The 96410-nt window shown below is 68.0% G+C and carries 84 protein-coding genes and 6 pseudogenes (1 of these 90 cut by a window edge); 55 read left to right on the top strand and 35 right to left on the bottom strand.

The annotated features are described in order from the left end of the window. Positions 1-435: 435 nt before the first annotated feature. Positions 436-1602 (top strand): annotated as a pseudogene (locus A6A40_RS32360) (HAMP domain-containing protein); the annotation flags it as partial. A gap of 591 nt (positions 1603-2193) precedes the next feature. On the opposite strand, the gene A6A40_RS26290 reads toward A6A40_RS32360, so the two are convergent. Beyond that, positions 2194-3372 (bottom strand): acyl-CoA dehydrogenase, encoded by a 1179-nt coding sequence (locus A6A40_RS26290; protein ID WP_108548786.1) that lies wholly within the window; start codon positions 3370-3372, stop codon positions 2194-2196. A 361-nt stretch (positions 3373-3733) separates the two neighbouring features. Between A6A40_RS26290 and A6A40_RS26280 the strand changes: the two genes are divergently transcribed. Together A6A40_RS26280 and A6A40_RS26275 are read left to right on the top strand one after the other, a co-directional pair. After that, complete coding sequence (locus A6A40_RS26280; RefSeq protein WP_236784048.1) at positions 3734-5353, top strand: VTT domain-containing protein; 1620 nt, start codon at positions 3734-3736, stop codon at positions 5351-5353. Between the two features lie 33 nt (positions 5354-5386). After that, entirely contained in the window at positions 5387-6049 is a 663-nt protein-coding gene (locus tag A6A40_RS26275; protein ID WP_108548784.1) for a DUF1345 domain-containing protein, read from the top strand. Positions 6050-6083: 34 nt separating this feature from the next. On the opposite strand, the gene A6A40_RS26270 is transcribed toward A6A40_RS26275, so the two are convergent. The 3 genes from A6A40_RS26270 to A6A40_RS26260 form a co-directional block, all read right to left on the bottom strand. Continuing rightward, positions 6084-7400, bottom strand: a complete 1317-nt coding sequence (locus A6A40_RS26270) for an aspartate aminotransferase family protein (protein ID WP_108548783.1) — start codon at positions 7398-7400, stop codon at positions 6084-6086. A 6-nt stretch (positions 7401-7406) separates the two neighbouring features. Beyond that, a complete protein-coding gene (locus tag A6A40_RS26265) occupies positions 7407-8444 on the bottom strand; it encodes a phosphotransferase (RefSeq protein WP_108548988.1) in 1038 nt (345 codons plus the stop codon). A 95-nt stretch (positions 8445-8539) separates the two neighbouring features. After that, positions 8540-9241, bottom strand: coding sequence for a GntR family transcriptional regulator (locus A6A40_RS26260; protein ID WP_108548782.1), 702 nt, complete (start codon positions 9239-9241; stop codon positions 8540-8542). A gap of 190 nt (positions 9242-9431) precedes the next feature. Between A6A40_RS26260 and A6A40_RS26255 the strand changes: the two genes are divergently transcribed. The 13 genes and pseudogenes from A6A40_RS26255 to A6A40_RS26195 all read left to right on the top strand — a co-directional run bounded on the left by A6A40_RS26255 (position 9432) and on the right by A6A40_RS26195 (position 30024). Next, positions 9432-11765 carry a mechanosensitive ion channel family protein gene (locus A6A40_RS26255; protein ID WP_108548781.1) on the top strand — a complete coding sequence of 778 codons (2334 nt, stop codon included), beginning with the start codon at positions 9432-9434 and terminating at the stop codon, positions 11763-11765. Positions 11766-12038: 273 nt separating this feature from the next. Then, positions 12039-13382, top strand: coding sequence for an efflux RND transporter periplasmic adaptor subunit (locus A6A40_RS26250; protein ID WP_108548780.1), 1344 nt, complete (start codon positions 12039-12041; stop codon positions 13380-13382). Further along, a complete protein-coding gene (locus tag A6A40_RS26245) occupies positions 13379-16519 on the top strand; it encodes a multidrug efflux RND transporter permease subunit (RefSeq protein WP_108548779.1) in 3141 nt (1046 codons plus the stop codon). Before A6A40_RS26250 ends, A6A40_RS26245 begins: the two co-directional genes overlap by 4 nt. Positions 16520-16526: 7 nt before the next feature. Next, positions 16527-19646, top strand: a complete 3120-nt coding sequence (locus tag A6A40_RS26240; RefSeq protein ID WP_108548778.1) for an efflux RND transporter permease subunit — start codon at positions 16527-16529, stop codon at positions 19644-19646. A 143-nt stretch (positions 19647-19789) separates the two neighbouring features. Then, the gene (locus A6A40_RS26235; protein ID WP_236784047.1) at positions 19790-20356 is read left to right on the top strand and encodes an RNA polymerase sigma factor; all 567 of its coding nucleotides are present in this window, start codon (positions 19790-19792) and stop codon (positions 20354-20356) included. Between the two features lie 11 nt (positions 20357-20367). Further along, positions 20368-20811 carry a hypothetical protein gene (locus A6A40_RS26230; protein WP_236784046.1) on the top strand — a complete coding sequence of 148 codons (444 nt, stop codon included), beginning with the start codon at positions 20368-20370 and terminating at the stop codon, positions 20809-20811. Further along, entirely contained in the window at positions 20808-21302 is a 495-nt protein-coding gene (locus A6A40_RS26225; protein ID WP_108548776.1) for a periplasmic heavy metal sensor, read from the top strand. The genes A6A40_RS26230 and A6A40_RS26225 overlap by 4 nt, the downstream gene beginning before the upstream one ends. A gap of 244 nt (positions 21303-21546) precedes the next feature. Then, a complete protein-coding gene (locus A6A40_RS26220) occupies positions 21547-21801 on the top strand; it encodes a hypothetical protein (RefSeq protein ID WP_108548775.1) in 255 nt (84 codons plus the stop codon). A 176-nt stretch (positions 21802-21977) separates the two neighbouring features. Next, complete coding sequence (locus A6A40_RS26215) at positions 21978-23465, top strand: thymidine phosphorylase family protein (RefSeq protein ID WP_108548774.1); 1488 nt, start codon at positions 21978-21980, stop codon at positions 23463-23465. A gap of 24 nt (positions 23466-23489) precedes the next feature. Next, on the top strand, positions 23490-25082 hold the full coding sequence (locus tag A6A40_RS26210; protein WP_108548773.1) for an MBL fold metallo-hydrolase: 1593 nt from the start codon (positions 23490-23492) through the stop codon (positions 25080-25082). A gap of 1076 nt (positions 25083-26158) precedes the next feature. After that, positions 26159-27664 (top strand): annotated as a pseudogene (locus A6A40_RS31830) (ATP-binding cassette domain-containing protein); the annotation flags it as partial. Positions 27665-27741: 77 nt separating this feature from the next. After that, positions 27742-28893, top strand: coding sequence for an ABC transporter permease (locus A6A40_RS31825; protein WP_335645205.1), 1152 nt, complete (start codon positions 27742-27744; stop codon positions 28891-28893). A gap of 3 nt (positions 28894-28896) precedes the next feature. Then, positions 28897-30024 (top strand): ABC transporter permease, encoded by a 1128-nt coding sequence (locus tag A6A40_RS26195; protein ID WP_174718553.1) that lies wholly within the window; start codon positions 28897-28899, stop codon positions 30022-30024. Positions 30025-30074: 50 nt separating this feature from the next. Here A6A40_RS26195 and pgmG read toward each other — a convergent pair whose 3' ends face one another. From pgmG to galU, 3 genes are all read right to left on the bottom strand, one after another. Then, positions 30075-31475 carry a phosphoglucomutase/phosphomannomutase PgmG gene (gene pgmG / locus A6A40_RS26190; RefSeq protein WP_108548772.1) on the bottom strand — a complete coding sequence of 467 codons (1401 nt, stop codon included), beginning with the start codon at positions 31473-31475 and terminating at the stop codon, positions 30075-30077. A 39-nt stretch (positions 31476-31514) separates the two neighbouring features. Further along, positions 31515-32846: a UDP-glucose dehydrogenase family protein gene (locus A6A40_RS26185; protein WP_108548771.1), complete on the bottom strand. Its 1332-nt coding sequence runs from the start codon at positions 32844-32846 to the stop codon at positions 31515-31517. 186 nt (positions 32847-33032) lie between these two features. Continuing rightward, positions 33033-33902 carry a UTP--glucose-1-phosphate uridylyltransferase GalU gene (gene galU, locus A6A40_RS26180; RefSeq protein WP_108548770.1) on the bottom strand — a complete coding sequence of 290 codons (870 nt, stop codon included), beginning with the start codon at positions 33900-33902 and terminating at the stop codon, positions 33033-33035. Positions 33903-34303: 401 nt separating this feature from the next. Here galU and A6A40_RS26175 point away from each other — a divergent pair, with 401 nt between their 5' ends. From A6A40_RS26175 to A6A40_RS26155, 5 genes are all read left to right on the top strand, one after another. Further along, complete coding sequence (locus A6A40_RS26175) at positions 34304-35050, top strand: RluA family pseudouridine synthase (RefSeq protein ID WP_108548985.1); 747 nt, start codon at positions 34304-34306, stop codon at positions 35048-35050. 92 nt (positions 35051-35142) lie between these two features. Continuing rightward, positions 35143-35415 (top strand): GNAT family N-acetyltransferase, encoded by a 273-nt coding sequence (locus tag A6A40_RS26170; RefSeq protein ID WP_108548769.1) that lies wholly within the window; start codon positions 35143-35145, stop codon positions 35413-35415. Between the two features lie 147 nt (positions 35416-35562). Further along, entirely contained in the window at positions 35563-36585 is a 1023-nt protein-coding gene (locus tag A6A40_RS26165; protein WP_108548768.1) for a sodium-dependent bicarbonate transport family permease, read from the top strand. A 23-nt stretch (positions 36586-36608) separates the two neighbouring features. Further along, positions 36609-37514 carry a LysR substrate-binding domain-containing protein gene (locus tag A6A40_RS26160; RefSeq protein ID WP_108548767.1) on the top strand — a complete coding sequence of 302 codons (906 nt, stop codon included), beginning with the start codon at positions 36609-36611 and terminating at the stop codon, positions 37512-37514. 61 nt (positions 37515-37575) lie between these two features. Then, on the top strand, positions 37576-38070 hold the full coding sequence (locus A6A40_RS26155; protein WP_108548766.1) for a GNAT family N-acetyltransferase: 495 nt from the start codon (positions 37576-37578) through the stop codon (positions 38068-38070). Positions 38071-38174: 104 nt separating this feature from the next. Here A6A40_RS26155 and A6A40_RS26150 read toward each other — a convergent pair whose 3' ends face one another. Next, positions 38175-38888 carry a DAPG hydrolase family protein gene (locus A6A40_RS26150; RefSeq protein ID WP_108548765.1) on the bottom strand — a complete coding sequence of 238 codons (714 nt, stop codon included), beginning with the start codon at positions 38886-38888 and terminating at the stop codon, positions 38175-38177. A 101-nt stretch (positions 38889-38989) separates the two neighbouring features. Here A6A40_RS26150 and A6A40_RS26145 point away from each other — a divergent pair, with 101 nt between their 5' ends. After that, on the top strand, positions 38990-39622 hold the full coding sequence (locus tag A6A40_RS26145) for a TetR/AcrR family transcriptional regulator (protein WP_236784044.1): 633 nt from the start codon (positions 38990-38992) through the stop codon (positions 39620-39622). 45 nt (positions 39623-39667) lie between these two features. On the opposite strand, the gene A6A40_RS26140 is transcribed toward A6A40_RS26145, so the two are convergent. Continuing rightward, positions 39668-40552: a GNAT family N-acetyltransferase gene (locus A6A40_RS26140; protein WP_108548764.1), complete on the bottom strand. Its 885-nt coding sequence runs from the start codon at positions 40550-40552 to the stop codon at positions 39668-39670. 461 nt (positions 40553-41013) lie between these two features. Between A6A40_RS26140 and A6A40_RS26135 the strand changes: the two genes are divergently transcribed. Then, entirely contained in the window at positions 41014-42282 is a 1269-nt protein-coding gene (locus A6A40_RS26135) for an O-antigen ligase family protein (protein WP_236784043.1), read from the top strand. After that, positions 42279-43217 carry a glycosyltransferase family 9 protein gene (locus A6A40_RS26130; RefSeq protein ID WP_108548763.1) on the top strand — a complete coding sequence of 313 codons (939 nt, stop codon included), beginning with the start codon at positions 42279-42281 and terminating at the stop codon, positions 43215-43217. The genes A6A40_RS26135 and A6A40_RS26130 overlap by 4 nt, the downstream gene beginning before the upstream one ends. Here the strand turns inward: A6A40_RS26130 and A6A40_RS26125 are convergent. Continuing rightward, entirely contained in the window at positions 43214-44920 is a 1707-nt protein-coding gene (locus A6A40_RS26125; RefSeq protein WP_236784042.1) for a phospholipid carrier-dependent glycosyltransferase, read from the bottom strand. The genes A6A40_RS26130 and A6A40_RS26125 overlap by 4 nt on opposite strands. Positions 44921-45152: 232 nt before the next feature. On the opposite strand from A6A40_RS26125, the gene A6A40_RS26120 reads away from it, so the two are divergent. From A6A40_RS26120 to A6A40_RS26105, 4 genes are all read left to right on the top strand, one after another. Further along, a complete protein-coding gene (locus tag A6A40_RS26120) occupies positions 45153-45626 on the top strand; it encodes a DUF2934 domain-containing protein (RefSeq protein WP_108548762.1) in 474 nt (157 codons plus the stop codon). A 111-nt stretch (positions 45627-45737) separates the two neighbouring features. Next, entirely contained in the window at positions 45738-46064 is a 327-nt protein-coding gene (locus tag A6A40_RS26115; protein ID WP_108548761.1) for a four-helix bundle copper-binding protein, read from the top strand. Positions 46065-46290: 226 nt separating this feature from the next. Then, positions 46291-48156 carry a dihydroxy-acid dehydratase gene (ilvD, locus tag A6A40_RS26110; protein WP_108548760.1) on the top strand — a complete coding sequence of 622 codons (1866 nt, stop codon included), beginning with the start codon at positions 46291-46293 and terminating at the stop codon, positions 48154-48156. Between the two features lie 241 nt (positions 48157-48397). After that, the gene (locus A6A40_RS26105; protein WP_174718552.1) at positions 48398-51448 is read left to right on the top strand and encodes an ATP-binding protein; all 3051 of its coding nucleotides are present in this window, start codon (positions 48398-48400) and stop codon (positions 51446-51448) included. A 23-nt stretch (positions 51449-51471) separates the two neighbouring features. Here A6A40_RS26105 and A6A40_RS26100 read toward each other — a convergent pair whose 3' ends face one another. After that, positions 51472-51774, bottom strand: a complete 303-nt coding sequence (locus A6A40_RS26100; RefSeq protein WP_108548759.1) for a ribbon-helix-helix domain-containing protein — start codon at positions 51772-51774, stop codon at positions 51472-51474. Between the two features lie 193 nt (positions 51775-51967). Between A6A40_RS26100 and A6A40_RS26095 the strand changes: the two genes are divergently transcribed. The 5 genes from A6A40_RS26095 (at position 51968) to A6A40_RS26075 (ending at position 55584) form a co-directional block, all read left to right on the top strand. Beyond that, positions 51968-52165 (top strand): hypothetical protein, encoded by a 198-nt coding sequence (locus A6A40_RS26095; protein WP_108548758.1) that lies wholly within the window; start codon positions 51968-51970, stop codon positions 52163-52165. Between the two features lie 121 nt (positions 52166-52286). Next, positions 52287-53558, top strand: coding sequence for a YcaO-like family protein (locus tag A6A40_RS26090; protein WP_108548757.1), 1272 nt, complete (start codon positions 52287-52289; stop codon positions 53556-53558). Continuing rightward, positions 53555-54307 carry a TfuA-like protein gene (locus A6A40_RS26085; protein ID WP_108548756.1) on the top strand — a complete coding sequence of 251 codons (753 nt, stop codon included), beginning with the start codon at positions 53555-53557 and terminating at the stop codon, positions 54305-54307. Before A6A40_RS26090 ends, A6A40_RS26085 begins: the two co-directional genes overlap by 4 nt. A 77-nt stretch (positions 54308-54384) precedes the next feature. Next, on the top strand, positions 54385-55095 hold the full coding sequence (locus A6A40_RS26080; protein ID WP_108548755.1) for a Crp/Fnr family transcriptional regulator: 711 nt from the start codon (positions 54385-54387) through the stop codon (positions 55093-55095). Between the two features lie 108 nt (positions 55096-55203). Then, the gene (locus tag A6A40_RS26075; RefSeq protein ID WP_236784041.1) at positions 55204-55584 is read left to right on the top strand and encodes a ribbon-helix-helix domain-containing protein; all 381 of its coding nucleotides are present in this window, start codon (positions 55204-55206) and stop codon (positions 55582-55584) included. Between the two features lie 66 nt (positions 55585-55650). Here A6A40_RS26075 and A6A40_RS26070 read toward each other — a convergent pair whose 3' ends face one another. The 5 genes from A6A40_RS26070 to A6A40_RS26050 form a co-directional block, all read right to left on the bottom strand. Continuing rightward, on the bottom strand, positions 55651-56439 hold the full coding sequence (locus tag A6A40_RS26070; protein ID WP_108548753.1) for a 3-hydroxybutyrate dehydrogenase: 789 nt from the start codon (positions 56437-56439) through the stop codon (positions 55651-55653). Between the two features lie 11 nt (positions 56440-56450). Then, entirely contained in the window at positions 56451-57098 is a 648-nt protein-coding gene (locus A6A40_RS26065) for a 3-oxoacid CoA-transferase subunit B (RefSeq protein ID WP_108548752.1), read from the bottom strand. A 17-nt stretch (positions 57099-57115) separates the two neighbouring features. After that, positions 57116-57775: a CoA transferase subunit A gene (locus tag A6A40_RS26060; RefSeq protein WP_108548751.1), complete on the bottom strand. Its 660-nt coding sequence runs from the start codon at positions 57773-57775 to the stop codon at positions 57116-57118. A 2-nt stretch (positions 57776-57777) separates the two neighbouring features. Next, positions 57778-59169, bottom strand: coding sequence for a GntP family permease (locus A6A40_RS26055; RefSeq protein ID WP_108548750.1), 1392 nt, complete (start codon positions 59167-59169; stop codon positions 57778-57780). A 63-nt stretch (positions 59170-59232) separates the two neighbouring features. Further along, positions 59233-59667 (bottom strand): SRPBCC family protein, encoded by a 435-nt coding sequence (locus tag A6A40_RS26050; RefSeq protein WP_108548749.1) that lies wholly within the window; start codon positions 59665-59667, stop codon positions 59233-59235. 356 nt (positions 59668-60023) lie between these two features. Here A6A40_RS26050 and A6A40_RS26045 point away from each other — a divergent pair, with 356 nt between their 5' ends. Next, positions 60024-60224 (top strand): heavy-metal-associated domain-containing protein, encoded by a 201-nt coding sequence (locus A6A40_RS26045; RefSeq protein WP_108548748.1) that lies wholly within the window; start codon positions 60024-60026, stop codon positions 60222-60224. A gap of 91 nt (positions 60225-60315) precedes the next feature. On the opposite strand, the gene hemP is transcribed toward A6A40_RS26045, so the two are convergent. The 4 genes from hemP to ftsE all read right to left on the bottom strand — a co-directional run bounded on the left by hemP (position 60316) and on the right by ftsE (position 62900). After that, the gene (gene hemP / locus A6A40_RS26040; protein WP_014189385.1) at positions 60316-60483 is read right to left on the bottom strand and encodes a hemin uptake protein HemP; all 168 of its coding nucleotides are present in this window, start codon (positions 60481-60483) and stop codon (positions 60316-60318) included. Between the two features lie 141 nt (positions 60484-60624). After that, positions 60625-61263 (bottom strand): YdcF family protein, encoded by a 639-nt coding sequence (locus A6A40_RS26035; protein WP_108548747.1) that lies wholly within the window; start codon positions 61261-61263, stop codon positions 60625-60627. A 13-nt stretch (positions 61264-61276) separates the two neighbouring features. Continuing rightward, positions 61277-62170: a cell division protein FtsX gene (locus tag A6A40_RS26030; protein WP_108548746.1), complete on the bottom strand. Its 894-nt coding sequence runs from the start codon at positions 62168-62170 to the stop codon at positions 61277-61279. A 4-nt stretch (positions 62171-62174) separates the two neighbouring features. Beyond that, positions 62175-62900: a cell division ATP-binding protein FtsE gene (gene ftsE / locus A6A40_RS26025; RefSeq protein WP_108548745.1), complete on the bottom strand. Its 726-nt coding sequence runs from the start codon at positions 62898-62900 to the stop codon at positions 62175-62177. A gap of 147 nt (positions 62901-63047) precedes the next feature. Here ftsE and A6A40_RS26020 point away from each other — a divergent pair, with 147 nt between their 5' ends. The 4 genes from A6A40_RS26020 to A6A40_RS26005 all read left to right on the top strand — a co-directional run bounded on the left by A6A40_RS26020 (position 63048) and on the right by A6A40_RS26005 (position 67114). Then, entirely contained in the window at positions 63048-63830 is a 783-nt protein-coding gene (locus A6A40_RS26020) for a lysophospholipid acyltransferase family protein (RefSeq protein WP_108548744.1), read from the top strand. Between the two features lie 129 nt (positions 63831-63959). Further along, positions 63960-65774: a DUF2491 family protein gene (locus A6A40_RS26015; protein WP_108548743.1), complete on the top strand. Its 1815-nt coding sequence runs from the start codon at positions 63960-63962 to the stop codon at positions 65772-65774. A 25-nt stretch (positions 65775-65799) separates the two neighbouring features. Further along, positions 65800-66225 carry a DUF350 domain-containing protein gene (locus tag A6A40_RS26010; RefSeq protein WP_108548739.1) on the top strand — a complete coding sequence of 142 codons (426 nt, stop codon included), beginning with the start codon at positions 65800-65802 and terminating at the stop codon, positions 66223-66225. 118 nt (positions 66226-66343) lie between these two features. After that, a complete protein-coding gene (locus A6A40_RS26005; RefSeq protein ID WP_108548742.1) occupies positions 66344-67114 on the top strand; it encodes a hypothetical protein in 771 nt (256 codons plus the stop codon). Positions 67115-68055: 941 nt separating this feature from the next. Here A6A40_RS26005 and A6A40_RS25995 read toward each other — a convergent pair. Continuing rightward, positions 68056-68334 carry a type II toxin-antitoxin system HicB family antitoxin gene (locus tag A6A40_RS25995; RefSeq protein ID WP_108548740.1) on the bottom strand — a complete coding sequence of 93 codons (279 nt, stop codon included), beginning with the start codon at positions 68332-68334 and terminating at the stop codon, positions 68056-68058. Positions 68335-68403: 69 nt separating this feature from the next. On the opposite strand from A6A40_RS25995, the gene A6A40_RS25990 reads away from it, so the two are divergent. Continuing rightward, positions 68404-68829 (top strand): DUF350 domain-containing protein, encoded by a 426-nt coding sequence (locus A6A40_RS25990; protein ID WP_108548739.1) that lies wholly within the window; start codon positions 68404-68406, stop codon positions 68827-68829. A 493-nt stretch (positions 68830-69322) separates the two neighbouring features. On the opposite strand, the gene A6A40_RS25980 is transcribed toward A6A40_RS25990, so the two are convergent. Beyond that, positions 69323-69850 carry a MarR family winged helix-turn-helix transcriptional regulator gene (locus A6A40_RS25980; protein WP_108548981.1) on the bottom strand — a complete coding sequence of 176 codons (528 nt, stop codon included), beginning with the start codon at positions 69848-69850 and terminating at the stop codon, positions 69323-69325. A gap of 62 nt (positions 69851-69912) precedes the next feature. On the opposite strand from A6A40_RS25980, the gene A6A40_RS25975 reads away from it, so the two are divergent. Further along, a complete protein-coding gene (locus A6A40_RS25975; protein ID WP_108548738.1) occupies positions 69913-70842 on the top strand; it encodes a DMT family transporter in 930 nt (309 codons plus the stop codon). A gap of 124 nt (positions 70843-70966) precedes the next feature. On the opposite strand, the gene A6A40_RS25970 is transcribed toward A6A40_RS25975, so the two are convergent. After that, a complete protein-coding gene (locus A6A40_RS25970; RefSeq protein ID WP_108548737.1) occupies positions 70967-71374 on the bottom strand; it encodes a tautomerase family protein in 408 nt (135 codons plus the stop codon). 95 nt (positions 71375-71469) lie between these two features. Here A6A40_RS25970 and A6A40_RS25965 point away from each other — a divergent pair, with 95 nt between their 5' ends. Then, complete coding sequence (locus tag A6A40_RS25965; protein ID WP_108548736.1) at positions 71470-72345, top strand: LysR substrate-binding domain-containing protein; 876 nt, start codon at positions 71470-71472, stop codon at positions 72343-72345. A gap of 33 nt (positions 72346-72378) precedes the next feature. On the opposite strand, the gene A6A40_RS25960 is transcribed toward A6A40_RS25965, so the two are convergent. Both A6A40_RS25960 and A6A40_RS25955 read right to left on the bottom strand, forming a co-directional pair. Next, entirely contained in the window at positions 72379-73773 is a 1395-nt protein-coding gene (locus A6A40_RS25960) for a replication initiation protein (protein WP_108548735.1), read from the bottom strand. 710 nt (positions 73774-74483) lie between these two features. After that, positions 74484-75236 carry a sulfite exporter TauE/SafE family protein gene (locus A6A40_RS25955; protein WP_108548734.1) on the bottom strand — a complete coding sequence of 251 codons (753 nt, stop codon included), beginning with the start codon at positions 75234-75236 and terminating at the stop codon, positions 74484-74486. Between the two features lie 118 nt (positions 75237-75354). On the opposite strand from A6A40_RS25955, the gene A6A40_RS25950 reads away from it, so the two are divergent. From A6A40_RS25950 to A6A40_RS25940, 3 genes are all read left to right on the top strand, one after another. Continuing rightward, positions 75355-76245 (top strand): LysR substrate-binding domain-containing protein, encoded by an 891-nt coding sequence (locus tag A6A40_RS25950; protein WP_108548733.1) that lies wholly within the window; start codon positions 75355-75357, stop codon positions 76243-76245. Positions 76246-76373: 128 nt separating this feature from the next. Further along, the gene (locus A6A40_RS25945; RefSeq protein ID WP_108548732.1) at positions 76374-77585 is read left to right on the top strand and encodes an MFS transporter; all 1212 of its coding nucleotides are present in this window, start codon (positions 76374-76376) and stop codon (positions 77583-77585) included. Positions 77586-77609: 24 nt separating this feature from the next. Then, the gene (locus A6A40_RS25940) at positions 77610-78563 is read left to right on the top strand and encodes an aldo/keto reductase (protein WP_108548731.1); all 954 of its coding nucleotides are present in this window, start codon (positions 77610-77612) and stop codon (positions 78561-78563) included. Positions 78564-78910: 347 nt separating this feature from the next. On the opposite strand, the gene A6A40_RS25935 is transcribed toward A6A40_RS25940, so the two are convergent. Further along, complete coding sequence (locus A6A40_RS25935) at positions 78911-79120, bottom strand: hypothetical protein (protein WP_108548730.1); 210 nt, start codon at positions 79118-79120, stop codon at positions 78911-78913. Between the two features lie 386 nt (positions 79121-79506). Beyond that, positions 79507-80076 (bottom strand): GNAT family N-acetyltransferase, encoded by a 570-nt coding sequence (locus tag A6A40_RS25930; RefSeq protein WP_108548729.1) that lies wholly within the window; start codon positions 80074-80076, stop codon positions 79507-79509. Positions 80077-80503: 427 nt separating this feature from the next. Here A6A40_RS25930 and A6A40_RS25925 point away from each other — a divergent pair, with 427 nt between their 5' ends. The 5 genes from A6A40_RS25925 (at position 80504) to A6A40_RS25905 (ending at position 83828) form a co-directional block, all read left to right on the top strand. Next, on the top strand, positions 80504-81172 hold the full coding sequence (locus tag A6A40_RS25925) for a phage tail protein (protein ID WP_108548728.1): 669 nt from the start codon (positions 80504-80506) through the stop codon (positions 81170-81172). Between the two features lie 156 nt (positions 81173-81328). Beyond that, a complete protein-coding gene (locus tag A6A40_RS25920; protein WP_108548727.1) occupies positions 81329-81649 on the top strand; it encodes a DUF6916 family protein in 321 nt (106 codons plus the stop codon). Between the two features lie 74 nt (positions 81650-81723). Beyond that, the gene (locus tag A6A40_RS25915) at positions 81724-82410 is read left to right on the top strand and encodes a phage tail protein (RefSeq protein ID WP_108548726.1); all 687 of its coding nucleotides are present in this window, start codon (positions 81724-81726) and stop codon (positions 82408-82410) included. A gap of 542 nt (positions 82411-82952) precedes the next feature. After that, positions 82953-83360, top strand: coding sequence for an acyl-CoA thioesterase (locus A6A40_RS25910; RefSeq protein ID WP_108548980.1), 408 nt, complete (start codon positions 82953-82955; stop codon positions 83358-83360). 42 nt (positions 83361-83402) lie between these two features. Beyond that, positions 83403-83828 carry an Lrp/AsnC family transcriptional regulator gene (locus tag A6A40_RS25905; RefSeq protein WP_108548725.1) on the top strand — a complete coding sequence of 142 codons (426 nt, stop codon included), beginning with the start codon at positions 83403-83405 and terminating at the stop codon, positions 83826-83828. 42 nt (positions 83829-83870) lie between these two features. On the opposite strand, the gene pyk is transcribed toward A6A40_RS25905, so the two are convergent. From pyk to A6A40_RS25890, 3 genes are all read right to left on the bottom strand, one after another. Continuing rightward, entirely contained in the window at positions 83871-85295 is a 1425-nt protein-coding gene (pyk, locus tag A6A40_RS25900; RefSeq protein ID WP_108548724.1) for a pyruvate kinase, read from the bottom strand. Positions 85296-85527: 232 nt separating this feature from the next. Continuing rightward, the gene (locus A6A40_RS25895) at positions 85528-86310 is read right to left on the bottom strand and encodes a hypothetical protein (protein WP_174718551.1); all 783 of its coding nucleotides are present in this window, start codon (positions 86308-86310) and stop codon (positions 85528-85530) included. 310 nt (positions 86311-86620) lie between these two features. Then, entirely contained in the window at positions 86621-87541 is a 921-nt protein-coding gene (locus tag A6A40_RS25890) for a MurR/RpiR family transcriptional regulator (protein WP_108548723.1), read from the bottom strand. A gap of 210 nt (positions 87542-87751) precedes the next feature. On the opposite strand from A6A40_RS25890, the pseudogene A6A40_RS25885 reads away from it, so the two are divergent. From A6A40_RS25885 to A6A40_RS25860, 6 genes and pseudogenes are all read left to right on the top strand, one after another. After that, a pseudogene (locus A6A40_RS25885) lies at positions 87752-88524 on the top strand (transporter substrate-binding domain-containing protein); the annotation flags it as partial. 50 nt (positions 88525-88574) lie between these two features. Continuing rightward, positions 88575-89249, top strand: a complete 675-nt coding sequence (locus A6A40_RS25880; RefSeq protein ID WP_108548722.1) for an amino acid ABC transporter permease — start codon at positions 88575-88577, stop codon at positions 89247-89249. Beyond that, positions 89242-89892, top strand: a complete 651-nt coding sequence (locus tag A6A40_RS25875; RefSeq protein WP_108548721.1) for an amino acid ABC transporter permease — start codon at positions 89242-89244, stop codon at positions 89890-89892. Before A6A40_RS25880 ends, A6A40_RS25875 begins: the two co-directional genes overlap by 8 nt. Then, a pseudogene (locus tag A6A40_RS25870) lies at positions 89879-90291 on the top strand (ATP-binding cassette domain-containing protein); the annotation flags it as partial. The gene A6A40_RS25875 and the pseudogene A6A40_RS25870, both read left to right, overlap by 14 nt. A 1-nt stretch (position 90292) precedes the next feature. Beyond that, a pseudogene (locus A6A40_RS32500) lies at positions 90293-90611 on the top strand (hypothetical protein); the annotation flags it as partial. Positions 90612-91215: 604 nt separating this feature from the next. Further along, a complete protein-coding gene (locus A6A40_RS25860; protein ID WP_108548720.1) occupies positions 91216-93606 on the top strand; it encodes a cellulase family glycosylhydrolase in 2391 nt (796 codons plus the stop codon). Positions 93607-93677: 71 nt separating this feature from the next. Here A6A40_RS25860 and A6A40_RS25855 read toward each other — a convergent pair whose 3' ends face one another. The 5 genes and pseudogenes from A6A40_RS25855 to A6A40_RS25840 all read right to left on the bottom strand — a co-directional run. After that, positions 93678-94220 carry a GNAT family N-acetyltransferase gene (locus tag A6A40_RS25855; protein WP_236784040.1) on the bottom strand — a complete coding sequence of 181 codons (543 nt, stop codon included), beginning with the start codon at positions 94218-94220 and terminating at the stop codon, positions 93678-93680. Positions 94221-94228: 8 nt separating this feature from the next. Further along, positions 94229-95008, bottom strand: coding sequence for a polysaccharide deacetylase family protein (locus tag A6A40_RS25850; protein ID WP_108548718.1), 780 nt, complete (start codon positions 95006-95008; stop codon positions 94229-94231). After that, positions 95005-96162 carry a glycosyltransferase family protein gene (locus A6A40_RS25845; protein WP_108548717.1) on the bottom strand — a complete coding sequence of 386 codons (1158 nt, stop codon included), beginning with the start codon at positions 96160-96162 and terminating at the stop codon, positions 95005-95007. Before A6A40_RS25845 ends, A6A40_RS25850 begins: the two co-directional genes overlap by 4 nt. Beyond that, a pseudogene (locus tag A6A40_RS32495) lies at positions 96159-96376 on the bottom strand (histidine phosphatase family protein); the annotation flags it as partial. The pseudogene A6A40_RS32495 and the gene A6A40_RS25845, both read right to left, overlap by 4 nt. A 1-nt stretch (position 96377) precedes the next feature. Continuing rightward, positions 96378-96410, bottom strand: part of the annotated coding region (locus A6A40_RS25840) for a histidine phosphatase family protein (protein ID WP_236784039.1) (this coding region is incomplete at its 3' end). 400 nt of the annotated region lie beyond the right edge of the window; 33 of its 433 annotated nt are in view.

The following is a 96410-nucleotide window of genomic DNA, read 5'->3' as shown; positions in this document are numbered from 1 at the left end:
TATGAGACCGCCGGGCCGTTCGGATGGCGGGAGCGCAATCCGGCCCGCGGCTGAAACCATCCTTTCCCGATATGGTCCGCCCCCGCAAAGAGCCGGATCATATCGGGAAAAGACACAAAATCGACAGAGCAAAATCCGGATTGGCAACATTACCGGCATGAATGGGCGCCATCTTGTCAAAGAGACGATGGCGCCTTTACTTCAACCATGCCAATACAGGACTTTGGGATTGCCATTACGATTGGCAACCACCCGAAAGTCAGAGAAGAAGGCCATGGCGCAGACCGTGGCATTCTGTTACAATACCATTTAAATATTGCAATTCGTTGACACTTCGACAGTGAACGCCGGCATGGCCGGCGGCGCGCCGTCGTGCCCTGGCTGCGCATCGTTGCGCCGTCGGCCGGGCGGCGGCCGGAGTCAAACGAAGGCGGCATGGGAAGGGGCAAGAGCATGGCAGTGGACAAGGCGGCCGCATCCCGGCCGCGTCGGTTCTGGAGCGTCGGCCGCAAGGTGACGGCGGCCTTCGTCGCCGCCATCGTCGGCGGTTTCATCGTCATCATGGGGCTGCAGGCCAAGATGCAGTATGACGACGCGGTGCGGCTGGCGACGCACGACGCCCGCGTCAAGACGGACATGCTGGCCAATGCCACCAAGACCAGCTTCGTCGCCGGCGACGGCGCCTCCATCGAGACGGAGTTCATGCCTCTGGCCGCAAGCAGCGAGGTGCAACTGGCCTCGCTGCGCGCCGCGACCGCATCGGGAACGCTGGCCGACTTCTCCAACCAGCGCTTCGCCAGATACGACCTGAAGGCCGATCAGGATCTGGTCGAAGCGGTGCTGGCCGGCAAGGGGGCGCAGACCCGCTCCGCCAACGGCCACATCGTGGTGACGGTGCCGGTGGTGACCGGAAAGAGCAACCGGCTGGTCGGCGCCCTGCAGATCGCCTGGAGCCTGGATCAGCAGATCGACGCCATCGCCACCCAGATGCGCAACCAGATCGCCATCTGCCTGATCGCTCTGGTGGTGCAGATCGCCCTGCTGAACGTCCTGCTCGGCCGCATCGTCATCCGCCCGCTGCGCGCCATGTCGGCGGCGATGGCAAGGCTCGCCGGCGGCGACACGTCCGTCGAGGTGCCCGGCACCGGCCGCTCCGACGAGATCGGCGCCATGGCCGGCTCGGTCACCGTCTTCCGCGACAATGCCCGCGCCATAGACCGCATGCACGCGGCCCAGGCCGAAGCCGACGCCAAGGCGGAGGAGGCCAAGCGCGCCGCCCTGCTCGACCTTGCCGACCGCTTCCAGGGCACGGTGAAGCGTCTGGTCGAGGGCATCGCCGAGTCGGCCGCCGGCATGGCCGACAGCGCCGACCGCATGGCGATGGTGGTGGGCGAGGCGTCGAGCCAGACCCGCAACGTCGCCCGCGAGTCGGACGACATCCAGTCCAACGTCCGCTCCGCTGCGGCGGCGGCGACCGAACTCGCCAGCTCCATCGGCGGCATTTCCGATCAGGTCGGCCATTCCGCCCGCATCGCCGGGGAGGCGGTGTCCCACACCGACCGCACCAACGCCACCGTCCAGGGGTTGATCGCCAATGCCGAGNCGAGGTGAAGGGGCTGGCCGACCAGACCGCCAAGGCCACCGACGAGATCGCAGCCCAGGTGAACGCCATGCAGTCGGTGACGCGCGAGGCCGCCGACGCCATCGGCGCCATCGGCAACACCATCACCGAGATCGACGGCATCTCCGGCACCATCACCCAGTCGGTCCAGGAGCAGAACGCCGCCACCAAGGAGATCGCGCGGGCGGTGGAGATGGCGGCGCTGGGCACCCAGGACGTGTCTGCGACCATCGCCGCCCTGGCCCACACGGCGGAAAGCGCCGGCAGCACCGCACTTGGCGTGCAGGACGCCGCCCGCGGCCTGTCCGGCCAGACCCGCGCGCTGGCCGCCGAAGTCGACCGCTTCCTGGCGGAAGTCCGCCAGCAGGCGACGGGGGATGTGAAGGCGGCGTGAAAAACACCCTCTCCCGCCCCGGGAGAAGGAGGGAAGACCCGGCGTTGCCGGTCGGGAAAGGACAGGATCGCTCCGAGCAATCCGCAACCACACCGATCCTCGGAGCACCCCTCACCCTCCCGCCGCACCGCGGCGGGTCCCTCCCTCTCCCGGAGCGGGAGAGGGCTTTCTCAAGACCTTACGAGAAGGCCTGCAGGCCCGTCTGCGCCCGGCCCAGGATCAGGGCGTGGACGTCGTGGGTGCCTTCGTAGGTGTTCACCGTCTCCAGGTTCACCATGTGGCGGATGACCTGGAATTCCTCGGAGATGCCGTTGCCGCCATGCATGTCGCGGGCGACGCGGGCGATGTCCAGCGCCTTGCCACAGTTGTTGCGCTTGATCAGCGAGATCGCCTCCGGCGACCAACTGCCGTCGTCCATCATGCGGCCGACCCGCAGGGCAGCCTGCAGCCCCAGCGTGATCTCCGTCATCATGTCGGCCAGCTTCTTCTGGACCAGCTGGGTCTGGGCCAGCGGACGGCCGAACTGCTTGCGGTCCAGCGTGTACTGGCGGGCGGCGTGCCAGCAGAACTCCGCCGCACCCATCACGCCCCAGGCGATGCCGTAGCGCGCCTTGTTCAGGCAGCCGAACGGACCGCCGAGGCCCGAGACGTTGGGCAGCAGGTTCTCGTCGGGGACGAAGGCCTCGTCCAGAACGATCTCGCCGGTGACAGAGGCGCGCAGCGACAGCTTGCCCTCGATCTTCGGAGTCGAGAAGCCCTTGGTCCCGCGCTCCACCACGAAGCCCTTGATCTTGTTGTCATGGGCGTCCGACTTCGCCCAGACCACGGCAAGGTCGGCGATGGGGGAGTTGGTGATCCACATCTTGGCGCCGGACAGCAGATAGCCGCCGTCGACCTTGGTGGCGCGGGTCTTCATGCCGCCGGGGTCGGAGCCATGGTCCGGCTCGGTCAGGCCGAAGCAGCCGACCAGCTCGCCGGTGGCCAGCCGCGGCAGCCACTTCTTCTTCTGCTCCTCGCTGCCATAGGCATAGATCGGGTGCATGACCAGCGAGGACTGCACCGACATGGCGGAGCGATAGCCGCTGTCCACCCGCTCCACCTCGCGGGCGACCAGACCATAGGCGACGTGGCTGACGCCCGGCCCGCCATATTCCTCCGGGATGGTCGGGCCCAGCAGGCCCAGCTCGCCCATCTCGCTCATGATCTCGCGGTCGAAGCGCTCCTCACGGAAGGAGGAGATGACACGGGGCTGCAGCCGGTCCTGGCAGTAGGCGCGGGCGCTGTCGCGCACCAGCTTCTCATCCTCGGTCAGCTGGCTCTCAAGGAGGAAGGCGTCGTCCCACTGGATGCTCTGCACGGTGCGTCTCCTGGTCGTGTCGTAGGGCGGTTGTCCCGCCGGTTGCCGATGGGCGGTCATCGATTGAACCGCACTGTGCCGCGCCGTCGCCATACCTGCAAAAACATATTTTCTATCTTAGCCATAACGTTTTTATATGTCTTAAGAAAAACAGTCGGCGCCCCCACCGGTTCCACAAAAGTTTTAACGTGATGCTTACGATTACCTATGCAATTTTGCCGATGGCACCCTGACCGCCGTTCATCCATCGGACATCCCGCCCGTGTTTGCTGCACTGCAACCAATAACCGCCCTCGCCGGTTTCCCTCTTTTGCTGGGCCTTGCTTTGCTTACGCTTCTGCACGAAGACGTTGCAATTGCGGTGGGGGCCAGCCTGGTCAGCGTCGGCACCGTCAGCATCGGCGTGACCGCCATCACGCTGCTGTGCGGGATTGTTGTCGGCGATCTGTTCATTTACGTCCTCGGACTGTTGTCCCTGCGGGTCAGTTGGATCCGGCGCCGGACCGATGGCCCAATGCTTGAGCGGTGCCGCATGGCATTGCAGAAGAACCTGCTGCCGACCCTGGTGACTTGCCGGATCGTCCCCGGCGTCCTGTTCCCCACCTACTTCGCCTGCGGCGTGATGCGGGTGCCGTTCCTGCGCTTCATCGTCATCACGCTGGTGACGGCAGGGGTCCATGTCGGGCTTCTGCTGACGCTGATGACCTCGTCGCTGGAGGCGGCGGCGGTGCAGGTGCAGGTGATCGGCATCGGCTGCGCCGCCCTGCTGGTGCTTCTGCGCACGCGGCGCGCCCAGTCCATCGCCCGCGCGCTGTTCGGCCGCCTCCGGGCCAGGGTCGAACCGCTGCTTCCCCGCGGCCTGCGCGACGCCCTGCACCGCAATCCGACCCCGCGCGCCATCACCCTGCCCGGCCTGCCGGTGGTCCCGGCCGGCGCCCCCACCATCGGCTGGGCGGAGCGCATTCCGCCGCTGCTGTTCTACATCCCGCTGGTGGTCCAGTGGTTCGCGCTGGGCATCCGCCACCGCAGTCTGAGCCTGCCGACCGCCGCCAACCCGTCGATCGAGGCCGGCGGGCTGCTGGGCGAGTCGAAGATCGCCTGCATGGATCTGATCGGTCCGGGGGCGCGGCAATGGGCCGCAAGGTCCGTGGCGCTGGTCAACCGGCCGTCGCTGACCCCGGCGGCGCTCGACCGGCTGGCGTCCGGCGCCGGCCTGTCCTTCCCGCTGGTCGCCAAGCCGGACATCGGCTGGCGCGGCATCGGCGTGCGGCTGGTGCGCGATTCCGCCGACCTGTGCGCCTATCTCGCCGGCTTCCCGGCCGAGGCGCGGCTGATCCTGCAGGAACATGTGCCCTATGCCGGCGAGGCCGGGATCTTCTATGTCCGCAAGCCGGGCGAGCGGCACGGCCGCATCTTCTCCATGACCTTCCGCTATTACCCCCATGTGGTGGGCGATGGCCGGTCCACCCTGCGCGAGTTGATCGCCGCCGACCCGCGCGCCTCCTGGAAGGCAGACCTCCACCACGAGGCGCTGGCCGACCGGCTGGACGAGGTGCCGGCGGAAGGCCGGACGGTGCGGCTGTCGCTGGTCGGCAGCAGCCGGGTCGGCGGGCTCTACAAGGATGCCTGCGGCCATGTCACCGCGACGCTGACCGCGCGCTTCGACGAGATCGCCGACCAGATGCCGGGCTTCCATTTCGGCCGCTTCGACGTGCGCTTCGCCTCGGTGGAACGGTTGGCGGTGGGCGAGGATTTCCGCATCATCGAGGTGAACGGGGCGGGCGCCGAGGCCATCCACATGTGGGATCCGGAATTCCGGCTGGGCGATGCCTACGCCACCCTGTTCCACCAGCAGGCCCTGATGTTCGAGGTCGCCGACGCCTGCCGGGCGCAGGGCGCCAAACCGCTGACGGCCTGGGAGCTGATCAGCTACCAGCGCCGCCAGCAGACCTTGCTTCCGCTCTATCCCGCCTCCAACTGATCTGTCCACCGGTCAAGATCAAGCGGAGGCGCGATGCGCCGCAGCCTCACCCATCTCCGCAACCGCCCGTCGCTCTCCAGCGCATTGGTTGTGGCCCTCGTCTCGGGGGCCGCAGCCGCCCTGTGGTTCCGCCCGTCCACCGCCCTGCTGACCGGCTGGGATTTGGGCGTGACCGTCTACATCCTGATGGCAAGCGTCGTGATGAGCCGGGCGACCGTGACGTCGATGCGGCGCCGGGCCCGGCTGCTCGATCCCGGCAAATGGGGCGTGCTGACCGGGGCGGTGCTGGCCTCCCTCGTCGCGCTGGCCGCCATCGCGGTGGAACTGGTGTCGGCCAAGGGCTCTCCCCATGAAGGGCTGTCGGCGGGCCTCGCGGCGGCGACGGTGCTGCTGTCCTGGGGCTTCCTGCACGTCTTCTTCGCCCAGCACTACGCCCACGACTATTGGCTGAACGGCGGGCCGCAAGGAGAAAGCCCGGGGGAGCGGCCGCTGGATTTCCCCGGCAACGGCTCCCCCGACTATCTGGAGTTCCTCTATTTCAGCTTCACCATCGGCATGACGGCGCAGGTGTCCGACGTCACCACCCGCAGCGCCGGCATGCGCCGGCTGGTGCTGATGCACGGCGCGCTGTCCTTCCTGTTCAACACGGCCGTGCTGGCGCTGGGCATCAATCTGGCCGCCGGGCTGGTCGGCTGACGGGGCCAGGTCCGGCCCCGCCGCCAAGCTCCCGTCACAGCCCCGCCAGCACCTCGTCCAGCGTGGCGAGGAACAGCGCGGCATCGGCGGCGGAGAACACCAGCGGCGGGCGGATCTTCAGGATGTGCCCCTCCTGCCCGGTGGCGCTGATCAGCACCCGGCGCCGGCGCATCCCGTTGACCACGCGGGCGGTCTCCTCCGGCGCCGGCGTCTTCAGCTTGCGGTCGCGCACCATCTCGACGCCGATGAACAGGCCGCTGCCGCGCACGTCGCCGATCAGGTCATGCTTGCCGGCCAGCGCGCGGATGCCGTCGATCAGCTGGGAGCCGACGGCCAGGGCATTCTCCTGCAACCGCTCCGCCTTGATGACGCGCAGCACGGCATGCGCCACGGCGCAGGACACCGGGTTGCCGCCGAAGGTGTTGAAATAGCGCTGGCTCCGGCCGAACGCCTCGATCACCTCCGGCCGGAAGATGGCTCCCGCCACCGGGTGGCCGTTGCCCATCGGCTTGCCGACCGTCACGATGTCGGGCACCAGCCCATGGCGGGCGAAGCCCCACATGTGGGTGCCAAGCCGGCCGAAGCCGGGCTGCACCTCGTCGGCGATGAAGATGCCGCCGGCCTTGCGCATCGCCTCCACCGCCGGGGCGAGGAAGCCGGCCGGATCGGTGAAGACGCCGCTGCTGGAGAAGATGGTGTCGACCAGCAGCGCCGCCGGGGCGATGCCCTTCCCGCGCAGGTCGGCGATGGCCGCCTCCACCGAGCGGGCGAAGGCGGCGCCGACCTCCGCGGCCGGGATGCGGTAGCTGTCCGGCGCCGGCACCACGCGGACATGGTCGCCCAGCTTCACCGCGGCGCCCAGCGAGGGCGACATCTCCGCCAGCGCCGAGGTGACGCCGTGATAGGCATTGTGGGCGATGACGACGCCGGAGCCGCCGGTGTGGACGCGGGCGACGCGCAGCGCCAGGTCGTTGGCCTCGCTGCCCGTGCAGGTCAGCATCAGGTGCGACAGCTCGGCCGGGAACTCCGCCAGGAAGGCTTCGGCGAAATCGAGGATGCCGTCGGTCAGATAGCGCGTGTGGGTGTTCAGCACGGCCGCCTGCTTCGCCATCGCCTCCACCACCTCCGGCCGGGAATGGCCGACCGAGGCGACGTTGTTGTAGGCGTCGAGATAGCGGTTGCCGTCGGCGTCGAAGAGGTATGAGCCCTCCCCCCGCACCACATGGATCGGGTCGGCGTAGAACAGCCGGTAGGCCGGACCGAGCAGCCTCTCGCGGCGGCCGATCAGGGCGCGCTCGCGCTCCGGCAGGGTTCCGGCGGAGTCGGGCGCGTAGGCATTGATCATGGTCATGACGGGTCACACTCTCTGGCAGGCGAGAAGGAGCAGGCGGTGCGCGATGGCGCCCTCGTCGCCGGTCAGCTTTTCCAGCCCGGCGAAGGCGCGTTCGGAATTCCGCAGGATGTAGGCGGCGTTGTCCGGATATTCGGCCGCCCGCCAGCCGGTGATGGCGATGGTCAGGGCCAGCCGGGCCGCCACCAGATCGGGCAGCAGGTCCACCTCCTCCGCCGTCAGCGGCAGCACTGCGCAATAGGCGCCGGCCATCTCGACCAGCGAGCCGAAGGGCGTCTCGCCGCTGGTGACGTGATAGGCGAGCGCCGTCGCCAGATCGTTGACCAGCGGCGCCTTCAGCGCGTCGCCGAAATCGATGATGCCGGTGACCGTCTCGTGCCCGACCGGATCGACCACGGCGTTGTGCGGGTTGAGGTCGTTGTGGATCACCTGATGCCGCAGGGCGGGCAGCCGCGGCGCCACCGTATCGGCGAAGCGGGCGACGAAACGCTCCACCATCCGGCGGCGCGGGCCGTCGGGCAGATAATGCAGCCGGTCGGCGACGCTGGCGGTGCGCGTGATGTCCCACAGCAGGTCGCGCTCCGAGCCGGGATGCGCGTAGTCGGCCAGCGCCAGATCCAGCCGCGCCAGCACCGTGCCCAGCGCCCGCATCTGCCCCGGTGAGGCCGGCGCGGCGTGGAGCGGCGTGCCCTCCAGATAGGTCAGCAGCCGCAGCACCATGGCCTGCCCGTCAACCCGGACGATCGCCTGCGCCTCCCCATCCAGGGTCGGCACCACCCGCGGCACCGGCAGGGACGGGTCGCGCGCGGCGACATGCTGCATCGCTCCGGTCTGGAAGCTGGTGACAGGCTGCGGTTCCGCCGGGTTGGTGAACTTCAGCACATAGCCCCGCCCTCCGGCGGCGGCGATGTGGAAGTTGCGGTCGCGCTCGCTGCTCAGGGTCCGCAGGGTGCCGCTCACCCCGAAACACCGCTGCATCATGGCGGCGGCCTGCTCCAGGGAGATCGGCGGCGCGACGGTGGTCAGAACATCACCGGATGTCATGGCCGATGTCTCCTTGTGGTTCGCGGCATTCAATGTTTGATGCATCATATTGATGGATGGGCGGGGGTTCGGAAACCGGCGGACCGGCGGCGGGATCAGGAGACGAGGGCGGCGGGCGCTGGGGCCGGAGCCGGGATCTCGGCGTCGATCCGCTCCAGGATCGGGCCGCTGGCCAGCAGGATGTCAGCCTGGATGGCGATGGCGGCGGCCGGGCCGTCATGGCGGCGGATGGCATCCATCAACGGGTAATGATGGTCGATCATCGTGCGCCCGGCCCCGCCATAGACGTCGGCGATCAGCGGCCCCATCTGCAGCCACAGCCGCCGCAGGATGTCGCCGAGCATCGGCATGTCCGCGATCTCCGCCAGCGTGAAGTGGAAGATCTGGTTGAGTTCGGTGGCCAACGCGGTGTTGCCGGCGGCCATCGCCTCCTCGTTGCGCGCCAGCAGGCTTTCCAGCGCGGCGATCTGGGCGGGCGTGGCCTTTCCGGCGGCGCGCGCGGCGGCCATGCCCTCCAGGCTGACGCGGATGTCGCGGATCTCCAGATAGGCGGCGCGGGTCAGCATCGGCACGCGGATGTCGCGCGGCGAGCGCAGCACCAGGGCCTGATCCTGCACCAGCCGCAGGATGGCGTCGCGCACCGGGGTGACGCTGGTCCCCAGCCGTTCGGCCAGATCGCGGATGCGGAGGCGGTCGTTCGGCTTGAACGCCCCCTTCATCAGCGCCCCGCACAGCGTCTGATAGATCGTGCTTCCGAGATTGTCATGTTCGAGAAGGGTGAGGTCGAACCCGCTCATCGTCTGCCCGTCGCCTGCCCGTCACACAAGACCGGCTCTGCTGTATGATGCATCATCATGGCGCACGACGGCCGGGCAGGTCAAGACGGCATGTGGCGCAGGTCCGGCCGCGGGGCGGCAGGAGACGCTTCACGACCGCGCGATCTGCGCTACTCTGGCGGGGACCGACGCCAGCTTCGCGATGCCATCCATGCCGACCGCCACGCTCTTCGCCCGCGCCTTCCCCTGGCGCTTCCGGTGGCCGGTCCGGCTCCGGGCCGCCGCGCTGCTCCTGCTGCTGGCGATGGCGCCGGCCGCCGCGGCATCCGCTCAAGAACCTTCGCCGCCCGCACCGGCCATCCAGGCGCCGGCCGCCGTTGCGGCTCCCTCTTCTCCCGCGCCCTCCGCTGCCGCGGGCGGGGGCGATGGCATGATGATGACGATCCTCAGCGAGGGACAGGACCGCATGGCCGGGTTCCGCGGCAAGCTCGCCAGGCGGCTGCGTTCCACACCTGAGATCCCGTCGGCCATCCTGACCACCTTGACGGCACGGAGTCCGACCGGCGCGCCGACCTTTTTCCTGCGGATCGTCGGCCTGGCCATCGGTGCGATGGCCGCAGGTCACGCGGCACAGCATCTGGTCTATGGGCGGCTGGTTGCCCGGCGCCTGCTGCCGCGCGGGGACGAACCGGGACCGGGCGGTTCGGCGCTGGCCGACCGCTTCCCCCGTCTGATCGCCCATGCGCTGCTGACGCTGGGCGGCATGATCCTCGCGACCCTGATCGGAATTGCGCTGATCACCGCGCTGTTGCCGGATCCGGCGCCGATCACCGAGAAGACCGTCATCATTGCCGGAACCGGCTATCTGCTGGTCTGGGCCATCGCCCTGTTCTGGCGGCTGGTGCTGTTCGCCAATGCCGCGACGGACGATGGACTGGCACCGGCCGCCCGACGTCTGCGGCGCGACATGACCGCGAGCGGCGCCGTCGGCGTCGCCCTGATCGGCTGCATCGTCTGGCTGGAGGCGCTGGGGATGGCGTACGATCCGCATGCGGTGCTGTTCGCGCTGTTCGGTCTGCTGACCGTGCTGGCGACGGTCTTCGCGCTGTATGTCAACCGCCGGACGGTGGAGCGCGTCTTCCTGTCCGGACGCCCGGCCGCGACGGTCGCCCCGCTCGAGCGGATGGCCCTGCGCCTGTGGCTTCCGGCGATCATCGCCTATTTCGCCTATGCCTGGGCGACGCTGGTCAACCGCCTCATCCACGGCTGGCCGACCGAGCTGCCGCTGCTGCTCGGCGCCTATGTGGTGGCCGCGGCGATCCTCGGCGTCTACGCCGCCGTCACCTACGCGACCGAATGGCTGGTCCACCAGCGGCGGACCTTGTGGCGGCCGCTGGAGGAAAGCCAGGACGAAGGGGGGGACGGTCCGCGGGACGGCGACGGCGAAGTCCGGGATGCCCCACGACCCGCAACCCTCGACAGCTACGAGGCTCTGGCCCGGCGTGTGGCGGGCATCCTCGCCGCTGCCGCCGGGGTGGCGGCGACCATGTCGGTGTGGAACGTCCCGCGCATGCATGGCGATGCCGCCGGCCGGCTCATCAGCATCATGACGATCTGCCTGATCGGCTACGTCGCCTACCATGCCGTCCGCATCGGGATCGACCGCCGGATCGCCGAGGAGGGGCCGGTGCCGGGCACCGTCCCCGGCGACGAGGGAAGCGGCCACGGCTCGGCCAGCCGGCTGGCGACCCTGCTGCCGCTGGTGCGCAACGTCATCCTGCTGGCGATCGTCGGCACGGTCATGATCAGCGTGCTGATGGATCTCGGGGTCAACATCGCCCCGCTGTTCGCCGGGGCCGGCATCGTCGGCATCGCCATCGGCTTCGGCGCGCAGACGCTGATCCGCGACATCTTCTCCGGCGCCTTCTTCCTGATCGACGACGCCTTCCGCAAAGGCGAATACATCGAGATCGGATCCATCCGCGGCACGGTGGAGAAGATCTCCGTACGGTCGATGCAGCTGCGCCACCATCGCGGTCCGCTGCACACCGTCCCCTTCGGCGAGATCCACCAGCTGACCAACTACTCGCGCGACTGGGTCATCATGAAGCTGCCGCTGCGCATCACCTACGACACCGACGTCGAGAAGGTCCGCAAGCACATCAAGCAGCTCGGGCAGATGCTGCTCGACGATCCGGAGCTGGGCCCGAAATTCCTGCAGCCGCTGAAGTCGCAGGGCGTCATCCAGATGGAGGATTCGGCCATGATCCTCCGCGTCAAGTTCATGACCCGGCCGGGCGACCAGTGGGAGATCCGCAAGCGGGTCTTCCAGGAACTGCACGCCCTGTTCCGCCGGGAGGGCATCCGCTTCGCCCACCGCGAGGTGACGGTCCGCTTCGCCGGCGAGGCTACGGCGACCGGCCAAGCCGGGGGTCCCATGGGAGGCATGACCGGAGAAGAGGCACGGAACCTGGCGGCCGGCGCCGTCCTGCACACGCTCGGCGAGGGCGCGCTGGACGCCGACGCCGCGGACGGCCGCCGGTGAACTGCCGCCGGTGACATGGCCGGGCCCCCTGACGGGCGGCTGCGGCGCATAAATCCTGGAGGGTGGAAGAGAGATCCGCACCCGGATCGCCGCCCGCGACATCGTGCCGGAGGCGCATGACCGTCCCGCCCGGCAGGCACGATGCGCCGACCGCCCCGGTGCCGGAAAAAATTCACCCGCCCCCCGACGAATCCGCACCGCCGCCCCGTATCAAGAGCACAAGGGAAAGACCGGGGCGGCCCTGCGGCCGTCCCGGCAAGCGTCGGGACAGTCATGACGATTCGTTGGAAGCCGGTGGTCGCCGGCGTGGTTCTCGCCGGTCTGGTCGGCGGCATCGGCTACGCGGTTCAGCAGAAGCTGACCTCCCCTGCGGCACCGCCATCCGCCGGGGCCGGCGGGCCGCCCCCCGGTCCGCCCGGCGCCCCTCCCGGCCCGGCTGGCGGCCCCCGCAGCGCCGTTGTGGCGGTGCAGGCCGGCACGGTGGCGCGCGAGGATGTGCCGATCTGGTTCGACGGCATCGGCACGATCCAGGCCTTCAACACCGTCACCGTGCGCGCCCGCGTCGACGGCGAGCTTCAGCGCGTCTCCCTGCAGGAAGGCCAGCTGGTGAAGGCCGGCGACCTGCTGGCGACCATCGATTCCCGCGCGCTCCAGGCCCAGCTGGCCCAGGCCGAGGCGAAGAAGGCGCAGGACGAGGCGCTGCTCGCCAACGCCCGCCGCGACCTGGAGCGCAACATGGGCCTGAAGGAGTTCGCGTCGCGCCAGACGGTCGACACCCAGCGCGCGCTGGTCGCCCAGTACGAGGCGCAGATCCGCGCCGACGAGGCGGCGATCGAGGCGGTGCGGGTCCAGCTGAACTACACCACCGTCACCGCGCCGATCAGCGGCCGCATCGGCCTGCGCACTGTCGACCAGGGCAATGTCGTGCGGGCGAGCGACCAGAGCGGCATCGCCACCATCACCCAGATCCAGCCCATCGCCGTGCTCTTCACCCTGCCGGAAAAGCAGCTCCCCGCCGTGCTGGCCGCCCAGGCGCAGGGGCCGGTCAAGGTGGAGGTGCAGGACCGCGAGGGTCGGCGCGTGCTGGACACCGGCGCGCTCGCCGTGGTGGACAACCTGATCGACAGCGGCACCGGCACCATCCGCCTGAAGGCCGAGATGCCGAACGACCCGCAAAAGCTGTGGCCGGGCCAGTTCGTCAATGTCCGCCTGCTGTCCACCATCCGCCGCGACGCCACCACGGTGCCCTCGACGGTGGTGCAGCGCGGGCCGCAGGGGACCTACGCCTATGTGATCAAGGACGACCTGACGGTGGAGCAGCGCCCGATCAAGGTCGCCCGCCAGGAGGAGAACAAGGCCATCGTCGACGAGGGCCTGACCCCCGGCGAGCGGGTGGTGGTGGACGGCCAATACCGCCTGCAGCCCGGCTCCAAGGTGCGCATCGTCGAGCCCATCGCGTCCGCCGCACCGGCTGGGGCTGCACCCGCTGCAAACACACCGACCGGCACCGCGCCCGATCCGGCCGCCCGCGAGGAGCGGCGGCGCGAGCGGCAGCAGCGCGAGAACAACGGCACCGCTCCCCCTCCCGGCCAGCGTGACGGGCGGCAACCTTCATGAACATCTCCGCCCCCTTCATCCTGCGGCCGGTCGCCACCGGGCTGCTGATGCTGGCGGTCGTGCTGCTCGGCCTGCTGGGCTACAGCTCGCTGCCGATCTCCTCGCTGCCGACGGTCGATTTCCCGACGGTGCGCGTGACCACCCAGCTGCCGGGGGCGGCCCCCGACGTGATGGCGTCCTCCGTCACCGCACCGCTGGAACGGCAGCTCGGCCAGATCGCCGGCATCTCCTCGATGATCTCGACCAGTTCCTTCGGGCTGTCGGTCATCACCCTGCAGTTCGACCTGTCCCGCGACATCGACGCCGCCTCCCAGGACGTGCAGTCGGCGATCAGCGCCGCGTCGGGCACGCTGCCCAAGGGCCTGCCGAATCCGCCGGTCTACGACAAGGTCAACCCGGCCGACACGCCGGTCATGGTGCTGGCGCTGAGTTCGGAATCCTTGCGGCTGGAAACGGTCAGCGACGCCGCCGACACGCTGCTGGCGCAGAAGCTGTCCCAGGTCGACGGCGTCGGCTATGTCGGGATCGAGGGCGGCCTGCGCCCCGCCGTGCGCGTGCAGGTCAATCCCGCCGCCGTCGCCGGCCTCGGCCTGACGCTGGAGGATGTGCGGACCACCATCACCCAGGCCAACGTGAATGCGCCAAAGGGCAGCTTCGACGGCCCGCGCCAGTCCTGGTCCATCGGCGTCAACGACCAGATCGAGACCGCCGCCGCCTACCGCCCGATCATCGTCACCTACAAGAACGGCGGCCCGGTGCGGCTGTCCGACATCGGCACCGTGGTCGATTCGGTGGAGAACACCCGGCTGGCGGCCTGGCATGACGGCAAGCCGGCGGTCCTGCTGAACGTGCTGCGCCAGCCCGGCGCCAACATCATCGACACGGTGGACCGCATCCGCGCCCTGCTGCCGTCGCTGCAGGCCACGCTGCCGCCGCAGATCCACATGGCGGTGCTGACCGACCGGACGGAGACCATCCGCGCCTCGGTGGTGGACGTGCAGAAGACGCTGGTGCTGACCGCCGGGCTGGTGGTGATGGTGATCTTCCTGTTCCTGCGCAAGGCGTGGGCGACGGTGATCCCGGCGGCGGCGCTGCCGCTGTCGCTGATCGGCACCTTCGGCATCATGGCGCTGTGCGGCTTCAGCCTGGACAACCTGTCGCTGATGGCGCTGACCATCGCGTCCGGCTTCGTCGTCGACGACGCCATCGTGATGATCGAGAACATCGTCCGCCACATCGAGAAGGGCGAGAAGCCCTTGCCGGCGGCCCTGAAGGGCGCCCGCCAGATCGGCTTCACCGTCGTTTCGCTGACCCTGTCCTTGATCGCCGTGTTCATCCCGCTGCTGTTCATGGGCGGCGTGGTCGGCCGGCTGTTCCGAGAGTTCGCCATCACGCTGTCCATCGCGGTGCTGGTGTCGGCGGTGATCTCGCTGACGCTGACGCCGATGATGTGCGCCCGCCTGCTCAAGCCCGAAACAGAGACGAAACCCAATGCCTTTTTCCGCTGGACCGAACGTGGCTTCGACGCGCTTCTGAACGGCTATGCCGCCTCGCTGCGCGTCGTGCTGCGCCACCAGCCGGCGACGCTGATCTTCACCATCGCCACGCTGGCCGCCACGCTCTACCTCTATGACGTGGTGCCCAAGGGCTTCCTGCCGCAGCAGGACACCGGCGTCATCACCGGCGTGACCGACGCCGCCCCGTCCATCTCGGTCAAGGCGATGGCGGAGCGCCAGCGCGAGGTCGCCGACATCGTGCGGCGCGATCCCGACGTGGCCGGGGTGGCGAGCTTCGTCGGCACCGGCACGGTGAACGCCACAACCAACACCGGCAGCCTGACCATCGCGCTGAAGCCACGCGGCGAGCGCAGCTCCTCGGCGGAGGAGATCATCGCCCGCCTGCGCACCGCCACCGGCGACCTGAAGGGCGTCTCGCTGTTCATGCAGGCGGTGCAGGATGTGCAGATCGACAGCCGGGTCAGCCGCACCCAGTACCAGTATGTCCTGCAGGATGCCGACCCGCGCGAGCTGGAGAATTGGACCCCGCGCCTGCTCGACGCACTGCGCGCAAGGCCGGAGCTGACCGACGTCGCGACCGACCAGCAGCCGGACGGCCTCCAGGTCTACCTGACCATCGACCGCGACGCCGCCAGCCGCCTGAATGTTCTGCCGCAGGCCATCGACGATACGCTGTACGACGCCTTCGGCCAGCGGCAGGTCTCGACCATCTACACCCAGACCAACCAGTACCGCGTGATCCTGGAGGTGGAGCCGTCCTTCCAGATGGACCCGGCGTCCCTGTCCAAGATCTATGTGAAGAACAGCAGCGGAGGGGTCGTCCCGCTGGGGGCGGTGGTGTCGGTGGAGCGCAGGACGGCCCCGCTGGTCATCACCCACCAGGGACAGTTCCCGTCCGTCACCCTGTCCTTCAACGTCGCGCCCGGCGTCTCGCTGGGGGCGGCGGTGGCGGCGATCCAGCAGGCGCGCGAGAGCATCGGCATGCCCGACACCGCGACCGCCCGCTTCGCCGGCACGGCCGCCGAGTTCCGCAGCTCGCTGGAAACCCAGCCCTGGCTGATCCTGGCGGCGGTGGTCGCGGTCTACATCGTGCTGGGCATCCTGTACGAGAGCACGATCCACCCCGTCACCATCCTGTCGACCCTGCCCTCGGCGGGCATCGGCGCGCTTCTGGCGCTGATGGCGACCGGCCACGACCTGTCGCTGATCGCGCTGGTCGGCATCGTTCTGCTGATCGGCATCGTCAAGAAGAACGCCATCATGATGATCGACTTCGCTCTGGAGGCCGAACGCCGCCAGGGCATGGCGCCGGAACGCTCGATCTACGAGGCGTCGCTGCTGCGCTTCCGCCCGATCATGATGACGACGATGGCGGCGCTGCTCGGCGCCCTGCCGCTGGCGCTGGAGAACGGCACCGGGTCGGAACTGCGCAAGCCGATGGGCATCGCCATCGTCGGCGGGCTGGTTCTGAGCCAGGTTCTGACGCTCTACACCACGCCGGTGGTCTATCTCTACATGGACCGGCTGGGCACCCGTCTGCGGCGCTGGCTGCGGCCGGGCAGCAAGGCGGCGGCACTGCCGGGCAACGACCGGGCGCCCGGCCGCGCGGCGGCGGAGTAAGCCGCCCATGGCCTCCCCCGCAAGCTCTCCGTCCAGGCTGTCGCTCTCCGCCCCCTTCATCGAACGGCCGGTCGGCACCTCGCTGCTGATGGTCGGGCTGATGATCCTCGGCATGGTCGCCTACCGCTTCCTGCCGGTGGCGCCGCTGCCGCAGGTGGAGTTCCCGACCATCGTCGTCACCGCCTCGCTTCCCGGCGCCAGCCCGGAGACGATGGCCTCCTCCGTCGCCACGCCGCTGGAACGGCGGCTGTCCCGCATCGCCGGCATCACCGAGATGACGTCGAACAGCAAGCTCGGCAGCACCTCCGTCGTCGTGCAGTTCGAGCTGAACCGCGACGTGGAGGCGGCATCGCGCGACGTCCAGGCGGCGATCAACGCCGCCGGCGGCGACCTGCCTGCCGACCTGCCGAGCCCGCCCAAGATGCGGCGCATGAACCCGGCCGACGCGCCGGTGATGACGCTGGCCATGACCTCCACCACCCTGGCGCCGTCGGAGCTGTACAATCTCGCCGACAGCGTCATCGGCCAGCGGCTGAGCCAGATCGAGGGGGTGGCCCAGGTCTCCATCAACGGGGCGGAGAAGACGGCGGTGCGCGTGCGCGTCAACGCCACCGCCGCCGCCAACATGGGCGTCAGCCTGGAGACGATCCGCAGCGCCATCTCACGCGCCAACGCCAACGGCCCGAAAGGCAGCTTCGACGGCACACACGAGTCCTGGTCGATCGGCGCCAGCGACCAGCTGTTCGGCGCCGACGCCTACCGCCGGCTGATCGTGACCGAGAAGAACGGCGCCACCATCCGGCTCGGCGACGTCGCCGAGGTGATCGAGGCGCCGGAGAACAGCCGCACCGCCGCCTGGCAGGACGGCCAGCGCGCGGTGCTGATCAACATCCAGAAACAGCCGGGCTCCAACGTGGTGGAGACGGTGGACCGGGTGAACGCCGAATTGCCGACCCTGCGCGGCTGGATGCCGCCGGGTGTGCAGCTGTCGGTGCGCACCGACCGCACGCCGACCATCCGCGCCTCCATCGACGACGTGCAGAAGACGCTGGCGATCACCGTGGCGCTGGTGGTGATGGTGATGGCGCTGTTCCTGCGCCGCCTGTGGGCCACCGTCATCCCGGCGGCGTCGGTGCCGCTGTCGCTGGCCGGCACCTTCGGCGTGATGTGGATCGTCGGCTACAGCCTGGACAATTTCTCGCTGATGGCGCTGACCATCTCGGTCGGCTTCGTGGTGGACGACGCAATCGTCGTCATCGAGAACATCGTCCGCCACATCGAAAAGGGCGCCAAGCCCTTCGAGGCGGCGGTGAAGGGCGCCCGGCAGGTCGCCTTCACCGTGGTGTCGATCAGCCTGTCGCTGATCGCCGTCTTCATCCCCATCCTGTTCATGGGCGGCATCCAGGGCCGGCTGTTCCGGGAGTTCGCGGTGGTGCTGTCGGTCGCCATCGCCGTCTCGGCGGTGGTGTCGCTGACCCTGACCCCGATGATGTGCGCCCACCTGCTGCAGCCGGACTCGGAGCGCAAGCCCCCCGGCCGGCTCGCCCGCGCGCTCGCCTGGATCGGCGACCGGCTGTTCGGGCTCTATGCCGACGGGCTGGACTGGGTGCTGGCCCATCGCCGCACCATGCTGGCGGCGACCTTCGCCATCATCGGCGTCAGCGTCTGGCTCTACGGGCAGGTGCCGAAGGGCTTCGTGCCGCAGCAGGACACCGGGCTGCTGATGGGCTTCAGCGACCCGCCGCCGGACATCTCCTTCACCGCCATGGTCACGCGCCAGCGCGCGCTTCAGGAGGCGGTGGCCGGCGATCCGGCGGTCGCCAGCGTCGGCGGCACCATCGGCGGCGGCGGGCCGGGCGGCACCTATTCCGGCCAGATCTTCATCGCGCTCAAGCCGAAGGCGGAGCGCGAGGATCTGGCGACCGTCACCCAGCGGCTGCGCATGCGCGCCGGCAAGGTGCCGGGGGTGCAGCTGTTCCTGATGCCGGTGCAGGACATCCGCGTCGGCGGCTTCCAGGGCCGCAGCCAGTACCGCTACAGCCTGCAGGATGCCGACATCGGCGCGCTGAACGAATGGGCGCCCAAGCTGGTGGAGAAGATGCGCACCCTGCCGGAGCTGGTGGATGTCGCCAACGACCGCCAGAACGGCGGCATCCAGGCCAACGTCATCGTCGACCGCGACGCCGCCGCGCGCCTGGGCGTGACCTTGAGCGAGCTGGAGGCGACGCTGTACGACGCCTTCGGCCAGCGGCAGGTTTCCACCATGTATCTGGCGCAGAACCAGCACAAGGTGGTGCTGGAGGTCGATCCCCGCGAGGCGCTCGGCCCCGACGACCTGAAGCGCATCTATGTCGGCGGGACCGGGGGCATGGTGCCGCTGTCGGCGGTGGCGCGCGTCGTCATCGGCAACCAGGCCTCCAGCATCCAGCACCAGAGCGGCTTTCCGGTCGCCAACCTGACCTTCGACCTCGCGCCCGGCGTCTCGCTGTCCCAGGCGACCGAGGTGATCCAGCGCGCGGCGGAGGACATCGGCATGCCGGCCGGCATCCGCGCCGGCTTCCAGGGCGACGCGCGGGCCTTCCAGCAATCCTCCTCCAGCCAGCCGCTGCTGATCCTTGCGGCGCTGATCACCATCTACATCGTGCTGGGCGTCCTGTACGAAAGCCTGATCCACCCGCTGACCATCCTGTCGACCCTGCCGTCGGCCGGGCTGGGGGCGCTGATCGCGCTGATCCTGACCGGCTACGACCTGTCGATCGTGGCGCTGATCGGCATCATCCTCTTGATCGGCATCGTCAAGAAGAACGCCATCATGATGATCGACTTCGCCCTGGAGGCGGAGCGGACGCGCGGCCTGTCGCCCTTGGAGGCGATCCGCGAGGCCGGTCTGGTCCGTTTCCGCCCGATCATGATGACGACGATGGCGGCGCTGCTCGGCGCGGTTCCGCTCGCCTTCGACTATGGCACCGGCGGCGAGATCCGCCGCCCGCTGGGCGTCGCCATCATCGGCGGCCTGCTGGTCAGCCAGATGCTGACGCTCTACACCACGCCGGTGGTCTATCTGACCCTGGAACGGCTGGCGATGCGCCGCAACCGCCGCGCCGCCATCGCCGCCCCGGCGGAATAGGGGGGCGGCGATGGGTTTCCTGATCTTGCTACACCGGACAAGTTCCCCTCTCCCCGGAGGGGGAGAGGGAGATACCGCCGGGTTGGGAGAAATCCCAACGCTGGCACCCCCTCGCTCTCTTGGGCATAGTTCCCGCCCACGGCATGAGCGGACCCCCGGTGATCGAGGCCAGCGGCACGGACGACGAGTTGATGGCCCGCGTGGCCGGCGGCGATGCTGCGGCGTTCGACCGGCTGGCCGCCCGCCACATGCGCCGCGCCGTGGCGCTCGCCCAGCGGATGACCGGCAACCCGTCCGACGCCGACGAGATCGCGCAGGAGGCCTTCCTGCGGGTCTGGCAGCATGCCGCGCGCTGGGACGGCGGGCGGGCCGCCTTCACCACCTGGCTCTACCGCATCGTCATGAACCTCGCCATCGACCGCGGCCGACGGCCCGGCTGGTCGCCGCTGGAGGAGGCCGGCGATCCGCCCGACGAGTCGCCCGACGCGCTCGCCCGCATCGCCGAACGCCAGACGGCGGAGCGCGTCAACCGGGCGCTGGCAGCATTGCCCGACCGCCAGCGCGCCGCGGTGGTGCTGTTCCACCAGGAGGGCCTCAGCCTGCGGCAGGCCGCCGAGGTGCTGAGCCTCGGCGAAAGCGCCTTCGCCTCGCTGCTCGCCCGCGCCCGCTCGGCGCTGAGGACCGCGCTCGCCGCCGGAGAGGAACCGTGAAGGAGGATGCGATGACCGACGAAGACTTCCTCCGCCACCTGGACGACTACGGCGCCTCCCCGGACCGCTGGCCGCCCGAGCTGCGCGCCGGGGCCGAGGCCGCGCTTGCCCGCTCCCCCGCCTTGCGGTCGGCGGCGGACAAGGCGCTGGCCTTCGACCGGCTGCTGACCGGCAGCCCGCCCATGGTGGAGGATGCCCGCATCGACCGCCTGCTGTCGGCGGCCGGCGCCGCCGCCCGCGCCGTGCCGCAGGACGGGCTGGTGCTGCTGTTGCTGGGGCGGATGCCGCGGCGGACGGCGGCGGGCTTCTGCGCCGCCCTGCTGGCGTTGGGCTGGCTCACCGGCGGCTGGCTCGCCGGCACGCTGCCGGCAGCTGCTCCCCAGGCGGCACGCGGCCAGGAGCTGGCCCTTCTGCATGACGAGGTCATCACCCTGTTCGATGGAGAGCCCCGATGAGCGGTTCCGCCCTGCCCCGTCAAATCCTGCGGCGGCCGGGCCTGCGCACGCTGGCGCTGGCCTCGCTGGCGCTGAACCTGTTCCTGGGCGCGATGCTGGTCGCGACCGTCCGCCAGTCTCCCCCGCCGTTCCACCAGTCCCCTCATCGGCCGATGCCCGACCGCTTCGTCGAGCGGATGGCCTCCGACCTGTCCGATGCCGACGCGCGGCGCCTGCGCGCCGCCTTCGAGCCGCTGCGGCCGCGCTTCGACGCGCTGACCCAGGAGTATCACGAGGCCGGACAGCGGGTGCGCACCCTGCTGCAGGCCGATCCCGTCGATTACGACTCCCTGCGCGTCGCGACGGAGGCGGCCCGCGCCAAACACCGCCAGATGGGCGAGCTGACGGAGGAAACCGTCCTGTCCATCCTGCCCGACCTGTCCCCCGCCGGCCGCCTGAGGCTGGTCGGCGGTCCGGGGTCCACCGCCACGCCAGCTGCGCCTAAAAAATAAGCAAACCCACTCATCCACAGGTCGGACAGGCTGGGCGGAAGGGTGTGGATGATTCTGTTCGGGGATTGCTCACACATCTATCCACAGATTCTGTGGAGAAGAAAACCGGCGGAAATTTTATCCACACAAATCCACAAGTTATCATCCCCAAGTTTTATCACCCGTCTTCCCGACGATCCTTGTATCCACCGCCGATCCGGCATATCCAAATGACGAGGATCGGCAAGATTGGTGGGGGATCGTCATGATCGGAGATCCATTTCATCCAAAGAAGGCGACGATCTCTTTGCGCGTTGATCGCCGAATCAAAGATGTCGCCAAGAATTACGCACGCCAGCGGCAGACGCCCTTGGCCGAGGTCATGCGCGACCTCTTGGCCCGCTATGTCGCCGAATGCGCGCGGGAGAATGCCCAGGCTTCCCCGGACCTGTTGAAGGACCGGCCGGCGCAATATGTGGATTTCGCCAAGCTGGAAGGGTTGATGGGCCGGCGGGAGTAGACAGCGCCCGGCTGTGCCGGTGCTGCGGCATGCTGCGGCAGCATGGCTACGCCTCTCTTGAACACATCCCCGCCGTTTCGCCAATGATCCGGATCAAGCGGGGCGTGCAAAGACCGGTATGGCTGACGCGCGGGCTGGGCGTCTCTATTGGGCGCGGTCCGGCGTAGACTGTTCCCATGCTGACGCTTCGACATCTGGCGATCGACACCGTCCGGGAGAACGTCGCCTTCCTCAACCGCCGCTGCACCCGCTACCATGTCGAGGATTTCCTCGGGCTGGGCCGGGTGGAGGTGCGGAACGACGGCCGCTCCCTGCTGGCCGTGCTGAACATCGTCGACGACCCCGCCATCGTCGCTCCCGACGAGATCGGCCTGTCCGACCCCGCCTTCGGCCAGCTCGGGCTGGCGGCGGGCTCCGCCGTCCATCTCGTGCCCCCGACCCCGCCGGAGAGTTTCGAACTGGTGCGGGCCAAGGTCGGCGGTGCGGCGCTGACCGACGGGCAGCTGGCCGCGATCATCCGCGACATCACCGACCAGCGCTATTCCAAGATCGAGATCGCCGCCTTCCTGATCGCCTGCGCCAGCTTCATGACGACGGCGGAGGTGCTGGGCCTGACCCGCGCCATGATCGCCGCCGGCACCCGGCTGCACTGGCAGGATTTGGGCACCGTCGCCGACAAGCACTGCATCGGCGGCATTCCCGGCAACCGCACCTCGATGATCGTGGTGCCCATCGTCGCCGCCCACGGCCTGCCGATTCCGAAGACCTCGTCGCGCGCCATCACGTCGCCCGCCGGCACAGCCGACACCATGGAGGTACTGGCCAATGTCGACCTGCCGGTGGAGCGCATGCAGGCCCTGGTGCACGAGGCCAAGGGCTGCCTGGTCTGGGGTGGCCATGTCCGGCTGTCACCGGCCGACGACATCCTGATCTCGGTCGAACGGCCGCTCGCCATCGACACCCGCGAACAGCTGGTCGCCTCGATCCTGTCGAAGAAGGTGGCGGCGGGATCCACCCATCTGCTGATCGACATCCCCGTCGGCCCCAGCGCCAAGATCCGCACGGCGGGCGAGGCGGTGCGCCTGCGCAAGCTGTTCGAGCATGTCGGCGACCGTCTCGGCCTGACTCTGGAGGTGGCGATCACCGACGGCTCGCAGCCGGTCGGGCGCGGCATCGGCCCGGTGCTGGAGGCGCGCGACGTGATGGCCGTGCTGCGCAACGACCCCGCCGGGCCCGCCGACCTGAAGGAGCGCGCCCTGCTGCTGGCCGGCCGCATCCTGGAATTCGACCCCGCCGTCCGCGGCGGCAGCGGCACCCGCCGGGCGCGCGAGCTGCTGGAGTCGGGCGCGGCGCTCGCCGCCATGGAACGCATCATCGCGATGCAGGGGCCGCCGCCGGTGGTGGCGACTCTCGGCTCGCTGGTGGCGGAGATCGCCTCGCCCGCCGACGGGGTGGTGTCGTCGCTCGACTGCTACCGCCTCGCCCGCATCGCCCGGCTGGCCGGCGCGCCCACCGACAAGGGGGCCGGCATCGACCTCTTGCGCAAGGTCGGCGAGCGCGTGCGCCGGGGCGAACCGCTGTACCGCATCCACGCCAGCACCAACGCCGACTTCACCTTCGCCCAGGCCCATGCCGCGGAAAACAGCGGGGTAATGGTGAAGTAACGACAGTATCGAGGAGCAGACCCCATGTCCCTGTCGCTGACCTTCCATGGCGCCGCCGGAACGGTGACCGGTTCCTGCTTCCGCCTGTCGACACCTGCGGGCGACGTGCTGATCGATTGCGGCATGTTCCAGGGCACCAAGACGATCCGGGAACTGAACTACCGCCCCTTTCCCTTCGATCCGGCGGCGATCAAGGCCGTCCTGCTGACCCACGCCCACATCGACCATTCCGGCCTGCTGCCGAAACTGACCCGGCTGGGCTTCCGTGGCCGGATTTACGCCACCGGCGGCACGGTGGACCTGCTGGAGTACATGCTGCCCGACAGCGGCTACATCCAGGAGGGCGAGGTCGAGCGCCTCAACCGCCGCAACCGCCAGCGCGGCCGCCCGCCGGTCCAGGCGATCTACACCCAGGACGACGCCATCCGCAGCCTGCGCCGGCTGCGCCGCGTCGAGTACGACCGCTGGACCGAGATCCTGCCGGGCCTGCGCGCCCGCTTCTGGCAGGCCGGCCACATCCTGGGCTCCGCCTCCATCGAGATCGAAGCGGTAAGCGGCACCGCGGAGCCCACCCGCATCCTGTTCTCCGGCGACCTCGGCCCCGGCGGCAAGAGCTTCCATGCCGATGCCGACGGGCCGGAGCGGCCGGACTGGATGGTGCTGGAGACCACCTACGGCGACCGCGAGCGCACCGACCTCGACGAGGCCGGACGGCAGGCGGTGCTGCGCGCCGAGGTTTCCACGGCGCTGGCAGCCGGCGGCGTCCTGCTGATCCCGGTCTTCGCGGTGGAGCGCACGCAGGAACTGCTCTACGACCTCGACTGCCTGTTCGACAGCGGCCAGCTGCCGGCGGTGGATGTCTTCCTCGACTCGCCGCTCGCCGACGCGGTGACCGGCGTCTTCCGCCGCCATCTCGACGATCTGGAGACCGACGGCGACCCCTTTACCCGCGCCAATTTCCACCATGTCCGCGGCGTGCCCGACAGCCAGCGCCTGAACAGCATTTCCGGCGGCGCCATCGTCATGGCGGCCAGCGGCATGTGCGACGCCGGCCGCATCCGCCACCACCTGAAGAACCGCCTGTGGCGCCCTCAGGACACCGTGCTTCTGGTCGGCTATCAGGCCCCCGGCACGCTGGGGCGCCTGCTGCAGGAGGGCACGTCCCGCGTCCGCATCCATGGCGAGGAGATCGCAGTGAAAGCCAGGGTGCGCTCCATCGACGTCTATTCCGGCCATGCCGACCGCACCGCCCTGCTGGACTGGGTGGCGGCCCGCCACGGCGTCGGCCACGGCCTGTTCCTGGTCCATGGCGAGGACGCCGCCCGCGCCTCGATCCGGCAGGCCCTGCTCGGCAAGGGTTGGTCGGCGGAGCGCATCGCCCAGCCGGCGCTGGACGACCTCGTCGATCTCGCCGCCCCGCGCCCGCTGGCTCCGGCCGACCGACATCCCCGCCTCGCCCCCGCCGGCCTTGCCGGCAGCGACTGGCACAACCATTACGCCGAAGCGCTGTTGACCCTGCGTCGCACGCTGGATGCCGCCCCCGACGACGCGGCGCGCGACCGCATCCTGGCCGGCGTGATGGGCGCTCTCGGCACTGGGAAAGGAACCCGGCAATGACCTTCAAGCGCCTTCTCATCGCCGTCGCCCTGCTGGCGCTGCTCGGCGCCGGGGCCGCCTATGGCTGGCGGGCGATGCAGGGCAACCGCCTGCCCGCCGGCTTCGCCTCCGGCAATGGCCGGATCGAGGCGAACGAGATCGACATCGCCACCAAATACGCCGCCCGCGTCCTGACCATCCCGGTCGAGGAGGGCGATCTGGTGGAGGCCGGCGCCGTCATCGCCACGCTGGACACCCGCGACCTCGAAGCGCAGCTCCGCTCCGCCGAGGCCCAGCTGCGCCAGACCCGCCGTGCCCGCGAGGAAGCGGCGGCCCTGGTCGCCCAGCGCGCCAGCGAGGCCGATTTCGCCGCCAAGGAGATGGAGCGGGCGCTGATCCTGTTCGGCAAGGGCCATGTCTCCGAACAGCGGGTCGATCAGGCCCGCAACAGCCGCCGCACCGCCGACGCCGCCCTGGAGGCCGCCAAGAGCCACCTCGCCAGCGCCGACGAGGCCATCGCCGCCGCGGCCGGCGACGCCGACCGGCTGACCGATCTGGTCGCCGACGGCGTGCTGAAGGCGCCGCGCAAGTCGCGCGTCCTCTACCGCCTGTCCGAACCCGGCGAGGTGCTGGCGGCCGGCGGCAAGGCGGCGACGCTGCTCGACCTGTCCAACGTCTATATGACCTTCTTCCTGCCGACCGACACCGCCGGAAACCTTGCCTTGGGCGCCGAGGCCCGCATCCTGCTCGACGCGGTTCCCGACACCGCGATCCCCGCCACCGTCACCTTCGTCGCCCCGCGCGCCCAGTTCACGCCCAAGCAGGTGGAGACCAAGTCCGAACGCGACCGTATGATGTTCCGCGTCAAGGCCCGCGTCCCCGAAGCGCTGGTCACCCGCTACATCGAGCGGGTGAAGACCGGCCTGACCGGCATGGCCTATGTGAAGCTGGACGACAAGGCGGTCTGGCCGGACTGGCTGGAATCGACCNTGCATCCCCCTCACCCTAACCCTCTCCCCGCCTCTCAGCGAAGCTTCGCTTCGCCTGCCGGCAACACAAGCGAAGCTTGTGTTGGGGGGGAGAGGGGACATCCCGTCATGACTCCCGCCCCCGCCGTTTCACTGTCCGGCGTGCGGCACCGCTATGGCGGGACGGTGGCGCTGGCGGACGCCTCGCTCGACATCGCCGCCGGCACCAGCGTCGCCATCATCGGCCCGGACGGCGTCGGCAAATCGACCCTGCTCGGCCTGATCTCCACCGCTAAGAAGATCCAGCAGGGCAGCGTCCGCGTGCTCGGCACCGACCTTTCCGACCGCCACGGCCGCGCCGCCCTCCAGCCGCGCATCGCCTACATGCCGCAGGGGCTCGGCCGCAACCTCTACGCCGACCTCAGCGTCGCCGAGAATCTCCAGTTCTTCGGCCGCCTCTTCGGCCTCGACGCCGCCGAGCGCCGGCACCGCATCGCCGACCTCCTGGAGTCCACCGGGCTGGCCCCCTTCCCCGACCGTCCGGCCGGCAAGCTGTCGGGCGGCATGAAGCAGAAGCTCGGCCTGTGCTGCGCCCTGCTGCACGACCCCGACCTGCTGATCCTCGACGAGCCGACGACCGGCGTCGATCCGCTGTCGCGCCGGCAGTTCTGGGACCTGATCGCCCGCATCCGCGCCGGCCGCCCCGGCATGACGGTGCTGGTCGCCACCTCCTACATGGACGAGGCGGAGCGGTTCGACCGGGTCGTCATGATGAATGCCGGCCGCCTGCTGGCACACGACACCCCCGCCGCGGTGAAGGCACAGACGGGCGCCGCCGATCTGGAGGAGGCCTTCGTCGCCCTGCTGCCGGAGGACGCCAAACGCGGCCACCGGCGCCTGACCGTCCCGCCCCGTCCGCCCGAACCCGCCGGTGCCGAACCGGCCATCGAGGCCATCGGCCTGACCCGCCGCTTCGGCGACTTCACCGCGGTGTCGGACATCAGCTTCCGCATCGGCCGCGGCGAGATCTTCGGCTTTCTGGGCTCCAACGGCTGCGGCAAGACCACCACGATGAAGATGCTGACCGGCCTGCTCCCCGCCAGCGCCGGGGAGGCACGGCTGTTCGGCCGGCCGGTGGACGCCGGCGATCTGGAGAGCCGCCGCCGCGTCGGCTACATGGCGCAGGCCTTCTCGCTCTATGGCGAGCTGACCGTGCGCCAGAACCTGGATCTGCACGCCCGCCTGTTCGACCTGCCCGACGCCGAGCACCGCCTTGCCGAACTGGTGGAGCGTTTCGGCCTGTCGCCCTACATCGACGCGGTGGCCGACCGGCTGCCGCTCGGCGTGCGGCAGCGGCTGTCGCTGGCCGTCGCCATCCTGCACGGGCCGGAACTGCTGATCCTCGACGAGCCGACCTCCGGCGTCGATCCGGTGGCACGCGACCAGTTCTGGCGCGACCTGATCGCGCTGTCGCGCGAGCAGGGGGTGACGATCTTCGTCTCCACCCATTTCATGAACGAGGCGGCGCGCTGCGACCGCGTGGCCTTCATGAACGCCGGCCGCGTCATCGCCGCCGGCCCCCCCGACGAACTGCGCCGCCAACAACAGGCCGACAGCCTGGACGACGCCTTCATCNGCATGGGCCCCTTCCCTCTCCCGGGGCTCTCAGCGGATCTTCGATCCGCCTGACGCCGTCAGCACAAACGAAGTTTGTGCGAGAGGCGGGAGAGGGAGATTCTCCCCTCTCCCGCAGCCGCCTGCTGGCCTACGCATGGCGCGAAACCCTCGAACTCCGCCGCGACCCCGTCCGCCTGACGGTCGCCCTGCTCGGCACCGTGCTGCTGATGCTGGTCTTCGGCTTCGGCATCACCATGGACGTGGAAAACCTGACCTTCGCCGTGCTCGACCACGACCGCTCGCCCGAGAGCCGCGCCTACATCGAGCAGTTCGACGGCTCCCGCAGCTTCCGCGCCACCCCGCCCGCCATCGACGCACGCGACCTGGCACTCCGCCTGCAACGCGGCGAGGCATCGCTGACCATTGAGATCCCCGAAGGCTTCGGCCGGGACCTCCGCCGTGGCCGGGTCCCGGAGGTGGCGGTGCGCATCGACGGCGCCATGCCCTTCCGGGCCGAGACCATCCAGGGCTATGTCTCCGGCCTGCACCAGCGCTTCCTCCAGGATGCCGCCACCGCCTCCGGCGTCACCCTGCCCGCCGCCCCCGCCAATCTTGAGATGCGTTACCGGTACAACCAGGCCTTCCGCAGCCTCGACGCCATGGTCCCCAGCACCATCGGCCTGCTGCTGGTCTTCATCCCCGCCATCCTCGCCGCCCTCGGCGTGGTGCGGGAGAAGGAACTCGGCTCGATCACCAACCTCTACGTCACCCCGGTGACGCGGCTGGAATTCCTGCTGGGCAAGCAGTTGCCCTATATCGGGCTCGCCGCCTTCAACCTGCTGCTGATGGTCGCCATGGCCGTCACCCTGTTCGGCGTGCCGGTGAAGGGCAGCCTGATCGGCCTGCTGCTGGGCGGGCTGGTCTATGTGGTGGCGACCACGGCGCTGGGGCTGCTGATCTCCGTCTTCACCGCGACCCAGACGGCGGCGGTGTTCGGCACCGCCATCGTCACCATGCTGCCGGCCACGCAGTTCTCCGGCATGCTGCAACCGGTTTCCACCCTGGAAGGCGGGGCGTGGCTGTTCGGCACGCTGTTCCCGACCACCCATTTCCTGAAGATCTCCGTCGGCGCCTTCACCAAGGGCCTGGGCTTGGCCGAACTTCTCCCCTTCATCCTGGCGACCGCCGCCTTCATCCCCGTCTTCCTGGCGCTGGGCGTCGCCTTCCTGCCGAAACAGGAGCGCTGAGCCATGATGCGCTTCCTCCGCAACAGCCTGACATTGGCGCGCAAGGAGTGGATCAGCCTGCTGCGCGACATCTTCATGCTGGGCTTCGTCGTCTATTCCTTCACCTTTTCCGTCTACTCCCAGGCGACCGGCATCTCGCACGAGCTGCGCAACGCCGCCATCGCCATCGTCGACGAGGACCGCTCGACCCTGTCGCAGCGTCTGGCCTCCAGCTTCCATGGCCCCGAGTTCCAGACCCCCGCCATGATCGGCCATGCCGAGGTCGATCCGGCGATGGATTCGGCCCGCTACACCTTCGTCCTCGACATCCCGCCCGACTTCCAGGCCGACGTGCTGGCCGGCCGCAGCCCGACGATCCAGCTGCTGATCGACGCCACGGCGATGATGCAGGCCGGCATCGGCGCCGGCACCATCCAGGGCATCGTCGATGACGAGGTCGGCCGCTTCGTCCGCCGCGAGGCCGAGGGAACCGCCGCCCCGGTCAGCCTGCAGGTCCGCGTCGCCTACAACGAGGCGCTGGACACGAAATGGTTCACCGGCACCATGTCGGTGGTCAGCAACATCACCATGCTGGCGGTGCTGCTGGCCGGTGCCGCCCTGATCCGCGAGCGCGAACACGGCACGCTGGAACATCTGCTGGTGATGCCGGTCCGCCCGGCCGAGATCATGGCCGCCAAGGTGCTGGCGAATGGTGCTGTGATCCTGGGCCTGACGCTGGTGGCGCTCTATGCCGTGCTGCGCGGCCTCTTGTCGGTGCCGCTGGCCGGATCGGTCCCGCTGTTTTTGGCCGGGACGGCGCTCTATCTGTTCTTCGCGACGGCGCTCGGCATCTTCCTCGGCACCGTGGCGCGCTCGATGCCGCAATTGGGGCTGCTGTTCATCCTGATCGTGCTGCCGATGAACATGCTGTCCGGCGGCTTCACCCCGCTGGAAAGCGAACCAGAATGGCTGCAGATGGCGATGCAGCTGTCACCCTCGACCCATTTCGTCGCCTTCGCCCAGGCGATCCTGTTCCGCGGGGCGGGCTTCGACGTGGTGTGGCCGCGCTTCGCCGCGACGGCTGGGATCGGTGCGCTGTTCTTCGCCTGGAGCCTTGCCCGGTTCCGGCGGCATCTGGCGAGTTTCAGGTAAAACGGGGAAAGGCGCCGTCAGCCGACGGCGCCTTTCCCCAATCGCTCGGATCAGTGCGACCCGCCGCCCTCGAAGGACGGCGCGCTCAGCCCCGACGCCACCAGCTGCTCGATCAGCGCGCCCTTCAGCCGCTCCAGCCCGTCCTGGCTGTAGGACTCGGCACGCGCCACCAGCACGTCCTGGGTGTTGGACGCGCGCAGCAGCCACCAACCATCGTCGGTCGTCACGCGGACGCCGTCGATGTCGTTGACCTTGGCGCCCGACGCCTTGACGCGACCCTTGACCTCCTCGACCACGGCGAACTTGCGTTCCTCGTCGATCTGGAAGCGGGTCTCCGGCGTGTTGACCATGTCCGGCAGACCGTCGCGCAGGTCCGCCAGCGTGGTGTTCAGCTTGCTGACCAGCCCGACCAGACGCACGCCGCAATACAGCGCGTCGTCGAAGCCGTACCATTTGTCGGCGAAGAAGATGTGGCCCGACATCTCGCCGGCCAGCGGCGACCCGGTCTCGGCCATCTTGGCCTTCAACAGCGAGTGGCCGGTCTTCCACATCAGCGGGTTGCCGCCATGCTTGGCGATCTCGTCGAACAGGGCCTGGCTGGCCTTGACGTCGGCGATGATGGTGGCGCCCGGATGGCTCTTCAGCACGTCGGCGGCATAGAGCGCCACCAGCTGGTCGCCCCACACCACGCGGCCCTTGTGGTCGATGGCGCCGATGCGGTCGCCGTCGCCGTCGAAGCCGATGCCGATGTCGCAGCCATGCTCCGCAACCGCCTTCTTCAGGTCGACCAGATTGGCCTCGACCGTCGGGTCCGGATGGTGGTTGGGGAAGTTGCCGTCGATGTCGTCGAACAGCAGGACATGGGTGCCCGGCAGCTTGGCGGTCAGGCGGCGCAGGATCTCGCCCGACGCGCCGTTGCCGGCGTCCCAGGCGATCTTCAGGTCGCGCGTGCCGTCATAATCCTTCAGCAGGCGGGCGACGTATTCGTCCTGAACGTCGATCTTCTCAGACGAGCCCTGGCCCTGCTCCCAGTCGGCCTTCGCCGCCATGGTGCCGAGCTCCAGGATCTGCTGGCCATAGACCGGCCCCTTGCCCAGCATCATCTTGATGCCGTTGTAGTCCGGCGGGTTGTGCGAGCCGGTGATCATGATGCCGGCCGCCGCCTCGCGGTCGCGGGTGGCGAAATACAGCATCGGCGTGGGGCCGAGCCCGATGCGCAGGACATGCAGGCCGGTGGAAACCAGCCCCTCGACCAGCGCCTCCTCCAGTTCCGGCGAGGACAGACGGCCGTCATAGCCGACGCAGACCGTCTTGCCGCCCTTGCGCACCACCACGGTGCCGAAGGAGCGGCCGACCGCGCGGGCGTCCGCCGGGGTCAGCGTCTTGCCGACGATGCCGCGGATGTCGTACTCGCGCAGCACCGTGGGGTGGAAGGTATGGGCTTCGCTCATCGTCTCGTTAGTCCTCTGTTGGACGCCGTCTTTGGACCGTCAGCCACGGTCCATCCCGCCGGCCGGCGACGGCCGGCCGATGGAGGTATAGGTGAAGCCGGCCTTCGCCATGTCGTCGGGGTTGTAGATGTTGCGCAGATCGATCATCACCGGCCGCTTCAGCATCGACTTCACCCGACGCAGGTCGAGCGCGCGGAATTCGTTCCACTCCGTGAGAATAGCGACGCAATCGGCCCCTTCCAAGGTGCCGTAGGCGTCCTTCGCCCAGTCCACGCCGGGAAGCAGCTTTTCGGCCTCGTGCATCGCCGCCGGATCGAAGGCGCGCACCTTGGCGCCCGCCGCCTGGAGCGCCGGGACGATGTCGAGCGACGGGCTGTCGCGCATGTCGTCGGTGTTCGGCTTGAAGGCGACGCCAAGCACCGCGACGGTCTTGCCGTCCACCGACCCGCCGCAGGCGGCGATGATGCGCTCGGCCATCTGCTTCTTGCGCTTGTCGTTGATGTCCACCACCGTCTCGATGATGCGCAGCGGGCTGCCGACCTGCTGGGCGGTGCGCACCAGCGCCAACGTGTCCTTCGGGAAGCAGGAGCCGCCGTAACCCGGACCGGGGTGCAGGAACTTCTTGCCGATGCGGCCGTCCAGCCCGATGCCGCGCGCCACGTCATGGACGTTGGCGCCGACCTTCTCGCACAGATCGGCGATCTCGTTGATGAAGGTGATCTTGGCGGCCAGGAAGGTGTTGGCGGCGTATTTGGTCAGCTCCGCCGTCTCCAGCGAGGTCACGACGATCGGCGTCTCGATCAGGTAGAGCGGCCGGTAGAGCCGGCGCATCACCTCGCCCGCACGGTCGGACGTGGCGCCGATGACGACGCGGTCGGGCCGCATGAAGTCGCCGATGGCCGAGCCTTCGCGCAGGAATTCCGGGTTGGACGCGATGTCGAACTCGGCGTCGGGGCGGACGCGGCGGATGATCGCCTCGACCTCGCGGCCCGTCCCGACCGGGACCGTCGATTTCGTCACCACCACCGTGTAGTGGTCGAGATGCTGGGCGATCTCCTCGGCGGCGCCATAGACGTAGGACAGGTCGGCATGGCCGTCGCCGCGGCGCGACGGGGTGCCGACCGCGATGAACACGGCGTCGACGCCCTGCATCGCCTCCTTCAGATCCATGGTGAAGGACAGGCGGCCGGCGGCGACGTTGCGGGCGACGAGGTCGTCCAGGCCGGGCTCGTAGATCGGAATCTCGCCGTTCCTCAGCCGCTCGATCTTGCCGGCGTCCTTGTCGACGCAGGTGACGTGCACGCCGAATTCGGAAAAGCAGGCGCCGGAGACCAGGCCGACATAGCCCGTGCCGATCATCGCAATGCGCATCGCGTCCCCCTCATGTCCTCAAAAGGAATTCTGTCTGTCCGTGGGATGCCCTGAATCGGGGCGTTCCTCATGCCCGGCCTTTTCGGGCGGCCGGCTCTTTTTGAAACCGCGGTCCAAACGCGCGTGCCCGCCGCCGTCCGGGTCAGGGGACGGGGCGGGCGCGGCATCGGGGATGTTGCCCGTCGGTCAGCAATATTTGCGCAGCATCTCGCGCACCTTGTCGGCCATGTCCGGCCGGTTCAGCGCGTGGGCGAGCGTCGCCTCGATGAAGCCGACCTTGTCGCCGCAGTCGTAGCGGGTGCCTTCGAAGCGCAGGCCGTGGAAGGGCTGGCTGCCGATCAGCTTGGCCATGGCGTCGGTGAGCTGGATTTCGTTGCCGGCGCCGCGCTGCTGCTTCTCCAGATGGTCGAAGATCTCCGGCTGCAGGATGTAGCGGCCGATGATCGACAGGGTCGACGGCGCCTCTTCCGGCTTGGGCTTCTCGACCAGGCCGCGGACGGTGGCCAGACGGCCGTCGTCCTTCTCGACATCCAGGATGCCGTAGCTGCTGGTGCGCTCGCGCGGCACGTCGACGACGGCGACGATGTTGCCGCCGACCTCCTCATAGGCCTCGACCATCTGCTTCAGGCAGGGGGTCTTGCCCTGGACGAAGTCGTCGGGCAGCACGATGGCGAACGGGTCGTTGCCGATCAGGGCGCGGGCGCACCACACGGCGTGGCCGAGGCCGAGCGGAACCTGCTGGCGGGTGTAGAAGCAGCGGCCGGGGGCGATCTCGCTGTGGCGGACCTCCTCCAGCGCATCCATCTTGCCGCGCTCTTCGAGCGTGCGGTTCAGTTCGGTGTCCGCGTCGAAATGGTCTTCGATGGCGCGCTTGGAACGGCCGGTGACGAAAACGAAATCCTCGATGCCGGCGGCGCGCGCCTCTTCGACGGCGTGCTGCAGCAGGGGGCGGTCGACCAGGGGCAGCATCTCTTTCGGGATGGCCTTGGTGGCCGGCAGGAAGCGCGTGCCGAGACCGGCGACCGGGAACACCACCTTGCGCACGGGTTTCCGCATTGGACGTCTCTTGTGGTTGAGGCAAAGTCAAATCATCGGTGCCATGGAACAACCCGACCGCAAGCGAAGCCGGCGGAAGCACGACCATGGTCCGGGGCTTTCTGCCACGCCTTCCGCGACGGCGCAACAAACCTTCCGAGACCGGGCAAAAGGCTAGTCCCGGCGGCGAAAATCAAATGAAAACCGGCCGAACGTCCTCATTCCGGCCGATCTTTATCCGCAAGGCCAAAAGCCGGCCCAAACCTTTCTCATAGGCGGCGACGCTTGAAAATGCGGAAGAAACCACGGGCGCGACACCGTGCCGCTGCCTGCCGGCGGGCAGCCTGCCGATATCGCTCACACTGCAGATTGTGCGCATGACTCCCGTTGCCGAGGCTTGCGCGGACGGCCCGCCGGCCGCCATGCTGCCGGCCATGACCCCCGACTCGCCTCCCTCCGCGTCCCTCTCGGCCGGCCAGCTGCGCGCCCGCGTGCTGCACCGGGACGAGCAGTGCTTCGTCATCGACAAGCCGGCCGGTCTGGCCGTCCACAAGGCCGGCCGCATCACCGACCATCTGGAGCTCTACCTGCCCCATCTCGCCGAAGCGGATGGCGAGCCGCCGAAGCTCGCCCACCGGCTCGACCGCGACACCGCCGGATGCCTGATCCTGGGCCGCACGCCCTGGGCGCTGAAACGCTTCGGCCAGATGTTCGCCGCCGGCCATGTCGGGAAGACCTATTGGGCGGTGGCCGACGGCGTCCCGGAGGCCGACTCCGGCATCATCGACCTGCCCCTGCTGAAACGGATCGAGCCCAAATCCCCATCGGGAGCCGGCCGTTCCTCCTGGACCATCCTGCCCGATCCGGCCGGCCAGCCGGCGGTCACCGAATACCGCGTGCTGGGAACCGGCAACGGCCGCTCCTGGCTGGAGCTTCGCCCGCGCACCGGCCGCACCCACCAGATCCGGATCCACTGCGCCGCCATCGGCTGCCCGCTGGTGGGGGAGCCCTTCTACGGCCCCGAACGCCTGCCCCCCGGCAACCTTCACCTGCTGGCCCGCTCGGTCGCCTTCCGCATCGCCTTCGAACATGCGGCCGTGAGCGCCGTCGCCCCGGCACCGGCGCATATGCGGGACGCGCTGTCGGCCTGCGGCTGGCAGGGAGAATAGGGGCGCTTCCACGCAAAAGGGGGGCTGCCGTCCTGCCCGCCGCATCCCACTGTTGGATGGCGAGAGGCCCCGCAACCGATGGAGCAATCAGGATGGGACAGGCGGTCACCGACAACCGCGCCATGAACCGGTTCGAACTGGCGGTGGGCAGCCAGACGGTCTACGCCGACTATCTCCGCAACGGCCGGACCCTGGTGATTTCCTATGTCGAGGCCCCGCCGTCGCTGCGCGGCAGCGGCGCCGCAGGCCGCCTGATGGAAGGCGTGATGGAAGCCGCCCGCGCCGAGGGATTGAAGATCGTGCCCCTGTGCAGCTACGCCGCCCTGTGGATGCGCCGCAACCGGCAGGACGAGCTGCTGGCGTGAGGCCCTCCGCTTATCATTGAGAAAATCAATGGAATCGTCGAAAACTATCAATTTCCCATGAGGCCCATCCCTCGTTAGCGTCCGGTCCATGGGGTTGCCGCAGTGCGGCAAGGCCCGCACTGACGATATGACGAGGGATGATCCATTATGGACACGCTGCTGTCCGCACCGATTCTGTTCTTCGGCCTCGGTGCCGCAATCGCGCTGACCGGGGCGCGCATTCCATTCCCGGAGGGTTTCGGCAAGGCGATTGCCGCCTATCTGCTGGTCGCGATCGGGCTGAAGGGCGGCGTCGCCCTGGCCAGCGCCGATCTGGACTCGGTGTTGCCGCTCCTGCTGACGGCCGCGCTGCTCAGCCTGCTGATGCCGATCCTCGGATTCGGCCTGCTTCGCTCGGTGGTCGGGCTGGATCAGGTCAATTCGGCCGCCATCGCCGCCCATTACGGATCGGTCAGCCTCGTCACCTTCGTCACCGCCACCAAGCTGCTGGAAAGCCAGGGCGTCACCTTCGGCGGCCACATGGTCGCGGCGCTGGCGATCATGGAAGGCCCGGCCATCGTCAGCGGCCTGCTGCTGGCGGGCGCCACCGGCATGGTGTCCGGCATCGCGGCGGGCGGAAACGGCGGTACGATGTCGGTGCCTCTCGGCGGGTCCGGCGGCGGCGAGCCGGCACGGGGCGGCTCGATCCGGGACGCGATCCGCGAGGCGGCCTTCAACGGCTCCGTCCTGCTGCTGGCCGGCTCGCTGCTGGTCGGCCTGGTGATCGGCAAGCCCGGCCTGCAGAGCCTGCACGGCCTGTTCATCGCCCCCTGGGACGGCGTGCTCTGCCTGTTCCTGCTGGAGATGGGCTACCTTGCCACCTCGCGGCTGCGGGAAGCGGCGTCGCTCAGCCCGCGGCTGATCGCCTTCGGCATCGTCATGCCGCTGATCGGCGCCGGCATCGGTCTTGCCGCCGCCTCGGCCCTGGGGCTCGGTCTCGGCGACGCCGCCCTGCTGGTGACGCTGTGCGCCAGCGCCTCCTACATCGCGGTGCCGGCGGCGCTGCGCCACGCCCTGCCGACGGCGGAGCCGGGCCTGTCGCTTCCGCTGTCGCTGGGCATCACATTTCCTTTCAACATCCTCGTCGGTATTCCACTCTACCTCGCAGTGAGCCGGGCGGTGCTGACCTGACCGGCCGAGCCGGACCCGACATCATGCCCCCGCACGCCCCTCCATCCGCCATGCCCGCTCCACTGCCGCCCTTCGACCTCGACCTGCTGCGCACCTTCGTGACCATCGTCGACAGCGGCGGCTTCACCCGCGCGGCGGAGCGGCTGGGCCGCACCCAGTCCACCATCAGCCTGCAGATCAAGCGGCTGGAGGATGGCTTGGGCAAGCGCCTGTTCCTGCGCGAGGGCCGCGGCCTGGACCTGACCCCCGACGGCGAGGTCCTGCTGACCTACGCCCGCCGCCTGCTGGGCATGGCGGGCGAGGCCTGCGCCCTGCTGATGGAACCGGAGGTGGGCGGCGTGGTGCGCCTGGGCACGCCGGAGGATTTCGCCACCGCCCATCTGCCCGACGTGCTGTGGCGCTTCTCCCGCGCCCATCCCCAGGTGGCGCTGGAGGTGCAGTGCGACTTCACCGTCAACCTGCTCGACCGTTTCGCCCGCGGCGAATACGACCTCGTGCTGTGCAAGCGGGAACCGCAGGGTCCGGCCGGCGGCGTCAAGGTCTGGCGCGAGCCGCTGTTCTGGGTGGCGTCCGACCGCCTGATCCTCGACGCGGGCGCCCCGGTCCCGCTGGTGCTGGCCCCGCCGCCGGACATCCACCGCAAGCGCGCCATCGACGCGCTGGACGCCCGCGGCCGCCCCTGGCGCATGGCCTACACCAGCCCCAGCCTCGCCGGCATCAAGGCGGCGGTGACGGCCGGGCTGGGCGTCACCATCCTGCCGAAGGACATGCTGGCCCCCGGCTTCCACATCGTGAACGCCGAACACGATCTGCCCGACCTGCCCGACATCGAAACCGCCCTCTACCGCCAGCCCGGTCCGCTGCCCAAGGCAGTGGACCTGCTGGCGGAACACATCATCCGCTCGCTGGAGAAGACGGCGGCGGGGTGAGGCGGTCCGACGCTTCTGGGCCGCCGCGACACACGAAATCCTCAGGCCATGGGAGACGCGCATGACGGTGGTGAGACGGCTCCTGCCGGACGATGCGGAGGAATACCGCTCGCTCCGCCTCGAAGCCCTGGAGCGGCATCCGGAGGCGTTCGGTTCGAGCCATGCCGAGGAATGCACCCGTCCCCTTGCCAGCTTCGCCGACAGGATCGCGGGCGGTTACATCGCCGGCGGCTTTGTCGACGGGCGGCTCGACGCCACCGCCGGGCTGCTGGTTCCCACCCAGGCCAAATCGCGGCACAAGGGCATGCTGTGGGGCGTCTATGTCCGGGCGAAGCGGCGTGGCAGCGGTCTGGCCGATGCGGTCATGACCGCCCTGCTCGCCCATGCGGCGGAGCATGTCGAGCAAATCCACCTGTCGGTGGCGGCGGCCAACGGGCGGGCCATCGGCTTTTACAAACGTCTGGGCTTCGAAGCGTTCGGAACGGAACCGCGGGCGCTGAAGGTGGATGGGACCTATATCGACGAACTCCTGATGGTGAAGGTCATGGGCCGCTAGAGCGTTTTTCTCCGCGGGGACCGCAGGAAACGCCGCCCGGCGCCGCCTTGCGGACCGGGCGGCGCATGAGGCCCGCCGCCGGAAGGAGGCGGGCCCCGAGGCCATCACCACAGGAGCGGCACGTCCCCGCGGTTCGCCCTGTCGCCCCAGTAAAGCGAGGGCAGCACCTTCGAAAGGTAACTGAACTCGGTATAGCAGTGCTGGAGCAGCCCGAAGCCGATGGCGTCGGGAAGCTCGTGCCCGGTCGCGCTCGTGTTCTGGCCGAGAATGAAGCGGCTTCTCAGCACGGCGCCATAGCTGGTGTCGCGCGCCACATGCACCATCTGACCGTCCGTCGGGTCGCCGTTCGCGTCCAGCACGACATCCTCGCCGAACCCGATGCGGGCATAGACCGCGGCCGAAACCTGTCCGTCCGTCATGGCCTTGCGGTAGGCATCCGGGGCGAGGATCTCCGCCGGATCATGGAATTTGATGACCGCGGATACCGGCGGAACCTCGCCCAGCGCCTCCACCGCGCGGATGGTCGCGCCGATGTAGCTCTCTCCCTTCCGCCAGTGCCGGTCCCAGCCGCGGTGCTCGACATGGTCGAGCGGGTGCCACCAGCTCAGATGCTGGGTGGTATCGAACTGCTTGAACCACCAATCGAGCATCCGTCCCTTGCAGCCGTGAAGGTCGGTCCGCACGGCCACGACGAGCGCACCGCTCTCCAGGCGGCTGATACCGGTTTCGAGACGGAGCGGTGCCGGCTGCAGCAGGTCGTCGATGTACGCGATGCCCGCTCGGGCAGGATCGGGGGGAAGTTTCGCATTCTCGATCATGACGATGATCTCCTGTCTGGGGATCTCCCATTTAGGAAACGTTGATCGTTTCCTAAATTGGGCGTATGTCAGGAAGCGAGTTTTGTCAAACGGAGTTTTCCGTGTCGGAGTCCACCCACCAACCGCAGAAGCCCCGAGGCCGTCCGCCGCTGTCGGAAGACCTGCTGCGTGGGAAAGTGGCAGAGGCAGCAACCCAGGTGATCCTGACGCACGGCTATCCGGCCATGACGATGGAGGCGGTGGCGCAGCGGGCCGGGGTCGCCAAGAAAACCGTGTATCGGTTCGCGGCGAACCGCGAAGACCTGATAGGGCTGATCGTCGGCAACTGGACCGACGTCCTGCCGCCCGCCTTCGAAGCCGACGCTGCGGAGCCTGGGGAAGCGATCCTCATGCTTGAGAATATTCTGGTGCTGATCGCGGAGCGGGTTCTGACGGCGGAGGCCGTCGGCCTCTTCCGGCTTCTTGTCAACGACCTGCCGGCGCGCGGAGACGTTCTGGCGATCTATGGCCGCAACGGCATCGAACGGTCGCGCGGCATGCTGGCCGACTGGCTCGCGCGCCACCGGTCTCGCGGCGTCCTCACCCTGGCCGATCCGGCCATGGCGGCCGATCTCATCCTGTCCATGGTCGTTGCCGAACCGTTGCGGCAGGTCGCCATCGGCATCACCGAACCGCAGCCGGCCTGGGACATCCGCCCCCGCGTACGCGCGGCCCTCGGCCTGCTCAAGCTGTAGCGGTTGCCGGCCGGGCTGAACGAGGGCGCCGGCCGCCGCTTCCCCTCACCCCAGCTCGAAGCTGGTGATCCCGAACAGCCGCGCCGGATCGGTCACCGGCGCCGGACCGAGATACATCCGCGCCGTCTCGAACTGCGGCGACAGCCCCAATTCCTCGGCCAGCCGCACGCCCGCTCCATTCGGCTCCGGCACGTCGAGGAACACAGGCCCCTCGCCGGCCGCCCGCCCAAGCGCCAGCACCAGATCCCGCGCCACCCCTGCGTCGTCGGCATAGAGCGGGCCGATCTTGAAACCACTGTGGCAGGGACGGATCACCCCGAAGCCGATCGGGTCGCCATCCCTCACCGCCGCCAGCGCCGTGGCGCCCGGCAGGGCGATCCAGTTGGCGAGGAACCCTGGACGCGGCGCCGGGAACAGAGCCGCATCCAGCGCCGTCAGCCGGTCGAAGGGCACCGTCCGGGCATCCACCAGGGTGGTTCCACCCGATCCACCGTCCGGCCCCGCTTCACCGTCCGGCAGGATGCCGCCGAAGCGGATGTTGCGGTGGGACAGGGCGAAGCCGGATTTGCGGTAGTTCTCCTGCTGGGCCACCACCCCGTCGAGGCCGACGGTATGGCCCTCCAGATGGCGCAGCCCCGCCTGCCACAGCCGCCAGCCATAGCCCCGGCCGCGCGCCTCCGGCCGGACGATGTAGAAGCCGAGGAAGCCGAAGCGTCCCGGATACCGCACGACCGACAGCGAGGCCACCGGCCGCCCATCGAGCAGCCCGACCAGGAAACCCGCCGGATCGACGGCATGGAAGGCGCCGGCATCCTGCAGACCGGGATTCCAGCCCTCCGCCCGCGCCCAATCGACGGCCAGATCGAGCTCGGCCCGGCTCATCACGCGGACGCGGTAACTGTCCGCCGCCTTTTCTCCGGTTCCCGGCATCTTTGCCACTCCTCCGAACGGGTTCCCCTTGACTGGAGCGTATCCGTCACCTCGCAGCACGGAAAGGTCCCGCCGCGCTTCCCCTCTCCCGTCTCGCGAGAGGGTGGAACCCGCATTTTTCACCCATCCTTTTCCCGCCGGCCGGCATCCGTGATAGGATTGTCGTCCTGCAAGCTGCTGGAAAGGCGCCGCCATGTACCATCTTCACGCCGCTCCGCCACGGGATGAAACAATGAAACACCCCCCGGAATCCCGTTTCACGGCGTTTCAAACCTTCAGTCCGGCACCGCCTTGGCACCGCTCCGCCGCCGGATGAAACAGTGGAACACCCCCCGCGCCCCTGTTTCACGGTGTTTCAAATGTTCAGCACGGCGGCTCTCCACGGCGGACCGCGCGCCGTTGCTTTCGCGGCGGGAGTGCGGTTAAGTCGCCGCCGGTTTCCGCTGATCCCCACCGAGTCCATGCCCGCCAACTCCCCGGACCTCGCCACGTCCCGCTCCGCCCCGACCTCGGCGCCCGCCGCAGGCGGACTCGACGCCGTGCTTCGGGTGCTGGCCGGGGCGGCGGCCGTGCTTCTGGGTCCGCTGGCCGCGGTCGCGCCGCGCGGGTTGCCGGTGTGGGCGATCCTGGTGCTTCTGCTGTCGCTGGCCGGTCTGGCGCGGCGGAGGGCCTTCGGGCGCATCCTGCGGCTGACGCCGCCCGTCGCGGCGGTCGCCGCCTTCCTGGCGCTGGCGCTGGCCTCCAGCCTGTGGAGCCCGTCCGCCCGCGCAGCAGCGACGGTGGTAGAGATCGGCTATATCGCTCTCGGCGCACTGGCCGGTGGCGCCTGGATCGCCGGACTGCCGGGGGCCGAGCTGCGGCGGCTGGCCAAACTGTTCCTGGCCGGCGGGCTGGCCGGCGGGCTGTTGTTCGCGGCGGAGGCGGCGCTGGATTTTCCGCTGAACCGCTGGTGGAACGGCATCCCCGACGACGGGTTGTCCAACCTGCTGAACGGCAATGTGCCGAAACGGACGGCGGCGCTGCTCTGCCTGCTGGTCTGGCCGGCCGCCCTGGCGGTGGACCGCTTCGGCCGCCGGGCGCTGGCCATGCTGGTTCCGGTCGGCTATGCGCTGGCCTGCCTGCCGCTGACCAGCCGGTCGGCCATGCTGGGCATCGGTGCCGGGCTGGTCACGCTGGCCGCCGCCCGCGCATCGGTCCGCTGGACCCGCCGGCTGTTCGCCGCTGCGGTGACCGCAGCCTTCCTGCTGGTTGTGCCGGCCGCCCTGCTGTTCTCCGGCCCGCTCGACCTCGACCATTCGCCCCTTCTGTTCCTCTCCGCCCAGCACCGGGTGGAAATCTGGGGCCATGCGGCGGACCGCGCTCTGCGCACGCCGGTCTTCGGCCAGGGCATCGACGCCTCGCGCTCGCTGCCGCCGGAAGGCGCGGTGTCGGAGTTCTCACCCATCGGCGACAGCCTGCTGCCGCTGCACCCGCATAATGCCTTCCTTCAGGTCTGGCTGGAGACCGGGGCGGTGGGGGCGGCGCTGGCGCTGGCGGTGCTGCTGATGCTGCTGGCCGCCACCGCCCGGCTCGACCAACGGGCCCAACCCTTCGCGCTGGCGCTGTTCGCCGCGGCGCTGGCGATGGGCAGCACCGCCTACGGCATCTGGCAACCCTGGTGGATGTCGGGATTCCTGGCCGCCGCGCTGATGCTGCGGCTGGCCGCCCGTATCGGGGAAAAGACACGATGAGCAAGCGCCCGCTCCGCATCCTGGTCATCAAGCTGGGCGCCTTCGGCGACTTCTTTCTGGCCCAGACCGCCTTCGCCGCCATCCGCCGCCACCATGCGGACGACCGGGTGACGCTGCTGACCCTGCCCTCTCTCGCCCCGCTCGCCCGCATGAGCGGCCTGTTCGACGAGGTGCTGGAGGACCCGCGCGACCGCTCGCTGTCGGCCTATCTGGCGATCCGCAAGACGCTGCGCGCCCACCGCTTCGACCGGGTCTACGACCTTCAGGCGCAGACGCGCACCGACCTGTACCACCGGCTGCTGTTCCCCGGCCCCTGGCCGGAATGGTCGGGCACCGCCAGCGGCGCCTCCCACCCCGACCGCTACGAGGGGCGGCGCAAGGTGCCGGTGCGCGAGCGCTATGTCCGCCAGTTGGCCCCTTTCGGCATCGTGCCGGACGAGACGCCGGACCTGTCCTGGCTCGACGCCGACATCTCCAGGTTCTGCCTGCCGGAGCGCTTCGCCCTGCTGGTCCCCGGCTCCTCCCCCGGACGGCCGGACAAGCGCTGGCCGGTCCGCCGCTATGCCGAGGTGGCGGCGGCGCTGGCAGACCGCGGCATCGTCCCGGTGGTGATCGGCACCGGGATCGAGCGCGACCTCGCCCGCTCCATTGCAGAGTATTGCCCGCAGGCCGTCGACCTGACCGACCGCACCGGCGTGCCGGAATTGGGCGGGCTGGCGCGCCGGGCCTGGGGGGCGGCCGGCAACGACACCGGCCCGACCCACCTGATCGCCGCGGTCGGCTGTCCCACCGTGGTGGTCTTCTCCGACGCCTCCAACCCGATCCACAGCACCGGCCCGCGCGTGCTGATCCACCACCGCCCCGACTTCAACGACATCGACAGCGCCGGCGTGGTCGAGGCTTTGGATCGGGCGCGGGAGAAGGGAGGCGCCTAACGGCAGAAGGGGAAGGGCGCCACCTTGGGCATGTAGATCGGGATCCACTCGCAATGGGTCACCGGGTTGGGCAGGCGGCGGGTCTCGATGATCGGCCAGGCATGGGCCGCGACCACCACCAGCGCCACGCCCCCCAGGATCCAGCGCCGCGGCTTCGTCCGCTCCAGCAGCCCCGGCATCCGGGCCAGCACCCAGGCCGCCGACAGGATCGCCAGCGGGTCGGTGTAGGCGGCATAGGCGCGCTGGAAACCGCGCAGCGAGAACAGCGCCTCCAGCCCCCAGGCCACCAGCAGCAGGAACAGTGCCTGCATGGCGGCCAGCCTCTGCCCGCGCCGCCACAGCACAGCCGCCCCGGCGAGGGCGAACCACTCCACGACGATGGTCTGCGGGATGTTGTCGGGGTGCAGGACGATGGTGCGGATCGCCAGCGTGCGGCCGATGCCGGCCAGCAGAAGCGCCAGCGTGCCCTCGCCCATCACTTGGCCCTGGCTGTTCAGCGCCGCGCCATGCCGCCAGGAGGAGAAGACGAACATATGCTCGACGAAGTTCGCCACGGCGATGGCGTTCTGCTCGTTCCAACGGATGTCGAGCGCCAGCAGCCCCACCGCCAGCCCCAGCAGCACCGCCGCCGCCCCGGCCACCGCGCGGCTTGCCGGCACCCGATGGACCACGGCATGGACCAGGATGCCGACCAGCACCCAGCCGGCGACGATGCTCTGGTAGCCGCCACCCGACAGCCCGCCGCCGACAGGGCTATAGGGATAGATGGCCCGTCCCCAGCCGGCCAGCCCGGCCTGGATCAGCCCAAAGGCCGGCACCGCCGCCGCCCCAGCCGCCAGCCCGGCCAGCACCGCCACCCCCCAATCCTGGCCCGGCGCGCCACCAGGCTCCGCCCGCCTCCCGAACAGGATCGCCGCCATCGGCAGCCCCATCGCCAGGAACACCGCCTGCACCTTGGTCACTATGGCCAGCCCGACCAGCAGCCCGCCCAGCGCCAACTGAAAGAGCGACGCTCCGCCGCACCGCCCGTCCCCGGCCGGCCGCACCGCCCGCAGGACCAGCAGCAGCCCCAGCACGACGAAGCCAGCCGACAGCAGATCGGTGCGCATCTGCCGCCCCTGTGCCGTCAGCCCGACGCCGAAGGCCAGCAGGATGCCGGCCAGCAGCGCCACCCGCCGGTCTCCCACCAGTCCGCGCAGCAGCGTGGTGTAGCCGACGGCGAACGCGGCGGTCAGCAGGATCGACAACGCCCGCCCGGCCTGGACCAGAGACTGCCAAACGGCTTGCGTCGCCGCGACGTCGCTGCCCGGCGGCAGGGCCGACAAGGTGGCGACGGGAAGGAAACCCAGCGCATGCAGCAGCCGGTACCAAGCGTCGATCACCAGGAAATAGCCGTAGCCTGGATGATCGAAATACTCCTGCGGCAGGCCGTCGCCGAACAACAGCCCATGATAGGCCAGCACCAGATCCTGGTCCGCATGCACCCAGTAGGGCAACCGGAATCCGACCAGCAGGATCGACAGCGCCATCGCCACGGCCAGCCCACTGCACAGCAGCCACCAGGGCGCTGCCGCGGCTCGGTCGAGCAGGGATGGACGGGAGGTGGAGGGAACGGACGACATCAGCTTCCTGCGCTCACGGTTCAGGTCGGCGGGCGCCTTGTGGCATGGAATGCGCCGGTTGGGAACCGTCTCCCCTTCCATTCGGAAGTCATCTCCTGTTCCCTTCGGAAGTCATCTCCTGTTCCCTTCGGAAGTCATCTCCTGTTCCCTTCGGGAACCACTCCGATTCAACGGTGTTGCCCTCACGGAACGGCGGAGTCGGGAGGCTCCGCCTCTTTGGTGGCGCCTCGCAGGAGTGGCTTTGCAACGTTGGCGGGACGCTGCCACAGAATACGGTATGGCAGACCCGCCGGGCAGACAAATGGGGAACCCGATGGCCGATACCGACGACATCCAGGAGCGTATCCGACGCCGTGCCCATGAGCTGTGGGAACGCGAAGGCCACCCGCATGGCCGCGATGCCGACCACTGGGCGCAGGCGGAAGCGGAAATCCGCGGCGCCGGGGCGCTGGTGCCGACCGAAAAGGTCGCCGGGTCGCGCAAGAAGTCCGGCGGCGGCAAGGCAACGGGCAAAAGCACCCGCGCTGCAGCCGAATCCCTGTCGGAGGTCGCGAACGCCCCGGCGGAAACCCGCCCCGACGCGGCCACGCCGCCGAAGACAAAGGCGTCAGCCAAGCCGCCCGGCAAGTCGAAGGCCAGAGCAAACCCATCGGAGGAGACAACCGCCCCCGCCCCTGCCAAGACCGCTGGGGCGAAGTCCCCCGCGAGATCCGCCGCAAACGCTCCCCCCGCAAAGCCGCAGCGCACCGGAAAGAAGGACAACGGCAAGACCGCTTCGGCTGGCTGACCCCTTGCCCGATCCCGGGAACTCTGCGGGGGCGGGGCCGGGGCCGGTTGTCAGGTCTTTCCTGCGACCTTCCCCGGAGGATCCGTCGTGTCCGCTCCAACCATACCGTCGATGGACGACTGCATCCGCAACTGTACCGACTGCCACAGGATCTGTCTGGAAACCGTCGCGCATTGTCTGGACAAGGGCGGTGTGCATGCGGAATCCGGTCATATCCGCCTGATGCTGGACTGCATCGACATCTGCCGCACCAGCGCCGATTTCATGATCCGCAGCGCCCGCCTCCATCACCTCACCTGCGGCGCTTGCGCCGAGATCTGTGCGGCCTGCGCCGACGACTGCGACCGCATGTCCGACGATCCGATGATGAAGCGTTGTGCCGACATGTGCCGCCGTTGCGCCGAAAGCTGCCGGGCGATGTCGCGGATGGCCGCGTGACGGGCGCCAGCCGGTCCGGGCGGTCTCCTGCACAATCACTCCTCCGCGCCGTTCACCGCCGCAGTCCTCACGGCATGCATGGCAGGGCAACGCTGCTGTCGCGCCTCTGGCGTCCCCGACAGGATCGCGCCTCTGGCGCGGGCGACAGGAGATTGCTAAGGTGCCCACCCGTTTCGTTCCATTCCTTTCGCCAACTCGCCCGAATCGACCAGCTGAGGACCGATCCATGCCGCACTACCGTTCCCGCACCTCCACCCACGGCCGCAACATGGCGGGCGCGCGCGGCCTGTGGCGGGCAACCGGCATGAAGGACGGCGATTTCGGCAAGCCGATCATCGCCATCGCCAATTCCTTCACCCAGTTCGTCCCCGGCCATGTCCATCTGAAGGATCTGGGCCAGCTGGTGGCGCGCGAGATCGAGAAGGCCGGCGGCGTGGCGAAGGAGTTCAACACCATCGCGGTGGACGACGGCATCGCCATGGGCCATGGCGGCATGCTGTACAGCCTGCCCTCGCGCGAGCTGATCGCCGACGCGGTCGAATACATGGCGAACGCCCACTGCGCCGACGCGCTGGTCTGCATCTCCAACTGCGACAAGATCACTCCCGGCATGCTGATGGCCGCGATGCGGCTGAACATCCCCGCGGTCTTCGTCTCCGGCGGCCCGATGGAGGCCGGCAAGGTCAAGTGGCGCGGCAAGGTCAAGTCGGTCGACCTGATCGATGCCATGGTTGCCGCCGCCGATCCGACCGTCTCCGACGAGGAGGCGGCGGAGATGGAGCGTGGGTCCTGCCCGACCTGCGGCTCCTGCTCCGGCATGTTCACCGCCAACTCGATGAACTGCCTGACCGAAGCGCTCGGCCTGTCGCTGCCCGGCAACGGCACCATCCTGGCCACCCATGCAGACCGCAAGGAGCTGTTCCTCGCCGCCGGCCGCCTCGCCGTCGACCTCTGCCGCCGGTGGTACCAGGAGGAGGACGCCACCGCCCTTCCGCGCGGCATCGCCAGCAAGGCGGCGTTCGAGAATGCGATGACGCTGGACATCGCCATGGGCGGTTCGACCAACACCGTCCTGCACATCCTGGCTGCAGCGCAGGAGGGCGGCATCGACTTCACCATGGCCGACATCGACCGGCTTTCACGCCGCGTCCCCAACGTCTGCAAGGTCGCCCCGGCGGTTTCCGACGTCCACATCGAGGACGTGCATCGCGCCGGCGGCATCTTCGGCATCCTGGGCGAGCTCGACCGCGCCGGCCTGCTGAACCGCGAGGCGCCGACCGTCCATGCCCCGACGCTGGGCGAGGCGCTTGACCGCTGGGACGTGATGCGCACCCAGGATTCCGCCGTCCACACCCTGTACCGAGCCGCCCCCGGCGGCATCCCGACCGTCGTTCCCTTCAGCCAGGAGCGCCGCTGGCCGGAGCTCGACCTCGACCGCGAGAAGGGCGTGATCCGCAAGGCCGAAAAGGCCTTCAGCCAGGACGGCGGCCTGGCCGTGCTGTACGGCAACATCGCGGAGAACGGCTGCATCGTGAAGACGGCGGGCGTCGATGCCTCCAACCTCGTCTTCGCCGGTCCTGCCCGCGTGTTCGAAAGCCAGGACGACGCCGTTGCCGGCATTCTGGGCGATGTGGTCAAGGCGGGCGAGGTGGTGGTCATCCGCTATGAGGGTCCGCGCGGCGGCCCCGGCATGCAGGAAATGCTGTACCCGACCAGCTACCTGAAGTCGAAAGGGTTGGGCAAGGCTTGCGCGCTGGTCACCGACGGCCGTTTCTCCGGCGGCACCTCTGGCCTGTCGATCGGCCACGTCTCGCCGGAGGCGGCGCAGGGCGGCGCCATCGGCCTCGTGCAGGACGGCGACCGCATCGAGATCGACATCCCCAACCGCATCATCCGCCTCGCCGTCGACGATGAAGAGATGCAGCGCCGCCGCGACGCAATGAACGCCAAGGGTGTCGATGCCTGGAAGCCGGGCAGCCGCGACCGCGTGGTCTCCCCGGCGCTCCGCGCCTATGCCGCCCTGACCACCAGCGCCGACCGCGGCGCCGTGCGTGACGTGACCCAGGTGGAGAACATCGCCGTCCGCCGCTGAACGGGGGGGCTGTCTCCGCCAATGTCCTATCCCTCCGGTTCAGGCACCTCGAACACTCATCACAAGTAACAATCAAGGCGCCGCGCAAGTCGCGGCGCTTTCTTTTTGAACAAAATTACATACACGGATATGCTGGATTCCGCCTGCGCGAATTTCTTGGAGTGATGCATCGCTCGGATGTTCGCAAAATTCGAAATGCATGCTCTAATATGCCGACGCGATTTTCGCGAGGGGGGCGGGCATGGCGGACGCCATGTGGAGCACAGCGGCCGACGACGGCGGTCCCGGACAGGATGCATCGCGCCTGTCCGCCGATAAGCCGCGCGAACGCAAGGTGGTGACGGCGATGTTCGTCGACATCGTCCGCTCCTCCGCCATGGTTGCCGGCCGCGATCCGGAAGACGCCGACGATCTGCTCCTGTCCATCCTGAACCGCGTGACGGAGGCGGTGCCGCGTTTCGAGGGCACGGTGACCCAGATGCTCGGCGACGGTTTCCTGGCGACCTTCGGCGCTCCCGGCGCCAAGGAGGACCACGCCCTGCGCGCCTGTCTGGCTGCCCAGGACATCCTCAGCGCCACCCGCGACGAACAGGGGCGCCCGCTCTTCCACATCCGCATCGGCATCAGCTCCGGCGATGCGGTGGCCCATGTGGTGACAAACGGCCTGTGGACCGATTACCGCGCGGTCGGCGAATGCGTGCATATGGCAGCCAAGTTGCAGCAGCGCGCCGCCTCCGACACCGCCCAGCTCACCCGCGACACGCTGGACCTGATCCCGGTCGGCGTCGCAGTGCGCCCGATGGGGAGCCTTCGCCTGTCGGAGGAGGTGGAGCCGATGCCAGCCTTCCTGCTCGACGGGGCCCGTGCCGTGCGCCGCACCGCCACCGATCTGCTGTCGGCCACCACCGCCCCCTGTGTCGGCCGGGAGCGGGAGGTGACGGCTTTGTTCGCCATGGCCGATGCGGTGGAAGGCGGGACGCCGGTCCAACTCCTGCTGCAGGGAGAGGCCGGGATCGGCAAGTCGCGACTCGTGGGCGAATTCCTGCGCGACCCACGCAGCCGGCGTTGGACGCTGCTGCAATGGCCGCAGATGCCGATCCGGCGGCTGGCCGATCCGGACGATCTGGAGGCGGCGGCGCTGAGCCTCGCGGAACAGGTGGCCGGTTGTGCCAGCGAACAGGGAATCGACTGGGTTTGCGAGGCCGCCGCACGGCGTTCCGGCCCGCTGGCCGGCGACGCCGTACGCGCTCTGTTCGGACGACCTGGACTTGACCCGCTGTGGACCGGCCTGGACGCATCACAGCGGCTGTCGCTGGGGATCGAGGGGCTGGTGGGCGCGACGCTGGAACTGGCGGCTCCGCTCCGGCGCTGCAAAGGCGCCGAACCCTCCGGCGAAGCGATGGACGGTGCCGTCGGCCGGCCGCTGCTGGTTCTGGTCGAGGACGCCCATTGGGCGCGACCGATAATGGTGAGGCTGCTCGAACGGCTGGCGGAGGCGCTGCCGGGTTCCGGCTCCCGCCTGCTGCTGCTCGCCACCCGCCGGCCGCCGCCGCTCGGTCCCGAGTCGCTGGAGCAGGGTTGGACCGGCCGGCCGGGCGGGCGGCGCATGGAATTGGGCATGCTGTCGGCCGAACAGGTACAGAGCTTCCTGGCTCATTGGCTGGGGCCGGACTGGTCGCTGGTGGACCTGAAGGCCCAGGTTGCAGCCCGCTGCCAGGGCGTTCCGCTCTATCTGGAGGAGGTCCTGCGCACACTGGAGGCATCGAATGCCATCGAAGGAACGCCCGGCGCCTACCGGTTGATCGACCCTCTGGTGGTCCACAAACTGCCGCGCACGCTGCATGCTCTGCTGGCCGAGCGCATGGACCTGATGACGCTGGAACGGCGCCGGCTGCTGATGAACGCTGCGGTGATCGGCACGACCTTTGACGTCGGATTGCTCCAGGCGCTGACCGGCATGCCGATGACGAAGCTGTCTGACTGCCTCGCTTATCTGGAGCGCACCGGTTTCATACTGCGCACCCGCCTGCTGCCCAACCTGGAATACTCCTTCAAGCACGCGCTGATCCAGGAGGTCGCCTACGCCACCCTGACCAAGTCCGACCGCCGGGCGCTGCATGCCCGCGTGCTGGAAGCGCTGCGCCACCGCCGCGACCACGACCTGCCGAACCGCCTGGACCTGCTGGCCCACCACGCATTCATGGCGGAAAGCTGGCCTGCCGCCCACCTGTTCGGCCGCCGCGCCGGCGAAAAGGCGGAAGGCCGTTCCAAGCTGGAGGACTCCAGTCGGCATTACGCCAACGCACTGTCCGCCGTACGCCGGTTGCCGGACCATCCACGAAATACTGCACGCCAGATCGATCTTCTGATCGCCCTTCCGCGATCCCTATTGCCGCGGGGATCAATGGGAGTGGACGACCATCTGCAACGTGCCATCGCGATGGCACGCGATTCGGGCGACCTCATCCGCTACGCCCGGGCTTGCTCGATGCTGGCATCGTTCCTGTGGACGTTCGGCGATCTCGACCAAGGCCTTGCACTTTGCCACGACGGCCTTTCCGCACTCGACGAGCGGGACGACCGCCGCACCCGCGTGCAGTTGCTGTTCAGGTTGGGCGGCCTGCAAACGGACAAGGGACTTTTCGTCGAGGCGCTGAAGACATTCGAACACGGCTCCCGCATGCTCTCGACATCCCGTCCTTATGATCGCTATGGGCTCGCAACCGTCGCGCGGGTGCATATGGGAAGCCTCGCGGCCCGCGGGCTCGCCGAACTGGGACAGGTCGATGAAGCCGTGAAAGCCGGTCACCAATCGGTTGAGATCGCCGAGGAGAGCAACCATCTTTTCTCGCGGCTGTTCGCCCTGACGCATTTGGGTTGGACGCACATCATCTGCGGGCAATTGGAGGACAGCATTCCCGCGCTGGAAGCCGCATTGTCGATCGGACATGCCATACATGCCCCACTGCTGCTTCCCTTGGTCATGGGGGGAATCGGATATGCGTCGGTCCTGACGGGGAACCACAAGTCAGGATTCGCCATGTTCGAAAACAGCTTTGCACTATTTCAGCAGCAAGGAGCGATGAGGGGCAAACCGCATCCTTTGGGATGGCTACCCCAAGTCCAGATTTGGTACGCGGATGCCTTGGAAGCGGCAGGCAACAGCCCCGAAGCTATAGGTATGGCACGCGCTGCTTTGGAAACCGCTTTACTCACCACACAAATTTCGAGCCAAGCACGTGCAGCCCAATTAATCAGACGATTGGAAAGCGAACAAAAAGTTCTGAGTTGATAGCCTTCGGAAGAATGAATTATTTAGGCTGATTCAGCCTTTCGGAAATAACCCAAGACAAATGTACGGATAGTTGTGCTAAGAGCCTCATTTTTAGGGCGATTTTCCTCCAACTCCGCGCATAATTGCTGCGTAGGCTTTCCTTCGAGCTCGGCAATAGCGTCAAGGCCTTCCCAAACCGCCTTTTCAAGGCGCAACCGGGCAGTGACGCCGTTCTTAGGAACGACACGAGCGGATAGCTGCGGCCATACCATCAGAGCCTCGAGGTCGATAGAACCGCGACCGGTCGCGATACCGCCGCGCTTCTTGTTGGTGGCCTGCAGCATAGTTTGAATTCTCCAGTCAATCACCCACTGCCCACGATGGCATGGCGCTTGAAGCGCCCAATCCCATTCGCTGCTGCTTAGACTTTCCAATTACGCTGCCACCTCAGAACACGAAGTGAAAAACTTCACAGACCAAACCCGTTCGAATCCAAAGAATTTGCTCCAGCACCAACGTTGAACGGAGTCAATCCAGATGTCGCTCTCCATTTCTCAGTCCTCGATGATCCGCGGCGCTGATGGCCGTCTGTATGCCGTGTCCGCTCAGGGCGTGTGCGAGATCGCAGAGGTGCAGGCTTCTACTGCCCGCAACCTCGTCCGTTCCGGCGATCGCAGCACCTTCGATGCCACGGATCACGAGGCTGGTCGGTTCAGCATCACCCCGGGCGCCTGATCGGGTTCCCGGTTCCGGTTCTTCGGACCGTGGCCACCAGCACCTCTTCAGGTGCTGACCGGCCACGGACCCGGGAACGGGACACACCCTCTCGATTCTCCTCCGCCCCGGACAAGCCGCGATGCCCTTCGATCTGCTCGATGTCAAAGCCTCCGTTTCGGATGCGGTGAAGGCCCACACGATCGGCACCCACCGGGTCATGGCACCCGAACAGACTCTGGATCGGGTTGCCCCGTTCCTGCCGATCATGGGAATCACCCGGATCGCCAACGTCACCGGGCTGGATGCCGTCGGTATTCCGGTGGTGATGGTGACGCGGCCGAACTCGCGTTCCATCTCGGTGTCGCAAGGCAAGGGCGTGACACTCGCCGCCGCCAAGGCGTCGGGGGTCATGGAGTCGATCGAGACCTATCACGCCGAACGCATAACCCTGCCACTCAAGTTCGCCAGCTTCGAGGAGCTGCGCTGGACCCACCCGGTGGTGGACGTAGACCGCCTGCCCAGGCTGTCGACCGGCTGCTTCAATCCTAACAGCCCCATCCTGTGGATCGAGGGCCAGGATCTGCTGAACGGCGGCCCGAAATGGGTTCCGTTCGAGATGGTCCACCTGAATTTCACCGTGCCGATGGCCCCCGGCCACGGCGCCTTCCTTGCCGGTTCCAACGGGCTGGCGTCGGGCAACCACAAGGTGGAGGCGATCAGCCACGCCGTCACCGAACTGGTGGAGCGCGACGCGACCACCCTGTGGCGCCTGCAGGACCCCGCCACCCAGGCGGCGACCCGCATCGACCTGGACAGCATCGACGATCCGGTCTGCCGCTCGCTGATCGACCGGTTCGAGGCCGCCGGAGTCGCCGTCGGCGTGTGGGAAACCACCAGCGACGTCGGCCTGCCCGCCTTCCTCTGCCGCATCGTCGAGCGCGAGGATCTGCCCCAGCACTCCATCCGCCCGGCCACCGGCATGGGCTGCCATGTGGCGCGCGAGATCGCCCTGTCCCGCGCCCTGACAGAAGCGGCGCAGAGCCGCTTGACCTTCATCGCCGGCGCCCGCGACGACATGCCCCGCGCCGAATATGAACGCCACCTCGACCCGGCCAACCATGCCCGCTGGAAGGCGCTGATCGTCGATGGTGCCGGTCGGCGCTCCTTCTACGACTGCCCGACCAGCACCGCCCCCACCATCGAGGCCGACCTCGCCCACCAACTCGACCGGCTGCGCGCCGTTGGCATCGGGGAGGCGGTGGCGGTCGACCTGACCAGACCCGAATTCGGCATCCCGGTCGTGCGCGTCGTCGTGCCGGGGTTGGAGGGTGCCGACGAATCCCCCGATTACCTGCTGGGTGAACGCGGCCTGCGCTCGCTCGGCGCCCGAGCCATGGAGAAGGCGGCATGAACGGCGTCTATGTCTTCCTAGGCCCCACCCTGCCGCGCGAGGATGCGGCACGGGAGCTGGACGCCACCTACCTGCCACCGGTCGCCCAGGGCGACGTGTTGCGTCTGTGCGCGGAGAAGCCGGCGGCCATCGGCATCATCGACGGCTTCTTCGAAAGCGTGCCGTCGGTCTGGCACAAGGAAATCCTTTACGCCATCCATGCCGGCATTCCGGTGTTTGGCGCCTCCAGCATGGGAGCTCTGCGCGCGGCGGAGTTGTATCCCTTCGGCATGATCGGTGTCGGCGCCATTTTCGAGGCTTTCCGCGACGGTCGGCTGGAGGACGACGATGAGGTCGCGGTGATCCATGGCCCGGCCGAGCTCGGCTACACCGCCCTGTCGGAGGCGATGGTCAACATCCGCCGCACCCTGTCCGACGCGGTGACCGACCGGGTCCTGACCACAGGCACGGCCTTGCGCCTGGAATCCATCGCCAAGGAGTTGCCTTACCGTGAACGCGGCTATGGCCGGATGCTGCGGCTGGGTGGCGACATCGGCCTGCCAGCGGACGAACTGTCGGCTTTCCGAGGCTGGCTGCCGCAGGGCCGCTTCGATCAGAAGCGCGACGATGCCAAGGCGATGCTGCACCACATGGCGCGACGCCTCGGCCGTTCCAGCGGCGACGATGCAGCGCCGGAAGCCCGCTTCCATTTCGAGCGGACCGTCCTGTGGGAACGTGCAATACGCGACGCTGCCCCCCTCGCGATGTAGGTGCGTTTTCGGTAGACTGATCGCGTCGGGGTGGCGGTCGTCGCCGCCCAGGCGTGAAACAGTGCCGGGACGGATGTATGAACGCGCCCATAGATGTGGCGGCGGTGCTGAGGCGCAACCGTCTGCTTGGAGAGCTCGACGCCGGGCAAATGGCGGAAATGCTGGGGTTGGGCCGTATAGTCCGCTTCGATGCCGACCAGATCATCTTTGACAAGGGCGATCCCGGCGACAGCCTGTTCGCTGTCCTGAAGGGCCAGATCGCCATCCGGACGTCCTCGGCGGATGGCAAGACCATGCTGCTGAACATCCTGGAAGCAGGCGACGTCCTGGGAGAGATCGGCCTGATCGACGGCCGGGAACGGACCGCCGCAGCGGTCGCCCTGCGCCCGGTCGAGCTTTACCGCATCGACCGCTCCGATTTCATCCCCTTCCTGGAACGCTATCCGCGCCTTTGCACCCGCATGATGGTGGTCTTGTGCGACCGGCTGCGCTGGGTATCGGAGAACATCGAGGATGCCGTCTTTCACGACGTCCCGCGCCGGCTCGCCCGGAGGTTGCTGCTGCTGTCGGACAGCTACGGACAACCGACCGCCACCGGCTTACGCCTGACCTTGCCGCTATCGCAGGAAGCCCTCGCAAACATGCTGGGCGTCACCCGCGAAATGGTGAACAAGTGTCTCGGCGCCCTGCGCAGGTCTGGCGCAGTGACATATGCTAAAGGTTTTATCGTCATCAACGATCTGGCTCTACTCAGGGATATGGCTGGAGATCCCGAACAGAGTCCCTAGGGAGAATCCTTACCTGCCGAAAGTTTTGTTCCCAAACCCGGTTGTGGTCGCGTTATAGTGGGTGCGCGTTGGGGGGCAATCGCACGGGCAGGACGAGGATTTAAGCGCATGTCGAGCGATGGGAACAACAGGTTTCACACCGATCAATCAATGGGTGTTTCCCCTCTGGCTTCTCGCACGCTGAAATTGTCCGGACGTGATGTCTCTATCCGTCTGGAGCCCTCCTACTGGGAGGGGCTGAATGAGATATGCCAGCGGGAAGACCTGACAGTGGAAGAGCTGTGCGGGGATGTCCGCGACCGCATGGAACAGCAGGGCCGTCGCGCCCCCCAGGCCGGCGTATCGCTCGCGAATGCACTGCGGGTGTTCGTGGTCGGCTATTTCCGGCAGGCTGCGACCGAGCGTGGCCACGCCCGCGCCGGCCATGGCCAGGGCCGTCCTTTCATCGCCACCCCCTTCGATACGGTTCCCGCCGCCAGAGAAAGCTGAAAATATGCGGGTGTCCGTCGAGGGGCGGGCACTCCGGCCCACCCCCGAGGCATTGGACGGGCCGCCTTACTGGGCGGTCCAGCCACCATCCATGGTCAGCGCGGCACCACGCATGTTTCCGGCCGCCTCCGAGCACAGGAACACCGCAAGTTCACCCAGCTGTTCGGGGGTGACGAAGGATTTCGACGGCTGCTTCTCGCTCAGCAGCTCGCGTCCGGCCTCCTCAACCGACAGATTGCGCGAGGCGGCAAGCGCGTCGATCTGCTTCTGCACCAGCGGCGTCAGCACCCAGCCCGGGCAGATGGCGTTGCAGGTGATGTCCGTCTCCGCCAGTTCCAGCGCCGTCACCTTGGTCAGGCCGATCACGCCGTGCTTGGCGGCGACATAGGCCGACTTGTTGACCGACGCCACCAGCCCGTGCACCGACGCGATGTTGATGACCCGGCCCCAGCCGCGGGCCTTCATGCCCGGCAATGCCGCACGGGTGCCGTGGAAGACGGCCGAGAGGTTGATGGCGATCACCGCATCCCAGCGCTCCACCGGGAAGGCGTCGACCGGCGCCACATGCTGGATGCCGGCATTGTTGACCAGCACGTCCAGCCGGCCATAGGCAGCCTCGGCGGCGGCGACCATAGCCTCGATCTCCTCGGGCTTCGACATGTCGGCGCCGTTGTGGGCGACGCGCACGCCGAACTCAGCCGACAGCGACTGGCACAGCTCGGCGATGTAGGCGGCGTCGCCGAAGCCGTTCAGCATCAGGTCGGCGCCCTGACCTGCGAGCTGCCGTGCGATTCCAAGGCCGATCCCGCTGGTGGACCCAGTGACGAGCGCGGCCTTCCCCTTCAGATTGGTCATTGTTTTTACCTTTAGAGCGGCATGGAACGGAGGTCCGGGGCGACGATCAACTCGCACCCGGTGTTGGCGATCACCTGCTCCACCGTGACACCGGGGGCGGTTTCCTTCAAGACGAGCCCGGCATCGGTCGGCTCGATGACGGCGAGGTCAGTCACCACCAGGTCGACCCGGCGGACGGAGGTCAGCGGCAGGGCGCATCGCTCGACGATCTTCGCCTCGCCCTTGGCGCTGTGCTGCATGGCGACGATCACCCGGCGGGCGCCGGTGACCAGATCCATCGCCCCGCCCATGCCCGGCACCATCTTGCCCGGCACCATCCAGTTGGCGAGACGTCCTTCACGGTCCACCTGCAGGCCGCCGAGCACGGTGACGTCCAGATGGCCGCCGCGGATCAGCCCGAAGGAGAAGGCGCTGTCGAAGGACGCCGCCCCCGGCAGAGCCGAGATGGGCGAACCGCCGGCATCGGTCAGGTCGTGGTTCTCCGCTCCTGTGATCGGGCCGGACATGCCGAGGATGCCGTTCTCCGACTGGAAGAACACATGGCGCCCGGCGGGGACGTAGCGGGCGACCAGGGTCGGCAGGCCGATGCCGAGGTTGACGAGGTCGCCGTCCATCAGTTCCAGCGCGACGCGCTTGGCGATCAGGGTCTTTTCATCCATGGCTCAATACTCCCCGATCAGCGCGGCGTTGCAGTGACGATGTGGTCGACCAGAACCGACGGCGTCATCACCGCGTCGGGCGGGATGCAGCCGACAGGCAGGATGTCCTCGGCCTCGGCGATCACGGTGGCGCCGGCCATCGCCATCAGCGGGTTGAAGTTGCGCGCGGTCAGCGCGTAGGTCAGGTTGCCGTACAGATCGGCCTGCTTGGCGGCGACCAGCGCGAAGTCGGCCTTGATCGGTGTCTCCAGCAGGTAAGTGACTCCGTCGATCTCGACCGTACGCTTGCCGTCCTCCACAATGGTGCCGACGCCGGTGGGGGTCAGGACACCGCCCAGCCCGACGCCGCCGGCGCGGATGCGCTCGGCCAGCGTGCCCTGCGGCACCAGTTCCACCTGGATATCGCCGGCGATCATCTGCTTCTGCGTCTCGGGGTTCAGACCGATGTGGCTGGTGACGACGCGGCGCACCAGCTTCTCCACCACGAGCTTGCCAAGGCCGTTGTTGGGCCGGGCAGTGTCGTTGGCGATGATGGTCAGGTCGCGCTTGCCCTGGCGGATCAATTCGTCCACCAGCCGGTTGGGGCCGCCGACGGCCATGAAGCCGCCGATCAGGAGGGAAGCGCCGTCGGGAATGCGCGCGACGGCCTCTTCCAGGGAGACGAGTTTGTTCTTCATGGTCAGACGATCCCGGTCAGGTAATAGACGGCGATCACGAAGAAGACCGCCAGCGTCTTGATGCAGGTGACGGCGAAGATGTCGCCGTAGGACTGCCGGTGCGTCAGCCCGGTGACGCCCAGCAATGTGATGACGGCACCATTGTGCGGCAAGGTATCCATGCCACCGCTGGCCATGGAGGCGACGCGGTGCAGCACCTCCATCGGGATACCGGCGGCGTTGGCAGCCGCGATGAACTGGTCGGCCATGGCCGCCAGCGCGATGCTCATGCCGCCCGATGCCGAGCCGGTGATGCCGGCCAGCGCGGTGACGGTCACCGCCTCGTTCACCAGCGGGTTGGGAATGGCAGTGAGGGCGTCGCGGATGATCAGAAAGCCCGGCAGCGCCGCGATGACCGCGCCGAAGCCGTATTCCGACGCCGTGTTCATGGCGGCCAGCAGCGACCCGCCGATGGCGGCCTTGGTCCCGTCGGCGAAACGCTGCGACACCGGCTTCCAGGCGAAGGCCAGCACCATCAGGATGCCGCAGAGCAAGGCACCTTCCACCGCCCAGATGCCGGCGACGGAGGAGACCTGCGTCACCAGCGGCTTGGCACCGGGGGTCAGTGCCACCTCGCTGGTGGTGCCGTAGATGCCGGGAATCGCCATGGTGAAAAGCTTGTTCAGCACGCCGACGGCGACCAGCGGCGACAAGGCCAGGATCGGGTTCGGCAGCACTTCCGAGGCGACCGGTTCCGGCTCGTTGCTATGGCCGCTGCCATAGCCCTCGCCGCGCGCGATGGCCGAACGGACGCGCCATTCCAGATAGAGCAGCCCCAGCGCCAGGATGAAGACCGAGCCGATCAGCCCCAACCAGGGGGCGGCATAGGCGTCGGTCTTGAAGAAGGTGGTCGGGATGATGTTCTGGATTTGCGGCGTGCCCGGCAGCGCGTCCATGGTGACGGTGAAGGCGCCAAGCGCAATCACGCCGGGGATCAGGCGTTTGGGGATGTCGCTCTGCCGGAACATCTCCGCCGCGAAGGGATAGACGGCGAAGACCACGACGAACAGCGACACGCCGCCATAGGTCAGCAGCAGGCAGACCAGGACGATGGAGGTCACCGCCCGTTCGCGCCCGACCAGCTTGATGACGGCCGAGACGATCGACTTGGAGAAGCCGGACAGCTCGATCACCTTGCCGAACACCGCGCCCAGCAGGAAGACCGGGAAGTACAGCTTCACGAAGCCGACCATCTTGTCCATGAACAGGCCGGTGAAGATCGGCGGCACGGCGGACGGATCGGTCAGCAGCACGGCCCCCATCGCCGCGATGGGCGCGAAGAGGATGACGCTGAAGCCCCGGTAGGCGACCAGCATCAGGAACGCGAGCGCTCCTACGCAGATCAGAAAGCTCATTTGGACGATGCTCCCTCGGTTATTATTTTCGGACGGTGACCGTCACGGGTGTGTTTTCGGGATTCACGGCTGAAGCAGAGTGCGAAGCCGGGCCATGCCGGCATCGTAAAGGTCGCGGACGAAACGCTCCGCTTCCAACTCCGCGCCACAGTTCGGGTGGGGAGAATGCGGGCGGAAGGTGGCGGTCCAATCCAGGGCGGCCTGCCGGTTCCCATCCGCGCGCAGACGGATCTGTGCCAGAAGGTCAGCGACCGGATACGGTCCTTCGACCACCGCATAGGTGTAGGCATCGTCGATGCGGCTGACATGCTCCAGCCGGTGGACGACCGGCGCCCCGTCATAAAGCCGCAGACGCCGCAACGCGCCCTTCCCCACCCCCTCCACGCTCATCGAGACCGCACCGGGATACCAATCACCCAACGCCCCGTCCCACCGGACCAGCGGCCACACGCAGCGTGCCGGAACAGGCAGATGAGAGGTTGCGGTGACGAGCGGCATCGGAGCGCTTTCTCATGGCGGCAGTCCCCTGAGGGCGGGGTGCAACCATAAGAGCAAAGCTTGTGCCAGGATTGACGGCCCGGTGATGTCGGCAGAAATCTTTGATAAGGCTGATTTTGTGCGTTGCACACAAAACTCTCCGACCGGTCACAAGTCTCTTAATCAAGACTTTTGAAGGAGTGCCATCTATTTTTAGAGATATTGTCTCGATTTTCAGACAACCATAACAGAGCGAAACGATCGGCTCGGAATGCCCTTGAGCAGGCCTGTGGAATGCCACTTGACCTTCCAACCACTGGAAGGCCCAGCCTGTGCAGATTCCGTGCGCCATCGCACCGCCAAGGGAGAAGAGACCCATGCTGACGTTGAAGGTATCCGGAATGTCGTGCGGCCAATGCGCCCAGACCGTAACCAAGGCGGTGGAAGCGCTGCCATCGGTCGAGCGCGCCTTGGTCGATCTGAAGAAGGGCCAGGTGACCATCGAGGGCGACGCCGACGAATCGACCATCCGCCAGGTCATCGAGGATGCCGGCTATGAGGTGCAGGGCCGGGCGTGAGGCGCAATCCGCAAAAAGAATGGGCGCCGGGCCACATGGCCGGCGCCCATTCCCGATGGCGTATTCCCGGAAGGTTCTTTTGAAGGTCTTTTTACTTGGTGAGAATCAGCTTGTTGGCGCGGGTCACGCGCAGGCGATAGCTCTGCCCGGCGTGCTGGATCACGATCTCGCGGCTGCCCGACATCAGACGGGCGGATTCGACCACCGGCAGGGACGCGGCGATGAAGGAAGCGGGAGCGGAGACGGCGATGTCGTGCATGGCGTGTCTTTCTTGCTGGACGGACGTTGCGGTCGGCGATGTCCGGGCGTGAACCCTGAACCGGACACTACGCCCGTCCGGAGCTAATTGCAAGTCATTCTCATTCGCTTTTCCGCCCGGCTCCAAACGCGGTTCCGGCCGTCAGCCCTTGACTGCCCGATGCACCATCCAGCGCAAGCCGACCACCAGCAGCTTGTTGTATTCGTTGATCAGCAGGTTCGCGGTGCCGGGCCACATCCACCACTCGTCCAGATGGACGGTGGGGGCAACGACGGGATGGGGCACCAGCTCCAAATCGGGCATTGCCATCGACAATTCCAGCAGGCTGCGGCGCATGTGGTAGTTGGCGGTCACCAGCCGCAGCGACCGGAACCCCTGGTCGCGCATCCAGTCCGCCGTCTCGTAGGCGTTTCCGATGGTGCTGTCCGCCGAGTAGCCAAGCGTGATGCAGCATTCCATCTCGGTCGGGGAGCGGCGCGACAGCTTCAGCAGTTCCTGCACCTCCACGCCGTCATAGACGCCGGAGACAAACAGCTTCTTCGCCCGTCCGGCGGCCAGCAGCTCCAGTCCGGTTCCCAACCGGTTGCTGCCGCCCGTCAGCACGACGATGGCGTCGGTCTTCCGTTCGGCATCGGCCCCGGCGGGGGAGGAGCGCGGTACGTCCGCAGCGTACCAGACCAGCCCGCCCAGCCAGAGGACGGCCGCCACCAGCGAGCCGGCCAGCAGAAAGGCCACCGCCCGCGCCACCATCCCATTACGCCGCCGGTGCACGGATCTCATGGCGCCCCCCGGCTCACGGCATGGACTCCAGGGTGCGCAGGACGGTCCAGCGCGCGGTCGCCAGCGCCAGCAGGGCCAGCATTCCCGGCACCAGAAGCAGCACCGCCCACTGCCAGGGCTGCAGCGACAGGTCGGACAGCAGGCTGGCCCGCAGCCCCTGGGACGCCCGATACAGCCCAAACAGCGTGCCGCCGGCCAGCAGCAGGCCGATGGTGCCGCCGCGCAAGCACAGAGACACCACATGCCGTTCGAACTGGCGGGATACATAGCGGTCGGTGGCGCCCATCAGGTGCAGCAATTCCACCACCGGACGGTGGATGGCAAGGCCGGTGCGCACGGCGAAGACCACTGTCATCACCGCCGCCGCCCCGATCAGCAGGACCACGCCCAACGCCGCCAGCCGCAACGCCCCGGCGAAGGAGCGCAGGTCGGCCAGCCACACCGCATGGTCATCCAGTGTCGTCCCCGGCGCCGCCGACGCCAGGCGAAGCCGCAAGGCCGCGACATCGACCGCCCCATCGGCGGCGACGTCGATCAGCCGCGGCATCGGCAGCAGCGGGTCCGACGCCCCCGTCCCCAGCCAGGGTTCCAGCAGCCGGGCGATCTCGCCCCCGCCCAGCACATTGGCCGACCGGATGCCGGGGAAGGAGCGCAGGACGGTGACCGCCGCCTCCACCCGCTCGTCCAGCGGCGCGACCGGAGCGCCCGGCATCGGCGCCACCTGCACGGTCAGCCCACCGGCGAGACCGCTGTCCCACCGTTGCGCCAAATCCGACACCAGCATGGCGCCGGCCAGCGCCAGTACCGCCAGGAACGCCATCAGCGTGGTGATCCAGCCGAGAAAGCGCGAGGAGGGATCGACAGCCAGCGGCAGGTCGGAGCGGGGACGGACAGGTCGAAGCGCCATGCCGCTACTCCCACCGCGACTCTTGCGGGCGCATGTCGCCGGCACGGCCATCTTGAACCCGGTTTCCGTGCGCGGGCAGCACCATCAGCCGGCCATTGTCGAGATGCAGGCGCGGATGGTCGAAGCGGCGGATCAGCGCCTCGTTGTGGGTGGCGATCACCACGGTGGTCCCCAGCTTGTACAGCTCCTCGAACAGATAGAGCAGGCGCATGCCGATGCCATCGTCGACGTTGCCGGTCGGCTCGTCCGCCAGCAGAAGCCGCGGCCGGTTGATGACCGAGCGCGCGATGGCCACCCGCTGCTTCTGCCCGCCCGACAGGGTGGACGGCTTGGCATGCAGGTGGTTGCCCAGCCCCACCCAGCGCAGGATCTCGGTGCAGTGGGCGACGACGTCGGCCTCCGGCGTGCCGGCCATGCGCAGCGGCAGCGCCACATTGTCCAGCGCCGACAGATGGTCGAGCAGCGCGAAGTCCTGGAACACCACGCCGATCTGGCGGCGCAGTTCCGGCAGGTCGCGGCGGGTCGCCATCGCCATGTCGCGGCCGAACAGGGTGACCAGACCGCGCGATGGCCGGTGGGCCAGATACATCAGCTTCAGCAGCGACGATTTGCCCGCCCCGCTGGCGCCGGTCAGGAAATGGAAGGACCCCGGCAGCAGAGTGAAGCTGATGTCGCGCAGCACCTCCGCCTCCGTGCCGTACCGCAAGCCGACATTCTCGAAACGAATCACGGTCCCACCACAGTCACGACACCCCTCCACGCCCGGGACAATGCACCCGGCGCGGAGCGGAGTCCACCCCGCCCCGCGCCGCGGGACCATCGCCGCAACAGTGCGGAATACTTGAGAAGTCGGCGAAGACCTGACAAGTTGCCGGCCATGATCTGGATCCGGTCCCTCGCCTTCAACATCGCGTTCCATCTCTGGACCGCGCTGATGTGCTTCGCCCTGCTGTGGATGCTGCTGCTGCCGCGTCCGCAGATGGTCGCGGTCGTGAAATGGTATCTCAGCACCGTCGGCTGGCTGGAGCGCACGCTCGTCGGCATCCGCTACGAGGTGCGCGGGCGCGAGAACCTGCCCGACGGCCCCTTCCTGCTGGCGGCCAAGCACCAGTCGGCCTGGGAGACGATGAAGCTCCACCTTCTGGTGAAGGACCCGGCGATCATCCTGAAGCGGGAGCTGATGTGGATCCCGATCTGGGGCTGGTACGCCGCCAAGGCGAAGATGATCCCGGTCGACCGCGGCGCCGGCGGGGCGGCGATCAAGTCGCTGATCCGGAACTCCCGCCCGGTGCGCGACGAAGGCCGGCCCATCGTGATCTTCCCGCAGGGGACCCGCGTCGCTCCCGGCACATACCGGCCCTATCGGATCGGCGTTGGCATGCTCTATGACAGCCTGAAGATCCCCATCGTGCCGATGGCGCTGAACGCCGGTCTCTATTGGCCGCGCCGCAGCTTCCTGAAGCGTCCGGGCACCGTGGTGGTGGAGTTCCTGCCGCCGATCCCTCCCGGCCGACCGCGCGCCGAGGCGATGCGCGATCTGGAGGAAAGGCTGGAGTCCGCCAGCGACCGGCTCGTCACCGCAGCCGGCGGCCCGCCCACCATCCGTCCGCAACAGGACGAGCCGGAGCGGAACAAGCAGGCGGCGACCGCCGTCTCGTGACGGTTCGGCCGCAACCGGCTGGCCACGACGGTTAATCCCTTGAGCACCGCCGCGTATCTGCCTACGCTCGCGCGACGAATCGCCGGGAGGGCCGGTTGAACCGGCTCCGGATGACGCGCGAGAGGATGGATGACGCAGACCGCGAAGACCCGGTGTCCCAGCCGGCCGCCGGACCTCTGGAAACAGCGATGGCGCGCCGCCGCCGTCGCCCTGCTGATGACGGTGCAGCCGATGGCGGCTCCCGTCGGCGCCATCCTGACCGTGCCGGCGGCACCCGCTCCGCTCGCCATCGCCGCAACCGCGGCGGTCTCCGTCGCCCTGGCTCCGGACGAGGCCCAGGCCCGTGCCGGTCGTGGCGGCCGGTCGTCGTCCTCGGGCGGCTATTCCCGGCCATCGCGCACGCCCTCCGTCAGCGGCGGCAGCAGCAGCGGCTACTCCCGCCCGTCCGCCCCGCGCACGCCCTCGACCGGAAGCAGCGGCGGCGGATGGTTCTCCGGCGGCCCTTCCAGCTCCAGCGGCGGCTATGCCCGGCCGGGCAACAGCGCCCCCTCCGTCGCCGCCCCCCCGACCTCCGCCGGCGACCGGACCTTCAGCCAGCAGGGCTCGGCCGACGTGCTGAACCGCTACCGCGCCCGCCAGGAGACCGACCGCACGCCTACCGCCGCGCCGCCGCCCGCCGCCGCCACCCAGGGCCGCACCGGCAATTCCAGCAGCTCCAGTGGATCGGGCTGGAACTGGTGGGGGGGAGGCGGGTCGTCCTACCGCGCCCCGTCGACACAGCCCGCACCTGCCAATCCCTATGGCCGCTACGGCTGGAATCCGCCGTCCTATGCCTATACCGCACCGCGGCGCTTCGGCGTCTGGGACGGGCTGTTCCTGTGGTTCATGCTCGACACGCTGACCCGGCCGGGCCACGCCGCCTTCTTCCACAACAACGCCGACGACCCCGGTTATCGGGAATGGCGGAAGGAAGCCGACCGGCTGGCCCGCGACGATGCGGACCTGCGCGGCAAGCTGGACCAGCTCGACCAGTCGGTGGCCGCGCAATCCGGCAGCCCGCGCCAAGCCGGCCAATTGCCGCCCGACGTGCCGGCGGATCTGGCCCGCGCCGATCCCCGCACCTCCGGGTACAGCATGTGGCTGTGGGTTCTGCTGCTGCTGGGCGCGGCGGTGCTGTTCCTGCTGTGGCGGGCCCGGCGGCGGATGGATGCCCCGGCGACGAAACCAAGCCCAGTCTCCACCGGCCCAGTCTCCAAGGGAGGATCGGACGTGCCCCTGTTCGGAACGCTCGGCAACTACGTGAACCAGAAGCTCGGCGGCAAGGCCTACAGCCCGTCGCTGTTCCGGCTGGGCATGGCGGTCACCATCGACCCCACCCCCTTCCTGCTGGCGGAGAGCGCCACCAAGGTGAAGGCGCCGGACACCGGCAGCGACCGGCTGGTGTCGATCGAGGCGGTCGGCACCGTCACCTCCGGCCCGGCCACCGTCTACCGGCTGCATCTGCCGGGCGGCCCCGGAAAGGCCGGGGGGTTCTTCCAGCTTCATCTCGGCCCCGACGGGCAGCCGGACGAATGCCGCTATTTCACCCCCATCGACAGCGTCACCCCGTCGGACGAGGGCGAGTGGGGCTTCTGGCTGGACGATGCCGAGGGGATGATCGGCTGGCCGGAGTTCCAGACCAAGGACGGCAAGCTCTATGCCCGCGTCTGGCAGCCGGGCGCCAGCCGCATCCAGCCCTTCACCCTCAGCGAGGCGCGCCAGACCGTGCGCGGCACCGAGACGGTGGTCAGCCAGTCCATGCTGTACGGTGCCCCCACCGGTGCCGCGGCCCCTGCCCCCACCATGGAGTACATCCTGGTGGAAGCGGTGGAGCGGTCCGGCCGCGCCTCGGTCGAGATCGCCGCCGGCATCGACGTGAACCCCGCATCCCTCTCCCTGTCCTAACCCACACGACAAGAGTGCCGGCCCCATGGAAAGCACCTTCGGTTCCATCCTGACCGCGCTCGGCACCGGGCTTCCGGTGCTGCTGGTCCAGCTCGCCGTCACGCTGGCGCTGCTGGCGGCCGGCGTCGCCGTCTACACCCGCATCACCCCCTTCGACGAACGCCGGCTGGTGGCGGAAGGCAATGCCGCCGGCGGCCTGACGCTGGCCGGCTCCATCGTCGCGATCGCCATCCCGCTGGCGGCGACGCTGGCGACCAGCAGCTTCGTGCTGGACATCGTTCTGTGGGGCGTGGTGGCGGTGATCCTTCAGCTGGTCGCCTTCGCCGTCGCGACCCTGCTGATCCGCGACCTGCGCGGCCAGATCGAATCCGGCAACGTCGCGTCGGCGGCGACCCTGGTCGGAGTCCAGCTGGGGGTGGCGCTGATCAACGCCGCCGCCATGGCCGGATAGGCCGGCCCCCAAGAGGTAAGGATAAGGGGGCTGGTCGCCGGATCGTCCCCTCCCCATCTGTGCAGGCGAGACGCCTTGCGGGGCGCCTCCAACAACCCTCATCGACAGGATTCGAGCCATGCTTGCCTTCATCCGCAACCTTATGGGTGTCAAGACCGACCAGGCCGTCCAGGGCGCCATGGAGGCGCTGGTGCGCTGGGATCCGAAGTCCGCGACCGAAGCGGAACTGCGGACCATGGAGCAGCATCTGGACGGGCTGGGCCGGCAGGTGGCGGAAGCCCGCGCCATCTACGACCGCGAGCAGCGCGAAGCCGACGAGATCAAGGCGCTGTCGACCCAGCGCATGGCGGCGGCCGAGCATCTGCAGCGCCAGATCGATTCCGAGACCGATGCCGCCCGCAAGGCCGGGCTGGAGAAGAGCCTGGAGACCATCGTCGCCATGCTGGAGGAGATGGCCCCGGAGATCGAGCGCGAGGTCCGCGACGCGGTCGAAGCCCAGGAATTCCTGGAGATGCTGGAAAAGAACTATGCCGAGGCCGGCGCCAAGCTGAAGGCCGCCCGCGCCGACCTGACCCGCGCCCAGCGCGACATGGGCCGCGCCGACCAGCAGCGCGCCATGGCCGAGCGTCAGGCCGAAGCCGCCCGCCAGGCCGCCGGCCTTGCCGGCGCCACCAGCGGCCTGTCGGTGGCGCTGAAGGCGATGCAGGACACCGCCGCCAAGGATCTGGCCGCCGCCGAGGCGGCGAACGCCAAGGCCAAGCTGCTGCGCCCGTCGGCCCCGGAGAAGGAAGACCCCAACATCGCCGCGGCGCTTGCCGCCGCGTCGGGCAAGGCAACCGCCAGCAGCCTGTCGGACCGTCTGGCGGCGCTGAAGGCCAAGCAGGGCTGACATTTAGGGGGGATCGGTGGGGGAAACTCCGCCGATCCTTACCTCCTGGGGGATGGAACAGCGTGGAACGGTTTCCAGCGGCTGTTCCATTTCCTCCCCTGGCCCCTCCTCCGGCCCATCCGCCTTACAAGCGGCCGAAGGCGGCCTGTCCGCCCTGCCGTTCCAGCGCGGAGGCGAGGTTGGGATAGGGATCGTCGGGATTGAAGGTCCAGGGATAGACGCCCTTCGGTCCTTCCGATTCCGGACGGGCGAGGATGGCGGCGACGGCGCGCGGATCGGGCGCGCTGCGCTCACGCAAGGCGCCGGGGATGTCGTCGTCGTCCAGTTCGGGGACGATGAGGGCGGGAGCATCCTCGAACGGCGGCGGCTGGGACGTGGCTGAGTCGGCCGGTTGCCGGGCTCCCGATTGCCGGGCCGGCTGCTGGGTTGGCCGCTGGGTCGGTTGATCTCCGAGCCCGTCGAGAAGGCCGAGCCGGTCGGCCAGCCAGCGCACGGTCGACGGATCGCCGGAAGAGACCAGCCGTTCGATCTGCTCGACAACCAGACTGCGCAGCGAGGAGAGCCGCAGCTCGGCTTCCCGTTTCAGCGCCTGCCGTTCCCACCAGACCCTGTGACGGAAATCCTTGGACCCGTAATAAGCCCGCCACAGGGTGGTGCGGCTGCATCCCATGGCGCGGGCGACATAGAGGAAGCTGCTGCCGCGCGCCAGCATGCCGGCGGCCNGCTCGCCGGGAACCAGCGAGCCGTCGGCGGGCACCGGCGGCTCCTCCGCCCAGCAGGGGAAATGGTCGTTTGCAAGGGTACGGCTGTCGAGGGGCATGGCGTGGCTCCGCAGGATGGTGGGACGGGTGCGGAGAGGGTATAGGAAAATTATCTCAACGCGGGGAGCTTTGTGCAAAATCCGGGGCGATCAAGGGGTTGAGGCTGTTGTCCCGAGCCAATCAGTGGCGCCCGGTCCCACGGATTTCCCAGCGCACCAGCAGCCGGCCGGCCTCCTCGACCTCGGGATCCGCTGGGACCTGGTCGATATCGGACGGCTCGGGGATCTCGTCGCCATCCTCAATCATGCCGACGATGTGCAGGGCGAGGCCGGCCTCGGCGTCGGCGGTGAGGGCAGCCTTGGTGTCGCCAAAGGCGATCAGGCCGGGAAAATCCGGGAAGGTCGCGTGAAAACCTTCGGTGCCATGCTCCAGAATGATTGGGTAGTAGCGAGCGGGCATCGTGTGCTCATCCCTGTGAAAGTGCGAGGAGGGAAGGAGTTAGTTCTACTGTGTCATAAAACCTGGACCATGGAAAGCACCTTCGGTTCCATCCTGACCGCGCTCGGCACCGGGCTTCCGGTGCTGCTGGTCCAGCTCGCCGTCACGCTGGCGCTGCTGGCGGCCGGCGTCGCCGTCTACACCCGCATCACCCCCTTCGACGAACGCCGGCTGGTGGCGGAAGGCAATGCCGCCGGCGGCCTGACGCTGGCCGGCTCCATCGTCGCGATCGCCATCCCGCTGGCGGCGACGCTGGCGACCAGCAGCTTCGTGCTGGACATCGTTCTGTGGGGCGTGGTGGCGGTGATCCTTCAGCTGGTCGCCTTCGCCGTCGCGACCCTGCTGATCCGCGACCTGCGCGGCCAGATCGAATCCGGCAACGTCGCGTCGGCGGCGACCCTGGTCGGAGTCCAGCTGGGGGTGGCGCTGATCAACGCCGCCGCCATGGCCGGATAGGCCGGCCCCCAAGAGGTAAGGATAAGGGGGCTGGTCGCCGGATCGTCCCCTCCCCATCTGTGCAGGCGAGACGCCTTGCGGGGCGCCTCCAACAACCCTCATCGACAGGATTCGAGCCATGCTTGCCTTCATCCGCAACCTTATGGGTGTCAAGACCGACCAGGCCGTCCAGGGCGCCATGGAGGCGCTGGTGCGCTGGGATCCGAAGTCCGCGACCGAAGCGGAACTGCGGACCATGGAGCAGCATCTGGACGGGCTGGGCCGGCAGGTGGCGGAAGCCCGCGCCATCTACGACCGCGAGCAGCGCGAAGCCGACGAGATCAAGGCGCTGTCGACCCAGCGCATGGCGGCGGCCGAGCATCTGCAGCGCCAGATCGATTCCGAGACCGNTGCGAACTTTATGACACAGTAGAATTAGAGGATATTCGGATTGGATTTGGACTTCATCAGAGATGTTCTGTGCAAAATCCAGGGCGATGTCACCGCCCCCCGATCACTGCCTGTCGGCGGTCAGCGATCCCTCCAGACGGCGCAGCAGGGCGGCGAGCTGCTCCTGCTCGGCATCCGACAGGCCGGCCAGCAGCCTCGCCTCCAAAGCCATATCCTCCCGGAAGGCCGCTTCGGCTGTACGCCTGCCGGTCTCGCTCAGTTCGACCAGAAGGCTCCGGCCATCCTCCTCCGCCGGTCGGCGTTCGATGAGCCCCGCCTGCGACAGCTTGTTGAGACGGTGGGTCATGCCGCCGGAGGAGACCATCATGGATTTGAAGAGTTCCGTCGGGCGGAGCCGGTAGGGCGGCCCGGCGCGAAGCAGCGTGAACAGGACATCCGCCTCGCCGGCGTCCAAGCCATGAGATGCAAGAACTGCATCGATCTGCGGCCGGACCAGAAGCGTCAGCCGCCGGGCGCGGCCCAGAACCGCCATGCCCCGCGTATCCACGTCCGGCAATTCACGCGCCCATTGGTCGCGGCGGTCGTCCACCCCGTCACGCTCGTACGAAGGTTCACACAGGTATCTTGACACGAAGATAACTCCGCAGATTATCTTCTCACCAAGATACCTGTACGGAAGGATGGATCAAGGCCATGGAGCGTTCCCAGACCGGAGCCCGGACGGAAGCGGCCTGTACGCCTGCCTTCCTGCCGCTGATCTTGCTGTGCCTGTGCGGCTTTCTGTTCGCGTCGAAGATCATGGTTTCGAAGGCGGCACTTTCCGCCGGAGCCGACCCGTTCCAGCTCGGCATCGTCGGCAATCTGGGCGCCGGCCTTCTGCTGTGCGGATGGCTCGCCGCACGGGGAGAGTCGATGTCGTCGGCCTGCCGCTCGCCGATTCTCTATCTGGTTCTCGGAATCGTGTCGGTCGCGCTTCCGACCATTCTGTCCTTCCATGTCGTGGAGCGGGTCGGTCCCGCCTATACGGCGACGGTCTATTCGCTGTCGCCGATCCTGACCATGAGCTTTGCCGCCGGCTTCGGCATCGAACGGATGACGGTCCGCAGGTCGGCCGGCATCGTGACCGGACTGTTGGGCATGATGGCGCTGGTGCAGCAGCAGCTGGCGGCGATCGACTTCGCCCAGCCTATCTGGGTGATGATCGGCTTGCTGATTCCGGCCTGCACGGCAGCCGGCAACATCATCCGTTCGGCCTTCTGGCCGACGGGTGCCTCGGCGCTGGCCTTCGCCTGCGCGACGCTGTTCACGTCCAGTCTGGTGATGGCGACCCTGTCGCCGCTGTTCGGATCCGGCGGCCGGTGGCGCTTCGCCGATCCGATTCTCGGGCTTTGGTTCGCCGGATTCGTGCTGGTCTCGGCGCTGTCCTACATCCTGAATTTCCGCCTGCAAAAAGTCGCCGGAGCCGTCGTGTTCAGCCAGATCGGCTATTGGGGGACCGGTTTCGGCGTTCTGCTTGCCGCCTTGCTGTTCGGCGACATGCTGACCGCTCCGTCGCTGATCGGCCTTGCGGCGATCGTCATCGGCGGGGTCCTGGCGAATTGGAGCCGTGGGCGAGCAGTCTGAACAGGATCGCATCGGATCCCGTCATGGGCTTCGTCATGGGCTTCTGCCGACCGTCATCCCCCGCCTTCACGGAAATGACGGATCGGGCAGAATTGCACCATGATGGACCTTTGCGAACAGGCGCTCAGCCGTCCGTGCCCCGCTGCTGGACGAGCGCCATCGCAAACACGCCATTTCCGACGCTCCAGTCCGAATGGTCATTTTCGTGCATGAAAATGAACACATCCTTGGGCGACACCGCCGCCATGGATTCCAGGTTCCTGGCGATGGCGGCATAGAGCGCACGCTTCATGGCGTCGCTTCTGCCCCTGCGCATTGTGATTTCCACGACAATCAGCTTTTCCGAACGCGCGATGCCGTTGAAGCTCCTGTCATAGAAAAATTCGCCGTCTCCATATTCGCTTACCAGATTGAAAAGCTCATCCTTCGGCATTCCGATCGATTCGACCAGTGCATCGTGAATCCCTTCTACGATCCGTATCTTTCTTGATTGTTCCGTACCTTTGGGAAGCGCTGTTCTGACAAACGGCATGATTTACCTCATCGTTTCGATGAAGCATGATCTAACATCGCTGTCCTGCTTCACATATTGACAGATCAGCCGCTTTAATGTGAGCTGAAATCACGATGAGAAGACGCAAGACCTTACCGATCGCCGCCCTGAGAGCGTTCGAGGCCGCCGCACGGCACGGCCAGCTGTCGTCGGCCGCCGAAGAACTCGGGGTGACTCATGGAGCGGTCAGCCGCCATGTCAGCCATCTTGAGGCATTTGTCGGCACGGAGCTGTTCGAGGGAGCGCGAAACCGTCCGAAGCTCACCGCCGAGGGTCAGGTGTTCGGCTTCGCCCTGACCGCCGCTTTCGATCAGATCGAGGACGCGCTTCGCATCATAGGGCGCGGCGATCATGGCGTTCTGGACGTGGCCTGCCTCAGCACCTTCGCAATGCGGTGGCTGATTCCACGCCTCCACGGCTTTACCGCCAGGCATCCCCGCTATGACGTGCGCCTCGCAACCGACGATCGGCACCCCCGCGGCCACATCGACGTGCAGATCATGGTTCTGCCTCGGGAAGCCGGTCTTCCGGAAAACAGTTCACTGCTTTTCCACGAGAAGCTGGGGCTGGTCGTCGCCCCGTCCCTCGCAGCCGAAAACCAGCCCGATGTTCTCGCCCTGCCCCGATTGGAGACACGGACACGGCCCGATGTCTGGCGCGAATGGGCACGCCTGACGGGCGTCGAGGGGCATGGTGACAGTGGTGCGACCCGGATTTTCGATCATTATCACATGACCATCGAGGCCGCGCTGAACAGTCTCGGTATCGCAATCGCTCCCTGGCATCTGGTGGCCGAGGATGTGGCCTGCGGTCGGCTGCGCGCACCGTTCGGGTTTGTCGACAGCAGCTATGTCTATGCCGTGCAGGTATTTCGGCCAGGAAGGCCGAAGACGGACCATTTCGTAAAATGGCTTAAGGAGGCGGTCGATCAGGACAGTCGAATGCCCTAGATCACGGATTCACCTTGCACATGCCCCCGATCCTTACGTCTCGGGGGAGGCCACCTTCGCCGCCTTCGCCTTGCGCGCCGCCACCTCGAAGGCCACGTCCTCGATCATTCCGCCGGTCAGCGAGGCCAGGGCCGATTTCAGGCTCGGCCAGTGGTTCATGCGGGCGGTGTCGGCGACGGCGGCGTTCCTGGCCTTCAGGACGAGGCGGCGGCCGCCCTGGGGCGCTTCCTCCACCCGTTCCGGCTCCAGTTCGGCCAGCAGCGGGGCGGGAACCTTGCCCTTCAGGGCGTGCAGGACGGCGGCCCACAGAGCCGTCACGTCGTCGGCATCGGGCAGCGGGCCGAGATCGGCGAGTCCGGCCTCCACCGGATCGGCGGGGGCGACGGTGTCGACCTTGCCGATGCGACGCGCGCGGCGCCCGGCGCTGTGGCGTTCGCGCTCCAGATAGGTTTCGGCCGCCTCCTCCTCGTCCTTGGCGTTGAAATCGAGGGTCACCGCCTCGATCTTGCGGCCTTTCCGCTTCATCTTCTCTTCCGGCATGCTGACGCGGAAGGGGGCGAGCTGGTTCACCTCGGAAATGGCGCGGTCGATGGTGCGGGTGCGCAGGATGCCGAAATCCTTGTAGGCGCCCTCCGGGACGTTCATCAGCTTGCGCAGCGTGTCGATGTCCAGCTCCAGCGACGGATAGTCCATCTGGTAGCGCTGCATGCCGATCTCGTACAGCTTCAGCGCGTAGGTGCTGGTGACCTTGACCATCGCCGGGCCGGACAGCTTGGCCCACAGCTGGGACGAGCGCTGGATTTCCAGGAAGGCGTCGGTGAACTGGAAATGGATGTCGGCGGCGTCGCTGTCCTCCTCCTCCTCCGGCCGGACATAGCTGGAGAGGATGCGCAGCTCGGCGCGCGACCGCCGGCCGCGGAAGGGACCGATGACCACCAGGCTGGAATCGAAGATTTCCTTCAGCGCGTCGAAGATCCGCTCGTTGCCCTTGTGGTTGCCGCGCACCACCCGCTTGGGCAGGCGGTAGAGCTTGTTGGCGAAATTCTGGCTGCCGGCCAGATGGATCATGAAGTTCAGCATCTTCTGCGCCGGCAGCGACAGGCGCGTGCCGTTGGCCGGATAGCTGTAGACCGCCTCCGCCGCCTTGATCAGATGCTTGTAGCCGTCGCGCTCGAAGGTGGCGCTGGCGACGCGCGCGGTCAGGCCGGCGACCGGGGCGGCAGTTTCCGCGGCAACCGCCGGCAGGGCGGCAGCCGCACCGTCTCCGTCGATCACCGCACCGCCGGCCAGATCCTCCGGCCCCAGCACGACGAGGCCGGATCCGGCCTTTCCCGATTCGGCAGCAGCCTTGATGGGCGCAGCCGCGTCCAACGGGACGGACTCCTCCGCCACCGCACCGCGCGCCTTCCTGCGCCCCGTCCCCGCCATCGCCGTCCTCCGCCGAAATCGAGGGAGGCTAAATCAATCCTTACCCGAAAAACAAGTAAGGAAAGGGTCGCGTCGCAGAATCCTGATCATCCTTACGCCCTGGGGGCAAAACCCTTACGCCCCGGGGGGTGTGCGACTCGCCCCCACCCGGTAAGGCAGTTTCCCCCATGCTGTAAGGAAGATTCGCTGCGACTCGCGGAGTCCCCTGGAGATTCGCGCCGACGAATCCTCTTAAAAGGGAAAGGGAGTCGCAAGCGCCCGCTAAGTGCCGGATCCGGCAGCACTTCCAAAGTGAGAATCTCGCCCGGAGGTGCCGTCCCGCATCCTTACACCACCCGAATCGGTGCGACTCGATTCGAAAAAGGGGCCTTGCGGAAAACGCTCTATCCTTACTCCCTGGGGGCATCCTGCCATTTTTGCTGTCCGGGGTTCTGTGGACAAGCGCCATCCTTACGGCTTGGGGGCCTTCGAAGCGGGATTCGCGCCCCCAGGAGGTAAGGATCGGAAGAGTCAGCGGCGCATCGGAGTCGATTCCAGGGGCATCCAAGGAGTCACAAAGGCTTACAGGCCCCCAAGAGGTAAGGAAGCCCGCCCCCAAGCCGTAAGGATCGGGGAGCGGGCCTGTCGTGCGTATTGGGGCCGGATCCAGCCCCCAGGAGGTAAGGATGGAAAAGGAGAACAGGCTAAGGCACTGATTCTGATTTTCTTTTTTAATGGACAGCCAGCAGGAACAGACCCTGGCCCAGATAGACGCTGGCGGTTCCCATCACCAGATAGCGGCTCCACAGGCGGAATTGGGCATCGCTCATGCGGTCGAGGACACGGCGGGAGAGATTCGTGCCGAGCAGGGCCATGGCGACCGACATCAGGATCACCGTCCACTCCACCATCCCGTCGGCGCCAGCGGTCACCAGCGGGGCGAAGTAAGCGATCTTCACCAGATGGCCGACCGATTGGATCGCCGCCTTGGTGGCGACCACGCTCTGCCGGCTCATCGCGCTGCGGATGAAGAAGACGTCCAGCAGCGGACCGGAGATGCCGGCGACCAGCTGCACCCCCATGCACAGGAAGCCGCCGACAAGGCCATGCCGCGGCTTCCGGGCATCCAGCGCCCAGCGCGCGGGCACCGCCAATGCAAGGAAAGGCGTCAGTCCCAGAATCAGCAGCGACACCGCACGGTCCGGAATCGCGCCGGCCAGGGCGAACAGCAGGCCGGCTCCGGATCCGCCAAGCGCGAATCGCAGAATGATCGGCCAGACCACATGATGCCGCCACAACCATGCCCGCCAGCCGTTCGATGCGAACTGCGTCACACCATGCAACAGCATCGCCGACGGCACCGGCAGCAGGATCAGCAGCAGGCCCATCAGAACCATGCCGCCGGCCATGCCGAACAGGCCCGATAAAAACGAGGTCACGAGAACGGTAAGGCCAAGCCCCACCATCAGCGGAAGCGTCAGCATGACTCGGTCCAAATATCGGAGATCAGGCTGAAAATCTTGCACGCGCGCGGTTGCGCCGCAAACGGCATTGTTCGATGCTCAGCCCCAGGAAAAGTTGGGGTCAAGTAAGGATGCGACCATGCGCCGCCTGCCTTCGCTGAACGGTCTGCGCGCCTTCGAGGCGGCGGCCCGCCATGGCAGTTTCACCGCGGCGGCGGCGGAGCTGCATGTTTCCCAGGCCGCGGTCAGCCGGATGGTGAAGCTGCTGGAGGAGCGGCTGGGCTTCGCCCTGTTCGACCGGCGGGCCAATGCGCTGCTGCTGACCGAACGCGGCCGGGCGCTCCAGCCGGCGCTGACCGAGGCGTTCGACGGCATCGCCCGGCGGCTGGAGCAGGTGTCGGCGATGCGGGCCGGGCCGGTGCTGACGGTGGGGATGGGGGCGACGGTGGCGGTGCGCTGGCTGATCCCGCGCCTGTCCAGCTTCCATCTTGCCCATCCCGAGATCGAGGTGCGGATCGCCACCGGCGGAGCCGGGGCGCCGATGAACGATGACTGGACCTGCGCCGTCCTGCTCGGCGACGGCCAATGGCCGGGCTATGAGGCGGAGCGGCTGTTCTCCTCCAGCCTGCAGCCGGTCTGCGCGCCGCGGCTGGCGGCGGAGTTGCGGGAGGCCGCGGATCTGGGCGGGGCCACCCTGCTGCATGTCTCCCATTGGGCGGAGGATTGGCCACGCTGGCTCGCCGCCGCCGGGGTGGCGGAGGCGCCGTCCAGGGGGCCGTCGCCGAAGGGGCTGTCCTTCGGCAGCTATGCCATGACCTTGCAGGCGGCCATCGACGGCGTCGGGGTGGCGCTGGCGCCGCAGCTCTATAGTCTGGACGACATCGCCGCCGGGCGGCTCGCCGCGCCCTTCGAACCGGCGGTGCCGATGGTCCATTCCTGGTATCTGGTCCATCGCGCCTCCCGCCGGGAGGATGCCGGCTTCGGAGCGTTCCGCGACTGGCTCTATGCACTGTGCGCGGAGATGGAATAGGCCCCTTCGTCCTGTTGGCGCATGGCCGGGCGGCGCAATTCGCCGGTGCGCCGCCAGCGGATGCCGACATAGGGTGACCGCTGTTTCCGTTTCGCTTCCCAGCAGTCATGACCCTACAGGACCGCGCGATGCCGCCCACCGCCGCACCCCTTCCGACCGATGACGCCGCCCACCCGGCGCTGTCCCGCTCGCTCGTCCTGCTGATGGCGCTGGCCTGCGGGGTGGTGGTCGCCAACATCTATTACGCCCAGCCGCTGGTCGGCCTGATCGGCCCGGCGGTCGGGCTGTCGCCGGAAACCGCCAGCCTCGTCGTCACCCTGACCCAGGTCGGCTATGGCGCCGGGCTGGTGTTGCTGGTGCCGCTGGGCGATTTGCTGGAGAACCGCCGGCTGGTGGTGGTGACTCTGTGCAGCACGGTGGCGGCGCTGCTGGTGGCGGCGGTCGCCCCCACAGCCTCGCTGTTCCTGGCGGCGGCCTTCCTGATCGGCGTCACCTCCGTCGCCGTGCAGATGCTGGTGCCGCTCGCCGCCCACATGGCGCCGGAGGCCTCACGCGGGCAGGTGGTCGGGAATGTGATGAGCGGCCTGCTGCTGGGCATCCTGCTGGCCCGCCCGGTGTCGAGCCTGATCGCCGACAGCCTGGGCTGGCGGGCGGTGTTCGCCCTGTCGGCGGCGGCGATGGTGGGGTTTGCCGTCCTGCTGTGGCGGGTGCTGCCGCAGCGGCGGCCCAAGAGCCAATCCAGCTATGGCGCGCTGCTCGGCTCGCTCGGCCGGCTGCTGGCGCGGACGCCGGTGCTGCAGCGGCGGACCGTCTACCAGACCATGATGTTCGCGTCCTTCAGCCTCTATTGGACCTCCGTCCCGCTGCTGCTGGCGGGGGCGCCCTTCCATCTCAGCCAGCGCGGGATCGCGCTGTTCGCCCTGTCGGGGGCGGCGGGGGCGCTGGTGGCGCCGATCGCCGGGCGGATCGCCGACCGCGGCTGGACCCGGCCGGCCACCGGCTTCGCGCTGGCGATGGCGGCGCTGTCCTTCTTCGTCGCGCGTGCGGGAGAGGGCTCCATCGCGCTGCTGGTGCTGGCCGGGCTGCTGCTCGACATGGGCGTGCAGATGAACATGGTGCTGGGGCAGCGCGCCATCTATTCGCTGGGGGCGGAGACCCGCAGCCGGATGAACGCCATCTATATGGCGATCTTCTTCCTGGGCGGGGCCGCCGGTTCGGCGCTGGCCGGCTATGCCTTCGCCGTCGGCGGCTGGGAGCCGGTGACCTGGATCGGCTTCGCCTTTCCCGCCGCCGGCCTGCTGTTCTACCTGACCGAATTCCGCGGGCGGCCCGCCGCCTGACCTGAACTCCAAGGAGACGACGCAATGGATCAACGTCCACTAGGGCATAGCGGTCTGACGGTGTCCCCGCTCTGCTTCGGCGGCAACGTGTTCGGCTGGACCGCCGACGAGGCCACCTCCTTCCGGCTGCTCGACGCCTTCGTCGATGCCGGCTTCAACTTCATCGACACCGCCGACGTCTATTCGGCCTGGGCTCCCGGCAACACGGGCGGCGAGTCCGAGACCATCATCGGCAACTGGATGAAAAGCCGCGGCAACCGCGACAGCATCGTGCTGGCGACCAAGGTCGGGTCGGAGATGGGGCCGGGCCGGAAGGGCCTGTCGCCCGCCTGGATCCGGACCGCGGTGGAGGACTCGCTGAAGCGGCTCCAGACCGACCGCATCGACCTCTACCAGTCCCACTGGGACGACCCGTCGACCCCGTTCGAGGACACGCTCGGCGCCTACAAGGAGCTGATCGACCAGGGCAAGGTCCGCGCCATCGGCGCCTCCAACCTGACGGCAGCCCGCCTGCGCGAGGCGCTGGAGGTCAGCGCCCGCACCGGCCTGCCCCGCTACGAGACCCTGCAGCCGGACTACAACCTCTACAGCCGCGCGGGCTACGAGGCGGAGCTGGAGGGGATTTGCCGGGAGAATGGCCTCGGCGTCATCAACTACTACTCGCTGGCCGCCGGCTTCCTGACCGGCAAGTACCGGTCGGCCGAGGATGCCGGCAAGAGCGCACGCGGCAACGGGGTGGTGTCGAAGTACCTGAACGAGCGCGGCCGGGCGATCCTGGCGGCGCTGGACGAGGTCGCCGGCCGGCACGGGGCAACGCCGGGACAGGTGGCGATTGCGTGGCTGATCGCGCGGCCCGGCCTGACCGCCCCCATCGCGAGTGCATCGAAGCCGGAGCAGATGGGGGACCTGATCGCCGCGGTCAGGCTGCGGCTGGACGCCGAGGACATCGGGCGGCTGGACCGGGCGAGCGCCTACTGAGGCGTACGGCCAGGGAGAGGGGAGCGCCACCGCTTTGGACGGGGCATGGTACCAGGGCAGCGTCCCGGTCCCGTCCAGCACGGCGCGCGCCTGTTCGTGACCGGTGCCGAAGGTCAGCCCGCCGGTGGCGGGGCCGACGCAGCGGATGCGGCAGCGTGGAACGCGGGCGATTGGGAGAAGGCATCGGGAGGGCCGGACTTGGTGGATGCAAACGGATGAACTGGCAGGCCACCGAGTTTGGGTCCGTTTTTCGCCGCAGATCCACGGACGGCGATGCAGATCTGGCCCGAAGCGGCCATTGGAGTGGATATCGGAGGGCGCGGGAGTCGGGGCGGAATTCGGCGGCGTCAACGCCGCGCGGCGCCGCCGGGGTGCGCATGGGACCGGGGCGCGCGGGCGGCGGAGCGGCCTGTGCCGGCAACGATGGCGGTGCCCTGGACCGTACGCTGTCCGCGGCGCTGCTGGGCCAGTTCCACCTCGCGGCGGAAATTCGGGCCAAGCGCCTCGTAGGCGGCCTTCAGTTCCGGGTCCTTCATCCAGACGTCATGTCGTTCCATGGTTTCCTCTTAAATCGGCTGGCAACCGGCCGGGCGCCGGGCAGACCTGCGGCATGCCGCCTTCGAAAGACGTGTGTCGCAGGCAGGTCATCCGGCGTCACCATCCTTGGATGACGCCCGGATTCCAGTCTTGCGGGACGGGGCAGCATGACGACTGACAGGTTGGGGTGGCCGGTCTTCACTTCAAGAGACTTCCGGCGTCGGACCGGCCGGCTTTTCAAAAGCCATAACGTCCTATCCGCCCAAGGGTTCCGGCCGGACACCAACCGGCCGGCCGTTCCACACCCGGCGGCCGGCCCCCGCGGCCGGCCCCCGCAGCCGATGGCGGAGGCCTGGGCATCGCCGCCTGGCCGACCCGTCCCATCGCACCTATCCGGGGATTGGCCTCAGGACGCGCAGCCCTGCCGCATCTGCGCCGGCAGGATTTGCGGGGGCAGATGCTGAATGCCCGGATGGCCGGGCGGCAGCCAGATCAATTCGAGAGACGGCGAGGTCTTCGCCAGAAGATCGAAGCCCAGCCGGTGATAGAACCAGTGAACGCGGGTGTCCACCTCCGCCACCGACAGGGTGATCGGCATGCCCAACTGGGCCGCGGTTCCCTGGAAGCTGCGCAGCAGGTCGGTGCCGATGCCCTTGCCGCGGGCCAGCCGGTGGATCTCCACCTCCGAAACCCGCCAGTCGTAGCGGCCCAGATCCATGACGATCCGCCCGACCGGCTGGCCCGTCTTCTCGATGACGAAATCCAGATGCTCCGGATAGCGGGCTTCCTGCCCGGTGCGCCGGGCGCTGTATTGCTGTTCGTAGAGCGTCCGCACGAAATCGCGGTCGTGATGCGCCTTGGCCAGCCAGGGACGCGCATCCATGAACAGGCCCAGCAGGAAGTCGTCGTCCGACAGTCGGGGAAAACGCACCGTGAGCCCGCCAAGCAGCGGCAGCGACCCATTGAGAACAGCCATCGGCCACACCCCTTCCGGTAGCGCAAGTGAACGCCATGAATAGCTGAAGATGCAGACCGGATGCAAGAATCCGCACCGCGGACGATGGGCGCGGACGATGGCCGCAGACGATGGTCGTGCCGGAACCCCGGCAGAAAAGGTCCGGGACGGGCAGTGCCGTGCGAATCGTGCAGTCCCGTTCCGGTGCTGCGCGGCGGACGGGAGAAACGGCGGTGCTCATCCGCATACAGGAGCATTCAACCCTTGGCAGAAAGACTGCCGATCTGAAGGAAAAAAGTAACGATTTGTATCGTCCATTGCCTGCATCATCATTAATTGGGAGAATAAGTCCACGTATTTTCTATTATTATCAGCAGGATGGGCTCCTGCCAGGCGGGGCACCGGCCGCAAGCCGAGGCAACCTGTTTACAATCCAGGAGGATTCGCCATGGAAGTTTATCTCGGACTGGTTTTTCCGTTCACCGGGGCCTACGCACCGCAATACACGGCGCAATGCCTGGGCCAGCAGATGCAGGTCGGCCAGAATCAGGCCCTCTACGCGGTCACCGGGGCGATGTATGGCGGCAACGGCACGACCAACTTCAACCTTCCGGACCTGCGCGGCCGGGTCATGATCGGCTCCGGCACCAGCCCCTATCTGAACAACCAGACGCTCAATCCCGGCAGCTACGGCGGCGTCGCGAGCAACACGCTCACGCAGCAGAACCTGCCCGCCCACATCCACGCGGCAACCTTCTCCCCGGTCGGCAGCAGCACCAGCGCGACCGTTACCGCCGCCGCCGCCATCCCGGTCAGCACCGTTGCCGGGGCCAGCGCCACGCCGGCTGGCGGCACCAACTATCTCGGCGCGATGCGGGTCGAGGATTCCGGCCTGGGCGTCACCTTGATCGGACCCTACAGCTCCGGCACCGCTCCCAATGGCTCCGCGCTGGTCGGCACGGCCAGCGGAACCGTCACGATGGGCGGACTGACGGGAACGGTGAGCATTTCGGCCGGCGGCGGCGTGACCAACCCGACCCCGGTGAACAACATGCAGCCCTATCTGGCGCTGACCATGCTGATCGTCACCAGCGGCATCTTCCCGATGCGCGATTGATCCGGCAAGGACGCCCTGGTTCTTTTCGGGAACCGGTTTTCCCCGTCCGGGGCGGAATCCTGCCCATCGAACACTGAATGGACGGACGCGGCGCGGCGGCTTCGCAAGACCGAAGCGGCAGCCGCAGAGTCCGGAACCCAAGCCTGGATCTTCGACATGACCATCGACATCGGCACCCTGTCTCACGAGGTCTTCGCTCCTCATCTCGGCCAGACCTTCCGTTTCCTGGCTCCGGAGACCGGGTCCGTGATCGCGGAGGTCGAGTTGACCAAGCTGACGGAACGTCCGGAATGCACGCCCCGCTGGGCGAAGCGCACGTCCTTTTCGGCTCTGTTCGAAACCTACGGTCCCACCGACCTGTGGAATGGCGATTTCCAAATCGACCATCCGACGATGGGACCTCTCGGCCCCTTCTATATCGTGCGCGTCATCCCGCGCGATCCCAACCGGGCCTGTTTCGAACTGATCCTGAACTGACGCCGACCACCACATCGTTGCGCGTCACCCCGCACCGTCCGTCCCAGCGCATCGCCTCCACCGGAGATATCGCCATGGATTTCTACATAGGGTCAGTCTTTCCCTTCGCCGGCAATTTCGCCCCGGTGAACACCCAGCAATGTCTGGGACAAGCCGTAAGCAGCGCCCAGTTTCAGGCCTTGCGGGCCATCACGGCCGAGGCCTTCGGCGCCGCCGCCGACAAGTTGACCTTCAATCTGCCGGATCTGCGCGGCCGGGTGATGGTGGGACCGGGAACCAGCCCCTACACCCGCACCACCCTGAACCTCGGAAACGCAGGCGGCACGCAGTACACCACGATCATCGGCAACAATCTTCCGATGCATACCCATGCGGCGTCCTTCCAGGGCGGCAGCACCGGCGCCGCCGTTCCCTTCACCGGGACGGTAAGCGTTCCGCTGAACCCCGCCGTCGGCGGCAGCAACATCCCCTCCAGCATTCCCGCGGTGATGGGCGGGGTCGCCGTCAACGATTCCGGCCTTGGCGTGCAGGTGGAGGGGCCGTACATCCCGGCAGCCAGCCTGCCGACGCCGCCCACCGGCTGTTCGATGATGGGCGCGCTCTCCAGCCAGGGCACGGTGTCCGGCGGCCCCACCGGCGCCACCGTGTCCGTGAGCCCCGGAGGAGGGATCGCCACCCCTGTCGCGCTCAACACGATCCAGCCCTACCAATCGCTGTTCTTCTTCATCTTCATGCTGGGCTATTTCCCGTCGCGCGACTGACCCCGTCGCACGCCCCTGTCTTCCGGGTCCGCTCCGATTCGGCGGAGCGGACCCTTTTCAGCCCGCAGAGCGAACCCGCCGGCCCGGAAAATCCTTCGGCAACCCGGTGCCCCGCAGGCGGGACATCGCCCCGCCCGCACTGCCGGCGGGCTCCCTGTCTTTCCCGGCTCCCCCGGCGATGCCCCGATGAACGGGCGCTTGTTTCGCGGCAAATGCCGGACACCCCGTGCCGACGCCGTTTTTTCCGGCGCGGAAGTGGTTGCATTGCAGCAATTCCGCAACAGCGAGGGGCGGGAAACCTGCGGCTTTCCCCTATAGCTGCAGGAAGCCGTTGAACGGAAGGTGCTTTTCCCGGATTGTTTGGGTTGGACACAACTGTTTGCCGCCGGAAGAAACGCGGCTACCGCAGCGGCCCGGCCACCCCATATGTCCGGAGCCTGTGCGGAACAAGGATTGATCGAGAGATGCACGAGTACCGCGAGCGGTCGCGCCGCCCAGACGAGAACCCCGGTCCCCGGCCTCTGCCGCCGGGCTGTTTCCGGATGCAGCGGCCCATTCGCTTTTCCCACTGCGACCCCGCCGGGATCGTCTATTTCCCGGTCTATTTCGACATGTTCAACGGGACGGTGGAGGACTGGTTCACCCAGGGCCTGGACATCGATTACGCGACGATGATCCTGCAGCGGCGGCTGGGCCTGCCGATCGTGCATGCCGAATGCGATTTCGTGATCCCCAGCCGCATGGGCGACACCCTGACGCTGGGTGTCCTGCTGGAGCGGCTCGGCCGCAGTTCGGTCCAGCTGCGCATCAACGGCGAGCATGAGGGGCAGGTCCGGCTGTCGGGCAGCCTGACGCTGGTGACCACCTCGCTGGACGATTTCGCCGCGGTGCCGATCCCCGACGACATCCGCGCGGCGATGGAGCGCTATCAGGCGGGCTGCGAGGGGTAAGGGGGCTGGGTATACTCCCCCTCTCCCCCGTGACGGACCTCCATGGACGACATCGACCGCCGGCTGATCGACCTGTTGACGGTGAACGCGCGCACCAGCACGGCGGCGCTGGGGCGCGCGCTTGGGCTGTCGCGCTCCACCGTGCAGGACCGCATCGCCCGGCTGGAGCGGCAGGGGGCGATCGCCGGCTATACGGTGAAGCTGGGCGACCCGGCGCCGCGGCGCGGCGTGTCGGCCCTGGTGATGATCAGCGTGAATGCCAAGCTGGCCGACCGCGCCGTGCATGCCCTGCGCAAGATGCCGGAGGTGATCCGGCTGCACAGCATCAGCGGCCAGTACGACCTGTGCGCCACCGTCGGCACCGAAACCCATGACGCGATGGATGCGGCGCTCGATGCCATCGGCCGGCTGCCGGGGGTGGAGCGCACGATGTCGTCGATCGTGCTGTCCACCAAGATGGAGCGGTAGAAGGCGGCGGAGCGGCGGCGGCGCCACCGCTCCGGTTCGTCCTCAGGGCTTGGCTTCCATCTGGATGACGCGCAGGTTGTTGGTGGTGCCGGCCTGGGCGAAGGGGATGCCGGCGACGACCACCATGGTGCCGGTCCGGCCGGCGAACTCCTCCGCCCGCGCGGTGGCGATGGCGCGGTCGACCATCTCCTCATAGGTGCGGATGTCGTCGGACAGCACGCTGTGCGCACCCCACAGCAGGCAGAGGCGACGCGAGACCGCTGTGTCCGGGGTGATCGCCAGGATCGGCACCTCCGGACGCTTGCGGGCGATGCGCGCCGCGGTGGTGCCGCTGGAGGTGAAGGCGACGATGGCCGAGGAATGAAGGCTGTTGGCCAGATCGGCGGCGGCGGCGGCCACCGCATGGGGCGGGCTGTGCTCCTCGCCCGGATGGGTCGCCTGGATCAGCGAGTGGTAGAGCTTGTGCTGCTCGGTGGAGCGGATGATGCGGTCCATCATGGTGACCGCTTCGACCGGATACTGGCCGGACGCCGATTCGGCCGACAGCATCACCGCGTCGGCGCCGTCATAGATGGCGGTCGCCACGTCCGACGCCTCGGCCCGCGTCGGGGTCGGGGCGGAGACCATCGAGTCGAGCATCTGGGTGGCGACGATCACCGGCTTCACCGCGAGACGGCAGGCGCGCACCAGCTCCTTCTGGCGGCCGGGCACGTCCTCGTGCGGGATTTCGACGCCGAGGTCGCCGCGCGCCACCATCACCGCGTCGGACAGGCGGATGATGTCGTCGATCCGCTCCAGCGCCTGCGGCTTCTCGATCTTCGCCATGATGCCGGCGCGGTCGCCGATCAGGCTGCGGCCCTCGATGATGTCGCCCGGCTTCTGCACGAAGGACATGGCGACCCAATCGACCCCCAGCTCCAGCCCGAAGGCGAGGTCGGCGCGGTCCTTGGATGTGAGCGGCGACAGGTCCAGGATGGTGCCCGGCAGGTTGACGCCCTTGCGGTTGGAGATGGTGCCGCCGACGACGACCTTGGCCTCGATCCAGTCGTCGCCCAGCTCGACCACCTCGACGCGGACGCGGCCGTCGTCGATCAGCAGATGGTGGCCCGGCATGATGGCGGCGAAGATTTCCGGGTGCGGCAGCGGGATGGAGCGCTTGTCGCCCTCGGTCCCCTGCAGGACGAAGCGGATCTGTTCGCCGCTGGATACCGCGATCTTGCCGTCGCGGATGGTGCCGACGCGGATCTTCGGGCCCTGGAGATCCTGGAGGATGCCGATGGGGCGGCCGACCTCGGCCTCCAGCTCGCGGATGGCGCGGTGGACCTTGGCGTGGTCGTCGTGGGTGCCATGGCTGAAGTTCAGCCGGAAGGTGTCGACACCGGCCAGGAACAGGGTCTTCAGCATCTCGGGCGAGTTGCTGGCCGGTCCGACGGTGGCGACGATCTTGGCGCGGCGATGACGGCGCATATGGTTCCGGCCGCGGGGGCCGTCCTCTGTTGGCTTGGCCGTCCGGTGCGCCCGCCTGCACAAGCGGCGGCCACCCTGGGAAGACGGCGGGATGACTGGTCAGCGGCGCGAGCGACCGGATCGGGCAACCCCATCGGGCGGCCCGCCGACCGTTCGCGTGCCATACCAGGGTGTCGCGATTGCCGCCGAAAAGCAAGGCGGCTCGGCAGGGGCGACGCCGCTCAGGCTTCCGTCACACCGTGCTGTCGAGCAGCGATCCCTGTTTCGCCGGGGGGCGGTGGGCCAACTCGATCTGCGCTTCAAACCCCTTCGCCCAGGGCTGGTTCTTCAGGCTTGCCAAACTGTCCACGCGGCCTTCGGTGTGTTCGCGGGCGGGATCGCCCTTGGCGGCGCCCAGCGCGGCCTTGATGACCCTGACCAGCGGATGGTCGCTGTCCAGAGCCTCGGCGGGCTTGCCGTCCCGTTCCGCGATCAATTCGTGGCTGTGCTGCATCGACGCACGGGACATGGCCCATGTCACCGACTGCTTTTCCTCATCGCTGACCGTGTCGAGGAATTTGGCCCCGGCCTTCATCGCATTCGCGAGATTGCCCTGGAAGGCGGCGATGGAGGCGGGATCGGCGGAATCGATGCCCTGTGCCTTCTCCACCTGCTTTCCCATCAGGAAGTCGGCCGCGCCCTGCTCGTCCTTGCTGAACCGGCCGCCGGCATTGCTGGCAACGGCGTAGAGTGCGCGACGATCCATGCCCTGGAAGGCGGCTTCCCATTCCGTTCCCGACGTGCGCATGTCCATCGCCTTGCCGCGTTGCCGGTAGACGGCATCGAGCGCGGCGCGCGCGTCGCTGGCGACGGTCGCGAAGTCCTTCCTGATCGCCGTCCCTGTGGCCGTGGTGCCGGTTGCGGCGTCGGTCCCGGATGCCTCGGCCGCCGTCCCGTTCGCGCGCATGTCGGCGGCAACCTTCGCGGTCCTGATCGCCGGGCTGGGGCTTGCCGCGGTCTGGACGGACATCATCATTGCAACATCCCTCCTCGGTAGCCTACCAGGGTCCGGTCATATTGCCTCCGATTCACGCGGTCGGTCCAGCATGATCATGAGTGTGATCGCGGAAGCTCAAGAAGCAACAGTGAAAAACTTTCAAGACTAATGTTTAGATATCTATCTTTTATTCATTCATCCTGGTCCGCCTTGGGCTTTCGGCGTCCCGGTGAATTTTCAAAAGACCGCAGATGTCTTCATGAAGGACAAGAATTCCGTCCGGATGCCAGACGTCGGAACGAAGATCCGACCATGGCAATCGACCATATCGGCCGCGCTTCCGCATCTCTCACAACTCCCCCAACCGCTCGTGCAGGTCCTCGATGGCGCGGATGCGGGCGCGGCCTGCCTCGCCGGTCAGCGGGATCAGTTCGGCGGCGAGCGCGTGGATCACCGCCAGCGCGGCGACATGGGTGTCCAGCGCGGCGAGGCTGCGCGTCTCGCAGCGGAAGGTCAGCGGCGGTGGCGGGGCCTCCAGGGCCGAATGGCTGTCGGCGATCAGGATGGTGGGGATGCCGCGCTCGCCCGCGATGCGCAACAGGCGGACGATGGCCGGCGGGCGGCGGCGGATGCCGACCAGGAACAGCAGGTCGCCGGGCCCTGGATCGCCGGTGCCGGGATTGCCAGGACCGAGATCGGCCAGCGTCTCCGCCATCGTCTCGCCGGAGGCCGCCAGCTGGTGGACCTCGCCGCGGACCTGGATGAACTGCCAGCGGGCATAGCCGGCCAGGAAGGCGCTGTTGCGCGCGCCGCAGACCCAGATCCGCCGGGCGTCGGCAAGCGCGCGGGCCGCCTGCGCCAGCAGCGCCGGGTCGGTCTGGCGGGCGGTGGCGGCGAGCGCCTCGGCGCTGCGCTGGAAATGCGCCTCCAGCGGCGGCAATTCGGCACCGGCGCGCGCGGCGGGACCGCCGGGCGGCAGCAGGAACAGCGGCGAGCCCCAGTCGCCGCCGCGCCGGGCGGCAAGCCGCGCCTCCTCGAAGCCGGCATAGCCGAGGCGGCGGACCAGACGCGACACCGTCATCTTCGACACGCCGGCCCGGTTCGCCAACTCCGTGGCCGAATAGCCCGACAGCTCGCCCGGACAGGCGAGGATGACGTCGGCCAGTTGCCGCTCCGTCCGGCTGAGGGCGCCGTAGCGGTCGCGGATGCGCGCGGTCAGGGAGGGATCCGCCGTGGCAGTGGCGGTGGTGGACTGACTTGCCTGTTTCATGGGCTGAACGCCTCGCAAGATCGGCATATGCACAAAAATTAAGCGGAGTGACCACAACCAAAGCGACGTTACAAATGTAACGGAGATTGCCGAAAGCGGGATAACCGTAACATTCCCGCCTTTTGGCGCACACCCGAATTCGTATGGCGAAAGTGGCACATGGTTTGAAAAGGGGATGCTCATCGTCCTTCGGTTTGGAGATCAGGTGCCATGCGGTTCGCGAAGATTCTGGGTGCTCTCGGCCTTGCCACGGCGGTTCTCGCCGGCGGTCTCGCTCCGACCCATGCAAAAGCCGACGCGCTGGAGCGCATTGCCAAGGAAAAGGTGCTGCGCGTCGCCGTTCCGCAGGACTTCCCGCCCTTCGGCTCGGTCGGCACCGACCTGAAGCCGGTCGGCTACGACATCGACACCGCCACCCTGATCGCCAAGGAAATGGGCGCCAAGGTGGAGCTGGTGCCGGTGACCAGCACCAACCGCATCCCCTACCTGACCACGGGCAAGGTCGATCTGGTGATCTCCAGCCTGGGCAAGAATGCCGAGCGCGAGAAGGTCATCGACTTCTCCGCCGCCTATGCCCCCTTCTTCAACGGCATTTTCGGCCCCGACGACATCAAGGCCGAGAAGGCCGAGGATCTGGAAGGCAAGACCGTCGGCGTCACCCGCGGTTCGGTCGAGGACATCGAGCTGTCGAAGATCGTGACCGACAAGGTCACCGTCCGCCGCTATGAGGACAACAACGGCACCATCTCCGCCTTCCTGTCGGGTCAGGTGCAGCTGGTCGCCACCGGCAACGTGGTGGCCGCCGCCATCTTCGAGCGCAACCCGCCGCGCCAGCCGATCCTGAAGTTCCTGATCAAGAACTCCCCCTGCTTCGTCGGGCTGAACAAGAACGAGGGGCCGCTGCTGGAGAAGGTCAACGCCATCATCGCCAAGGCGAAGGATGACGGCTCGCTGAACGACATCGCCAAGAAGTGGCTGCACGCNACGAGGGGGAGGGATGGGGAGGGGGCAAACCAGCGACGGACCCCACGCAATGGCCTACAGTTTCGATTTCTCGTCCCTGCTGGACTATACGCCCGTGCTGGTGGACGGGGTGGCGACCACCATCGGGCTGACCGCGGTCAGCACGGTGCTGGGGGTGGCGCTCGGCATCGGCGGGGCGGCGGCGCGGACCTCCACGGTGAAGCCGCTGGCGGTCCTGGTCGGCGCCTATGTCGAGCTGATCCGCAACACGCCCTTCCTGGTGCAGCTGTTCTTCATCTTCTTCGGGCTGCCGTCTCTGGGCATCCGGCTGGCCGAATGGCAGGCGGCGGTGCTGGCGATGGTCATCAATCTCGGCGCCTATTCGACCGAGATCATCCGCGCCGGCATCGAGGCGACGCCGAAGGGCCAGATCGAGGCCGGCGCCAGCCTGGGCATGACCGGGCCGCAGATCTTCCGCTATGTCGTGCTGGGGCCGGCGATGGCGAAGATCTGGCCGGCGCTGACCAGCCAGGTGGTGATCGTCATGCTGGGCTCGTCGGTCTGCTCGCAGATCGCGGCGGAGGAGCTGAGCTTCGCCGCCAACTTCATCCAGTCCCGCAATTTCCGGCCCTTCGAGGTCTATTTCCTGGCGACCGCGCTGTATCTGGCGCTGGCGGTTGGCCTGCGCTGGGTCTTCGGCCTGATGGGGCGGCGGATGTTCGCCAAGGGGGTGTCGCGTGCTTAATTTCACCCTGTGGGACATCCTGTCCAACCTGCTGCTGGCGGCGCGCTGGACGGTGCTGCTGTCGCTGATCGCCTTCGTTTCCGGCGGGGCGGCCGGGCTGCTGCTGCTGGTCGCCCGCGTGTCGCCGCTGCCGCCGCTGCGCATCGCGGCCCGGCTGTTCATCGAAATCTTCCAGGGCACGCCGCTGCTGATGCAGCTGTTCATCGTCTTCTTCGCCCTGCCGCTGATCGGGATCGAGACGACGGCCTGGACCGCCGCCGCCGTCGGGCTGACGCTGTTCACCGCCGCCTATCTCGCCGAGATCTGGCGCGGCTGCGTCGAGGCGGTGCCGAAGGGCCAGTGGGAGGCGTCGGCCAGCCTGGCGCTGACCTTCGGAGAGCAGATGCGCCACGTCATCCTGCCCCAGGCCCTGCGCATCGCCGTGCCGCCGACCGTCGGCTTCTCGGTGCAGGTGGTGAAGGGCACGGCGGTGACCTCCATCATCGGCTTCGTCGAGGTGACGAAGGCCGGCACCATGATCACCAACGCCACCTTCCAGCCCTTCCTGGTCTATGGGCTGGTCGGGCTGATCTATTTCGCCCTGTGCTACCCGCTGTCGCTCTCGGCCAAGGCGCTGGAAAGGAAGCTCAATGTCGCCCGTTAAGACTCCCCCCACCGGTCGGCCCCTGGTGAAGCTGTCCGGCATCCGCAAATCCTTCGGCCCGGTGGAGGTGCTGAAGGGCGTCGACATGGCGGTGCAGGAAGGGCAGGTCGTCGCCATGATCGGCCGCAGCGGATCGGGCAAAAGCACGCTGCTGCGCAGCATCAACGGGCTGGAGCGCATCGACGGCGGCGTCATCGAGGTGGACGGCGAATGCGTCGATCCCGGCCAGATCGACCTGCGGGCGCTGCGCCAGAAGGTCGGCATGGTGTTCCAGCAGTTCAACCTGTTCCCCCACCTGACCGCCGGCGAGAATGTCATGCTGGCGCTGAAGGTGGTGAAGAAGCAGGACAAGGCCACCACCCGCGCCGCGGCGGAAGCCGCGCTGGCCAAGGTCGGTCTNGCGAGTTCGGCGGCCAGATGAACAGCGCCGCCGAGCAGAGCTGGGCCAACGCCTTCGTCAAGTACATGAACGGCGACTGGGATCTGGACGGCAAGAGCGACCTGCCGGCCGGCCAGCAGGGCATGAACTGGACCTATTGGGCCTGGACGCCGGAATGATCCTGGTGACGCACGAGATGCGCTTCGCCCGCGAGGTCTGCGACCGGCTGGTCTTCATGCATGGCGGCCGCATCATCGAACAGGGACCGCCGGCCGAGCTGTTCGACCGGCCGTCCACGCCCGAACTGGCGCAGTTCATCGGCATGGTCGAGGCGCGCTGACCGGCACGCCCGCCCTCCATCGCCGCCCATCGCCGCCCCGTACGCCCCTGCGTGCGGGGCGATTTTGTGCGGCCGGATAGTAGGAATATTATCAGTTAATTGCTTCACCAATGCTGCCGCTGGGCAGCCTTGACCGATCACAAAAGTTAACCTTTTTGCGCGCCCATAAGGTCTGTTCCAACTTCGAATTACCCCCAGTGTCGTACCTCTGAGCGTTATGAAAACGACCAGAAGTCCACCTGCTCGGTAAGTATTTTCCTGTAATTATCTGTCAAAGCGCGGCGAATTCCTGAAACAATAATTCAATATACAAGCCTGATTTTCTAGTGGATGCATCTATGTCTTTTGAGATTGTCTTGCAAATTTTTATGTTTTCCCAAAAAGACATTAGGAAATCAAAGGTAAGTCTGGTGGTTTGCCGTCGATCCCTGTGACCATGATGGGATATAGTTGCCGAAGATAGCCCATCCCCCTTGCACGACCCTGTGATCGGATGAGCCAATTTTGCCACAAGCTTCGAGAAAACTTAACCGGATTTGGAAAGGTTTCGTTAACTATTGGAACCCCAGCATGGCTTCAACGCAACGGAAATAGGAGCGAAGTCATGAGCACGACCACCGCGCCGAGCAAGATTGTCGTCAACGCCTACGGCCAGTCCGCGGACGGCGTCGCGCCGAATTTCAAGCTGCTGGTGGATGGTCAGGAGGTCGGGACGGCCAGTGCGGCGACCGCCTCGTCGAAGGCCTACAGCTTCACCGCCAACCTTGCGGCCAACATGGCGCACAAGATCCAGGTCGTTTACGACAACGACACCGCGACCGGCGCCAACCGCGACCTCTACGTCCAGTCGATCGAGGTGAACGGCCACACGCTGCAGCCGACCGACGCCATCTATGAACGCCATGACGATGCCGCCCCGGCGCCGACCCAGGCCGGCCAGGAGGCCATGTGGTGGGACGGCGCGCTGACCTTCAGCACCCCCGCCAGCTATTACGCCGGTGCCCAGACCGCCGCCCCGGCCGCACCCGCGGCTCCCACCACCGCCCCGGCCGCCGGCACCGCGCAGAACGTCATCGCCGTGACTGCGGCCGGCAGCGCCGTCGGCGGCGAGGGCGCCCATTTCACCGTGCTGGTGGACGGCAAGGAGATCGGCACGGGCATCGCCGACAGCGCCGAGGCCAAGGAATTCACGTTCACCGCCGATCTGGCCCAGGGCGCGGCCCATTCGGTCGAGGTGAAATACGACAACGACGTCATGGTCGACGGTGCCGACCGCAACCTGTACGTCCACAGCGTCAGCGTCGACGGCAAGGCCGTTGCGGCGACCGACGCCGCCGTGTCGGTCCTGCGCGAGGCCGACGGTGCCGATCTCGGCGCCACCACCGACCTCTATTGGAACGCCACGCTGACCGCGAAGCTGGATGCCGGCCACTTCAACGCCTCCACCGGCGACGCCGGCGGCGATACCGGCAGCAGCGACGGCGGCAGCACCGACAGCGGCAAGGGCGGCAGCGCCGGCGGCAACACGGGCGGCTCCACCGGCAACGGCAGCGCGCCTTCGGTCAAGGTGGGCAACTTCACCGTCGCCGATCCGGGCATGGTGCAGAGCCAGAGCAGCGGGTCGATCAACGGTTTCCTGAGCACCAGGGGCAACCAGATCGTCGACGAAAGCGGCAACACCGTCCGCCTGACCGGCGTCAACTGGTTCGGCGGCGAGGGCTACAACTATGTGCCCGCCGGCCTGTGGGCCGACAGCTACCAGGGCCACATCGACAGCATGAAGGGCCTGGGCTTCAACGTCATCCGCCTGACCTGGGCCGACGACATGTTCGACAGCGAGGCCGTCACCAACGGCATCGACTATTCGAAGAACCCGGACCTGAAGGGCCTGACCCGGCTGGAGGTCTATGACAAGGTCATCGACTATGCCGGCAAGGTCGGCATGAAGGTGATCCTCGACCACCACCGCAACGACGGCGGCGCCGGCACCAACGAACACGGGCTGTGGTACACCGACAACAACCCGGAATCGAAGGTCATCGAAAACTGGAAGATGCTGGCCAAGCATTATGCCGGCAACGAGGCGGTGATCGGCGCCGACCTGCACAACGAGCCGAGCGTGTCCGCCACCTGGGGCGGCAACGCCGCCACCGACTGGGCCTCGGCCGCCGAGCGCATCGGCAACGCCATCCAGTCCGTCAACAAGGACTGGCTGATGATCGTCGAAGGCACGGAGTGGAGCAGCACGCTGGCCGGCGTGAAGGACCGTCCGATTGAATTCGACGTGCCGAACAAGCTGGTCTATTCCCCGCACGCCTACGGCCACAGCGTCGGCAACTTCAGCTGGCTGCAGGACTCCAACTTCCCCAACAACCTGCCGGCCCAGTACGACAGCATGTGGGGCTACATCTACAAGAACAACATCGCGCCGGTGCTGATCGGCGAGTTCGGCGGCCAGATGAACAGCGCCGCCGAGCAGAGCTGGGCCAACGCCTTCGTCAAGTACATGAACGGCGACTGGGATCTGGACGGCAAGAGCGACCTGCCGGCCGGCCAGCAGGGCATGAACTGGACCTATTGGGCCTGGACGCCGGAATCGGGCGATGTCGGCGGTCTGCTGAAGGACGACTACAAGACCATCGACCCGAACAAGATGAACATCATCAAGGCGGGTCTGGCGTCCGGCACCGGCAGCGCCGGCACCGTGGCGGGCAGCGACGAGGCGGTCTTCACCGTGCAGCTGGCCAAGGCGGTCACCACCGCCACCACCATCGACTATGCGACCGAGGACGGCACCGCCAAGGCCGGCACCGACTACACCGCCGCCCATGGCAGCCTGACCTTCCAGCCGGGCGAGACCACCAAGACGGTCACCGTGCACATCAACGGCGACAACAACGCCAGCGAGGGCACGGAGAACTTCCTGCTGCACCTGACCCACGACAACACCAACCTGGGCACCGCCACCGGCTTCATCACCGACCACGCGGCGTAAGGCGCAGATCTTTCAACGCACTTATGGAGCCGGCCCGCGTCGTCACTGACGCGGGCCGGCTTTTTTTGCGGTCAGGGCGTCGTGCCGGAGCGCCATTCGCCGTGGAGAAGGCCGTAGACGAGCATGTCGCACACGCCCTTGTGGGTCGTCTCATGCTGGCGCAGGCAGCCTTCCCGTCGGAAGCCCAGCTTTTCGATCAAGGCGACGGACGCCGCGTTCTCCGCGTCGATCTCGGCGAACAGCTTGCGATATCCCTCGTTCCGGAACAGATGGCCGACGAGTGCCGCGACGCATTCGGCGGCGACGCCTTGGCCTTGCCGGTGCGCCGCCGTGATGTAGCCGAGTTCGAGAACCCCTTGGTCCCGTCCGGGATAGGCGACGTAGCGGCCCGCCAGGGATCCGTCGGATTTGTCGATCGCCGCCCAGCTCCGGCCGGGCCATGTCGGATCCGTCAGCCAGTCGGCCAGGCTGTCCATCGTCGTGAAATGAGGCTGCGACATGAAGCGGCACTGCGCCTCGTCGGAAAAGGTCGGGAAGAGAGCGGCGGTGTCCTCCCGGACCAGCTTTCGCAAGGTGAAGCGGTCGGTATCGAGTGTCGGCGTGTCCAGGACCAAGGCGGAACTCATCGGTTGACTCTGTTTTCGGGGCGGGGGCGCCCCAGGCTGGCGATGGCCGGCCAGTCCAGCGCGGGATGGCCGGCAAGCCGGTCGAGCAGGCGGTCGAGAAGACCCCAGATCGCCGCGTCGTGGACGCGGTGGTGGGTCAGCAGGCCGATGGGCTCGGCGGGAATGCGGCGGCCCTCGCGGCGGTCGCGCAGTTCGCGGCACAGCAGGTCGAGCAAGGCGTCCAGCGGCACGGCGGAGCGGGTGCCGCGCCAGTCGATCAGGTCGAGGTGGGTGTTGACCCAGGCGATGCCGTCACGAGGATTCGGCGACGGGCCGAAGGCCGAGACGGCGCGGTAGCCGGCGGCCGACAGGCAGGCCGGCATGTCGGCGGCCATGCGGTTCCAGGGCGGGACGAACAGCGGCAGGACGCGGTCGCCGAACAGGCTGCGCAGGGTGGACAGGCCGCGTTCGGCCTCGGCTTGCCGGATCTCGGGCGGACGTTCGGAGCCGAACTCGCACTTCTTCTTGCCGGGGGCGGCGTGGTCGGCGTGGGACCAGCCATGGACCAGCGGGGTGACGTGGGCGTGGCCGGCCAAGGCTTCGGCAAGCGACGGCTCGGCATCGGCCGGGATGACGGCGAGGCCGAGGGGGATGCCGGCCTGGGTGCTGCGGGTCAGCAATCCGTCGAGCTGCGGGCCGGCGGCGACCGCGTCGTCGTCGCGCAGCCACAGCGGGCAGCGGCGGTCCAGATCGGTCCAGCGGGCGAGTTCTTCGGTTACGGCGGTCCAGCTCGTCATGATGTCTTCTCCGCCAGCAGGGCTTCGACGATCCCGACGCTGCGCGCCGCACCGGCCAGCGACGCGGGGCTGAGCGGCGGGATGCGGGCGCCCAGCACGGACTGCAAGGCTCGGGCGAGGCTGTCGGGCGTCAGATCGGCCTCGCGCAGGGTGGCGATGCCGGGTTGGCGGGCCAGGATGGCGGCGCGGATGGTCTGTTCGACCTCCTTGCCGTCCTCGAAGGGGCAGAAGACGCTGGGCACGCCGGCCGTCAGGCAGTCGAGCGCCGTGTTGTAGCCGCAGCGGCCGACGCTGGCCGACGCCCGGCCCAGCAGGGCGCGGAAGTCGGGGCGCACCGGCTCCACCAGCAGGCGGTCGGGCGGGGCCAGGGCGCGCAGCCGGCCGGCCAGCGCCGCATCGCCCTTCGCCACCAAGAGGCGCCAGCGCTGCGGCAGGGCGCCGGAGGCGGCGCACAGCGCGGCGGCCTCGAAGACCGGGCGGCCGACCGGGCCGCCGCCGGCGGTGACGAGGATTTCGCCCTGCCCGTCCGTTCCGTCGTCGGGGACGGGCGGCGGGGGCACGACGAAGCCGGTGTAGCGCAGCAGCGGCGTCATCGCCGGGGTCAGCGGCCAGCTGTCCTCCAGCGGAATCAAGGCGGGGTCGGAATGGACCAGCACGCCGTCGTAGAGCCGCAGCAGGCGGTCTTCGGTTTCGGCGATGCGCTTGGGCTTGGAGGGCGGGGCCAGGATGTCGCGGACGGAGGCCAGCGTCAGCGGCGGCTGCGGCAAGGCGCGGGCGCGCTCCAGCAGGGCGTCGAACTCGGCGGCCAGCGCGCGGCGGCCGAAGGGGAAGAGTTCGGTGATCAGCACGTCGGGGCGCAGGCTGTCGAGCAGGCCGGTCAGCATCGCCCGCCGCGCTGCGAACAGGGCGTCGTCGGCGGGGGAGCCGTCGGCGCCCAGCAGGGTGGCGAAGTCGGCGCCGTCGCTTGCCAGCGGCGGCAGCTGGTGCAGGGTGGCGCCGCCGCCCGTTGGATTTGGGGCGAGATGGGGGGCGGGACGGCCGCCGCTGGCGACATCGACGCGCCAGCCGCGGGCGGTGAAGGCCTCGGCCAGGGCCAGCGCGCGGCTGAGATGGCCGGTGCCGAGCAGATGGGTGACGGCGATCAGCAGCCTCATGACAGGCGCAGGCCTTCTTTTGGACCGGTTGGGCGGAGCGCGCCGTCGGCGGCGAGCGTCAGGACGTAGAGGCGGTTGCGCTTCACCGGCACCGGCGGCGGGCCACGGAAGTCCCAGCCCCAGGCCAGCGCCAGCGCGACGCGCATCACGCCGATGTGGGTGACGATGAGGTGGGAGGGAGGTGTCTCCTTCTCCCCCCCGGGGAGAAGGTTGGNCCCTCTCCCCGGGGGGGAGAGGGGATTGGTCCT

Source organism: Azospirillum humicireducens (assembly GCF_001639105.2).
Classification (GTDB): domain Bacteria; phylum Pseudomonadota; class Alphaproteobacteria; order Azospirillales; family Azospirillaceae; genus Azospirillum; species Azospirillum humicireducens.
Note: the sequence above shows the minus strand (reverse complement) of the source record. Positions and strands in the feature narration are given on the sequence as shown.

Coding starts and splice junctions, on each gene's coding strand:
- A6A40_RS26275 (WP_108548784.1), top strand. CDS start 5,387: ATGCGCCGCAGCCTCACCCATCTCCGCAACCGCCCGTCGCTCTCCAGC.
- A6A40_RS26270 (WP_108548783.1), bottom strand. CDS start 7,400: ATGACCATGATCAATGCCTACGCGCCCGACTCCGCCGGAACCCTGCCG.
- A6A40_RS26265 (WP_108548988.1), bottom strand. CDS start 8,444: ATGACATCCGGTGATGTTCTGACCACCGTCGCGCCGCCGATCTCCCTG.
- A6A40_RS26260 (WP_108548782.1), bottom strand. CDS start 9,241: ATGAGCGGGTTCGACCTCACCCTTCTCGAACATGACAATCTCGGAAGC.
- A6A40_RS26255 (WP_108548781.1), top strand. CDS start 9,432: ATGCCGACCGCCACGCTCTTCGCCCGCGCCTTCCCCTGGCGCTTCCGG.
- A6A40_RS26250 (WP_108548780.1), top strand. CDS start 12,039: ATGACGATTCGTTGGAAGCCGGTGGTCGCCGGCGTGGTTCTCGCCGGT.
- A6A40_RS26245 (WP_108548779.1), top strand. CDS start 13,379: ATGAACATCTCCGCCCCCTTCATCCTGCGGCCGGTCGCCACCGGGCTG.
- A6A40_RS26240 (WP_108548778.1), top strand. CDS start 16,527: ATGGCCTCCCCCGCAAGCTCTCCGTCCAGGCTGTCGCTCTCCGCCCCC.
- A6A40_RS26235 (WP_236784047.1), top strand. CDS start 19,790: ATGAGCGGACCCCCGGTGATCGAGGCCAGCGGCACGGACGACGAGTTG.
- A6A40_RS26230 (WP_236784046.1), top strand. CDS start 20,368: ATGACCGACGAAGACTTCCTCCGCCACCTGGACGACTACGGCGCCTCC.
- A6A40_RS26225 (WP_108548776.1), top strand. CDS start 20,808: ATGAGCGGTTCCGCCCTGCCCCGTCAAATCCTGCGGCGGCCGGGCCTG.
- A6A40_RS26220 (WP_108548775.1), top strand. CDS start 21,547: ATGATCGGAGATCCATTTCATCCAAAGAAGGCGACGATCTCTTTGCGC.
- A6A40_RS26215 (WP_108548774.1), top strand. CDS start 21,978: ATGCTGACGCTTCGACATCTGGCGATCGACACCGTCCGGGAGAACGTC.
- A6A40_RS26210 (WP_108548773.1), top strand. CDS start 23,490: ATGTCCCTGTCGCTGACCTTCCATGGCGCCGCCGGAACGGTGACCGGT.
- A6A40_RS26195 (WP_174718553.1), top strand. CDS start 28,897: ATGATGCGCTTCCTCCGCAACAGCCTGACATTGGCGCGCAAGGAGTGG.
- pgmG (WP_108548772.1), bottom strand. CDS start 31,475: ATGAGCGAAGCCCATACCTTCCACCCCACGGTGCTGCGCGAGTACGAC.
- A6A40_RS26185 (WP_108548771.1), bottom strand. CDS start 32,846: ATGCGCATTGCGATGATCGGCACGGGCTATGTCGGCCTGGTCTCCGGC.
- galU (WP_108548770.1), bottom strand. CDS start 33,902: ATGCGGAAACCCGTGCGCAAGGTGGTGTTCCCGGTCGCCGGTCTCGGC.
- A6A40_RS26175 (WP_108548985.1), top strand. CDS start 34,304: ATGCTGCCGGCCATGACCCCCGACTCGCCTCCCTCCGCGTCCCTCTCG.
- A6A40_RS26170 (WP_108548769.1), top strand. CDS start 35,143: ATGGGACAGGCGGTCACCGACAACCGCGCCATGAACCGGTTCGAACTG.
- A6A40_RS26165 (WP_108548768.1), top strand. CDS start 35,563: ATGGACACGCTGCTGTCCGCACCGATTCTGTTCTTCGGCCTCGGTGCC.
- A6A40_RS26160 (WP_108548767.1), top strand. CDS start 36,609: ATGCCCCCGCACGCCCCTCCATCCGCCATGCCCGCTCCACTGCCGCCC.
- A6A40_RS26155 (WP_108548766.1), top strand. CDS start 37,576: ATGACGGTGGTGAGACGGCTCCTGCCGGACGATGCGGAGGAATACCGC.
- A6A40_RS26150 (WP_108548765.1), bottom strand. CDS start 38,888: ATGATCGAGAATGCGAAACTTCCCCCCGATCCTGCCCGAGCGGGCATC.
- A6A40_RS26140 (WP_108548764.1), bottom strand. CDS start 40,552: ATGCCGGGAACCGGAGAAAAGGCGGCGGACAGTTACCGCGTCCGCGTG.
- A6A40_RS26135 (WP_236784043.1), top strand. CDS start 41,014: ATGCCCGCCAACTCCCCGGACCTCGCCACGTCCCGCTCCGCCCCGACC.
- A6A40_RS26130 (WP_108548763.1), top strand. CDS start 42,279: ATGAGCAAGCGCCCGCTCCGCATCCTGGTCATCAAGCTGGGCGCCTTC.
- A6A40_RS26125 (WP_236784042.1), bottom strand. CDS start 44,920: ATGGAAGGGGAGACGGTTCCCAACCGGCGCATTCCATGCCACAAGGCG.
- A6A40_RS26120 (WP_108548762.1), top strand. CDS start 45,153: ATGGCCGATACCGACGACATCCAGGAGCGTATCCGACGCCGTGCCCAT.
- A6A40_RS26115 (WP_108548761.1), top strand. CDS start 45,738: ATGGACGACTGCATCCGCAACTGTACCGACTGCCACAGGATCTGTCTG.
- ilvD (WP_108548760.1), top strand. CDS start 46,291: ATGCCGCACTACCGTTCCCGCACCTCCACCCACGGCCGCAACATGGCG.
- A6A40_RS26105 (WP_174718552.1), top strand. CDS start 48,398: ATGGCGGACGCCATGTGGAGCACAGCGGCCGACGACGGCGGTCCCGGA.
- A6A40_RS26100 (WP_108548759.1), bottom strand. CDS start 51,774: ATGCTGCAGGCCACCAACAAGAAGCGCGGCGGTATCGCGACCGGTCGC.
- A6A40_RS26095 (WP_108548758.1), top strand. CDS start 51,968: ATGTCGCTCTCCATTTCTCAGTCCTCGATGATCCGCGGCGCTGATGGC.
- A6A40_RS26090 (WP_108548757.1), top strand. CDS start 52,287: ATGCCCTTCGATCTGCTCGATGTCAAAGCCTCCGTTTCGGATGCGGTG.
- A6A40_RS26085 (WP_108548756.1), top strand. CDS start 53,555: ATGAACGGCGTCTATGTCTTCCTAGGCCCCACCCTGCCGCGCGAGGAT.
- A6A40_RS26080 (WP_108548755.1), top strand. CDS start 54,385: ATGAACGCGCCCATAGATGTGGCGGCGGTGCTGAGGCGCAACCGTCTG.
- A6A40_RS26075 (WP_236784041.1), top strand. CDS start 55,204: ATGTCGAGCGATGGGAACAACAGGTTTCACACCGATCAATCAATGGGT.
- A6A40_RS26070 (WP_108548753.1), bottom strand. CDS start 56,439: ATGACCAATCTGAAGGGGAAGGCCGCGCTCGTCACTGGGTCCACCAGC.
- A6A40_RS26065 (WP_108548752.1), bottom strand. CDS start 57,098: ATGGATGAAAAGACCCTGATCGCCAAGCGCGTCGCGCTGGAACTGATG.
- A6A40_RS26060 (WP_108548751.1), bottom strand. CDS start 57,775: ATGAAGAACAAACTCGTCTCCCTGGAAGAGGCCGTCGCGCGCATTCCC.
- A6A40_RS26055 (WP_108548750.1), bottom strand. CDS start 59,169: ATGAGCTTTCTGATCTGCGTAGGAGCGCTCGCGTTCCTGATGCTGGTC.
- A6A40_RS26050 (WP_108548749.1), bottom strand. CDS start 59,667: ATGCCGCTCGTCACCGCAACCTCTCATCTGCCTGTTCCGGCACGCTGC.
- A6A40_RS26045 (WP_108548748.1), top strand. CDS start 60,024: ATGCTGACGTTGAAGGTATCCGGAATGTCGTGCGGCCAATGCGCCCAG.
- hemP (WP_014189385.1), bottom strand. CDS start 60,483: ATGCACGACATCGCCGTCTCCGCTCCCGCTTCCTTCATCGCCGCGTCC.
- A6A40_RS26035 (WP_108548747.1), bottom strand. CDS start 61,263: ATGAGATCCGTGCACCGGCGGCGTAATGGGATGGTGGCGCGGGCGGTG.
- A6A40_RS26030 (WP_108548746.1), bottom strand. CDS start 62,170: ATGGCGCTTCGACCTGTCCGTCCCCGCTCCGACCTGCCGCTGGCTGTC.
- A6A40_RS26020 (WP_108548744.1), top strand. CDS start 63,048: ATGATCTGGATCCGGTCCCTCGCCTTCAACATCGCGTTCCATCTCTGG.
- A6A40_RS26015 (WP_108548743.1), top strand. CDS start 63,960: ATGACGCAGACCGCGAAGACCCGGTGTCCCAGCCGGCCGCCGGACCTC.
- A6A40_RS26010 (WP_108548739.1), top strand. CDS start 65,800: ATGGAAAGCACCTTCGGTTCCATCCTGACCGCGCTCGGCACCGGGCTT.
- A6A40_RS26005 (WP_108548742.1), top strand. CDS start 66,344: ATGCTTGCCTTCATCCGCAACCTTATGGGTGTCAAGACCGACCAGGCC.
- A6A40_RS25995 (WP_108548740.1), bottom strand. CDS start 68,334: ATGCCCGCTCGCTACTACCCAATCATTCTGGAGCATGGCACCGAAGGT.
- A6A40_RS25990 (WP_108548739.1), top strand. CDS start 68,404: ATGGAAAGCACCTTCGGTTCCATCCTGACCGCGCTCGGCACCGGGCTT.
- A6A40_RS25975 (WP_108548738.1), top strand. CDS start 69,913: ATGGAGCGTTCCCAGACCGGAGCCCGGACGGAAGCGGCCTGTACGCCT.
- A6A40_RS25970 (WP_108548737.1), bottom strand. CDS start 71,374: ATGCCGTTTGTCAGAACAGCGCTTCCCAAAGGTACGGAACAATCAAGA.
- A6A40_RS25965 (WP_108548736.1), top strand. CDS start 71,470: ATGAGAAGACGCAAGACCTTACCGATCGCCGCCCTGAGAGCGTTCGAG.
- A6A40_RS25960 (WP_108548735.1), bottom strand. CDS start 73,773: ATGGCGGGGACGGGGCGCAGGAAGGCGCGCGGTGCGGTGGCGGAGGAG.
- A6A40_RS25955 (WP_108548734.1), bottom strand. CDS start 75,236: ATGCTGACGCTTCCGCTGATGGTGGGGCTTGGCCTTACCGTTCTCGTG.
- A6A40_RS25950 (WP_108548733.1), top strand. CDS start 75,355: ATGCGCCGCCTGCCTTCGCTGAACGGTCTGCGCGCCTTCGAGGCGGCG.
- A6A40_RS25945 (WP_108548732.1), top strand. CDS start 76,374: ATGCCGCCCACCGCCGCACCCCTTCCGACCGATGACGCCGCCCACCCG.
- A6A40_RS25940 (WP_108548731.1), top strand. CDS start 77,610: ATGGATCAACGTCCACTAGGGCATAGCGGTCTGACGGTGTCCCCGCTC.
- A6A40_RS25935 (WP_108548730.1), bottom strand. CDS start 79,120: ATGGAACGACATGACGTCTGGATGAAGGACCCGGAACTGAAGGCCGCC.
- A6A40_RS25930 (WP_108548729.1), bottom strand. CDS start 80,076: ATGGCTGTTCTCAATGGGTCGCTGCCGCTGCTTGGCGGGCTCACGGTG.
- A6A40_RS25925 (WP_108548728.1), top strand. CDS start 80,504: ATGGAAGTTTATCTCGGACTGGTTTTTCCGTTCACCGGGGCCTACGCA.
- A6A40_RS25920 (WP_108548727.1), top strand. CDS start 81,329: ATGACCATCGACATCGGCACCCTGTCTCACGAGGTCTTCGCTCCTCAT.
- A6A40_RS25915 (WP_108548726.1), top strand. CDS start 81,724: ATGGATTTCTACATAGGGTCAGTCTTTCCCTTCGCCGGCAATTTCGCC.
- A6A40_RS25910 (WP_108548980.1), top strand. CDS start 82,953: ATGCAGCGGCCCATTCGCTTTTCCCACTGCGACCCCGCCGGGATCGTC.
- A6A40_RS25905 (WP_108548725.1), top strand. CDS start 83,403: ATGGACGACATCGACCGCCGGCTGATCGACCTGTTGACGGTGAACGCG.
- pyk (WP_108548724.1), bottom strand. CDS start 85,295: ATGCGCCGTCATCGCCGCGCCAAGATCGTCGCCACCGTCGGACCGGCC.
- A6A40_RS25895 (WP_174718551.1), bottom strand. CDS start 86,310: ATGATGATGTCCGTCCAGACCGCGGCAAGCCCCAGCCCGGCGATCAGG.
- A6A40_RS25890 (WP_108548723.1), bottom strand. CDS start 87,541: ATGAAACAGGCAAGTCAGTCCACCACCGCCACTGCCACGGCGGATCCC.
- A6A40_RS25880 (WP_108548722.1), top strand. CDS start 88,575: ATGGCCTACAGTTTCGATTTCTCGTCCCTGCTGGACTATACGCCCGTG.
- A6A40_RS25860 (WP_108548720.1), top strand. CDS start 91,216: ATGAGCACGACCACCGCGCCGAGCAAGATTGTCGTCAACGCCTACGGC.
- A6A40_RS25850 (WP_108548718.1), bottom strand. CDS start 95,008: ATGACGAGCTGGACCGCCGTAACCGAAGAACTCGCCCGCTGGACCGAT.
- A6A40_RS25845 (WP_108548717.1), bottom strand. CDS start 96,162: ATGAGGCTGCTGATCGCCGTCACCCATCTGCTCGGCACCGGCCATCTC.